Origin of the sequence: Paenibacillus sp. FSL H7-689, from assembly GCF_000517905.1 — a bacterium.
In the GTDB taxonomy this organism is placed as follows: Bacteria; Bacillota; Bacilli; order Paenibacillales; family Paenibacillaceae; genus Paenibacillus; species Paenibacillus amylolyticus.
This window is the reverse complement of sequence record NZ_ASPU01000020.1, coordinates 1-107,797: the sequence shown is the minus strand read 5'-3', so window position 1 is coordinate 107,797 and position 107,797 is coordinate 1. Positions and strand designations below refer to the sequence as shown.

Annotated in this window: 97 protein-coding genes and 2 pseudogenes; 63 read left to right on the top strand and 36 right to left on the bottom strand. The window is 46.5% G+C overall.

The window, feature by feature from the left end:
- Positions 1-475: S-layer homology domain-containing protein (locus C170_RS17560; RefSeq protein ID WP_235200791.1), on the top strand; the 475-nt coding region annotated here is incomplete at its 5' end.
- A gap of 238 nt (positions 476-713) precedes the next feature.
- On the opposite strand, the gene C170_RS17555 is transcribed toward C170_RS17560, so the two are convergent.
- Positions 714-1,286 (bottom strand): GbsR/MarR family transcriptional regulator, encoded by a 573-nt coding sequence (locus tag C170_RS17555; RefSeq protein WP_036612321.1) that lies wholly within the window; start codon positions 1,284-1,286, stop codon positions 714-716.
- Positions 1,287-1,484: 198 nt separating this feature from the next.
- Here C170_RS17555 and C170_RS17550 point away from each other — a divergent pair, with 198 nt between their 5' ends.
- The 7 genes from C170_RS17550 (at position 1,485) to C170_RS17520 (ending at position 8,707) form a co-directional block, all read left to right on the top strand.
- On the top strand, positions 1,485-2,360 hold the full coding sequence (locus tag C170_RS17550) for a carbohydrate ABC transporter permease (protein WP_036612319.1): 876 nt from the start codon (positions 1,485-1,487) through the stop codon (positions 2,358-2,360).
- A 59-nt stretch (positions 2,361-2,419) separates the two neighbouring features.
- A complete protein-coding gene (locus C170_RS17545; RefSeq protein WP_036612348.1) occupies positions 2,420-3,265 on the top strand; it encodes a carbohydrate ABC transporter permease in 846 nt (281 codons plus the stop codon).
- 37 nt (positions 3,266-3,302) lie between these two features.
- On the top strand, positions 3,303-4,676 hold the full coding sequence (locus C170_RS17540; RefSeq protein WP_036612316.1) for an ABC transporter substrate-binding protein: 1,374 nt from the start codon (positions 3,303-3,305) through the stop codon (positions 4,674-4,676).
- A gap of 95 nt (positions 4,677-4,771) precedes the next feature.
- Positions 4,772-5,542 (top strand): HAD family hydrolase, encoded by a 771-nt coding sequence (locus C170_RS17535; RefSeq protein ID WP_235193851.1) that lies wholly within the window; start codon positions 4,772-4,774, stop codon positions 5,540-5,542.
- Entirely contained in the window at positions 5,539-5,877 is a 339-nt protein-coding gene (locus C170_RS17530) for a DMT family transporter (protein ID WP_051447260.1), read from the top strand. The genes C170_RS17535 and C170_RS17530 overlap by 4 nt, the downstream gene beginning before the upstream one ends.
- Positions 5,877-6,971: a metallophosphoesterase family protein gene (locus C170_RS17525; protein ID WP_036612313.1), complete on the top strand. Its 1,095-nt coding sequence runs from the start codon at positions 5,877-5,879 to the stop codon at positions 6,969-6,971. Before C170_RS17530 ends, C170_RS17525 begins: the two co-directional genes overlap by 1 nt.
- A 278-nt stretch (positions 6,972-7,249) precedes the next feature.
- The gene (locus C170_RS17520) at positions 7,250-8,707 is read left to right on the top strand and encodes a carboxylesterase/lipase family protein (protein WP_036612311.1); all 1,458 of its coding nucleotides are present in this window, start codon (positions 7,250-7,252) and stop codon (positions 8,705-8,707) included.
- 172 nt (positions 8,708-8,879) lie between these two features.
- Here C170_RS17520 and C170_RS17515 read toward each other — a convergent pair whose 3' ends face one another.
- Positions 8,880-10,031, bottom strand: coding sequence for a VanZ family protein (locus C170_RS17515; protein ID WP_036612308.1), 1,152 nt, complete (start codon positions 10,029-10,031; stop codon positions 8,880-8,882).
- Between the two features lie 235 nt (positions 10,032-10,266).
- Between C170_RS17515 and C170_RS17510 the strand changes: the two genes are divergently transcribed.
- The 3 genes from C170_RS17510 to C170_RS17500 all read left to right on the top strand — a co-directional run bounded on the left by C170_RS17510 (position 10,267) and on the right by C170_RS17500 (position 12,778).
- On the top strand, positions 10,267-10,608 hold the full coding sequence (locus C170_RS17510) for a zinc ribbon domain-containing protein YjdM (protein ID WP_036612305.1): 342 nt from the start codon (positions 10,267-10,269) through the stop codon (positions 10,606-10,608).
- A 154-nt stretch (positions 10,609-10,762) separates the two neighbouring features.
- The gene (locus tag C170_RS17505; RefSeq protein ID WP_036612302.1) at positions 10,763-11,575 is read left to right on the top strand and encodes a class I SAM-dependent methyltransferase; all 813 of its coding nucleotides are present in this window, start codon (positions 10,763-10,765) and stop codon (positions 11,573-11,575) included.
- A 141-nt stretch (positions 11,576-11,716) separates the two neighbouring features.
- Complete coding sequence (locus C170_RS17500) at positions 11,717-12,778, top strand: LLM class flavin-dependent oxidoreductase (protein ID WP_036612299.1); 1,062 nt, start codon at positions 11,717-11,719, stop codon at positions 12,776-12,778.
- A 132-nt stretch (positions 12,779-12,910) separates the two neighbouring features.
- On the opposite strand, the gene C170_RS17495 is transcribed toward C170_RS17500, so the two are convergent.
- Entirely contained in the window at positions 12,911-13,570 is a 660-nt protein-coding gene (locus C170_RS17495; protein WP_036612296.1) for a TetR/AcrR family transcriptional regulator, read from the bottom strand.
- A gap of 249 nt (positions 13,571-13,819) precedes the next feature.
- Between C170_RS17495 and C170_RS17490 the strand changes: the two genes are divergently transcribed.
- A complete protein-coding gene (locus C170_RS17490; RefSeq protein WP_036612294.1) occupies positions 13,820-14,635 on the top strand; it encodes an SDR family NAD(P)-dependent oxidoreductase in 816 nt (271 codons plus the stop codon).
- A 22-nt stretch (positions 14,636-14,657) separates the two neighbouring features.
- Here the strand turns inward: C170_RS17490 and C170_RS17485 are convergent, their stop codons facing one another.
- On the bottom strand, positions 14,658-15,965 hold the full coding sequence (locus C170_RS17485; RefSeq protein ID WP_036612291.1) for a VWA domain-containing protein: 1,308 nt from the start codon (positions 15,963-15,965) through the stop codon (positions 14,658-14,660).
- A gap of 104 nt (positions 15,966-16,069) precedes the next feature.
- Entirely contained in the window at positions 16,070-16,534 is a 465-nt protein-coding gene (locus C170_RS17480; protein WP_036612288.1) for a DUF4385 domain-containing protein, read from the bottom strand.
- A gap of 96 nt (positions 16,535-16,630) precedes the next feature.
- On the opposite strand from C170_RS17480, the gene C170_RS17475 reads away from it, so the two are divergent.
- The 5 genes from C170_RS17475 to C170_RS17460 all read left to right on the top strand — a co-directional run bounded on the left by C170_RS17475 (position 16,631) and on the right by C170_RS17460 (position 21,716).
- Positions 16,631-17,098 carry a DUF1877 family protein gene (locus C170_RS17475; RefSeq protein ID WP_036612285.1) on the top strand — a complete coding sequence of 156 codons (468 nt, stop codon included), beginning with the start codon at positions 16,631-16,633 and terminating at the stop codon, positions 17,096-17,098.
- Positions 17,099-17,233: 135 nt separating this feature from the next.
- The gene (locus tag C170_RS31510) at positions 17,234-17,362 is read left to right on the top strand and encodes a hypothetical protein (protein ID WP_268745229.1); all 129 of its coding nucleotides are present in this window, start codon (positions 17,234-17,236) and stop codon (positions 17,360-17,362) included.
- A 208-nt stretch (positions 17,363-17,570) separates the two neighbouring features.
- Positions 17,571-19,079 carry a copper amine oxidase N-terminal domain-containing protein gene (locus C170_RS17470; protein ID WP_036612282.1) on the top strand — a complete coding sequence of 503 codons (1,509 nt, stop codon included), beginning with the start codon at positions 17,571-17,573 and terminating at the stop codon, positions 19,077-19,079.
- Between the two features lie 244 nt (positions 19,080-19,323).
- On the top strand, positions 19,324-20,787 hold the full coding sequence (locus tag C170_RS30150) for a GNAT family N-acetyltransferase (protein ID WP_051447259.1): 1,464 nt from the start codon (positions 19,324-19,326) through the stop codon (positions 20,785-20,787).
- Between the two features lie 143 nt (positions 20,788-20,930).
- Positions 20,931-21,716, top strand: a complete 786-nt coding sequence (locus C170_RS17460) for a glucose 1-dehydrogenase (RefSeq protein ID WP_036612278.1) — start codon at positions 20,931-20,933, stop codon at positions 21,714-21,716.
- 129 nt (positions 21,717-21,845) lie between these two features.
- On the opposite strand, the gene C170_RS17455 is transcribed toward C170_RS17460, so the two are convergent.
- Genes C170_RS17455 through pdxR form a run of 3 tightly spaced genes read right to left on the bottom strand, consistent with a single transcriptional unit; the run spans position 21,846 to position 24,685 of the window.
- Positions 21,846-22,304 (bottom strand): GNAT family N-acetyltransferase, encoded by a 459-nt coding sequence (locus C170_RS17455; protein ID WP_235193849.1) that lies wholly within the window; start codon positions 22,302-22,304, stop codon positions 21,846-21,848.
- Entirely contained in the window at positions 22,301-23,221 is a 921-nt protein-coding gene (locus C170_RS17450) for a D-alanine--D-alanine ligase (RefSeq protein ID WP_036612275.1), read from the bottom strand. The genes C170_RS17455 and C170_RS17450 overlap by 4 nt, the downstream gene beginning before the upstream one ends.
- A 12-nt stretch (positions 23,222-23,233) precedes the next feature.
- Positions 23,234-24,685, bottom strand: coding sequence for a MocR-like pyridoxine biosynthesis transcription factor PdxR (gene pdxR, locus C170_RS17445; RefSeq protein ID WP_036612272.1), 1,452 nt, complete (start codon positions 24,683-24,685; stop codon positions 23,234-23,236).
- 673 nt (positions 24,686-25,358) lie between these two features.
- On the opposite strand from pdxR, the gene C170_RS17440 reads away from it, so the two are divergent.
- The 3 genes from C170_RS17440 to C170_RS17430 all read left to right on the top strand — a co-directional run bounded on the left by C170_RS17440 (position 25,359) and on the right by C170_RS17430 (position 26,999).
- On the top strand, positions 25,359-25,715 hold the full coding sequence (locus tag C170_RS17440; protein ID WP_036612270.1) for a nucleotide excision repair endonuclease: 357 nt from the start codon (positions 25,359-25,361) through the stop codon (positions 25,713-25,715).
- Between the two features lie 208 nt (positions 25,716-25,923).
- On the top strand, positions 25,924-26,670 hold the full coding sequence (locus tag C170_RS17435) for a Bax inhibitor-1/YccA family protein (protein WP_036612268.1): 747 nt from the start codon (positions 25,924-25,926) through the stop codon (positions 26,668-26,670).
- A gap of 143 nt (positions 26,671-26,813) precedes the next feature.
- A complete protein-coding gene (locus C170_RS17430) occupies positions 26,814-26,999 on the top strand; it encodes a hypothetical protein (protein WP_036612266.1) in 186 nt (61 codons plus the stop codon).
- A 152-nt stretch (positions 27,000-27,151) separates the two neighbouring features.
- Here the strand turns inward: C170_RS17430 and C170_RS17425 are convergent, their stop codons facing one another.
- The 5 genes from C170_RS17425 to C170_RS17405 form a co-directional block, all read right to left on the bottom strand.
- Entirely contained in the window at positions 27,152-28,042 is an 891-nt protein-coding gene (locus C170_RS17425; protein WP_036612264.1) for a hypothetical protein, read from the bottom strand.
- A 271-nt stretch (positions 28,043-28,313) separates the two neighbouring features.
- Complete coding sequence (locus C170_RS17420) at positions 28,314-28,940, bottom strand: hypothetical protein (protein ID WP_036612263.1); 627 nt, start codon at positions 28,938-28,940, stop codon at positions 28,314-28,316.
- A 53-nt stretch (positions 28,941-28,993) separates the two neighbouring features.
- Positions 28,994-29,581, bottom strand: a complete 588-nt coding sequence (locus tag C170_RS17415; RefSeq protein WP_051447258.1) for a matrixin family metalloprotease — start codon at positions 29,579-29,581, stop codon at positions 28,994-28,996.
- An 817-nt stretch (positions 29,582-30,398) separates the two neighbouring features.
- Positions 30,399-31,085: a 4'-phosphopantetheinyl transferase family protein gene (locus tag C170_RS17410; RefSeq protein WP_081745975.1), complete on the bottom strand. Its 687-nt coding sequence runs from the start codon at positions 31,083-31,085 to the stop codon at positions 30,399-30,401.
- A gap of 160 nt (positions 31,086-31,245) precedes the next feature.
- Positions 31,246-32,115 carry an arylamine N-acetyltransferase family protein gene (locus C170_RS17405; RefSeq protein WP_370739121.1) on the bottom strand — a complete coding sequence of 290 codons (870 nt, stop codon included), beginning with the start codon at positions 32,113-32,115 and terminating at the stop codon, positions 31,246-31,248.
- Between the two features lie 294 nt (positions 32,116-32,409).
- Here C170_RS17405 and greA point away from each other — a divergent pair, with 294 nt between their 5' ends.
- The 3 genes from greA to rlmN all read left to right on the top strand — a co-directional run bounded on the left by greA (position 32,410) and on the right by rlmN (position 35,798).
- Complete coding sequence (greA, locus tag C170_RS17400; RefSeq protein ID WP_036612258.1) at positions 32,410-32,886, top strand: transcription elongation factor GreA; 477 nt, start codon at positions 32,410-32,412, stop codon at positions 32,884-32,886.
- A gap of 282 nt (positions 32,887-33,168) precedes the next feature.
- Positions 33,169-34,524, top strand: a complete 1,356-nt coding sequence (locus tag C170_RS17395) for a sodium-dependent transporter (protein WP_036612255.1) — start codon at positions 33,169-33,171, stop codon at positions 34,522-34,524.
- 179 nt (positions 34,525-34,703) lie between these two features.
- A complete protein-coding gene (gene rlmN, locus C170_RS17390; protein ID WP_036612252.1) occupies positions 34,704-35,798 on the top strand; it encodes a 23S rRNA (adenine(2503)-C(2))-methyltransferase RlmN in 1,095 nt (364 codons plus the stop codon).
- Between the two features lie 164 nt (positions 35,799-35,962).
- Here the strand turns inward: rlmN and C170_RS17385 are convergent, their stop codons facing one another.
- Positions 35,963-36,403, bottom strand: a complete 441-nt coding sequence (locus C170_RS17385) for a GNAT family N-acetyltransferase (RefSeq protein ID WP_036612249.1) — start codon at positions 36,401-36,403, stop codon at positions 35,963-35,965.
- Positions 36,404-36,615: 212 nt separating this feature from the next.
- Between C170_RS17385 and C170_RS17380 the strand changes: the two genes are divergently transcribed.
- From C170_RS17380 to C170_RS17360, 5 genes are all read left to right on the top strand, one after another.
- Complete coding sequence (locus tag C170_RS17380) at positions 36,616-37,056, top strand: MarR family winged helix-turn-helix transcriptional regulator (RefSeq protein ID WP_036612335.1); 441 nt, start codon at positions 36,616-36,618, stop codon at positions 37,054-37,056.
- 104 nt (positions 37,057-37,160) lie between these two features.
- Complete coding sequence (locus tag C170_RS17375) at positions 37,161-38,270, top strand: glycosyl hydrolase family 8 (protein WP_036612246.1); 1,110 nt, start codon at positions 37,161-37,163, stop codon at positions 38,268-38,270.
- Positions 38,271-38,382: 112 nt separating this feature from the next.
- Positions 38,383-39,258, top strand: coding sequence for a diguanylate cyclase domain-containing protein (locus tag C170_RS17370; protein WP_036612242.1), 876 nt, complete (start codon positions 38,383-38,385; stop codon positions 39,256-39,258).
- Positions 39,259-39,418: 160 nt separating this feature from the next.
- Positions 39,419-40,714 (top strand): glycosyltransferase family 2 protein, encoded by a 1,296-nt coding sequence (locus tag C170_RS17365; protein WP_036612238.1) that lies wholly within the window; start codon positions 39,419-39,421, stop codon positions 40,712-40,714.
- Between the two features lie 146 nt (positions 40,715-40,860).
- Entirely contained in the window at positions 40,861-41,589 is a 729-nt protein-coding gene (locus C170_RS17360) for a class I SAM-dependent DNA methyltransferase (protein WP_036612235.1), read from the top strand.
- Between the two features lie 198 nt (positions 41,590-41,787).
- Here C170_RS17360 and C170_RS17355 read toward each other — a convergent pair whose 3' ends face one another.
- The gene (locus C170_RS17355; RefSeq protein ID WP_036612232.1) at positions 41,788-42,570 is read right to left on the bottom strand and encodes an ABC transporter ATP-binding protein; all 783 of its coding nucleotides are present in this window, start codon (positions 42,568-42,570) and stop codon (positions 41,788-41,790) included.
- Positions 42,571-42,648: 78 nt separating this feature from the next.
- Positions 42,649-43,872, bottom strand: coding sequence for an MFS transporter (locus tag C170_RS17350; RefSeq protein ID WP_036612229.1), 1,224 nt, complete (start codon positions 43,870-43,872; stop codon positions 42,649-42,651).
- A gap of 117 nt (positions 43,873-43,989) precedes the next feature.
- Here C170_RS17350 and C170_RS17345 point away from each other — a divergent pair, with 117 nt between their 5' ends.
- From C170_RS17345 to C170_RS17290, 11 genes and pseudogenes are all read left to right on the top strand, one after another.
- The gene (locus C170_RS17345; RefSeq protein WP_036612226.1) at positions 43,990-44,793 is read left to right on the top strand and encodes an AraC family transcriptional regulator; all 804 of its coding nucleotides are present in this window, start codon (positions 43,990-43,992) and stop codon (positions 44,791-44,793) included.
- A gap of 357 nt (positions 44,794-45,150) precedes the next feature.
- Positions 45,151-46,068: an ABC transporter permease gene (locus C170_RS17340; protein ID WP_036612224.1), complete on the top strand. Its 918-nt coding sequence runs from the start codon at positions 45,151-45,153 to the stop codon at positions 46,066-46,068.
- 29 nt (positions 46,069-46,097) lie between these two features.
- On the top strand, positions 46,098-46,979 hold the full coding sequence (locus tag C170_RS17335; protein WP_036612222.1) for a carbohydrate ABC transporter permease: 882 nt from the start codon (positions 46,098-46,100) through the stop codon (positions 46,977-46,979).
- 68 nt (positions 46,980-47,047) lie between these two features.
- The gene (locus tag C170_RS17330; RefSeq protein WP_036612220.1) at positions 47,048-48,643 is read left to right on the top strand and encodes an extracellular solute-binding protein; all 1,596 of its coding nucleotides are present in this window, start codon (positions 47,048-47,050) and stop codon (positions 48,641-48,643) included.
- A gap of 40 nt (positions 48,644-48,683) precedes the next feature.
- On the top strand, positions 48,684-49,652 hold the full coding sequence (locus C170_RS17325) for a LacI family DNA-binding transcriptional regulator (protein ID WP_036612334.1): 969 nt from the start codon (positions 48,684-48,686) through the stop codon (positions 49,650-49,652).
- Positions 49,653-49,736: 84 nt separating this feature from the next.
- Positions 49,737-50,849, top strand: coding sequence for a glycoside hydrolase family 88/105 protein (locus tag C170_RS17320; RefSeq protein ID WP_036612218.1), 1,113 nt, complete (start codon positions 49,737-49,739; stop codon positions 50,847-50,849).
- Positions 50,846-51,910 carry a pectinesterase family protein gene (locus tag C170_RS17315; protein WP_155985090.1) on the top strand — a complete coding sequence of 355 codons (1,065 nt, stop codon included), beginning with the start codon at positions 50,846-50,848 and terminating at the stop codon, positions 51,908-51,910. Before C170_RS17320 ends, C170_RS17315 begins: the two co-directional genes overlap by 4 nt.
- Positions 51,911-52,287: 377 nt before the next feature.
- Entirely contained in the window at positions 52,288-53,859 is a 1,572-nt protein-coding gene (locus C170_RS17310) for a chitinase (RefSeq protein WP_036612215.1), read from the top strand.
- 1 nt (position 53,860) lies between these two features.
- On the top strand, positions 53,861-55,960 hold the full coding sequence (locus C170_RS17305) for a glycosyl hydrolase family 18 protein (RefSeq protein WP_036612212.1): 2,100 nt from the start codon (positions 53,861-53,863) through the stop codon (positions 55,958-55,960).
- A gap of 152 nt (positions 55,961-56,112) precedes the next feature.
- Positions 56,113-57,331, top strand: a pseudogene (locus tag C170_RS30465) (IS3 family transposase).
- A 228-nt stretch (positions 57,332-57,559) separates the two neighbouring features.
- Positions 57,560-57,874: a pectinesterase family protein gene (locus C170_RS17290; protein WP_162158981.1), complete on the top strand. Its 315-nt coding sequence runs from the start codon at positions 57,560-57,562 to the stop codon at positions 57,872-57,874.
- A 754-nt stretch (positions 57,875-58,628) separates the two neighbouring features.
- Here the strand turns inward: C170_RS17290 and C170_RS17280 are convergent.
- The 4 genes from C170_RS17280 to C170_RS17265 all read right to left on the bottom strand — a co-directional run bounded on the left by C170_RS17280 (position 58,629) and on the right by C170_RS17265 (position 62,689).
- Complete coding sequence (locus tag C170_RS17280) at positions 58,629-59,246, bottom strand: hypothetical protein (protein WP_036612205.1); 618 nt, start codon at positions 59,244-59,246, stop codon at positions 58,629-58,631.
- A 26-nt stretch (positions 59,247-59,272) separates the two neighbouring features.
- Entirely contained in the window at positions 59,273-59,803 is a 531-nt protein-coding gene (locus C170_RS30140) for a hypothetical protein (protein ID WP_051447254.1), read from the bottom strand.
- Between the two features lie 617 nt (positions 59,804-60,420).
- Positions 60,421-61,278 (bottom strand): aldo/keto reductase, encoded by an 858-nt coding sequence (locus tag C170_RS17270; RefSeq protein ID WP_036612203.1) that lies wholly within the window; start codon positions 61,276-61,278, stop codon positions 60,421-60,423.
- Positions 61,279-61,474: 196 nt separating this feature from the next.
- On the bottom strand, positions 61,475-62,689 hold the full coding sequence (locus C170_RS17265) for an MFS transporter (RefSeq protein WP_036612201.1): 1,215 nt from the start codon (positions 62,687-62,689) through the stop codon (positions 61,475-61,477).
- A gap of 164 nt (positions 62,690-62,853) precedes the next feature.
- On the opposite strand from C170_RS17265, the gene C170_RS17260 reads away from it, so the two are divergent.
- The 3 genes from C170_RS17260 to C170_RS17250 all read left to right on the top strand — a co-directional run bounded on the left by C170_RS17260 (position 62,854) and on the right by C170_RS17250 (position 64,519).
- Positions 62,854-63,249: a winged helix-turn-helix transcriptional regulator gene (locus tag C170_RS17260; RefSeq protein WP_017691613.1), complete on the top strand. Its 396-nt coding sequence runs from the start codon at positions 62,854-62,856 to the stop codon at positions 63,247-63,249.
- Complete coding sequence (locus C170_RS17255; RefSeq protein ID WP_036612199.1) at positions 63,246-63,923, top strand: TIGR00266 family protein; 678 nt, start codon at positions 63,246-63,248, stop codon at positions 63,921-63,923. The genes C170_RS17260 and C170_RS17255 overlap by 4 nt, the downstream gene beginning before the upstream one ends.
- A 134-nt stretch (positions 63,924-64,057) precedes the next feature.
- Positions 64,058-64,519, top strand: a complete 462-nt coding sequence (locus tag C170_RS17250; protein WP_036612197.1) for a MarR family winged helix-turn-helix transcriptional regulator — start codon at positions 64,058-64,060, stop codon at positions 64,517-64,519.
- Positions 64,520-64,663: 144 nt separating this feature from the next.
- Here C170_RS17250 and C170_RS17245 read toward each other — a convergent pair whose 3' ends face one another.
- Entirely contained in the window at positions 64,664-65,638 is a 975-nt protein-coding gene (locus C170_RS17245) for an aldo/keto reductase (protein ID WP_036612194.1), read from the bottom strand.
- A 112-nt stretch (positions 65,639-65,750) separates the two neighbouring features.
- On the opposite strand from C170_RS17245, the gene C170_RS17240 reads away from it, so the two are divergent.
- Positions 65,751-66,794: an LCP family protein gene (locus C170_RS17240; protein ID WP_327196643.1), complete on the top strand. Its 1,044-nt coding sequence runs from the start codon at positions 65,751-65,753 to the stop codon at positions 66,792-66,794.
- A 189-nt stretch (positions 66,795-66,983) separates the two neighbouring features.
- Positions 66,984-69,572 carry a DUF2339 domain-containing protein gene (locus tag C170_RS17235; RefSeq protein WP_036612187.1) on the top strand — a complete coding sequence of 863 codons (2,589 nt, stop codon included), beginning with the start codon at positions 66,984-66,986 and terminating at the stop codon, positions 69,570-69,572.
- Between the two features lie 380 nt (positions 69,573-69,952).
- Here C170_RS17235 and C170_RS30835 read toward each other — a convergent pair whose 3' ends face one another.
- The gene (locus tag C170_RS30835) at positions 69,953-70,108 is read right to left on the bottom strand and encodes a hypothetical protein (RefSeq protein WP_017691624.1); all 156 of its coding nucleotides are present in this window, start codon (positions 70,106-70,108) and stop codon (positions 69,953-69,955) included.
- 234 nt (positions 70,109-70,342) lie between these two features.
- Here C170_RS30835 and C170_RS17230 point away from each other — a divergent pair, with 234 nt between their 5' ends.
- Both C170_RS17230 and C170_RS17225 read left to right on the top strand, forming a co-directional pair.
- Positions 70,343-71,014 carry an FHA domain-containing protein gene (locus tag C170_RS17230; protein WP_036612185.1) on the top strand — a complete coding sequence of 224 codons (672 nt, stop codon included), beginning with the start codon at positions 70,343-70,345 and terminating at the stop codon, positions 71,012-71,014.
- 25 nt (positions 71,015-71,039) lie between these two features.
- Positions 71,040-71,618 (top strand): class I SAM-dependent methyltransferase, encoded by a 579-nt coding sequence (locus C170_RS17225; protein ID WP_036612182.1) that lies wholly within the window; start codon positions 71,040-71,042, stop codon positions 71,616-71,618.
- 229 nt (positions 71,619-71,847) lie between these two features.
- Here C170_RS17225 and C170_RS17220 read toward each other — a convergent pair whose 3' ends face one another.
- From C170_RS17220 to C170_RS17210, 3 genes are read right to left on the bottom strand one after another with little or no spacing between them, the layout of a single operon-like run.
- Positions 71,848-74,160, bottom strand: coding sequence for a carbohydrate-binding domain-containing protein (locus C170_RS17220; protein WP_036612179.1), 2,313 nt, complete (start codon positions 74,158-74,160; stop codon positions 71,848-71,850).
- Positions 74,161-74,187: 27 nt separating this feature from the next.
- Entirely contained in the window at positions 74,188-74,868 is a 681-nt protein-coding gene (locus C170_RS17215) for a DUF4956 domain-containing protein (RefSeq protein ID WP_036612177.1), read from the bottom strand.
- Complete coding sequence (locus C170_RS17210; protein ID WP_036612173.1) at positions 74,861-75,679, bottom strand: polyphosphate polymerase domain-containing protein; 819 nt, start codon at positions 75,677-75,679, stop codon at positions 74,861-74,863. The genes C170_RS17215 and C170_RS17210 overlap by 8 nt, the downstream gene beginning before the upstream one ends.
- Positions 75,680-75,932: 253 nt before the next feature.
- On the opposite strand from C170_RS17210, the gene C170_RS17205 reads away from it, so the two are divergent.
- The 3 genes from C170_RS17205 (at position 75,933) to C170_RS17195 (ending at position 78,385) form a co-directional block, all read left to right on the top strand.
- Entirely contained in the window at positions 75,933-76,610 is a 678-nt protein-coding gene (locus C170_RS17205; RefSeq protein WP_036612327.1) for a response regulator transcription factor, read from the top strand.
- On the top strand, positions 76,610-77,959 hold the full coding sequence (locus tag C170_RS17200) for a sensor histidine kinase (RefSeq protein ID WP_036612170.1): 1,350 nt from the start codon (positions 76,610-76,612) through the stop codon (positions 77,957-77,959). Before C170_RS17205 ends, C170_RS17200 begins: the two co-directional genes overlap by 1 nt.
- Positions 77,960-78,097: 138 nt before the next feature.
- Entirely contained in the window at positions 78,098-78,385 is a 288-nt protein-coding gene (locus tag C170_RS17195; protein WP_390925617.1) for a hypothetical protein, read from the top strand.
- A gap of 680 nt (positions 78,386-79,065) precedes the next feature.
- Here C170_RS17195 and C170_RS17190 read toward each other — a convergent pair.
- Complete coding sequence (locus C170_RS17190; protein ID WP_036612166.1) at positions 79,066-79,833, bottom strand: SDR family NAD(P)-dependent oxidoreductase; 768 nt, start codon at positions 79,831-79,833, stop codon at positions 79,066-79,068.
- Between the two features lie 195 nt (positions 79,834-80,028).
- Here C170_RS17190 and C170_RS17185 point away from each other — a divergent pair, with 195 nt between their 5' ends.
- Entirely contained in the window at positions 80,029-80,667 is a 639-nt protein-coding gene (locus tag C170_RS17185) for a TetR/AcrR family transcriptional regulator (protein WP_036612163.1), read from the top strand.
- 233 nt (positions 80,668-80,900) lie between these two features.
- Here C170_RS17185 and cobA read toward each other — a convergent pair whose 3' ends face one another.
- The 4 genes from cobA to nirB are packed head-to-tail and all read right to left on the bottom strand — an operon-like array spanning position 80,901 to position 85,362.
- Entirely contained in the window at positions 80,901-81,671 is a 771-nt protein-coding gene (gene cobA, locus C170_RS17180; RefSeq protein ID WP_036612160.1) for a uroporphyrinogen-III C-methyltransferase, read from the bottom strand.
- A complete protein-coding gene (locus tag C170_RS17175) occupies positions 81,668-82,549 on the bottom strand; it encodes a formate/nitrite transporter family protein (protein ID WP_036612157.1) in 882 nt (293 codons plus the stop codon). The genes cobA and C170_RS17175 overlap by 4 nt, the downstream gene beginning before the upstream one ends.
- Positions 82,550-82,586: 37 nt before the next feature.
- Positions 82,587-82,904 carry a nitrite reductase small subunit NirD gene (nirD, locus tag C170_RS17170; RefSeq protein WP_036612155.1) on the bottom strand — a complete coding sequence of 106 codons (318 nt, stop codon included), beginning with the start codon at positions 82,902-82,904 and terminating at the stop codon, positions 82,587-82,589.
- A gap of 16 nt (positions 82,905-82,920) precedes the next feature.
- Positions 82,921-85,362: a nitrite reductase large subunit NirB gene (gene nirB, locus C170_RS17165; protein ID WP_036612152.1), complete on the bottom strand. Its 2,442-nt coding sequence runs from the start codon at positions 85,360-85,362 to the stop codon at positions 82,921-82,923.
- 589 nt (positions 85,363-85,951) lie between these two features.
- On the opposite strand from nirB, the gene C170_RS17160 reads away from it, so the two are divergent.
- Both C170_RS17160 and C170_RS17155 read left to right on the top strand, forming a co-directional pair.
- Positions 85,952-86,545 carry an ANTAR domain-containing response regulator gene (locus tag C170_RS17160; protein WP_036612149.1) on the top strand — a complete coding sequence of 198 codons (594 nt, stop codon included), beginning with the start codon at positions 85,952-85,954 and terminating at the stop codon, positions 86,543-86,545.
- Between the two features lie 18 nt (positions 86,546-86,563).
- On the top strand, positions 86,564-87,640 hold the full coding sequence (locus C170_RS17155; RefSeq protein WP_036612146.1) for an anthranilate phosphoribosyltransferase: 1,077 nt from the start codon (positions 86,564-86,566) through the stop codon (positions 87,638-87,640).
- 41 nt (positions 87,641-87,681) lie between these two features.
- Here the strand turns inward: C170_RS17155 and C170_RS17150 are convergent, their stop codons facing one another.
- Together C170_RS17150 and C170_RS17145 are read right to left on the bottom strand one after the other, a co-directional pair.
- Complete coding sequence (locus tag C170_RS17150; RefSeq protein WP_026081401.1) at positions 87,682-88,194, bottom strand: acyl-CoA thioesterase; 513 nt, start codon at positions 88,192-88,194, stop codon at positions 87,682-87,684.
- A gap of 206 nt (positions 88,195-88,400) precedes the next feature.
- Entirely contained in the window at positions 88,401-89,024 is a 624-nt protein-coding gene (locus tag C170_RS17145; RefSeq protein ID WP_036612144.1) for an acetate uptake transporter, read from the bottom strand.
- A gap of 435 nt (positions 89,025-89,459) precedes the next feature.
- Here C170_RS17145 and C170_RS17140 point away from each other — a divergent pair, with 435 nt between their 5' ends.
- Entirely contained in the window at positions 89,460-89,636 is a 177-nt protein-coding gene (locus tag C170_RS17140) for an aspartyl-phosphate phosphatase Spo0E family protein (RefSeq protein WP_017691636.1), read from the top strand.
- 173 nt (positions 89,637-89,809) lie between these two features.
- Here C170_RS17140 and C170_RS17135 read toward each other — a convergent pair whose 3' ends face one another.
- Positions 89,810-90,739, bottom strand: coding sequence for a response regulator (locus C170_RS17135; protein WP_036612142.1), 930 nt, complete (start codon positions 90,737-90,739; stop codon positions 89,810-89,812).
- Between the two features lie 329 nt (positions 90,740-91,068).
- Here C170_RS17135 and C170_RS17130 point away from each other — a divergent pair, with 329 nt between their 5' ends.
- Positions 91,069-92,505: an alanine/glycine:cation symporter family protein gene (locus C170_RS17130; protein ID WP_036612140.1), complete on the top strand. Its 1,437-nt coding sequence runs from the start codon at positions 91,069-91,071 to the stop codon at positions 92,503-92,505.
- Between the two features lie 146 nt (positions 92,506-92,651).
- Here the strand turns inward: C170_RS17130 and C170_RS31670 are convergent, their stop codons facing one another.
- Positions 92,652-93,110 (bottom strand): methyl-accepting chemotaxis protein, encoded by a 459-nt coding sequence (locus C170_RS31670; RefSeq protein WP_223200021.1) that lies wholly within the window; start codon positions 93,108-93,110, stop codon positions 92,652-92,654.
- A 663-nt stretch (positions 93,111-93,773) separates the two neighbouring features.
- Here C170_RS31670 and C170_RS17120 point away from each other — a divergent pair.
- On the top strand, positions 93,774-94,466 hold the full coding sequence (locus C170_RS17120) for a Crp/Fnr family transcriptional regulator (RefSeq protein ID WP_036612137.1): 693 nt from the start codon (positions 93,774-93,776) through the stop codon (positions 94,464-94,466).
- A gap of 136 nt (positions 94,467-94,602) precedes the next feature.
- On the opposite strand, the gene pepT is transcribed toward C170_RS17120, so the two are convergent.
- Positions 94,603-95,841, bottom strand: coding sequence for a peptidase T (pepT, locus tag C170_RS17115; RefSeq protein WP_036612135.1), 1,239 nt, complete (start codon positions 95,839-95,841; stop codon positions 94,603-94,605).
- Between the two features lie 225 nt (positions 95,842-96,066).
- Between pepT and C170_RS17110 the strand changes: the two genes are divergently transcribed.
- Both C170_RS17110 and C170_RS17105 read left to right on the top strand, forming a co-directional pair.
- Positions 96,067-96,258, top strand: a complete 192-nt coding sequence (locus C170_RS17110) for a tautomerase family protein (protein WP_017691642.1) — start codon at positions 96,067-96,069, stop codon at positions 96,256-96,258.
- 48 nt (positions 96,259-96,306) lie between these two features.
- On the top strand, positions 96,307-97,341 hold the full coding sequence (locus C170_RS17105) for an NADH:flavin oxidoreductase/NADH oxidase (RefSeq protein WP_036612133.1): 1,035 nt from the start codon (positions 96,307-96,309) through the stop codon (positions 97,339-97,341).
- Positions 97,342-97,571: 230 nt separating this feature from the next.
- Here the strand turns inward: C170_RS17105 and C170_RS17100 are convergent, their stop codons facing one another.
- The gene (locus tag C170_RS17100) at positions 97,572-98,339 is read right to left on the bottom strand and encodes a class I SAM-dependent methyltransferase (protein WP_036612131.1); all 768 of its coding nucleotides are present in this window, start codon (positions 98,337-98,339) and stop codon (positions 97,572-97,574) included.
- 227 nt (positions 98,340-98,566) lie between these two features.
- Between C170_RS17100 and C170_RS17095 the strand changes: the two genes are divergently transcribed.
- The 6 genes and pseudogenes from C170_RS17095 to C170_RS17070 form a co-directional block, all read left to right on the top strand.
- Positions 98,567-98,986 carry an SRPBCC family protein gene (locus C170_RS17095; protein ID WP_036612128.1) on the top strand — a complete coding sequence of 140 codons (420 nt, stop codon included), beginning with the start codon at positions 98,567-98,569 and terminating at the stop codon, positions 98,984-98,986.
- 239 nt (positions 98,987-99,225) lie between these two features.
- Complete coding sequence (locus C170_RS17090) at positions 99,226-102,321, top strand: ATP-binding protein (RefSeq protein ID WP_036612125.1); 3,096 nt, start codon at positions 99,226-99,228, stop codon at positions 102,319-102,321.
- 95 nt (positions 102,322-102,416) lie between these two features.
- Entirely contained in the window at positions 102,417-103,580 is a 1,164-nt protein-coding gene (locus C170_RS17085; RefSeq protein WP_036612123.1) for a response regulator, read from the top strand.
- A gap of 35 nt (positions 103,581-103,615) precedes the next feature.
- Positions 103,616-104,962, top strand: coding sequence for a cryptochrome/photolyase family protein (locus C170_RS17080; protein WP_036612119.1), 1,347 nt, complete (start codon positions 103,616-103,618; stop codon positions 104,960-104,962).
- A 281-nt stretch (positions 104,963-105,243) separates the two neighbouring features.
- Positions 105,244-106,416 carry an acyltransferase gene (locus tag C170_RS17075; protein ID WP_036612117.1) on the top strand — a complete coding sequence of 391 codons (1,173 nt, stop codon included), beginning with the start codon at positions 105,244-105,246 and terminating at the stop codon, positions 106,414-106,416.
- A gap of 382 nt (positions 106,417-106,798) precedes the next feature.
- A pseudogene (locus C170_RS17070) lies at positions 106,799-107,797 on the top strand (hypothetical protein); the annotation flags it as partial.

Below are 107,797 nucleotides of genomic sequence, written 5' to 3'. Positions count from 1 at the left end.
AGCGGCAGCAGGTTCCGTGAATAGCGTGAGCTACAAGGATGTATCTGCAACACACTGGGCAACAAGTGAGATTCAAAAGGCTCAATCCGCTGGCATCATGAACGGCATGAGCAACACCCAATTTGCACCGGAAGGTTCGATCACCCGTGCACAGATGGCTACCATTGCGTATCGCTGGATGCAGCAACAAGCGAGTGCAACAACCGTGAATGGTCCAGCAGTTTCCTTCACAGATGTATCCGCAGACCTGTGGGCAGCAGATGCGATTGCATACGTGCAATCGGCTGGCCTGATGGTTGGATACAACGATGGTACATTCAAACCGGACAGTAAGCTGACCCGTGCTGAAGCGGTGAAAGTGTTGAATGTATTGTTCAACCGCACACCACTAACTGGCGAAGTTACGCCAACGTTCAGTGATGTGCCAGCAACACACTGGGCATATGCAAATATCGAAGCCGCAGCGCAAAAGTAATATTTTTAAAAGAAAAAAGGGGTCATTAACGCAGTAGCATATGGAAAAGAGAACCCCTAATGACGGATAGGATATGACGATACAATTGATAGAATAAAAAAAGAGCTGTTCCAAAAGCCATACATTGGCTAGGAACAGCTCTTTTTTGCGGTTTAGTGTGACTCAACAATGGTACGTCAGATCGTCTAGGTTTGTTAGCGCTTGATCACCCATTAGTTATTCTGTTTACGAAGTTGTACTACTCTTTATCGGGCGTGTGTGAAGCATTCTCGTAAAACTTACCATCCCGCAACTGATTCACGAATCCTTGTAACCAGACGTAGTATTGCTCCGCATGTTGGAGTTTGTGCAGATCACGCAGTGCATCATCTCGATCTTTGGACGAGGTATGTTCCGAAAGGATCATTGTCGACAGGTCAGGAATGACCTCACGAATGCCTTCTAACATGACATCTACTTCCCGTTGGAGCTTGGCTCCAAAGAAATTCTGGAACGTACGATAGAAGTCGGTCTCAGCCAGATATTGATCCTGGCGCTCCTTCTTTTCCTCCAGTTTATAGATCATCTGTGATTCTGTAAGCGAACGAACCGCATAGCTCATGTTGCTCTTGCTCATATTCATCGAGTTTTTCATCTCTTCAAGTGTCATCGGTCGATCCTCAAAATACATGATGCCGTATAATTTGCCAAACGTATGATTAACCCCATATAGATCCATCGTATTGGCGATGGCCTCAATGACTCTCTCCCTCAGCGCATGCCGATCAGGTAACGAAGAATGATTCGGGTTCCCGGCGGTTTCTTTTCCCACAATGTCACCTCTGGTTTATGATAGCGTTCCCACTAGCTGCCTCATATTTTACATGACTTGCTCCAATTTTAACATAAGCCGGAATTAGAATTTTCAATACGAGTGTACAATCAATTTTGTACAGAATAAATATAAAGCTGATTATACTCAAAAATTCCCAATCATTAAAGAAAAATTGGACAGTAAGGGGTGGGGGATTTGCGTTTAAAACTATGGAGGGAGTCTGAGGCGGTACTATTCACGCTGCCAGCTCTAATCCCATTGCTGATCTTCTGGCTGGGACCTCTGGGATATATCGTTTATCTCAGTTTCACCGATTGGGACTTTATGAGCCCGAATAAGCTGTTTGTTGGTTTGGACAATTACAGTTATCTGCTGACAAACTCTGAATTCTATAGGTCATTGAAAGTCACCTTGTTATTCGGACTGGGGAGTGTAATCCCAACTATTGTGGGCGGATTGGCACTTGCGATGCTCATGAATAGCAAGATCAAATCATCCGGAATCTTCCGGACATTACTCTTCTCACCTTGGGTCACCCCGACAGTTGCGGTGTCCATTGCGTGGTCCTGGATCTTTGAGCCAGAAGTGGGACTCGCTAATCTTATGCTGGGCTGGGTTGGCGTATCACCCATTGGCTGGTTGCGTGACGCGGACTGGGCATTGGTTGCTGTTCTGATCGTCACGCTCTGGAAGTCGATTGGGTGGGCGATGGTATTTTATCTCGTTGCACTACGAAATCTACCTTCCGATCTGCTCGAAGCAGCTTCAATCGATGGTGCAAACGGTTGGGATAAGTTCAGAAGTATCACATTGCCGCTGATCTCACCAACGACGTTTTTTCTCTCAATTATTCTTACCATCCAGTCCTTGCAAGCCTATGACCAGATCAATGTCATGACGCAGGGTGGACCGGCGGGATCAACGAGAACGTTGCTGTACATGTATTACCAGTCTGCATTCGAATCCTTTAATGTAGGTGAAGCTTCGTCCATCGCCGTTGTGATCATTCTGATCTGCGTGTTGCTGTCGGGAGTATCCTTCCTGCTTGGCAGACGTCTGGTGCACTACTAATGACAATGACATTGCCCAACAAAAAGTCTAAACGGATGAAGCGCAAGGAGTTGCAGAACGTGTCACAACCGAATTTTAAATTAAGTAAATTGATTCGCTACCTTCTGTTAGCCATTATCGCGCTGGGTACAGCCTTTCCCTTCTATTGGATGGTCATTAGCGGGTTCAAAACCAATGATGAGATCTGGCAGTTTCCGCCGACCTTCTGGCCGGAGACGTTCCTGTGGAGCAACTATGTGGATGCCTGGAATGCGGCACCATTTGCCCGTTACATCCTGAACAGTACCGGTGTAGCCTTAGCCATCTGTTTATTTCAGATCGTCAACTCCAGTATGATGGCGTACGCCCTGACACATATGAAATTCCGTCTCAAAGGTGTACTGACATCCCTGATTCTGGTGGGTTATATGATACCGAGTACGGCTGTGTATCTGCCTAGTTACTTGGTGCTTAGTGAGCTTAATCTGCTGGATTCCTACACCGGCTTGATTGTATCCAACTGTGTCAGCGTGTTCTCGATCTTCCTGATCCGGCAGGCGTTCATGCAGGTATCTCATGAATTGGTGGAAGCCGGACAACTGGACGGTGCATCCCACTTCCGGATTCTCTGGACGATTATTACGCCGCTTGTTCGCTCAAGCTTCGCCGTGATGGTGCTGATTACGTTTATTGAACAGTACAACAACTATTTCTGGCCTATGCTCATCACCAAAGACCCTGATTTACAGCTGGTATCGGCGGGTCTGCGTAGCTTCTTTGTAGAAGGCGGGGCATATGGACTTGCTTGGCCACAGATTATGGCTGCGAGTGCCTTCACCATCGCACCTCTACTTATTCTCTTCCTGTTCACCCAGAAGACGATCATGCAGAGCGTGAATATTACGGCTGGTGTGAACAAGAACTGATATGCACTACCATTCACCTAAAACGGGAGGAACAACAATGAATTGGAGTCAGGCAAGCATGACATGGAAAAAGAGATTGAGGTTGAACTGGAAGGGTGGCATGTCGCTGGTACTTGCGACCAGCTTTGCACTGCTGACCGCTTGTGGAACACAAGCACCCGCAGAATCAGGCACGACGGCTGCTGCCAGTGGAACCGAAGCTCAGGCGAAAGATCCGGTGGAGATTGAGTTCTGGTATGGTCTGGGTGGTAATCTGGGCGATAACATGAAAAAGACGATTGATGCGTTCAACGCCTCCCAGAACGAAGTCGTTGTAAAAGGGATTGTACAAGCAGATTACACGGAAACGGAACAGAAGCTGCAAGCAGCAATTGCTTCCAAGAAGGTTCCAGCCGCTGTACTCAGCTCCAATATAGACTGGGCACGCAAAGGATATTATGCACCCATGGATGAGATGATTGCAGCTGATCCGAATTTTAAGAAAGACGATTTCATTCAGTCATTCCTGAACCAGGGACAGGTGGATGGAAAGCAATACTTTTTGCCAATGTATGGTACAACTCAGATCATGTATTACCGTATGGATACGTTCAAGGAGAACGGAATCGACCCAGCAACTCTGACGACATGGGAGAAGCTGGCTGAGGCGGCTGCGAAGATGAGCAAACAAGAAAATGGTAAGACCACATTCTACGGTTGGGAACCGATGTGGGGTAGAGACAATATGATTGATGCCGTGCTGGGTAAGGGCGGACAGATTCTTAGCGACGATGGCAAAACCGTTATGATCGACTCTCCGGAATGGATCGAGACATGGGACTTGTTCCGTAAATGGATTAACGAAGACAAGATTATGGGCATTCATTATGGAGGTCAGGGCTGGGAGTACTGGTACAAAACGATTGATGATGTGATGAAAAATAAAGCAGCAGGTTATACCGGATCTAGTGGTGACCAAGGCGACTTGGACTTTAGCGTAGTCGCTGCGATGCAACAACCAGGCTGGGAAGGTATTGGTGAAGGAAAACCGGTAGCAAGTGCCATTTCGGCAGGTATTCCGTCAGCAGCGAGTCCAGAGCAACAGCAGGCAGCTTATAAATGGCTTACGTATTTCTCTGAAACTTCGAACACAGCTTCATGGTCCATGAACACCGGATATATCGCAGTACGTCAATCGGCCCAACAAGATCCAGAGTTCATGAAATTCAGTGAGGAAAATCCACAGATCACCGTACCACTGCAACAGGCAGCTCACGCTTCGGCTCCCTTCCAGGATCCAACGGGTGGCAAGATCAATGATGCTTTAAAAGATGCAGCTGATCAGGTACAGATCAATAATATGCCAGCGGAACAAGCGCTGAAGGAAGCGAAAGAGAAAGCACAGAAGGAACTGGATCGGGTAACGAAATAAGAAACGTATACAGGCAATTGACTCACGCGATAAGGGCGGTACATGCTGTACCGTCCTTTCCGTTCATACAAGATCGCAGACAAGGAGTTTAACCAATGCAAGATGAGATGTATGTGGACGGATTACCAAATCCGATTGAAGCCGTTTTGTTCGACAAGGACGGGACATTACTTGATTTTACGGGCATGTGGGGGTTCTGGACCGATTGTGTGTTGAACGACTTCAGAGACCAGTTGGCGACCAGGGGACTTCGTATCGATACAGAGGAATTCCCACAGATCTGGGGTACATTCCACGATGACCAAGGCCGGATGAATGGGTATGACGTGCGGGGGCCACTTGCGATGGGCACGATGGATGAAGTGTATGCCGTGCTGACGTGGCATGGATATCGTGCGGGTCTCAGCTGGGCGGAAGCCAAGATTATAGTCCGGGAGTGTTTGGCGCGAGCGGAGGAAGAGATGGAACAGCATCGTCCGGCACGTCCGTTACCGGGAGTTCAAGAATTCCTTGAACAGTGCCGTAGCGAAGGTGTCGCTATGGGTGTCGTGACGGCAGATGATACACCCAGTGCAATTAAACATTTACAGTGGATGGGACTGGATTCCTTTTTTGACGTGGTGATTGGTACAGATCTGGTGGAGCGGGGCAAACCTTTTCCCGATATGCTACTGCTTGCCTGTGAACGGTTGGGTGTATCCGTGCAGTATACCGTGGTCATTGGAGATACGGACGGAGACATGGAGATGGCACGAACCGCTGGTGCGGGGTACAGGATGGGCATTGGAGAACCGGGAAAAATCCGCTTGGCGGATAGAACGATTCAATCCTTCCATGAATTGCTGAATGGTGGGCTGAATCGATGACAAACAGTCACGCCTACTTGGGCTGGGTACTGTTGGCACTGGCCATCGGGCTGGAGCTGAGCGCTACCATTTTGCTGAAAGTATCGGATGGATTCTCGCGGTTATGGCCTTCGGTGTTGATGTTTGTCTGTTATGGCGCAAGCTTTACATTTCTTAATTTTGCAGTGAAGTATATGCCGCTGGCTGTGGCCTATGCGATCTGGTCTGGCGTGGGCATTACGCTTATTGGCGTCGTAGGGCATTACTATTTTGGTGAACGTCTGCGGCTCACGTCGATGGTCTGGATCGGTTTTATTCTGATTGGCATTATTGGACTGAAATGGAGTGATTCTTGATGAGAAATGAACATACACCGGAGCAACCTATTGCCAGCTTCCAGGTCATTACAGACACACATGTGCGAGATGAGGCAGACCATATTCATAACCGGCATCTGGACCAAGCATTAGCCGACATAGCTACATTTAGTCAGGGGAGCAGCGGGATTATGCATGTGGGCGATGTGACAGATCGGGGGCTGCCGAGCGAATATCGTGAGTTGCAACGCATATGGAAGCAACATGCGGAGAGTTTGCCGGATATTCGTTACACGGTAGGTAATCATGATATTGGAGCCGTGGTATGGCAAGATCCGCCGATCGTTTTGCTTGAGATGAAAGAGGATGAAGTAGCCGAGTTGTTGGAGCAGGAAGCAGATATAGAGCTGGTCACTAAACAAACCGCTGCTGAATCAGCTGCACTGATTGAGCAGTTATCCGGTGGAACCTATACGTTGTCTGCTGCACCTTCGGAGCAGGTGGACCAAGACGGGGGACCGATCTCTTCAGGAGTAGACCCCATTACAGTCGCAGGGTTGTGGCAGCGTCGATTAAGTGATTTTGAAAGGACGACAGGCATGAAGGGCTCTTACCACGACCATTGGATTGATGGGTATCATTATATATTCCTGGGCACCGAGCAACCTCATCCGAAGGATTGCGATATGTCGTTCGAACAATTGGAGTGGCTGGATGCGAAGTTGTCTGAGCATGCAACACTCGATCATCCCATCTTCCTATTCTTACACCAGCCGCTTATGGATACGGTAGCAGGATCGCTGAAGGAACAGGGATGGTATGGTGTGAATCAGGATGCGGAACTCAAGGTCGTTCTTTCCAATTACCCGCAAGTGATTCTCTTCTCCGGTCATACCCATTGGCAACTGGAAGCACAGCATACGATGTACGATGGTGCAGGCCACATGCCAACCATGTTCAATGCGTCGTCTGTAGGTTATCTATGGACGGATCAGGATGAACATCTGGAGGGCAGCGAAGGGCTTCATGTGGAGGTTTATAAGGATCGAGTGGTTGTAAAGGGGCGGAACTTTGTTACGAGCGAATGGATTGAGGGTGCTGAGTTTACGGTGCGTTATCCTGTAAAAGGGTAGTTATTTGGGTGGTGAAAAGGAAAGGGTTACTCTAAGGGTCAATGCCATTAAGACAAGTTAAACTTGATGACATTGCTTAATGGGTGGCCTTTTTGGTGTTCATCTTAAAGATATATATCAGATCATCCACCCCATAAAGTTCCACGTGAAACGTAGCAGGGGAGGCTAGAGTTGGGTAAAGTTGTAAATGGGTATGACAACAAACTATACTCAAATAAGTACACATGAACTCATTCATCGTTAGTCTAACCTATTTACGGAGAGGAAGTAGAAGTGGCATGAGAGAACTTCAAGTTCAAACGACATATGGTACCGTTCAAGGCGAACTTTTGCACGACGCAAGTGTATGGAAAGGCATTCCCTATGCGAAACCTCCGGTAGGTGAGCTGCGTTTCAAGGCTCCGGTACAGCCCGAGTCATGGGATGGAATCAGACAGGCCACTCAATTTGGACCTGAGAATATACAACCACGAAATCATCAACCAGAAGGCCAGACAGAAATTCCGAATGAGTCAGAAGATAGTTTATATCTGAACATCTGGGCACCTAAGGGAAAAAGAGCAACACCACTGCCGGTCATGGTATGGATTCACGGTGGTTCCTTTGTAACAGGTTCAGGTAGCCAGCCGATGTATGATGGTACACAGTTAGCGGTTCGGGGGGACGTCATCGTTGTGACGATCAACTACCGATTAGGACCTTTGGGTTTCCTGCATATGGCTCCATTAGGTGATTCATATGTATCCAATGCAGGTCTGCTGGATCAGGTTGCGGCATTACAGTGGGTGAAGGATAATATCTCTGCTTTTGGTGGTAACCCAGATCAAGTTACGGTGTTCGGCGAATCAGCAGGTAGCATGAGTATTGCAGCACTGATGGCGATGCCAGCGGCCAAAGGACTGTTCCAACGTGCCATTATGGAGAGTGGTGCATCCCAGTTCATGCCGGCAGAGCAAGCTTCAGCGTTGCGGGAAGGGATGTTAAAGATTCTTGGGGTGGACGGGGACAACCTGCAGAAGTTAAATACAATTCCTGTAGAGCAGATTATTGCAGCCGGTGAAACGGTCAAACAGCAGAGCGGGGCAGGTATGGCATTATTCTTCCAACCTGTATTGGATGGGCAGACACTACCACAGGTGCCACTTCAGGCAGTGAGCGAAGGCTCAGCGCAGGATATTCCGGTGCTGATTGGTACGACATTACACGAGGGTGCGCTGTTCATCCAGCCACATGTGCCTTTTTCAAAAGAAATCGATATGGTTCAGGGCGTAGACTTTATGACGCCAGATCTGGAGAACCGGGTAGCCATTGCGGACAGTTATCCAAAAACGGCAGATGGACAAGCCCAAGTCATGACCGATATGTTCTTCTGGCGTTCAGCGCTGCAATATGCTGCGGCACAGCAGAAATATGCCCCGGTGTGGATGTATCGATTTGATTGGGTGATGCCGGAACATCCCTTGTTAAAAAGAGCGATTCACAGCATCGAAATGTTCTTTGTGTTTAATACACTGCATGTCCTCAAATTCATGAATGCAGAACCGGATGAAGCTGCTGCGGCACTTGCCCTCAAGGTACAGGATGCCTGGATTTCCTTTGCCAAGAATGGCCAACCTGAAGTTGCAGGTGTGAACTGGCCTGAATATGAGCAGGATCGTGCGACACTAATTTTCAACCATGAGATTGAGGTCGTACATGATCCGGATGCAGCCAAGCGAGAGCTGTTAGGATTATAACCCAGGCTGATTATTTGAATGGATACTCTGAATAACTGCTATGCGCCCGATCAAAAGAGGACGTTCATTCTCAGAATGAACGTCCTCTTTTTGTAATCTGGCTAATGAAGTAAGCATAACGCAAGCACCAATTAGGGGGGACATTATGCATTGCATTGTTATACTCCAAACATTATTTACGAGAGGCACGAGTGCGGGACACCTCATCGAAGTAGAAGGAACGTTTTCCACGGGAGAAGAGTACGATCAAGACATGAACAAAGAGTACGGCGTAGACTAACATATAGATACCGAATGTCCCCAAGGAGATCCACATTTGATAAGGCTGAAGCATAACATCCTGATGACCTGAAAAAGCATAATCGTTGACCAAGCGAATGATCGTAACGAGCAGCCATGGAACATAGAGTGCGGCAAATCTTTTGAATAACGATTCACTGGTGGGTGTGCCGGTCTGACGATTCACATAGCGGAATCGCAAGATGGCCGAGCCTGGAGTTACCCCATTTCGCACCCAAGGGATGAAGAACAGTACAATGACCATAGCAATGGATGTACTTAGCGCATCACTGATCACATCAGACGCTGTGAAGATTGATATCAGATTCGAAAGGAAGACAACAATGATTCCATCAATAATTAACGCGAGCAATTGAGGCATAGTATACACTCGGTTTTGCTCCACGATCTGTTCACTCTTCGCCTGAATGCTTGCACGTGATGGGAATAAAGCAAGCAGGATGGGCGCTGTGAAAAATCCAATGACTGCTCCCGAAGTATTCAATAACAGATCATCTACATCGAAAAGGCGGTATGGACAATTATAATACCCGTAGAATCCGGTGATTTGAGTGATCTCGAAGAATAAGGAGAGCCCGAATCCACCAAGCAGGGCGTACTTCCAGAATGATCTCTTTTGAAAAAAATAACGGATATATACACCCAGCGGCATGAGAAGCAGGACGTTAAATAGAACCTGCAGAAAGGCTCTGCCCTGAATCATGCTGAGATAGCTGGAAGGCTGAGACCATACAATGGGTGTTTCCTTCATGATGTCTTTGACAAAAGTGAATGGAACCAGATTGTAGTAGATCGTGTCAGCGGCTTGCTGCGCACAGGTATCTCGCGTAGTTGGAAACGGGAGAATGACGAGGCAATAGGCGGCCAGAATATAAAAGATAAACGAAAAGCTGATGCCAAACCGTGACCAGCTGAAGAAACCGTCTTTACGATAACCATAGATCAACCACGGCACCAGCAAAAACATGGCCGCAACAACAAAGATCAAAAAAGCCATTTGCACAGGGAAAACATATGAGGACATGAGTAGGAACTCCTTTGGTATTAAATATAATAACATTCATAGAGACATTAAAATTCATGTATGTGTAGTGCGTATCTAATAGTTACATCATATGTAGTTACCCTTAAAGTGAGGGATGCATGAACCTTAAATTTGGTTTAAATCCATCCATGCAGTGACCAAGCGTATGGAATATACCGTCGAAATCCCGTATACTTGCGGGAATGCCAATCGTAGAATGGAGAGTTTAATACATATGTCTAATTTGCCTAACTGCCCCAAATGTAATTCAGAGTACACGTACGAGGATGGTAACCTGTTGGTTTGCCCAGAGTGTGCGCATGAATGGTCTTTGGAAGCAGACAATGATAACGCTGAGGATACAAAAGTAATCCGCGATGCCAACGGAAATGTGCTAAGTGATGGCGATACCGTTACCGTCATTAAAGATCTGAAGGTAAAAGGTAGCTCGCTCGTGGTCAAACAGGGCACGAAGGTAAAGAATATCCGCCTGATTGATGGGGATCATGATATTGATTGCAAGATCGACAGCTTGGGTGCAATGAAGTTGAAGTCTGAGTTTGTGAAAAAGATATAAGATCAGATTGAGAAACGTTCAGTTCCGCATTCAATGGGAATCGAACGTTTTTTTGTTTGACAGGAAATATTTAGTGGATATATACTGGTTGGAATTTAATTTTTTTGAACATGGATGAGTAGTCTATATATAAGAAAAGGCAGGTGTCAGAGCGATGAAGAGAGATCATATTATTGAATATTATTCCGGGTTTGATGAGTGGGGCAGACTGGAGCGGGAACCAATTGAATTCATCATTAACATGCATTACATCAGGGAACATCTCCCCGCTACTGGTTGTATTCTGGATAATGGCGCAGGACCAGGAAAGTATGCCATGGAGCTTGCGAAGCTGGGGTACAAGGTCACTTTATCGGATCTGACACCTTCCTCCGTGGATACTGCGCGGCAAAAGGCTCAGGAGTTTGGTTTGACACAACAATTCGATGGGTTCCATGTTCTCGATGCCACTTCGCTCTCCGGTATGGCTGACGAGACGTACGATGCGTCCCTCATGCTGGGGCCGTTATATCATCTGCAGACAGACGAAGAGCGCACGGATGCTGTACGGGAGTTGTACCGTGTGACCAAGCGAGGTGGCGTGGTGTTCGTAGCCATGCAGAGTCGAATGCGCATGAGTATCAATTCGCTGCAATCCCCGCAGCACTGGAAACCGAATGATAACATGGCAGCAATCCATTCTTTTGTGGAAAAGGGTATATTCAATCATCAGGATCAAGGACGATTTACGGGAGCATACTATTTTAATATTCAGGACGTTAAACCTTTCATGGAGCAACATGGATTTGAAACCGTTGATTTGATTGGTTCATCCAGCCTTAGAGCGATGTTTACGGACGAGCAGCAGCAATACTGGAAAGAGCGTGGCGAGTATGATGAACTCATGCAATATATGATTGAAGCCGCCAAAGACCCTTCCATATTGGGAATCTCGTCGCATCTGCTGTACATCGGGAGGAAGAAATAAACATAAATGTGCCCTCTGGAAACAGGGGGTACTTGTGTTTTTCATCAAAATAGTTCAATATTAAGATACATAACAAAAGGTGATCTACTTACAATAGGTAAGATGAACAACGGATCGCTTCATACCAGGGAGGAACAGACAATGGAAATCGGAATTAGTACATTTGTGGAGACGAATCCGGATGTAAAAACAGGAGAACTTATCAGTCATGCGCAGCGTATTCGGGATGTTGTTGAAGAGATTGTTTTGGCAGATCAGGTAGGTCTGGATGTATATGGCGTGGGAGAACATCATCGTGCCGACTACGCCGCTTCATCACCAGCTGTCATTCTGGCGGCCGCAGCTTCACAGACCAAGAATATTCGCTTGACGAGTGCGGTAACCGTGCTGTCATCGCATGACCCGGTACGGGTATATCAAGATTTTGCCACATTAGATGGCATTTCGAACGGACGTGCAGAGATTATGGCAGGGCGGGGATCATTTATCGAATCGTTCCCATTGTTCGGCTATGATCTGAACGACTACGATGAGTTATTCGACGAGAAACTGGATTTACTGCTCAAGCTGCGTGATTCGGAAAAAGTAACCTGGGAAGGCAAACACCGCCCTTCCTTTAACAATCTGGGCATCTACCCGCGCCCGGTACAGGAAAAACTTCCGGTATGGATTGGCAGTGGCGGTAATCAGGAATCTGTAGTTCGTGCAGGATTGCTCGGTTTGCCATTGGTGCTTGCCATTATCGGTGGCCGCCCGGTACAATTTGCACCACTGGTGGAGCTGTATAAAAAAGCAGCTGCACATGCAGGACATGATGCTTCCAAGCTGACCGTTGCTTCTCACTCTCACGGCTTCATTGCCGATACAACAGACGAAGCCGTGGAGAAATTCTTCCCGCCAGCGCAAGCGGTCATGAACATACTGGGCCGTGAACGTGGATGGGGACACTACAGCCGTGCAACATTTGATGCAGCGCGTAGCCTAGAGGGTGCTTTGTACGTAGGTGATGTGGAGACGGTAGCTCAGAAAATTATTTACCTGCGCAAAGAAGTCGGTATTACACGCTTCATGTTGCACACCCCCCTCGGCACAATGCCGCACAACGAGGTTATGAGAGCAATCGAGCTACTTGGTAAAGAAGTCGCTCCAATCGTGCGCAAAGAAATTGCACGTTGGGAAGCTGAGAACGAAGAGGCACGTTAATCGACTGAAACCGTTACGGAACTAGATAGAGTCAACCAAATAAAGGAGCAAACTCTAGGCGTATTACGCCAATGGGTCTGCTCCTTTTTCGTTTATCTTCTAAAAGTATCTAAAACAGCACAGGTTTAATGCTTATCCATTCGCAGATGTACTCACAAGGGAGTGTATAACCATGGATAACGTATGATCATAGAGGGTTTTGGCAGCTTCTTCGCTCTCAATATGGCCTCCCAAATACAGATGAATAACACCGTGTAAGGGAGCCCAGATCATCCGAACTGCAAGCATGGGATCTTGTACCTGAAGCATTCCCTGTTCAATGGCTACCTCCACTAAGGCAGACACTTGCTTAAGTGCAGTCGCTGTTCCCTGTAAGGTTTCTCCATCTGGTTTGAATTCGGAAAAAGATCCTCCAAACATCAGCTGATAGAAGCTGGATTGAGAAATGCCGAAGTCCCAGTAGACGTAGGCCAGATCACGGAAATACTGTTCGAACGATGCCTGCCGGGGTATAGTTTCAAATCGCTGGGCCATGAGGGAGCATCCCTCTAAATACAGATGTTTGGCTAACCCTTCTTTTTTGCCAAAAAGGTTATATATGATTTTGGTGGAGCACTCCATGCGTTCAGCTACACGGCGTACCGTGACGGCTTCTGGTCCATGCTCTTGCAGTAAAGCAGCAGCAGCATGCACAATATTTTGCCGCAGATTATCCGAGTGCTGGAGTCTGGCTTCCTGAAAGGTTGTTACCGTATGTGCAGATTCTGTGGAACCCGAATTAAGATCCTTCATTGATTTCATCCTCGTAACCGTATTGTTGTTGAACAGAAACTACGTTTCCTTATCTTAAGGTCATTCTACTGTTTTACGCCGGATGACGTCAATTTAATCCGAGTTTGGTAAGTGAGCAAAACGTTCTAGATCCAAATTTAACAAATATATTTGACAGCGTCATGGATTTTGATTACGATGATTCTATACAGAAACAGTGTTTCCTAGTAAAAACAAGTGTTCAAATTATGCATAGAGGATGGATGAGAGATGATAAAAGAACAGCATCAATGGGTACTTATTACAGGTGCTTCTTCAGGTATTGGGGAAGTTTTTGCACTCGAAATGGCTTCCAAGGGTAAAAATATTGTGCTGGTGGCCAGAACAGAATCCAAACTGAATCAATTGGCAGAGCGTATAGAACGTACATATCAAGTAAGGGCTGAGGTAATTGTATCGGATCTTTCCGAAGTAGAGGCACCTCAGAACGTATATGAGGAATGTCAGAATCGGGGAATACACATCGATATGCTGATCAACAATGCGGGATTTGCAACCCATGGATGTTTTGAACAGGTGGATGGTTCCCGCCAGCAGGAGGAGATTATGTTGAATGTGCTCGCCTTGACAAACATGACGCATCTTTTCTTGCCAGGCATGTTACAGAAGCGAAATGGTGCTGTCATTAATGTGTCTTCGACGGCTGCCTTTCAACCTGATCCGTATATGGCTGTGTATGGAGCAACGAAGGCATTTGTACTTTCTTTTACAGAGGCATTATACGAAGAAAACAGGAAGCGTGGCGTTCAGTTTTTGGCACTATGCCCAGGTTCAACCGAGACTTCGTTCTTTGATGTAGTGGGTGCTGATGAAGCCTCGGTGGGTAAACGTGATACCCCTGAGCATGTCGTGGCGGTGGCCATGAGTGCACTCGAGTCAGGCAAACCTTATGCTGTGCCGGGGGCCGGTAATTACTGGACAGCGCAGTTCACCCGCCTCGTGCCACGCAAGTTGATGTTGCGAATCGTAGGAAGTATGCTCCGTCCACGTTCCAAGGATGGTAAAGCAGAAAAAGTACAAGCCTGATTAGGGGTATAGGGTAAAAGCCTTAGGCCAAAATGCCTTTGGCCCGAGCTTCCTTTATCCAACCTGGAAATTCAGTGAGGAGACGATCGTACAATTCTTCATCGCTGATCTTGGAGATATCGTCGAGAGCAAAAAAGTCAGCATTATCGATGAAACGTCCAGTCATGTCATCGAGTTTTTCAAGGATACCGTAATTGGCTTGTCCCAGGCCAACAAATTGCCAGAACAGGTTTTTGGTTGAACTTTCGGTAATAAGCCGCATGATTTTCCCTTTTTGACTGACTCCACCATCGCTAAAAAAGATAATATACGTTGGAATTTTCACATCGGGTTCCTCGATCGTATATTTGCGAATGACATCCTGCATCACAGGAGGTTCGTTATTGGTACCGCCTTTGCTTCCCAGCGTATATGTGCGTTCAATATAATTCTCGAAATCCCTGGCGGTGACGCTAGGTGCACGCAAGAAGTCTTTGGCGAAGAACCAGACGTCCAGCTCTCCGTTATCATCAAATGCTGATGCAATCGCCAGGATACGCTCGAAGGCTTCTTGCACGATGCCTTTGCGATACAGATGGTACATGGAGCCAGATGCATCAAATACAACGGCAACACGTGCCTGTATAGGTTCGATCTTTTTCTTTTGCAGAGAGAGGGTTACTTTACGCTTGAGGAGATCGATCTTGGTCAGGTTAAGCGGCGGATGAATCGTGTTTGGTGCAGCAACAGGTGCCAAGACTTCTGGAGAGGCGGCTGCCACTTCAGCTTGTGCCGTGAGAAGAACTTGTTCGGCTTCCGAGGTGTCGTTACTCTCAATTTCAACACCGAAGGACTCTGCCAGCGGCTGCAATCCACCAAAGAAACCTCGTCCAATCGCACGAACTTTGAACCCGTCACGATACTTATAGATTTCAATGAAAATAAGTGCTGTTTCCGCAGTGACCTGGGTGATCTCATAGGTGATCTGCTGGGAACCCGCTTGTACAATCGCCTGACATGCCTGAACATCGGCGAAAGTCCCTCCCGCATCCAGAGTAGCCGTAAACACACATTTTTCCACAGGGGCCTGCCGTAATTTATTCGTATCCAGTACAAAAGAGGATTTCAGTTCCTCTGCCTGTTGCAGAAGTACACTTTGATGGGGATCGGCCGTCTGATTATAAAATACAAAATAGTCGTCAGATGGGACTTTTCCCTCTTCATTCACCATAAAGCAGCTAACATCCAAGGGAGAAGGAGATGATGTACATTGAATGGTTACCTGAAGTTGGGTGGATTCGTTGATACTGATATTCTGGCCTGTGTTTGAGTGGATGAACGAGTCTGTCATAATCGGATGCGCCTCTCTTCTCCAATATAATGGTTGAAAATGTACAGTAACAAGATCGATTCTGAGACAAATGTTTCCATAAGTCAATCTTTTCACCGTTGATCCTACGCCTCATCAGACTCGTACTTTTCACGATGTTCCTTCTTCATCCTCACATAGTCCGGATCGGTCTTGGCGATCTCCCATTGCGCTTTGAATATGGCCGCGGCTTCTGCCTTCACCTTATCATTCTGATAGGGCAAGATTGAGCCATCCTCCTTTGAGTATTTGCGTCCTCCTTTGTGATTTGTATACCGTCTGGCCCGTGTATAACCCATCTGGAGAAATTTGCGTGCCATATCCATACCCACGAAATCTCCCTTTTTCTTATAGTCCAAAAATAGCTCATAGATCTTCTCCGATGACTCCGTCGCAATCTCGGGTGTTTTGAACCGCCAGTGTGGCAGAATCTCGCCTTTGTACGGCTCTACCATCAGCACACCCTGCTCGCCCCGGCCTACGGTGTACAGCTCAGGATGTTTGCGCAGATCCAACTCATCATAATTGAGACTGTAATCAAATTTTTTCATGTATACACCCTCCTTGATAGGGATTACCCCGATTCTGAACCAACAAGCACGGTTAATGGGGAACAATAGAAGGAATTACACAGGAGGGGTAGCGGTATGGGAATGTCCGGCAGATATCTTGTGGTAACTGAGGAGCTAGTTGAATTCATCAAGTCAGGTGAGGTTAGTGTGCATGATTGTGCAGTGGATCTGGATATCGATAAAACGTGGCAAATGCTGCAGTTCACGCTGAACGGTAACTTGGTAGAAGGGGAGCCGCCCCTGGGATATGTTGTGCCTCTCGCAGGTGAGCAATACGTGGGAAACTATTCGGATATGGATCTGTTTTTGCTTAGTAACGAGCAGGTGCTGGAAGCCTACATGGCACTGGAACAGCTCACACCGGAAGAATTAAAGGAGCGGTATAGCCTTGACCATATGATCGCTGAAGGCGTCTATCCTGTCATGGAAGATTGGGACGCGGAAGAGACATTTCAGGAGATCGTTCAGACTGTGGATGATGTCCAGGCCTTGTTTCAGGCCACGGCTGCAAGTGGGAACGGGATCATCTTTTATGTTTTCTAAATGAGCACTAAAATTATGATGGGAATTCTATGGCCGACACTGAGGCAGGTTTGAACTACGCCTATTCGGGTTATTGATAGACACAAGGCTCAGGCCTTGATGACATGACAATCCGGTAGAGAGAGGGAATGCGATATGACACAGGATCAGAACGAAGAGAACAAAGCGATTCAAGAGGACGAGCCGGATCAATTCGAGACTCCCGCAACTGCGGAAGATGAAGAAACGGATGAGAAACTTGCAGAAGATCAGGAGAAAGAATAACTCCCAGCATTGCACAATGAAGCAGGATGTTTTATCGAAACATACGATATGCTGAAATATAGATAGACCAGAGGTCGGACATGTTCCGGCCTTTTGGTTTATTTTTTTGCGTATCCGTTTACAAGAATTACCTATACCTTCATAATGGAAATGAACCATATTTTTCTAAGGAGGAGTTCATATTACGAATCGGAAGTTAGTCCAATGGATGGCAGTGCCACTAGTACTTTTAATGGTTGTTCTTACAGGATGTCAGGCTGTGGGTGGAGTAGACGTTGGCAAAGCAATGGCCAATGGCGCGAGTATCAAGTCCGGTGAATCCAGACAATCCATGAATATAAACATAGAACCGGCTAAGGAATTTGCTACAGAAAAAGACCTTGAAATGATCGAACTTATTAACTCCATATCCCTGGATATTGATCAAGCCAAAATGAAAGATGCGAAGACAGCATCGATCAAAGGTACACTGAGCATGGAGGGAACAAAGTTACCTTTCCACGTGTCCATGAATGAGTCCCAATTGGTCATTGATCTGGACGGAGCCCAAAAACCGCTGTACATGTCTCTGGATACGTTCCAGGATGCACAGGCGCTTCCGATGGTAGATACGAAGGCTCTGGAGAAACAACTCGAGGAAATTTCCCCGAAACTGTTCTCTTTTGTCCTGAAGCATCTGTCCAATCCGAAGAACATCTCCGTAACACCGGTACAGGAATCCGTGAATGGCGAAGCACTTAGCCTCTCCAAGCTGCATCTGGAAGTTAGTGGGGAAGAGATGCTTGCCATGGTTAAACCGTTCCTGACGAGTATTTCGAAGGATGAGCAAGGACTGAAAGATCTGATTGGCGATCTGTACGATGTGTTCTACCCTGTACTGGAAGCAGTGAATGAGGTAGAAGGTGGGGGAGACGACACGCTGAATTCGATCGTTCCTGAATCGAAAGATGAAGCCGTTGCGTCTCTGTATGCCATCATCAAAGTAGGACTGGACAGTATGCTGGTCAATTATGATCAGGAGCTGAACAACCTGTTGAATGAGACCCCTGAATTCAAAACGGTCTTTGGCACAGAAACCAAACTGAAATTGGACTTCTATCTCGACAGCAAACTGGATATTCGCAAGCAAAACTTTGAACTGAAAGTAGCGCTGCCTGCTTCTGAGGATCTGCCGGTAAAATCTGTAACCGTAAGTGGAGACAGTGAACAGTGGAATATCGGTGGCACAGTTGCAGTTGATGAAGTGGATGTATCGGGTGGCGTTATGGATCTGATGAAGGATGATATTACGCCTGGACAGATGCTGCGCAATTTTGATTCCAATTCACTCGCATACCAATTGCTGAAAGATGAGGCTGGGATCACGAGTAAAAGTGTAGTGCTCTTCCCGGATGATGAATACGCTGGGGCGATCACGGTTAAGAACACAACATTTGTACCGCTTCGCTACGTGTCTGAAGAATTGGATGCTGAAGTAAAATGGACCAAAGGCTCGAACCAAATCGTTGTCATTGACGACATCACTGGTGATGAGATTGTCCTGACCGTAGGTTCCAAGAAGGCAACCGTTGCTGGTAAAGAAGTAACTATGGTGGAATCCGCCTATGTAGGCAAGGACGGCAAGACGTATGTGCCGCTGCGCTTTATGGCTGAATCCCTTGGAGCTACTGTAGATAAGGAACAAGAAACAGGCTGGATTTACATTGACCGTCCTTAAGGGAGACGTTATAAGTAATCCTTAGTATGAGAGGGGATTTCAGAGTATGCCAGATTTCTCGTAATGATCGTGAAAAGAACACCGCAAAAATTCCGTTAGACCATGAACGGGATACGTGTGTCCTTTTGACCCATTACGAGGAGCTTCGGCGTTTCTGAAATGTTGAAACGGATCGGGGAGTGCCTCTATTGGAGGTGCTCCGCTTTGTCGTTTCATCCTAAATAAATCCCCAGAGGTGTTGTATATGAAAAGTCAATTATTCATCCATTCAAACTCCGTTACGTTGCGTCCATTTACGCTTGAAGATCAGGCTGCCGTGTATGCATTAACCCAACAACCTGAAATCACAGATGTCCTGCCAGATTGGAAGATGACCGAGGAGCAGTTGCGCGAATTCTTACAATTTGTCGTTGGCAGTTACGAACAGTTCAACCCGGAAGATGTGCGCATCCTGCTTGCTGTTGTACACAATAAAGATCAGCGTATCATTGGTTGGTGTGGCGTATTTCCAAATGACATGCTGGATCGTGATGACCGTGAAGTGGCCTACGCCATCTCCCGGGATTACCGGAATAAAGGATATATCTCAGAGGCGGTGCATGCCCTAACAGCATATTTATTTGAGCATACCTTGCTGGATCGAATTGTGGGCATTGTGAAGCCCTTCAATCAGCCGTCACGCAAAGTTCTGGAGCATGCGGGTTTTCGTTATATCTCTCGCAGAATGCTTATGGACAAGGAGTGCTACGATTATTTTGAACTGCTCAAAGTAAAGACCGAACCAGTGCAACCGAAGCAGATACATTCTGAAACTCGCTTACGACGAGCACAGCAGGAAGATGCTGTTGTACTTACAGAGATTTGCACTCGTGCTTTTGATCATGTCATAAAAGTCTGGGCGGATAATGAGAAGGATATCGATAGCAATCTATGCCCGCCTGATTATTCGTCAGTTCGCATGCATCGTTACGTGATCCGTGAATGGGATTATTATGTTGTAGAATCAGATGGATGCGCTATTGGCGGAGTGAGTGTTAACGTGCTTGGACGAAAACATGCCAGGATCGATAAGATCTATATTGACCCGGTATGCCAGGGCCGTGGCGTTGGAACTCAAGTCATGAGGCTTATTGAGGCTGAATTTCCACAGATTGAAACCTGGAAGCTGGAGACCTCAGGTCGGCAGCTGGATAATCATCATTTTTACGAAAAAATGGGATATGTTTGTATCTATGCATCTGAGGATGAGTTTGTATATGAGAAGAACATGTCCGTTGATTCTTTTGATCCAACATGTGATGAGACATTAGCCAAGGACTCGGGTGAGTCGGTGGTTGAATATGTTCAAGCTAATCTGGACTCAGTCCGTTACAGCACCAGTAATCTGACCAATAGTCGGATTACCGACTGCAACCTGAGTGGAAGTAAATTTACCAATTTAAATATGACCAATATATTGCTAGCTGATTTACGCCTAACTGATAGCAAGATTGAATTTTGTGCTTTGGATGGCGTTCAATTCCAAGATACACACCTTGGATCTGACCGTGTACCCATGCAGTGGGCGCATTGTGATCTTGGGGGAAGTCGTTTTATCGATTGCGATCTATCTGGGGTTCAGTTGGAACAGTGTCAAGTGAACGGGATGAAGATCAATGGAGTAGAAGTAGAGAAATTACTTGCAGCCTATGAGGCTATGAAGTCCTGAGGACGAATGGCAGGGCCAGTACGGAAGCATAATAATCCGGTTGAGATGATGGCTGTAACTGTTCCCCGTTAGATTAGAGCAAATGAAGAAATGGGTATTTACGTATGGAGGATGTCAAAACAGCAAAGGGAGGTCTATGGATTATGACTGAACGATTTGCGGGTAAAGTGGTACTGATTACAGGCGGTGGCTCCGGTCTTGGACGATCAGCTGCTGTGGAAGTTGCACGTGAAGGGGCGAAGCTTGCCCTAGTGGATGTGAACATGAAGGCGCTGGAAGAGACCAAGCGTGTGATCTCGGAAGAGGTACAGCATGCCGAGTTTCTGTTAATCGAAGGTGACGTATCGGACGAAGAAGCTGTGAAGAAGTATGTTAGTGATACGGTCAATGAATTTGGGAGTATTGATGCATTTTTCAACAATGCAGGCATTGAAGGCAAGCAGAACCTGATCGAGAACTACGAGACGGAGATGTTCAATAAAGTTATCGATATCAATCTGAAGGGTGTATTTTTCGGGTTGAAGCACGTTCTACCTGTGATGAAAAAACAGGGAGAAGGCTACATCGTGAATGCGTCCTCTGTTGGTGGGATTCGCGCCGTGCCAAACCTGGTTGCCTACGGAGCCAGCAAACATGCCGTAGCCGGCATGACCAAAGATGCAGCGATTGAATACGCCGAGCACGGGATCAGCGTTAATGCAATTGCACCTGGAGCCATTCTGACAGATATGGTCATCGGTTCGTTCAAACAGATCAATCCGAATGACTGGGAGTCAGCATCCAAAGAGTTCGTGAAGGACAACCCGGCGAAGCGTTTGGGTGAACCGAAGGAAGTAGGGCGTCTCGTTGCCTTCCTGCTGTCCGGCGAAGCACCATTTATCAATGGAGCCATTATTCCGATTGATGGTGCGCAGTCAGCCAAATATTGATCCCATAATCATCAACAGCACATCGATGCGACATAGATATATACCGAAGAACGCCCTTTTTCGCCAATGTGCGGATGGGGCGTTCTTTTTGGTGTGATATTTAAGGGGGCGTATCCCGTATCCGGCAGGTTAAGTGTGCTGTAGAATTTGCGGCTTTTTGCTAAACCCGGTACTCCCGGCTGTAAAGCCCATCTGACGATAGAATTCATGTGCAGCTTCACGTTCTGGGCGATTGCCACTGTTCAGAGACAAGGAATCCACGTTATGCGTGGCTGCCCATTGTTCGGCTTCAAGAATGAGCTGACGGCCGATGCCTGAGCCCCTGAACTGGTCGTGTACAACCAATGCCAAGATGCGGCAGTGTCTTCCGTTTTTTTCATACATATAAGAAGTCTGTAATCCGATCAGTCCAACTACGCGGCCTCGTGCTTCAGCAACGAGTGTAGTAAAGTTTGCGTCCGCAGAGATATGGGTATAGCGCTCTTCCATCTCGGCGTACGTGGTGGGATAACCAAGTTGGTCCATCAGAATGACCATATCTTGCAGATCGGTAGTGGAGCTATGTCTAATCGTCACATCCAGGCTCATAATGTTGTATCCTCCTTGGGTCTTTCCTTCAACGAAAGTTCAATAATGGTATCCAGCAGTTCTGCAAAAGAAATGCCTGCAGCAGCTGCACTTTTGGGCAGCAGACTGTTACGGGTAAGACCCGGCAGCGTATTCACTTCAAGCACATACGGCATGCCCTCCCGAATCATCATATCCATGCGAGCGTAGACGCTGCATTTGAGCACCTGATAACAGGCCAAGGCCGCGGCTTCGACGCGATTGTGAAGGTCCAAAGGCAATTGCACAACCTGCTCATCGGCCCCGTGGTCATCATATTTGGAGGCATAATCGAAAAACTCGGCGCTCGAACGAATGGAGATCACCGGCAGCATCTTACCATCCAGAATGGCACAGGTAATCTCCTCACCTTCGATATACTGTTCAATCATGACCGTATCATCCCAGGCGAGGGCAGCCTCTACAGCAGTTGGCAGGGCGGAAGCTTCCTTCACCACTTGGGTACCGATGCTGGAACCGCCTGAATTGGGTTTGACCACCACGGGGTACGTTAATTGTTGAACAGCAATAGAGGACAGTTCCTCCATATGGCTCACTCGCAGCCATTCTCCAGTAAGTACACCTGCATGCTGCATGAGCTGTTTGGACATGTCTTTATCCATGCATACACTGCTTGCAAGCACACCACAGCCTGTGTAGGGAATACCCAGAGATTCTAATGTGCCTTGGACCGTACCGTCTTCGCCGTATTTGCCATGCAGGGCAAGCAGTGCCACATCGATCCCCGCTGACTTGTCGATTAGATCGCGCTTGGTATTCAGCTCAATGGGTACAACCTCGTATTTGTCTCTATTCAGGTTTGCAATCATCTCCTGTCCGGTGAGCAGGGAAATATCCCGCTCTGAAGATGTACCGCCCATAATCACGCCAACTTTCATGTGAAATCCTCCTTATCTCATTTGAGCTGCTGTCTCGCCAATGATGCGAATGCCTTTACGTATATTCTCATCGCTGACTCTGGAGAAACCCAGACGCATCGTGTTTACACCCTGACCGGGTTCCAGATAAAAGGTATCCCCTGGTGTGAACGTTACACCTTTCACTTTACAGGCTTCCAGCAGTTCACGGGTTCTGTATTCGGACGGGAACTGCACGAACAGATGCAGACCACCCGCACCGGAAATTCGGCACATTGGCAGATACTGTTTCAGGCAACGCACAACCAATTCATATTTTCGCTTATATTCGGTGCGAGCTCGCTTCAAATATTTCTCGAAATTACCGTTGCTCAGATATTGATACAATAATGATTGGTCCAGCGTGGAGGTATGGATGCTGCGTGCCCGTTTCATACTCTCCAGATAATCAATCAGCGCCGCATCCGCAATAATCCAACCCACCCGCAGACCTGGGAACAGGACTTTGGAGAAGCTGCCCAGATACACCAGTCCATTGCCTTTGCCCATGCTGGCGATCAGGGGAGAGACATGCGAACCGGAATATCGCAATTCTTCGTTAAAACCGTCTTCAATAATCGGTACCTGATACTTGTTCATCAACCGGATGATCTCTACCCGTTTCGCAGGGGACGTCACAATCCCGGTTGGATTGTGATAGGATGGCACGAGATACGCCAGATCATATGGACTTGCCTCAAGTTCATGTTCCAGTTGCTTCAAGTCCAAACCATCCGGCTCCATGTTCACACCGGTCAGGTGGAACTGGTGCAACTTTAGATTTTTGATCGCCGTGTGGTGCGTTGGATTCTCGCAGAGCGCTTTTCCGCTTTTTTTGCGTAACACTCCAAGCACCAGATCGAATCCTTCCGTGAATCCGTTGGTGATCAGGATGTCCTTGCCACGGAGGTCAACACCTTTGTTCTCCATATAACGTAGTAAATAGTTCATCAGCGGTCTGTATCCTTGCGCATATCCGTAATTCAGCAGTACTTCGCCCTCAAGTGACATGCGATCCAGAAAAGCCCGTTTCACGTTGTGCAGATCAAACAGCTTTTCATCCGGCGCTATGCTGGTAAACGATATCTCACCGCGCTCTGCTCCGGAGCCATGCTTCATCAGATCGTACTGCTCTGCCTGAATTGCATACTCGCTTACCTCCGTCGTCCAGTCCAGTTCCCAGCTTGCTGCTGCCTCAGGTGTTTTGATGGAGGTACTGACGTAATTGCCCTTGCCTTTGACTGCATAGATCAGACCTTCATCTTCAAGCTCGGCATAAGCGAGCAGGACCGTGCTGCGACTAACCTTCATGAGTGTACTGAGTTCACGGGTCGAGGGCAGTTTTTGTTTAGCTTGCAGGCCGCCTTTGAGCATCAATCGCTTCATATAATCTTTGACTTGTATATATACAGGGCGGTCCTCCGTCAGTTGCAGATCGGAATACATCCCATCACTCCCTCTACTGGTATCTTGTCATATTATAAACCCCGCAGAAAGAACCACGATACCTCTGTTTCCCTGAGCGTGTGGTTGGTTGTTCGCACAAACGCAAAAAAGCCCTGGCAGTATGCCGGGGCCTGGTGGTGAAACTTGATCCATTTTCTATAGTACTGCTGCTATAATTTCTACAGTTGTATTGCATGACTAGTCTCTCTAGGATCGATAGCTATCTGACCTTCTACGTGTGTCTATTAACTTCAGTACGACTATAATTGCAGGCTTTCTAGGTGATACTTAAAATCTACAGTGAATCATGAATCTAGGTCTTTCTAGGTTTGCTTGCTGCAAGGGTCGATTAGATGATGAATCCACAATCTATAAGCTAGGGTTCTTGCTAACTGTACTCTTGTCGTGATCACGTAACAGAATTCAGCATGAAAAAGATATTCAATCATAGGGTACAATAGACGGAGGTAGATATAAAGACGTATGTCTCAGTGCCCAATTTCTTCCTCATACCCCTATAGTACCACTTTGAATCAGGGAAGTTAACCTTTTTTTTGAAATATTTGTCGTAATAGCGAAAATTGCGTGAATTGTACTTCATATAGATTGAAATGGTGTCCCTTTATAATATGTGATAGGATGAAAACCTATAGATAATGAGGAAGTGAGCCTATTGATTAATATTACCGTGCCAACACCGGATGTAACCATCACAAAGCAGGCTGATCCACAGCTTAGCCACATTTATGGATTTACTGATTTTCACCTGATTACCCGGGAACTAGGCGGGATTTTCATGTTTTACAATGCCGCTGGAGAGTTGTTATTTGTCGGGAAAGCACGAAAATTAAGACCACGTATCAAAAAGCATTTTGAAGACACAGTATCACCAATTAAGAATCACCGCGAAGAAGTAACGAAGATTGAAGTATGCCTGGTTGAAGATCCTGTAGATCGTGAAATTTACGAGACGTATATCATCAACACGATGCGTGCGAAATACAATGTAGATAAAGTCTTGTACAAATAAGACGCTTAAAAAGCACATGAACATGCAATGTCTGGGACATATGTCCTAAGTGTTGCGCCAGTGGGTAAGGATGTGATCGAAGGATTGCATCCGATTCCTTCTGGTGCTATCCCGATCTTTTTGAGGGAGTAGCTTGTAGAATTTGAAACGTAGTAAACCCAAGCTTAGTATCATAGATATACCAAATACATATGAAGAGGTGATTGTGTTGATCGGTCGTAGCGGTAACCCTACACTTAAAGACAGCACGTTTGAAAACAGAGGATATGGAGAAGATCGGTATCAGAATTACATGACGATCAACGGCACGGTGAACAAAGCGTTTATTACGCTTGTGATTCTGCTGGGCAGTGCGTTTGCAACATGGATGATGTTCTTTAACGGACAACAAGTGATGCCGCTCGCTTATGGTGGATTAATTGTTGGTTTCATTCTGGCACTTGTGATTTCGTTCAAACCCGTAGCGGCACCGTATCTCGTACCTGTCTATGCCGTGGCAGAAGGCCTGTTCCTGGGAGCACTCTCCGCAACCTATGAGTCACTGTATAACGGAATTACCTTGCAGGCGGCTCTGTTGACCATGGCTGTATTCATCGCTCTGCTGGTGGCATACAAAACCAGATTGATCAAAGCTACGGAGAACTTCAAGTTGGGCGTTGTTGCTGCAACTGGCGGCATCATGATCATGTATCTGTTGAGCTTTGTACTGGGTTTCTTCGGCATTTCAATTCCTTATCTGCATGATAACAGCTTGATTGGCATCGGTATTTCGGTCGTTATCGTCATTGTGGCTGCCCTCAATCTCGTCCTTGATTTCGACTTCATCGAGGGTGGTGCTGAACGTGGTGCGCCCAAGTATATGGAGTGGTACGGTGCATTTGGATTGATGGTAACGCTGGTATGGCTGTACATTGAGATCATCCGTCTGCTTGGCAAATTGCGGAGCCGGGACTAGTTTCATAAAATCCTTCTTCCTCTGACTCAGAATCGCATTCCCCAAAAAGTTGATGGGTGTAGAAATACGCCGTTGGCTTTTTGTTGTTGTCTATGAATGAGTCTAATACCAGATCGAAAGGAGTAGCCTCATGTTACTGGAAAATGAAGTGCACAGAAAATGCCTTCATTCCGATCGAGGCATCCACCACACTCATCTCGATTTTAGAAGAGAGTGAAACGTATGGGGTTGGCAAACTATGTTTAGAAGAGGAATTTGGCGGGGATAACGCTTCACAAGAGTCGTTCTTTGGTCATTTTAAGGATGTAATCTGCAGCATGCTGGACTAAGTCAAAGTATACATGACTTAGAACAACTACAGACACCGGTGGAACTTAAAAATGAATGATCTTTGTTAAATACGGAGATCATCTTCTAGAAGCCGTATAGATATTTTGTAAGAAATGTCCTTTACATAAGGTGTAGTTTATTTTCAAATTTATTATCTATCTTTAATAATTACCCAGCACTTAACCAAATAAAATAGTTCATTATCAAACTGCCAAATCCATTCAGATTCCTTCAGAATATTGCTTTGAGGTATATGATGTAAAATAGACTCAGATGTTACTCGTCCATTAATGACCAATCCCCCTTTTATTAATTCAATTTGACTTTGAATGTTTTCATCCATCATTAAAGCTGGATCGTTTATAACTTTGGTAAGAGGTAGAGGGGAGTTATCTATAGAACCCCACGCATATTGTTCTGAAGATATTATTCCTATACCACCTCGTTTAAGTAAATCCCAAACTTGCTTTACATGTCTGTCAGCGATTATATCTCCTAATTCTTTTGTCATAACTATCACTTCGTCGTTTGAAGAATGATCAGTTATCTTAGATATAGGAAGGATTAACTGACTAGAAACAGTCGAAGAAATAGCTAACGAATATTGAGTTTGAAATATTTTGATTGGACATAATTCAGCACTAAAAAGTTGTTGTAACAATTCCTTAACTGCAACAGAATTTTTGTCTAAGTCCTGAAGATCTAAAATGGAAATTTGCTCAGGATAACCTACTATATCCCTAGTAATTAAATTAACTTTACTTTGCAACTCCGTATCTACTCTATCCTTAGCCTTAATTAAGGTTGCAGAATCTACATCTAGTAAATCAGTTTGTTCATAGTTTTCAACGATTTCATTGAATGGAAGATCGTATAAATTTCCTGCACCAATTATTACGCTGTTATCAAAGTTTTCACCAAAAAACTCGGAAATGCCAATAATCTTTTTTAACTCATTTCGATGTGAGTCCCAAGTTGATGGAAGTTCGAATTGATTAATCTTATTAAAGAACTCTTGAATTATTGCAACATCTTTATTCATAATCAGTTTTGTCATCTCCAATATGTTTATTAACTGTTTACTGAACTTTGTGAAAAGCGATATAATACAATGATTCTTTTTGCAATTTGGAGATTGATTTTGATCATTATGGATAATATTTCTAAAATAAAATCTAACAACCTGCCTCCATATCATTAAAGTGGGCTGGTTGTTAGATTTTTTATATTTTTTGAATTCACCGAAAACATAAAACTATTTAAGTAAAGTAAATTAAAAAATATTAACCTCATTTATATCTGTATCAGATTTCTTACATATTAAACATGTCTAAAATCTCATTCTTAATTCGTTCATGTTCAAAAAGTTCTTCGTTCTCTCCTTCAACTGAAATTATATCAGATGTATTATTCTGTTCAGCGGAGAATGAATTTGGTGTTGAAATCTTATCATTTAAATCAAACACTCCATTTTCCCTATTAATAATACTATAATCTCCAAAAGTGTTTTTCTTTAACGCAATAATGTAAGTGTGCCCTTTCTGCATTTCAACGTAGCCATCACGTGTGATTTTTTGTTTGCCATCCAAACTTTGGACATAAGAGACGGGTTCAATAACTGTTAAAAACTCTTCGTTCCAGTCCCCCTTTAGAATATTCTCCACTCTCAGCTCTGTTTTAGTAGAAAAATCTTGAACTGCTCCGGTTAAATAAGTAGTAACATCATGTTCACGATCATCAAAATCTGCAACAGGACTCGCGATGACAACCAGTTCTGCTGAACTGACCAAACTATCTGCGTTATCATATGATATGTAGGTTGAATCTACATCCACTATTCCACTTTTATAGCTGTTAAATATGAAAAAGTAATAAGCAGCAAAAAGTCCAAGGACTATAGCAAAGCCTGTAATCCACTTTTTCTTATGATTTATCAACATTCTCAAAACCTCCAATTAAATTAGATGATTATTAAAATAAAGGTAATACTGATTTAATTTCCCCATTTACTCTTTAATTCAGCTTTATCATACGTTTGTGGTCCAAAAATAGTCTCTTGAGAATTAGACTTTGGTTTCATTATTGATTTAGAGGCATTGCTACCTGTTGTATGGGCCAAGCCAAGTGCGTGTCCGAATTCGTGCGATACAATTGACTTACGAAGGTCACTAGTATTCATTTTGCCGGCAGATATAGTGTTATGATAAAGCGATATTACAGAGTAATCCCAGTTAAATAGGTCAGGTGGTGCAATAATATTAGCAGGCCAAGATATCATATATGGCATTGCTTGACCCAGAGTCTCAGCGTCTGTAGTAGTTCCAACATAAACTTCATCCGTGCTATTCCCGGTTTTAACAGTAGTTTTACCTATATTAACCTTTGAGGATATCCCGTTCCAGCTTTGTCTACCTGCATCAACAGAGCCCGTATAACCGTATGAACTTACGGAAGAGTCATACCAGGCCGAGTACTTGCCCTCAAGCCTTTTTTTTGAGAAAACATCCGCCGATACAAAACTTGAAAACAATACTACTGAACTTAAAACAGTAAGGGCAACAGCAATTTTTTTTCTTTTCATAATTTTCTTCCTCTCAGTATATTCTATAATTCAAAAAAATCCCTAATTGCTCATGTCTTCAAAAGATAATGAGTATCTTTATTTCTTTGTTAAGAGAATTATTTGGCAGGCACGAATTGAAAATATAAACCACTCATATCTATATTAAAAAAAGAGAGCCTAATGTTACATATCAAAATCCCCTTTCAAAAAGATTAAATCAAAAATTCTAATTATATTTTTAATAACATACCCTGACTATTTCTTTAAAAATTCGGATACTTGAGATAACATATTTTGATTACAATAAATTAATATATCCCATTTAAGTTATAAAAATATATATTTTGATTTTATATTCTTTATAATACATATTTAACCAATGAATATCAATACTCTTTTATTTATTAATTTTAATAAGTTATAAATTAAGTCTAAAAAATAACCAGTGAATTAATATTTTAGCTTATATCGTTAAGTTGATTAGTAGAGCGAAATCTAAGATATCTTTCAAATTAAATTGATAGAAATTGAAACACAGGCGCAGTTTCGGTGTGAATATACGAATAAACGTCCTAAGGTAATGTAAAAGGAGATGGTTTTTACTATTCTCACCAAGTCAACTTCAAGATTTGGTATGTTCGTCTAAATAACAGCATAATTTTTTCATAAGAACATTTTTTAGCATTTTTTTTCGCTTGGTTTGCTCTTTACTTTTTTCTTGCCTGCACAAAAAAAACAAACGGCACAGGGTTTTTCCCATGCCGTTATACTTCAATTTTTTTATCCTGGTCTTATCTTTGAGCTTAAATTAATAACATTGGTTTATACCCTGCCTTCATAATAAAACTTGATACATTTCTTCAGTTGTGATGAAATCCGGCTGAGCAGGCAAATCTTCTCCTGCGGAACAAGCTGCCAACATATGTCCGTGATCAAGCCGTAGACTTAGGAATTGATAAGAAGTCGCTTCTGGCGAGTGCCAGTCTCCGTCCACATTACGAATTAGGGCGAAGGAGTCCAATGGTATGGACAACCCCATACCGACTGCCTTGATATAACTTTCCTTCAGTGTCCATAGACGGTAGAAGGTTTCCAGCCGACGATCGTCAGGCTCGGCAGCCAAGAACTGGCTTTCCTTAGGAGAGAAGAAACGCTCTGCAATCTGCATGTCAATTGGAGCTATCTTTTCCACATCCACGCCTAGTTCATCTGTACTGCCGGAGATCAGAGCAATCCAATCACCAGAATGGGAGACGTTGAATTGTACATCCGAATGGTGACTGAGCGAAGGTTTGCCGTAGGAATTACGGGTAAAAGAAAGCTCAGCAGGTCTCAGTCCAGTTAACTTGCTCAAAGTCACACGAGTCAATATCTCTCCCAGCACGGAGCGATACGCGTCAGCCTGACGCACAAAACGCGAAGCCTGAGCACGTCGCTCCGCAGAAACTTGCGATAGCAATTGGTTCCAGTTCGCCTCGGGCAATACTTCTGGAACTTGGAGTACACGAATAGTTATCATCATTAATCACCTGAATACGTATTCGGCGCAGTTCAGTAACTTTCCTTTATATGGAACGTCCCCTCAACTCTTCCTCCCAAATCATCACTATACGGATGCCCCTAACAAGCAAGCCGATTGTCTCGCTTTTCATGTTAAGGCCTCAGGTTTTGCATCTTCCTCTTCATGCTTCCTGTACTCGTTTCCATTCTGTATGCGCAGCCTGTATTCGCTCCCACATATCTTGGCATTCCAGTTCGCTGTAATTCACCAAGGGTTCATAGAATATTTCAGTTAATACGTTACGCCACTCGGTATAATTCCGGATCTCCTTTTTCCGGATTCCTTCCATATCATGTGTTCGAAGCATACATCCACGTAGTTCATGACTGCGGATCTCATTCCGCTGACGAAGCAAAAATACGTTATGCCAAGGTGATTCGACTGCCCGACTGTAGAATTCATGTTTGGGAATGAACTCTTCCAGGCTGGTAATTGCTTCAGGAGCATAGTCCACACCTTCACTTGGCCCATTCGGCTCGTACTCAAGCCGCCATCCCCCAGCCACAACAGATGATGGCATCAATTGGTACGTGAACGGAGCTGAACCATAGGTTCCATAACGAAGTGGCAGAGGTTCAAAGGGCATTCCGCCGAGACCTACATCTACAATCCAGCGTTCAACTGTCGGGTCAGCATCTGGCAGAAGCACAGATAGACCGAGATGGAATGAGTTCACACGGGGTTGTTCCCCATGAGGCTGTACTCCCCCGCGATGCCAATCAACCGTATAACCCAGCGAGCGGAGAAGAACACTAAATGCACCATTTAGATGAAAGCAGTAGCCGCTACGTCCCTGTAATATAAGCTGAATTGAATCTTGAAGACTGATTTCCGCAGGAAGACCTGCAAAAATATCGAGCGTTTGCCAGGATAAATATTGCACATGGGCTCGCTGGAGTTCAAATAAGAATTCCAGTGTAGGTTCCTTTATATCATCTATGCCGATCCGTTTCAGATAGGCCTGTATTTCAGCTGTATTCAATAGTTCAATCATTATTCAGATCACCTCACGTCATATAGTGGGCTGCAGGCGATGGTTATAAACTTCTGCTGCCCTGTGTTCATTGTAAAAGCGAACGGATGAAAACGACATCATCAGTTGTGCAGATTGTAACGGTACAATTATTGAACAAAGCCTTGAAATTCATCTCAAGAGATGGGCATAGTTCTGATTTCATTGAAATACAATATATGGATGAGCTATTTCTTTTTCCGGGGTATGCTAACCCTTTGGAGTGGATATAGGTTAGAATATAGATAGATAGCAGGATTAGGAGATGGAAAAATGGCTAATGATGAAGTGATTTTGACACAGGAAGGCTTGGAAAAGCTGGAGGACGAACTGAAGGATTTGAAGACGGTGAAGCGTAAGGAATTGGCAGCTCGTCTGAAACTCGCGATCAGTTACGGTGACCTGAAGGAAAATAGTGAGTATCATTCAGCCAAAGATGATCAGGCCTTTATGGAGACCCGGATTTTGATCTTGGAGAAGATGCTGACAAAAGCCAGAGTCATCTCTTCAGACAATATAGACTCCAACAAAGTGAGCATTGGATCCACGGTGTTGCTTAATGACATTGAGTTCGCCGAGAAGATTGAATATAAAGTGGTTGGCCCTGCCGAGGCCGATGTTGCGGATAATAAAATTTCGTACGAGAGCCCGCTGGGCAAGGAGATAATGGGCAAAGAAGTGGGCAGCGTCATTCATGTCAATGCTCCGATGGGCGTTATCAAGTACGAGTTACTTCAAATTAAAGTGTAATTCAAAAAGAGAGGTGCTTCGCAGTCATCCAAATGGCTGAGGGGACACCTCTTTTTGATTCTATTGGGCTTTAACGGTTGGGAATACGGATTTGTTGAAACTTCATACGGTTGGACTAACGGACTTTATCACATACTGTGTTTAAGGAACTTATGAGCTGAAGATTTCCGTATGTTTTATATGTAAAAAAATAACATTTCGACAAATTTCGAATTTCGAATGACCTGACAAGTTGAGTAGTATATAATTACGGGAAAACTTTAATGTGATGGAGTAGATACGATGAATTTTAGTAAGCCTAATCTAGATCAAGACAACGCTGGCAAAGGAGAACGTTTCTCCCAAGCTGGATTTATCCTGGCGGCCATTGGTAGTTCGGTTGGTCTGGGCAACATGTGGAAATTCCCATACATTACGGGTGAGAACGGAGGGGCTGCGTTTTTCCTGCTCTTCATCGTTTGTTTGCTGCTGATTGGTCTGCCAGTGCTCCTGGCTGAACTTGCGATTGGTCGCAGTGGCAGAGGTAGTGCAGCTACGGCTTTTATCAAAGCAGGTGGACATAAAGGTTGGCTCGCAGCCGGTTTGCTGCAAGTACTGACTCCTTTTATCATCCTCTCTTTTTATGTCATTATTGCAGGGTGGACCTTGCAATATGCAATTACGTCATTCAGTGGAACATTGTTTAACAATCCGGATTATGCCGGACAGTTCGACTCCTTCATAGGTGGCTATATGCCGATTGTATGGCAACTGGTCGCGGTCCTCATTACAGGCTGGATTGTAGCCAAAGGGGTATCTAACGGAATCGAGAAGTTTAACAAGGTACTGATTCCGGCGATGTTGGTACTGCTCATTATCCTGATGATTCGTGCAGTTACATTGCCGGGTGCGGGAGCTGGGGTATCCTTCTTCCTGAATCCGGACTTCTCACAGCTTACAACGGAATCCGCACTGGTAGCGCTTGGACATGCCTTCTTCTCCCTGTCACTGGGGATGGGTATTCTTGTAACCTACGGTTCGTATGTGGATAAAAATCAATCTCTCGGTGCGGCAACCGTCGCCGTTGGTGCAGGTGACCTGATCTATGCATTCATTGCGGGTCTAATCATCTTCCCAACAACATTCTCGTTTGGTATTGCACCGGACCAAGGACCTTCACTGATCTTTGTGGCACTTCCGGCGGCCTTCTCGGCGATGCCACTTGGTTTCTTGTTTGGTGGACTGTTCTTCATCCTGCTGGCTATTGCGGCATTAACGTCAGCAGTATCCTTGCTGGAAGTTCCGGTGAAATATTTCATGGAACGTTTGTCCTGGAGCCGCAGTCGTTCGGTGTGGGTTATCTCTCTAGCGGTCTTCATCGTAGGACTTCCTTCGGTATTGTCGCTCGGCTTGCTGCCTGAATGGACGATTGGATCGAAGAGTGTGTTCGACTGGATGGACTTTGTAGCATCCAACATCCTGCTGCCTGTAGGTGGACTGCTTGTAACGATTTTTGCCGGATACTTCTGGAAAACGGCTGCGGAAGCTTCCGGCCTGCGTTCCGGATGGTTCCGGGTGTGGCTGTTCATGCTGCGTTACGTGGCTCCGATCCTGGTTTTGCTGGTTCTACTGCACACATCCGGCATCATTCACTTCTAATGGTGAAGGCCCGATAGGGTTAAATATGGTCTGTTGTGCAGATTTACCATGGATAAAACCTCTTGGAAGAAATGCAAAAGCCCTTGTTTTCCCTCGTCAATTTTGGGACAATACGGAGTAGAGGTTTTTTAGGTAGGACCGATAAGCCATATGCTTTTTTGCGAAAAGAGGATTATACAATGAACAAATCATCCATATATGGATTAACATTAGAGCAATTACGTTCCTGGCTGCCGGAGCATGGGCAGAAAAAATCCCGTGCATCCCGGATCTGGGAATGGTTATATCAAGAGCGTGTACACGATTTTCCCGCGATGTCTGATGTCCGTCAAGAATGTCTGGATGTTCTTTCCGAGCATTTCACCATGAACTCGCTGAGCGAACATGTGAAGCAGGAATCGGCAGATGGTACCGTGAAGTTTCTGCTTCGGATGCAGGACGGCAACCTGATTGAGACGGTATTAATGCGACAGAAATACGGACTTACCGTCTGTGTAACCACACAAGTGGGTTGTAATATTGGCTGTAGCTTCTGTGCGAGCGGTCTGATCAAGAAGAGCCGTGACCTGACCGCTGGAGAGATTGTGGAACAGATTATGCATGTGCAGCGACATCTGGATGCAGCGGGTCAAGACGAGAGGGTAACTAACGTGGTTGTGATGGGGATTGGTGAACCATTCGACAACTTCCAGCACATGAGTGATTTCATCGAAGTCATCAAGGATCGCAAAGGACTGGCACTTGCCGCCAAACGGATTACTGTGTCCACGAGTGGCCTTCCGGACAAGATCAAGGAATTTGCAGACAGCAGTCTGCAGGTTAACTTAGCGATCTCTCTGCATGCACCTAATAATGAACTGCGTACACACATCATGAAGATCAACCGGGCTTTTCCGATTGAGCAATTGATGGATGCGGTGGATTATTATCTGGCTACAACGAACAAACGCATCATGTTTGAGTACATCCTGTTACGTGATGTTAACGATCAACGTGAGCATGCCGCGGAGCTCGCTGAACTGTTGTCCAGTCGCAGAAGTATGGTCAGTGTGAATCTGATCCCATACAACCCGGTGGATGAGCACAGTCAGTATCAACGGAGTACAGAAGAGTCGATTCTGGGCTTCTATGATACACTCAAAAAGAACAACATCAACTCCACTGTACGTATGGAACATGGTACCGATATCGATGCTGCCTGCGGACAGTTGCGCAGTAAACAAATGAAGAACAACGCTGTCGAATCCGAACCAGGCCGTCTGGCACTGGGATAAGATACAACGCGGAGCTGGCAAGTAAGTTAGGATACTTGGTTGTATAATTATTAGTGCCTGTACTTTGTACGCCCGTTGTTGAGTTCGCGAATGCGTTGCCTGAATGCAAAACGCCTCTGTATATCACTGAGAAGTGATAACGGAGGCGTTTTTTTGGAATGTCATTATTTCAGTTTTTTGGTCATCAGCAGATGGGGAATGCCATCTTCCATAAATACTTCCGACGCGGGTGCATATCCGAGACGTTCGTAGAACCCGGAAGCTTGTACCTGTGCGTGCAGCTTGGCTTTCTCAAGACCATCAGCAACAGCCATCTGCTCCAGTTTGTCGATCAGCACACGGCCCAGGCCGTGTTTGCGGTAATCAAGCATGACACAGATCCGTTCCAATTTGGCGACCTTTTCCACAATGCGCAGTCTGGAGGAAGCAGCAGGTACACCGTCTACGTAGAGCAGAATGTGGCGCACCTCCGCGTCTAATGTATCATAAGCATCGAATTCGTCCGCTGCGGATACGCCTTGTTCTTCGACGAAAATAGCCGTACGAATGGCGAAGCAGGCATCGAGCAATTCCTGATTATTAACTTCAACAATCGTTGTATTCATGAATGTTTCTCCTTTGGACGATAGTAATCATAACCGGGCATGATAAACTGGTGTATAGCATAATCATTGCAGCCGTTCCATGTGAGTATGATGGTTAAAATTCAATTCAATTTAACTGTAGTTATATCACTATTTATGTTGTGAATGCAACAATTTTATAAAAGGGCGTGAGCGCATTGACTGATAAAAAAGAAGTGTTGCGTGAAATTGGCATGATTGCCCGCTGTCTGGATTCGATCAGCAATGTCGAATTTCAACATCTGAACTTGTCCCGAGGCCAATATCTGTATCTTTATCGCATATGTGAGAATCCGGGCATTATTCCCAACCAGCTGGCTGAACTAATCAAAGTAGATCGAACGACAGCGGCCAGAGCGATTAGCAAACTCGAATCCGATGGATTTATTGTCAAACAGTCGGCAATAGACAATAAGAAGAACAAGTTGTTATATCCGACAGAAGCTGGCCTGAAAGCATGGGAATTCATTCGTAAAGAGGGCGAGCATTCCGACCAGGTGACGCTGGACGGCTTTACGGATGAAGAGATAGAGACCGCGGTTAAGCTTCTCCGCCGAATGCGCCACAACATCGAGGTAGACTGGAAATTTGTCAAAAAGGGCGGACGGCGGTCCTACATGGATATCTCAGAATGAACAATACCTCTATCCTTGACCCCTACACCCCAGACCCTAGCCGAACCGATCTCAAGGAGCAGAGTAGTCATTATCTCACAATAGCAAAAGTACAGGAGGGAATCATGAAGAGAATGAACCGGAAAACAGTAACGTGGTTGGTCATATTGGTGGTCAGTATTGCAGCAGCGTTCATTATTTTCATGAAGGAGCGGTTCGTGATGAATGAATTATCCCCTACAGTATCCTTTGTCCAAGATCATATGACCAATCCCAATGGTTTACTTGCGTCCTATTTGCAGGATGCCACATCCGAAAAAGCGGATATCGTAGCAGGCAGAGAGGTTTTATCTGAATCACTTGGTCTTTGGATGCAATATGCTGTAGCCAAGAACGATCAGGCGTTATTTGAGCAAAGCTATGAGCTGCTGACGACCTATTTCCTCATGCCGCAAAAATATATTGCCTGGAAGCTGGATGCTGAGGGAAAATCTCACGTGACCACCAACGCGCTCGGTGATGATTTCCGAATTGTCGGTGCCTTATTAAAGGCAGCAGATCAATGGCAACAGGGAAGAGAAGCCAAAATGGCAACGGCCTCGGATATTTCCCGTACACTGACGCAGTCGGTTCAGAATAAAGGATATTATGTTGATTTTCACGATTTTGGCAATGGTTACTCCGCGGATATGTTAAGCCTGGTTTATGTGGATCTACCGTCTCTCCAATTAATGGAGAAGCATGAATTGCTGGAGCCGGGCACATATGCCAAGTACGAATCTATGTTGAAGAGTATGCCGGATGACGGGATATTTTATCCGAAAACATTCAATGTGGGGACGAAAGAGTATACATATGATGACACAGTGAATCTGATTGATCAGCTGATCGTAGCGAACCATCTAACTGCGACCAGCCGCAAACCGGACAAGCTCATTGCTTTTTTGAAAAAAGAATTCAATACCCGTCATCAGCTGCCGGGACAATATAAGCGTAGTACTCGCACACCTGCGGTATCTTACCAATCTCCATCCGTATATGGACTCGCGATGCTGCTTGCGGTTCAGTCAGGTGATCCAAAATGGGCGAAACAGCTGTATAAGCATATGATCAGCATGCGTAGTCTGGACGCCAGTTATCCAGGCGGATATGTATTTAGTGGAAACACACATATGTTTGATAACCTGTTTCCTTTGCTTGGGGAGACTGAATTACAAAAGTTACTTAAAAAGTAATAAAAATGTCATTTAATATATTCAACAATGTGTTAACATGATGTTTGTCTATTCATGTCATATATTGTTTACTCGAAATATCACTAACCAATCTACTGGAGAGAAGAAACCTATGAGGAATAAAGCACCCATCCTTCGTATTGCATGGGGATATGCGAGTTTGATTGGATTAGCCGTAATCCAGCAGCTCGTTGTCTATCTTAAGATTTATATGAATCAGAGTTATACTACACTGGATGTGGTGTTTAGTATTGTGTCGCTTGGAGCGCTGATCCTGGGTTTTGTGATACCTGTCGGGGTATCTGTCGTCGCCGGATTTATCTATCTGGTCTCTTATTTTGTATGGCTTGTTACCTACGCGGATGTAAGTGTACTTACGTTCTCTTGGTGGCTGCTCATTCCAGCCAATGTGGCTGTGGCTGCTTTTATCAAGGCAAGTCTTGTGCGCAATGCGCGTGTCATGGAGCGTCTGCAGGAGCTTCAGGAGCGTAATCCGGAGATTGACCTGGATACCTCTCTGGGTAATAAGGATGCACTTGCGGATACGCTTGTTAAGCAAAGTAATCTAGCCAGACGTTATTCGGAGCAATATGGATTCAGCATGGCGATGTTCAAGATCGAGTTTTTGCCGTTGGTACTGGAATCACTCGGTTCCGTACGTTATGCACAGTTCCTTCTTGAACTATCCACTACCATACAGAAGCAGATTCGGTTTGAGGATTATAAATTTTTTGTGGATCGAGGACGTTTTGTGATTATCTGTCCAATGACCAATGTGGAGTACTTGCCCATCCTGACACAACGGATCAAAAAAGCCATGATGGATCTGCAAATCATCGATAAAAAGGGAAATGAGTTGCAGACGGTTATTCGATCGGGTGCACTGGTATTTCAGAAGGAACAATTCAGTAAGTATGAGGATATCGATGCTGTTATTGCGGCACTGGAACGGAACACAGAGACAGATCTCATTGGTGAATACATCTAGATGCTATGGGGGAGGAGTATTTCTGTGAATTATTTAACATGGTTTGTTCCATTATGTATTGTAGTTAGCAGTTTCTTTGCCATTACGATTCTTATATTAACCTTTGCGACTCTTCGTTTTCGAGGGAAAATTAACAGGAAATATGATCGGAGGAAATTGAATGGCTGATTTCCTGCTGTTGATGTCCATCCTCAGTATTTGGATATCCGTCACCGAGTCGATTGTCATTATGGCTGGAGCTATTCGTTTCATTAACAAACAAGAAAAAAAGGGAATTCAAATTCCTGAAAGTATGGATGATTACCCCACTGTGACTGTCATGGTGCCTGCGCATAATGAAGGGGTAGTTATCGTGTCTACCGTTGAGCATATATTGCGTCTGAACTACCCTGAGCATAAAGTTCAAGTTATTGTTATTGCAGATAATTGTACAGATAATACAGCAGAGCGCCTGAAGGAACTCAAGGCCAAGACGAGTTATGCAGATCGTGACTTTACCATTCTGGAGCGTACCGGTACAGGTGGGAAGTCGGGAGCTTTGAATGATGGCCTTGAACTGGCGTGGGGAGAATGGATATGTATCTATGACGCAGATGCGGCGCCTGAGCGGAATGCATTGATGTTTTTGACACAAAAAGCATTGGAAAACCCGGAGAAGTATGGTGCTGTATTTGGTCGAAACAAAGCTCGTAATCGGGGTCAGAATTTTCTCTCCCGTTGCATTAATCTGGAACTTGTAACGGTCCAACGTGTTCACCATACGGGGCTATGGGAGTTATTCAAACTGGGCACGATTCCTGGTACGAACTATATTATCAAGGCAGCACTGATCCGTGAGATTGGTGGATGGGACCCTGATGCGATCACGGAAGATACGGCCGTGTCGTTTGATATTCTTACTCGGGGTCAGCTTATTGCATTAGCGCCACAAGCAGAGGCTTACCAGCAGGAACCTGAGCAATTATCGGTATATATGAAACAGCGCCAGCGCTGGTCCAAGGGAAATTACCAGGTTGTTATCGACAATGTGAAGCATTTATTTGACCGTACTAGCTGGAGAATTAAACTGCATGTTCTGTACTATGCTGCAAGTTATTTTTGGTTTATGATCGCTATTATTGTATCGGATATTATTTTTGTCTCGAATCTAGTGTATCAGGTTATTGCATTATTTAATCCGAATGTCATTTCTCCCTTCCAGTTCTCAGGGGATGTTTACGTGTATCTCGTAATAGCATGGGCATTAATGTACTACATTTATGTACTACAAATTAATCTCGCACTCTCAGCAGATATTGGGCAAAGCAATACGCAGAATTTTATTGTGGCCTGCCTCTCCTATTTCACATATGCCCAGTTATTTCTGGTCATATCCGTCAAAGCATTTATCTCGCTTATTGGAGATAAGCTATTCCGGAGAGAAACCAAATGGTACAAAACGCAGCGTTTTGGCTGAGAAACATCAACTTATAAATGAAGGGCTGTTTTCTGGATTCGTTCAGAAGGCAGTCTTTTTTACTATGGAAAGATTGGTTGGCATTATGTATACTCTTTCAGGCTGTACATATTGAACGTTGCATAAAGGAAACGGAGGCGTGTGGAATGGGCTACAGAGGACCTGAGTTTTACGATAATGAGGAAAACTTTGAGAAGTATATGGAACGCCGCCAGTGGCAGGAGAATGCCAATGATACGTTAGAGAAACCTGTTATGCTAGAGCTGATCGGAGACGTTGCGGGCAAGAGCATACTGGATCTTGGCTGCGGGGATGCGAGGTTTGGCGTAGAATTGCTCCGTTCTGGTCAAGAGGGTACAACTTACACGGGAGTTGAAGGTTCACTGAATATGGTGCGGGCAGCTAACGAATCGGTTAAAGGCACGAATGCACAGATTGAGCAAGCGTTCATGGAAGACTGGACCTATCCGGCGGGAGCATATGATCTGGTTATATCGAGACTGGCTGTTCACTATATTGAAGATGTGGAGAGCCTGTTCCGCAACATATACAATACTTTGAAAGAGAACGGGACATTTGTATTCTCTGTAGAACATCCTGTGATCACGTCCACACTGCAACCCTCCGGGACTCGAACGGATTGGGTGGTTGATCAGTATTTTGTAGAAGGATATCGGGAGCAGCAGTGGCTGGGCGGTTCTGTGAAAAAGATGCATCGTTCCATTGAATCGTATTTTATGGCATTGCAGCGGGCAGGGTTCCGTGTAGAACATTTGCGCGAGTCAGCACCACAACGTGCTTATTTTGTAAACGAGGAAACCTATCTGCGCAGGCAACGCATTCCATTGTTTCTGTTTTTAAGTGCCCGGAAATAGGATATTGGTAAACGTATAGATAAATAGATGAAACCGTAAAGTTATACTCATAAATTAGAAAGTTCTACACAGAAAACGGTGGATAACACTAGATATAGGAGTAAAAAGCCCGAAATCTATCCACATGTGGATAAGATATCGGGCTTTTACTGTTAAGTTTCTTCACCTATGTTACGTTTGCTGTGTATAACCCCGCAATTATAAATCCGCCGCAGCTCTGACATAGACACGTTCTCCATGCTGATCAACTTCCACAGGTGCCTCGAAGAAGTCGCTAAGCACTTCCGTATTCATCAGATCGCCAGTTAATCCGCTACGGACGACTTCGCCCCGTCGAAGCAGGAGGCTGTGACTGAATACGGGCAATATTTCCTCCGTGTGATGGGTGACATAGATGAGCGATGGGGTATCCGGTCGCTGGGACAATTCACGAATACTCTCCAGCAGTCGCTCTCTTGAGAACAGATCCAGTCCATTGCAAGGCTCGTCCAGAATAAGTACCCGTGGGTTGGCCATAAGTGCTCGTGCAATGAGAAGTTTCTGTTTCTCCCCTTGAGAACAGGTACGATATTCGCGATCCCACAGGTGCCGACAGCCCAGCGTTTGCATCAATTCCTGTGCCTGTTCCAGATCATCATTCGACAGCTTGTCATACAAGCCAATGGTGGCATGTTTGCCGCTGATCACGACATACTGTGTGCGGTCTGTGCCATGCAATTTCTCTTGCAGAGATGAACTGACCCAGCCAATGGATTTGCGAAGCTGTCTCAGATCCACATCCCCATATTCATGGCCTAACACGGATATCTTACCTTCGGTCGGCCAGAGATATCCGGTGATCATGTTCAGAAGTGTTGTTTTGCCGGAGCCATTCAGGCCAAGCAACGCCCAGTGTTCACCGTCATTAACTTGCCAGCTTACATCGTTCAGCAGGGTAAGGGGTCCCCTTTTCCAAGTGACATGCTGTACATCAATAATCATGCGTTATTCCTTCCTTCTGATATCCTCGAGTGTCTTAGGTGTATTGTAGTCACAAAATCAGTGAGGTTTCAACGGTTATCATGCTGTTCTTGGTTGGTCCTTGCGCAGAAATACAGCACACACACCAAGCAGTGGCAAAAACGAACATAACTTGATAACAAACGAAATGCTAGTCACGTCAATTAAGGAACCTAACACAACCGAGCCAAGTCCAGCCATTCCGAACGACAGGCCAAAAAACAATCCGGATACCGTTCCAATATGACGAGGAAGCAATTCCTGTGCATAAACAATGATGACGCTGAAGCCGGACATCAGGATGAGTCCAATCATTCCGCATAATACCATGGACAAGACGGGTCCTGCATAAGGTAGCAACAGGGAAAACGGTGCAGTGCCTGCAATGGAGAACCAGATCATCGGTTTGCGTCCGTAGCGGTCAGCGAGTGGGCCACCGAGCAAGGTCCCGACCATACCTGCAAATTGCAAAATAAACAGACAGATCTGTGCCTGGGAGAGAGGCAAGTCATATGCATCGGCGTAATAGAAGGCGTAGTACCCGGTCATGCCTGCAATATATACGAATTTGGAGAACAGCAGCAGGATGAGAATTCCCATTGTAAAAGCGATGAATCCCCTGCTCACAGGTCGAGCTGCTGGCTCTGCGCCGCTTGATTTTAGAGGGCGTTGCTGACGAATGCGATTCTCGGCAAGCTTGTCTCTGTACCAACGACTGACAAAAGACTGAATGAAGATGCCGATCAGGGCAAAGCCCATCAGCCATAGAAAACTACGCTGCCCATGTGGCAGCAGGATGAAGGCGACCAGTAATGGAGCAATAGCCTGTCCTGTGTTGCCTCCCACCTGGAAGATCGACTGTGCCATTCCTCGTCCACGGCCTGCTGCCATATGAGCCACGCGTGAGGATTCGGGGTGGAGGATGGATGAGCCTATGCCAATTAATGCTGCCGAAACAAGCAGCATCCATAACTCGGAAGACAAAGCTAAACCGAGAACACCGATCAGGGAGAATAGCATACCTCCGGGAAGCAGGATCGGCATGGGCTTGCGATCCGACATATAACCGACCAGTGGCTGAAGGACGGATGCGGTAATATTCAGGGTGAAGGCAATCCAGCCCATCTGGGCGAAACTGAGCTGCATGGTCTGCTGGAATAGCGGGAATGCAGACGGAACCACTGTCTGCATCGCATCATTCAGCAGATGGGCGAAGCTGACTCCGGCGAGTGCCCAATTGGCGGAGGAGTTGATTTGCATTTTGCTTAAAGTGGCCTGAGCCATGGGAGATCACCTCAAATTATTTTTTTCTATGATAAAAGATGGGAGCAGATCATGTCTTTGTGAAAAGTGCTTGGAAAGTGAGCACGATTTGCTATAATGTCAGCAGGTGAGCAAACGATGGAATTAAACATGACGCTAAATGGGTTGGAATTATGGAAAGCTACCGGAGGGTTTGCGAATGAGCCGCATGTACATGACGACTGGTATCAGCTAACGCTGCCGGTCAGAGGTCAATGTCATCTGGTACAGGAACGGCATGCATACCCGCTAAAAGCAGGCATAGGGATTATTGCTCATCCCCAGACTGAGCATTATTTTGAGATAGGGTCGGATTCGGCTGTCATTGTGATCAAGTTCCGTAAACCGCCATTAGGCAGTTTCGAAGGTGCGGAGTTAAGTGGGGGGCGAGCTGAGTTTCGACCTACCCAGAATTTTGATCCTGTTGAGATCAGCAGTCTGTTTCGAGTCTGGAATTCCATTTTGTTAGATGATGTGCCCGAAATGCTGCAAGTGCAGGAAACAGAACTAGCCATCGAGACGTATCTAAGACGTGTGTTGACGGGGCAGGAAAATGGAAAAAGAACTGTAAATCCCGGTACATTCATGGATCCTCATCTCCAACGAGTGCTGGATTACATTCACAGTGCCTATACAGGCCCAATGGATATTGATTCGATGGCGATGGTTGCACATCAGAGCCGATATCATTTTATGCGTTCTTTCAAGGCTCTTACGGGAACAACACCGTATCAATATCTGCTGAATTTGCGCGTAGAAGAAGCGTCCAGGAGGCTCCGCCTTACAACGGATTCAGTAACAACAATCAGTTATGAACTGGGATTTTCCAGTGTCAGTCAGTTTTACAGAGCCTTTCAGCGAGTGTATGTTATGACACCGATGGAATATCGGAATCATGTGTAGATTTTAACGGGCAGTCTCGCATATGCGAGACTGTATTTTAGTACGTTACAGCATGCCACTCATTTTTGTTGTTGCCAAACATTGAAGAGTTTGCTAAGATGGGAAAAAGTTTATGTAAGCGTATACATTTAGATTAAAATTACAACGTTGTAATTATGGTTATGGCAAGTATTTAAAAGAAAGAAATACGGTGTAAGGAGGACTATTTCAAATTAGTTATCTCGTTATTACGCAGAATGATATAGGTTGTTACAAAATGTGAATGAGATAAATAACAAATACGTCAGTGAAATGACGGTTCCTTTTTATTCAAAAATTCAAACGTTGTAATTATGTAGCGAAGGGGAGTGTTTCACGTTGAAAAAACGCATGTCCACGCTGTTCAGCCTGATCAGACGGGATAAATATTTGCTACTGATGTTTTCGCCTATCTTTCTGTATTACCTCATCTTCATGTACCTTCCGATGCCTGGCGTGCTGTTGGCATTTCGTAATTTCTTGCCGGGTCAGGGCATGCTCAGCGGGGAGTGGGTGGGACTGCGCTGGTTCGAACAGTTCGTGAATTCCATCTACTTCTGGCGACTGCTGCGTAACACATTTTTGCTCGCCTTCCTGCCGCTCCTGTTTGGTTTCTCCATTCCGATTTTATTCGCTGTCTGCATCGTGGAGATCAAGAACCGGACATTCAAGCGATTTGCCCAGACCGTTACGTACCTTCCTCACTTCATCTCCACTGTTGTTGTAGCTGGCATGATTATTAACTTCCTGTCACCAACAGACGGTATTGTGAACACCCTCATCGCGAGTCTTGGCATGGAAAAAGTGAACTTCATGATGGATGCGAGCTGGTTCCGTACCATCTTCACAAGTTCCGACATCTGGCAAAGCTTTGGCTTCAGCTCCATCATCTACATTGCAGCCATTATGGGGATCGACCCCGAGATGTATGATTCCGGCAAAATTGATGGCGTCAACAAATTCCAGGAGCTATGGCACCTGACCCTACCCAGTATCAAACCAACCATCGTCATTCTTCTGCTTCTGTCGCTTGGCGGCATTATGAGTGTAGGTTTCGAGAAAGTATATCTGCTCTACAACGGAGCCACCTACGAAACGGCAGATGTCCTGTCCACCTATGTATACCGGATGGGGATTGAGGGCCAGAATTACGGCTTCGCCACAGCGGTCGGCTTGTTTAACTCTATTATCACATTTGTGCTTGTCTTTGCTGCCAATTCCATGACCCGCCGCCTGACCAAGATGTCACTCTGGTAAGACTATACCCCGGACCAAAGGAGACCTGTATGCAAAAATCGAGAAGTGACCGTTTGTTCTACGGATGTGTCTACCTGCTGACCATACTGGCGGTTGTTGTCACGTTGTATCCCTTTCTGTACGTCATTAGTATTTCATTCAGCTCGGTGGATGCCATCGACAAACAAAAAGTTGTATTGTGGCCCGTTGGATTTACCCTGTCAGGTTACCAAATGGTACTGCAATACAAGGAGTTATGGGTTTCGTTCTACAACACCCTCTGGTACACCGTGGTAGGCACACTGCTGAACATTGTGGCAACATGTCTTGCGGCGTTTCCATTATCCAGACAGCAGTTTTTCTTACGTCGCAAGCTGAATTTCTTCATCGCCTTCACCATGTATTTCTCGGGTGGACTCATTCCGGTCTACATGCTGATTACCTCGCTTGGGCTGTACAACACCCGCTGGGTTATGGTGCTGCCTGTGCTGGTGATTACGTTTAACGTCATGATCTGCCGCTCAGCTTTCGAAGGCATTCCGAATGAAATTTTCGAAAGTGCCAGTATAGACGGGGCTAACGAGATGACGATGCTGTATCGTCTGGCGGTTCCGATCATCAAGCCAACACTGGCTGTGCTCACGCTGTACTACGCGGTATTCCACTGGAACAACTTTTTCACGGCCCTATTATATCTGGGCAAACAGGATATGCAGCCCTTACAGATGTTCCTGCGAAGAGTGCTGATCATGGCTTCGCCGGAAGTGATGCAGAAGATGGGCGGTACGATGACATCCGGTGCGCTGGCGGTCTCCTCCCTTCAGGTTCGTTATGTATCCATTGTGGTCAGCATTCTGCCTATTGTTACGATCTACCCGTTTATCCAACGGTACTTCGTTAAGGGGATCACCCTCGGAGCCGTGAAAGGATAGCTTTACTTACTTAAGTGTCATGTCATTCAAAGGAGTTCAAAATGGTTCATACCAAGGAGGAATGATGGATGAGATTTAAAGGGGCAGGAAGAAAAAGTGTAATCGCAGCGATACTGGCAATCAGCCTGGCGGGATGTAGCGGCGGAACAGGGGCGGGAACCGATGCGGGGAGCACCCCGTCCAGTTCGGAGCCAGCCTTCAATTATACCGGAGCAGGGCCGGTGACGGATCAACCGGATGCCAAACTGTCTATTCTCGGCACCAACGCTTGGACGACCAATGTGGACTTGTCCACCGCAGCCATCGTGAAGAAAATTGAGAGCAACGCTGGTGTGACGGTGGATTGGGATCTGATTCCGCCGCAGAACTATGCGGATGCCGTCAATCCGAGGCTGGCTGCTGGTACCGGCTTGCCCGATATCGTGTACCTGCCGGATCAGGATCAGCTGATGAAGTACATTAACAGCGGTCTATTCATTCCGATTAATGAACTGGTAGAGAAATACGGCGTGAATCTCAAAAAAATATATGAAAAGTCACCTTCGGTCAAAGCCAGTTTAACAACGCCAGATGGTAAAATGTATTATATCCCACAGCAGACGTTAACCCGCAACTACATGCCGGTATTTATGGTCAATGTGCGCTGGCTTGATAAACTGGGATTAAGCGAGCCGACCACGCTGGATGAATTCACGGCGATGCTGCGCAAATTCAAGACAGATGACCCGAACGGCAACGGAAAAGCCGATGAGATTCCGCTGTCCATGGAAGCAAAATTTGTGTCAATGGCCTTTGGCCCGGCATTTGGACTTGATCTGTCCAACCAGTTCTATGCAGACGATCAGGGCAAAGTACATTTCAGCTATTATGAGCCTGCCTACAAGGAGTACTTGACCTATCTGAACGGACTGTACAAGGAAGGTCTGCTTGGGGTGGATTATGCGAGTACTACGAGTGATCAGGTCACGTCGCGCATCTCTCAGGATGTGACGGGAGCAACGTTTAATTTTAGCTGGTATATGTCGATGGTCTACAGTCCGTTATTCAAGGATTACAATCCGGAAGAGCCAATCATCAAAGGCATTTTACCACTGAAAGGACCGCATGGGGATCAGTTCTATGTAGGACGTACACCAGTGAGTGGCATCTTTGGCATTACACGTGATAGTAAAAATCCGGAACTTGCTTTCCGTTTCCTGGACTATGCCGTAAGTGAGGAAGCACAGACGTATTATACGTGGGGCATCAAGGATGACACGTATACGGAAGAGAATGGCGTGAAGACATTTACGGACAAAGGCAAGGACAATGAATACATCCAGAAGCTTGGCATTGGTCCGGTGAATCTGCCGAACATCCAATCCACCGATTCTGCTGATTCCGTCGTAGCCCCTTGGCATGCGAAGATGGATAAGGAACTGGAGCCGTATGTGCGCGAACCGTTCCCGTTTGTCTATGCCCTGCCGGATGAAGCGAGTGTGGAAAGCATGGCGATGCCTGACATCACCACATATGTGGAAGAGATGAACTTTAAGTTTATTAGCGGGGATGCCAGTCTGGACCAGTTTGACAGTTATATTGAGACGTTGAAGAAGATGAATATAGAGCAGGTTATTGCGGGCAGACAGGCACAATATGATCGTTATAAATCTGCACAGAAATAGGAAATTAGGGTTTTAGGCGTATGAGAGGTGTTGATTGATTTTGATAACCATTAAAGACATTGCCAAACTGGCGGGGGTGAGCTATAGCACGGTATCGAAGGCGCTGAATGATGATCCCCGAATCAAACCGGCAACAAAGCAGAAGGTGCTTGCGGTCGCAGAGAAACATCAATATCGGAAAAACATGCTGGCCCGGCAGCTCTCCACCGGCAGAAGCAACATCATCGGTTTTGTGCTGGATGAGCTGAGCAATCCGTTATTCTCCAACATCTCCGGCCGTCTGCACACCGAGCTGAAGAAGCGGGGATATCAGATGATCCTGGTTGTGGCGGATGATGGCGTGGATGTCTTCAGCCAGCTGCGCGTGGACGGATGTATTCTGTGGGACTATGCACTGGACAATCGGGAGATGTTCTGGAAAAAGTTCGCAACACTCAACATGCCATGTTTTGTGCTGGGTACTGATGAAGCGCCGAACTCTCCTTACATCAAGATTGATCGCAAAGAAGGGTTGTTCAAAGCAGTGGAGCATCTGAAATCGCTGGGGCACAGCCGAATCGGATTCATCGGCAACTCCCAGCACGTCAAGCTGGAGGGGTACCGGGAAGCGTTGCAGCGTACGGGTCTGGATTTTAACGAAGACCATGTGCTGCCAGCGTATTCCTCCTGGGAAGACGGGTATTTTGCCATACGTAATCATGCGTTTGGGGCGGATTCGCCAACAGCTTTTATTGGACTGAACAACCTGGTCACCCGAGGTGCGCTCCGGGCTTTGCTTGAGGCAGGTTACAGCGTTCCAAGCGATATCTCGTTAATCGGGTATGATGATCTGCCGGATATGCAATATGCCGAAGTGGCCTTGACTACAATTGGCCCGCCTCTGGATGAACTGGCCGTGCAGGCAGCAGAATTGATTGTCTCGTTGATCCGTGATGAACAGGTCGATGTTCCGGTAGTTATTCAGCCCAAGCTGAACCTTCGCAATTCAACGGCAATGTGCCGGCAATAAAGACAGCAACCTATGAAGAGTGAAGCGGTTATCCTTTAATCATACATGTATTAGGTGAGTACAACATTCAAGGAGGAATTGCTTATGCAGGTACAGACACAGTTATCCTGGTCTGAGCGAATTGCAGCAACGATCATCCAGCAATGTGACGGGGACGGTTATCATGCGTTCCCGTCGGGACGATGGGCATACGTGGAAGGCATGACCTTGATGGCGATGGCACGAACCGGGCAGTATTATGGCAAGCAAGAGTTTGTTGATTTTATGAAAAAACATATGGACCTGTATATCCAGCCGGACGGCTCTATTGGCACCTATACTTTGGAAGAATATAATCTGGATCAGATTAATCAGGGGAAAAACCTGTTTGCTTTACTGGATGGTGCTGAAGATCAGCGTTACGCAGAAGCGGCGCATCTTTTGGCAGCACAGCTCGTAGGGCAACCCCGCACGTCGGAGGGCGGTTTCTGGCACAAAAAAATCTATCCATTCCAGATGTGGCTGGACGGCCTGTATATGTCCTCTCCCTTTTTGTCCGAGTATGCGAAGACATTTCATCGTCCCGAGTTATGGGATGAAGTTGCACATCAGATTCTGCTGATCGAGCGCCAGACCCGTGATCCGCGGACCGGGCTGCTCTATCATGGCTGGGATGAATCGAAGGAGCAGGTCTGGGCAGATTCATCGACAGGGTGCTCACCACACTTCTGGAGCCGGGCGATGGGCTGGTATGCCATGGCGATTGTAGACAGCGTGGAGCATTTCCCCGTGAATCATCCAAAGCGCGGAAGCATCATCGGCATCTTCGAACGGATGTGTCATGCTCTGGTACGCGTGCAGGAGCAGGAGAGCGGGTTATGGTTCCAGGTGCTGGATCAGGGCTTCCGCAAAGGCAACTATCTGGAAGCATCCGGGTCAAGCATGTTTGTATATGCACTTGCGAAGGGTGTGCGACTAAGGTATCTGGAGCCGCATTTCAGAGCTGCGGCGGAGAAGGGATGGCAGGGGCTCTCCTCCCGATTGGTGGAGGAGACGGCTGACGGCGTTCGGTTAAACGGGATCTGTCATGGCGCAGGACTAAGCCTGGATCGGGATGGCTCGTACAACTACTATGTAACCGAAGCGGTTGTAAGCGATTCCTTTATGGGTGTGGCTCCGCTTCTGCTGGCAGCACTGGAAATGGAGCGACTGCCATGATGCAGCAGAGATTGCCAAATACAGCATTGGAACCATCAGCTCCCTGTCTGACTGTTGCTTCAGATGGGACAGGGGATTATGTGACGATTCAGGCCGCAGTTGATGCGCTGCCGGAGAATGGCATCGGAACCGTTCCAATTCGAGTGAAGGCTGGTGTCTATCATGAGAAGCTGCATATGGAGAAGCCGGGCATCCACTTGATTGGTGAGGGGGCGGAGCAGACGATCATTACGTATGATGATCATGCACTCAAGAAGTTCCCGGACGGGTCGCCATATCATACGTTTCATTCCTATACGGCTTTCATTGGTGCTGATGATTTCACGGCAGAGGGAATTACCTTCGTAAATGCTGCCGGGCCGGGCAAGCAGGTTGGTCAGGCGCTGGCCGTTTATGTGGATGGAGACCGGGCTGCCTTTCGCCGCTGTCGTTTGATCGGTCACCAGGATACGATCTTCACCGGCCCGCTGCCGGAGCAGCCCATGGATCGCAGTTATTTTGGCGGGCCACGCGATGGTGCCGAGCGGCGCAAACTGCGGCAGTATTTCGAGGACTGTTACATCGAAGGTGATATCGATTTTATTTTCGGTTCGGCTACGGTGGTGTTTAAGGGCTGCGAGATCTTTACGAAGAATCACCTGACTGAAGCGGAGGCTGCGGATGGACAAGTGAACGGTTGGATTACCGCAGCCTCTACGCCGGAGGATGTGCGTTACGGCTATGTGTTTCTGGACTGTGATCTGACCAGCAATGCTCCGCCGCAGTCGGTGTATCTGGGCAGACCGTGGCGTCATCATGCCAAAGTCTGTTTTCTGAACTGCTGGATCGGTGCTCATGTGAAGCGGGAGGGATGGCACAACTGGAACAAGACAGATGCAGAGCAGACCGTTCAGTATGCGGAATACAACAGCGCAGGGCCTGGTGCCGGATGTGCTGCTGATCGTGTGCCTTGGGCCAAAATACTGACCGAACAGGAAGCGGCCGAGTACACTATACCTCTGATTCTGTCCGGCGTGGATGAGTGGCAGCCTTTGGAAGGGAGAGGGGAGCAGCGGCAGTAAGATACGCCCTCTTCTCTGCGCAATATCTAACACAGGTTTTCTTTCAAGTCTCCTAAGGAGTTGAAAGAAAACCTTTTTTGTGCGCTATATTACATTTTTCGCCCCCAATAGAACTATTTTATCCCTTATCTCTTTTGCAGTTTACTGATTAAATACAGGGTGAGGATCTGTAAATTCCCTGTAAAATTTGGATGGTGCCTGCAAAAAAAAGAACACGAGAGGGAAGGTCCATTTTGGTAAGGGAAGGGAGTGAAGTGACACGCAAAATCAGATGGCTGAATGAGGCTGGCTCTAATCGATCACAGATCAGATGCAGGTGGACTATTAAAGCTTTTGTTTGCAAGGTGAACGTATCCTTAGTACAGGAGGGATTTTGCTTGAATCAAGCTGTTCGATTCCGCCCGGTCATTACATTTGCTTTGACATTTCTTCTACTTATTTCGTGGTTTGCACCGAGAGCCGATGCCGCCGCCCAATGGCAGGCAGGCACCGCATACAAGAAAGGAGACCTCGTAACATATCAAAATAAAGATTATGAGTGTATTCAGGCCCACACGGCGTTGACCGGATGGGAGCCCTCTGTTGTGCCCGCGTTGTGGAAATACGTCGGGGAAGGTTCGGGAGGGGAAACGCCGACGCCAGATACGGCACCACCTTCTGTTCCTGCGGGTCTGACTTCATCCTCCATCACGAACACCTCCGTGAGTCTTTCCTGGAATGCATCCACGGATAATGTGGGCGTGGCGGGGTATGAGGTGTACCGGAACGGCGTTCTTGTGACAAGTACTTCAACTACAACAGCTGTAGTCACTGGACTGACAGCTAGCACGACTTATGCTTTTACGGTAAAAGCCAAAGATGCCGCAGGCAATATATCCGCTGCGAGCACCTCCCTCAGTGTGACAACTTCCAATGGATCTTCCAATCCTGGGCCAACCGGCGGCAAATGGCTGATCGGCTACTGGCATAACTTCGACAATGGTTCAACCAATATCAGACTTCGTAACGTATCAACAGCCTATGACGTCATTAATGTCTCCTTTGCCGAACCGATTTCACATGGCAGCGGAACGCTTGCTTTTACTCCATACAATGCAACGGTAGCCGAATTCAAATCCGATATTGCCTACCTTCAAAGCCAAGGGAAAAAAGTACTGCTTTCCATGGGTGGAGCCAACGGTACCATTGAGCTCACCGATGCGACCAAGAGACAGCAGTTCGAAGATTCGTTAAAATCAATCATTTCCACGTATGGTTTCAATGGTCTAGATATCGATCTGGAAGGAAGTTCCCTGTCTCTGAATGCAGGGGATACCGATTTCCGTAGTCCAACTACACCGAAAATTGTTAACCTCATCCAAGGCGTGAAAGCGGTTAAGTCACACTTCGGCGCCAATTTCATCCTGACGGCTGCGCCGGAGACGGCCTATGTACAGGGTGGATATCTGAGCTACGGCGGTCCTTGGGGAGCATACTTGCCAGTCATCCATGCCTTGCGTAATGACCTGACCCTGCTTCATGTACAGCACTATAACACGGGCTCCATGGTAGGGCTGGATGGACGCTCTTACGCCCAAGGAACAGCTGATTTCCATGTGGCCATGGCGGAGATGCTGCTTCAAGGCTTTCATGTAGGCGGTACCACAGGCCCATTCTTTAGTCCGTTGCGACCGGACCAGATTGCCATCGGTGTGCCGGCTTCCCAACAGGCTGCCGGAGGTGGTTATACAACGCCAGCCGAGCTGCAAAAGGCACTGAATTACCTAATCAAAGGTGTGTCATACGGCGGTTCCTATACCTTGCTCCAGCCTGCGGGCTATGCGGGGATAAAAGGGATTATGACCTGGTCAATCAACTGGGATGCATATACGAATAACCAGTTTTCGAGCGCAAATCGTCCGTTCCTGAACGGGCTGAGTACGCAAACGACAAAGGAGGTTGTGTATTAAGATGATACATTTAAATAAACACACTGCTTTCAAGAAAACCGCAAAGTTTCTCCTGGGTCTATCCCTGCTCTTATCCGTCATTATTCCTTCTTTTGTGCTCCAACCCGCTACGGGAGCAGCTGCAGATTCTTATAAAATTGTTGGTTACTACCCGTCCTGGGCTGCGTATGGGAGAAACTATAATGTAACGGACATCGACCCAACCAAAGTCACGCATATCAACTATGCGTTTGCCGATATTTGCTGGAACGGTATTCATGGAAATCCGGACCCTTCGGGCCCTAACCCGGTGACCTGGACGTGTCAGAATGAGAAGAGCCAGACAATCAATGTACCGAATGGAACGATTGTGCTTGGCGATCCATGGATCGATACCGGAAAGACATTTGCAGGGGATACGTGGGATCAGCCCATTGCAGGCAATATCAATCAGCTTAACAAGCTGAAACAGATCAATCCTAATCTTAAGACAATCATCTCCGTGGGAGGATGGACATGGTCCAACCGCTTCTCTGATGTAGCTGCGACTGCTGCAACGCGAGAGGTATTTGCAAACTCTGCCGTCGACTTCCTGCGGAAATACAATTTTGACGGGGTAGATCTGGACTGGGAGTACCCGGTATCAGGCGGACTTGATGGTAACAGCAAACGTCCTGAGGATAAGCAAAATTACACGCTGCTTCTGAGCAAAATCCGTGAGAAGCTGGATGCTGCCGGAGCTGTGGACGGCAAGAAGTATCTGCTTACGATTGCAAGCGGTGCATCGACGACCTATGCTGCGAATACTGAGCTTGCCAATATAGCTGCCATCGTCGACTGGATTAATATTATGACATACGATTTTAACGGGGCCTGGCAAAAAGTCAGCGCGCATAACGCGCCGTTGAACTATGACCCTGCGGCTTCGGCTGCTGGGGTGCCGGATGCCAATACATTTAATGTGGCTGCTGGAGCACAAGGGCATTTGAATGCAGGCGTACCAGCCGCTAAACTTGTGCTTGGTGTTCCGTTCTATGGCCGCGGCTGGGATGGATGCGCACAGACGGGAAATGGCCAGTATCAGACCTGTGCGGGAGGTTCTTCCGTTGGAACATGGGAAGCAGGCTCCTTTGATTTTTATGATCTGGAGACCAACTACATTAACAAAAACGGGTACACGCGTTACTGGAATGACACGGCCAAGGTGCCATATCTCTATAATGCGACCAATAAGCGATTTATTAGTTATGACGATGCGGAGTCTATTGGATATAAAACGGCTTATATCAAAAGCAAAGGACTCGGCGGAGCGATGTTCTGGGAACTTAGCGGTGACCGGAACAAAACACTTCAAAATAAACTGAAAGCCGATCTGCCTACCGGAGGTACAGTGCCTCCAGCAGATACGACGGCGCCAAGCGTACCCGGTAATGCCCGTTCGACAGGCGTGACGGCCAACTCGGTTACGCTAGCTTGGAATGCTTCAACAGATAATGTGGGTGTTACCGGTTATAACGTCTACAATGGTGCCAATCTTGTGACCTCCGTCAACGGGACGACCGCAACAATCAGCGGACTGTCAGCGGGTACATCCTATAGCTTTACGGTAAAAGCAAAGGATGCGGCAGGTAATCTGTCTGCAGCCAGTAATGCTGTAACTGTAAGCACGACAGCTCAGCCGGGTGGAGATACGCAGGCGCCAACTGCGCCAACGAACCTCGCATCAACCGCGCAAACAACATCCAGTATAACGCTGAGCTGGGCGGCATCCACGGATAACGTGGGTGTAACGGGTTATGATGTGTACAATGGAGCGGCTCTGGCGACATCCGTGACCGGAACGACAGCAACGATCAGCGGGCTTGCAGCGGATACCTCGTATACATTTACGGTAAAAGCAAAGGATGCGGCGGGGAATGGTTCTGCTGCGAGCAATGCGGTGACTGTGAAAACAACAGCAGGAACGACAAATCCGGGCGTTTCCGCCTGGCAGGCGAATACAGCCTATACTGTAGGACAGCTGGTCACCTATAGCGGTAAGACGTATAAATGTTTGCAATCCCACACATCCTTGTCTGGGTGGGAACCATCCAATGTCCCTGCATTGTGGCAGGTTCAATAGTTAAAAAATGGATTACAACATTTTGAATTGAAACGTGCAGTGTTAGCGAGGCTTGGTTATAGGGAAGAGAACATAACGAAAAAACACCGGTTTCTGGTTGAACTGCACCCCAATTGTTAGACACAACTACCAATTGGAGGTGCAGTTTTTTTATGACTAAATTCAGTTCAGATGAAAAAATACAAGCCGTTATGCGTTATGAAAAGGGATCAGAAAGCTTGAAAAGCATTGCAAAATCGAGCGGGCTTCACGATTCTGTCTTTTTAAACTGGATTAGACAATATGAGCATCATAGGGAAAAAGCTTTTTATAAAGGGCTATACATCATATCCTACACAGATTAAACTAGACGCCCTTCAACCAAAGAAAAAGGGGCGCCCATCCATGAAAAAAGGATATAAAGCACAGAAGGATCTGTAGAGGCTTTACAAGCAGAGGTAGAGCGTTTGAAAATGGAGAATGCTTATTTAAAAAAAAGTTGAATGCCTTAGTTCGAAACAAGGAAAACTCACCAAATAAGACAAAGCGCAAGTAGTCTATGAACTAAGGAACGAATTTTCGGTGAAAGCACTTCTACAACTAGCAGATATCCCTCGTAGCACGTATTATTACGTGGTAAAAGCATTTGGTACGGTAGACAAGAATTAGAGCTAAAAGACATGATACAAGCGATTTATGAGGAGCATAAGGGACGCTATGGTTATCGTCGTAATCGCGATGAGTTAATCAATCGTGGACACCATGTGAATCATAAAAAAGGTACAGCGTTTGATGAAAGTATTGGGATTAAAGTATTTGGTACATATGAAGAAATATCGTTCGTATAAAGATTCGATTGGCAAGATTGCACCGAACCTATTAGAACGCAATTTCCGCGCTGAAAGGCCAAACGAGAAGTGGGTTAACGGACATTACAGAGTTTAAATTGTTCGGAGAAAAACTATATTTATCTCCCATACTTGATCTGTATAACGTAGAAATCATTACATATACGATGGTTCAAGACCGGTCTACTCGCTTGTTTCCACGATGTTAGACCGACCATTTTGCAGTTTAACAAATGAAGATAAACTCCTTATTCATTCGGACCAAGCTGGCACTACTAGATGAGAACATATCGTCATACCCTTAAAGAAGTTGGCATCACGCAAGTATGTCCCGGCAAGGTAACTGTTACGATAACGCCGTCATGGAGAACTTCTTTGGCATCATTAATCCGAGTTCTTGTTTTTAAAGAAATTTGAAAATATCTCACATATTAAACAAGAGCTATCCAAATACATCGATTATTACATCAACAAACGCATCAAGGCAAAACTAAAAGGCATTAGTCCGGTACGGTACCGGACTAATGCCCAACAAGTTGTTTAACGTTATAATCTGTCTAACTTTACGGGGTCACTTCACCTGGTCCGGTGGTTTTTCGTTATGCTATGTCAAACAAAGCAGGCTCCAAAAAGGCTATTCATTAAAAATCGAAGTTGTCCGGATCAGGTCCAATGCATACATCTTCGTTCAGTGCGGCGCAAACTTCGGTAGTATTTCGAGGACTGTTACATCGAAGGTGATATCGATTTTATTCTTGGCTCGGCTACGGTGGTGTTTAAGGGCTACGAGATCGTTACGAAGCATCGCCTGACTGAAGCGGAGGATGCGGATGGACAAGTGAACTGCTGGATCGGCGCTCATGTGAAGCGGGAGGGATGGCACAACTGGAACAAGACAGATGCAGAGCAGACCGTTCAGTATGTGGAATATAACAGTTTCGGGCCTGGGGCGGGAAAAGCGACAACGAGAGTTTCATGGGCAAAAGTGCTGAGCGAACAGGAAGCCGCCGAATATGCGTTGCCGCTTATTTTGTCTGGTGAGGACGGGTGGCAGCCTTTTGGGGAGAGAGGGATTAATCGGCATTAAGCCAAGTATATTTACTTTGCGATATTTATAATGAAAGGTTGTCTTTCGAATCTCTTATGGACTTGGTGGATGGCCTTTTTTGTGGGCTTACATTAACAAAAACTGATACACGGGGTACTGGAACGATACTTGCCAAGGGGCCTTATCGCTGTAACGCCTCCAACGCGATTGTTCTACAGGCGTAACAGTAGACTCGGTGACGCTGGCCTAGATTGCTTCAACGTTAATGTAGGCGTTACAGGTTATAACGTCTTACATTGGCGCTCAGGTAACACTAGTTGTATTAATCGTAAAAATTTTTGTGGGAGAATTTGAATGTGGAACTGCTTAAAAGTAGTGCCGAAGATGGCTTTTTCATAATGAGCAATGATTATACTACCGATCTATTTCTAGAGAGGGGATTCAAGAACGATTCATATAATAATGATTCCAAAATGGAAGTTAGATTTATAGAAGTGTATCTTTCACATCATGGTTTTGTTAAATTGGGGAAATTTGATGTTTAAGGCGTACAGATTTTTAAAGCGTGGCGAAAGTATCTTCCGCCAGATCCATTAGAAACGGTAGCGGAGGTATACCAGTACGTCCAAACTCATTAAGAGCAAAATCCGGAAGTTCGCATTATTGCCGATCATGATGATTATAATGTTGTTCAAGCGCTATACGCCATTATTGTTTTTCGAAAAATAATGGCTAGTAGAGGGATAAAAAGAAGGCGCTGAAATTAATCCAGTCAGTGCCTTCTTTCGAGTATTTACTGTTGTTCTAACTTCAACAAATTGTTCATTTCAATTTTGATTTGGTTTTTTTCATTCCCTTTAATCGTACCATCATCTTCTACCGTGTATGAACCTTGAACTGGATTTAACAGTGATGCCGGTGAATTTTCAAACGTCGCTAGGAACATAACGTAGTTTTCATTCGTTTTGAGTTCTTCAGAATCTTCTACCTTAAATGTATGTTCTTGATCCTCTCCCCCTACTTGTTTGACTTGAATGATTTCTTTTTCGGCTGCTTCCCCTTTATAGTTTTTTTGTACTTCAACATCATAGATCGTATATGGAATAGCGGGGCTGTCTGATATATCCCCACCTGGGTTTAATTTTTCATCATTAGGATCAGCAGGTTCTTCTGCGATATTTATAAGTTTAAAAGATGATTTTAAAATCTTTCCTTCAATAATTAAATCCGCCTGGTTAGCCAACTCATCAATGTTGTTGTAAGTTGGAAAAGAGGCATCCATCAGCACCACTTCTTTTTTTGCTGTTTCTGTTGCAGCGGATCCTTCTTTTGATGGCTCTGCTGTTCCACATCCGGCGAGTAACATTGCAGTGATACAAAATGCTGAAGCTACAGATGTAAAATTCTTCATGCTATCTTCCTCCCAATCCTTTTAAATTAGTAAGCAGTATTTACATCGTCAATATCATACTGCCTAGGGGTAGTGACTGTGTTAAAATCATTGCTATATTTCATAATAGACGCCTTAGTTGTATTCGGGTTATCTTTCAAGAAGAAGGAATGCCCAAATTCATGAACGGTCGCTCCTTTAACAAAATTGGAGAAATTAGTGGCGTCTCTGACAATTGTTCTTGAGTTTAATTGAATTGTGTATCTATACTTTGGGGAAAACCACTGTGAATTTAGGCCATACCAGGTATCTGGATAAGAAGCCGCTGTAATTGTGTTGGTTGATGAACTCAAGTATCCAATTGTAACTGGAGTAGGAGTACCGTTCCAAGCAATAATTCCTTCATTGATTGGTGTCTTCCAGGTATCATTCAGGTTATCTGGAGACTTTACGCTAATTCCTGCGTCTGGACTACCGGAGTTAGTAAGTTCTGCGCTTGTTGTAAGGTTAAAACTGAACATAAGTGGTACAGCGAGAGCTAATGTGATAATACCATTTTTTACGTAATTAACCTTCATTCATTATCACCTCATAGTTTTTTTATTCTTGCTTTTGTTTTCTGAGTGGTTTGGAAAATGCTTCCACATATACTTAACGTCATACTTCAACAAAAGGTTGCGATCTACTAGGAAAAAAGGAATAATTTTGAAAATTTTAAACTAAACGAAAAAGTAGATGCTATTTTACTCTTTTAAATACACTAGCAGTCAAACAAAAACATCTTTCGGTTAAAGTGCAAGGAAAAGAATACAACTTCAATTATGAATTTGATCCAGTTCCGGATTATCACGAGCAAGATAGCCTTGGGTTTGGTGGTGTATACATTTATTTTTTTTGGAAAAAATTGAACCTCAGGGGATCTGTTGGCCGGTCTACCACCACATATGTGTGTGAATTCAATGTCACTTATAAATTTGACAATGCGAGAATGAATTTGTTGCGGATCAAATTGAAAGTTAAGCTGATTGATTATAGAGATTGAGGTTTCAGAATTTTAGAAGTGACAATGTCATCTGTTGAGAAACAAAAAACAGTGAAAAACCTCCAACTCTCGTACGTAACGAGAAGTCTGGAGGCTTTTCACTGTTTTATTTTACCTGCAAATCAGCACAGAATAACAGCAATTCGATTCAATTTAGAAATCGAAGTTGTCCGGATCAGGTCCAACGCGTACATCTTCGTTCAGAGCACTGATCTGATCCATCTCTTCATTTGAAAGTTCAAAGTCGAAGATGGAGGAGTTCTCGATAATCCGGTTTTCCTTGGTGGACTTCGGAATGGTAATGACTCCATTTTGCAGATCCCAACGCAGGATGACTTGTGCAACCGATTTGCCTTTGGCTGAAGCAATAGCCGTGAGTACTGGATTGTCCAACAGCTGACCTTGCATCAGAGGCGACCAAGCTTCAAGCTGGATACCATGTTTTTCACAGAAAGCCTTAAGCTCAACCTGAGTCAGGCGAGGGTGGTATTCCACCTGATTGATCATTGGTTTCACTTTGACATCCTGCATCAAGTCTTCGAGATGATGAATCTGGAAGTTGCTTACGCCAATCGCCTTAATACGGCCGGCTGCGTACAGTTCCTCGATTGCTTTCCAGGCTGCTTTGTATTTGCCTGCCTTAGGCCAGTGAATCAGATACAGGTCAAGGTATTCCAGTCCCAGTTTGTTCAAGGTTGTATCAAAAGCCGCAAGTGTCTCTTCATATCCGAGGTCTGCATTCCATACTTTAGATGTAACAAACAGTTCTTCGCGTTTCAGGTTGTTTTCTTGCAAAGCTTCTGCAATCGCTTGACCAACACCGGCTTCATTGCCGTATATTGCAGCAGTATCAATGCTGCGGTATCCATGTTTAATCGCATTTTTCACGGCTTCAATCAGTTCAGATCCTTCTTCTACCTTAAATACACCAAGTCCGAACCAAGGCATAGAAACACCGTTATGCAGAGTTACTGTAGATTGTAAATGTTGTGCGGTTTGAGCAGTTGTCATGAGATTTCCTCCTTAAAGTGTGTAAAAACCAGTCATATTAAGCTAAATTTTTGTTGTTTTATCATACAAAATTAAATCATAGTAGATCAAATTGGGTTCAACGTATTATAGTATAATAAAATACCATATGAAACCGGTTCCCCTCGAAGGCTGGAACTGATATATATAAGAGTGAGACCCATGGGCGGAATGGAAATTAGAACGAGGCTTTCTCCATTTCGACTGATGCATGTTGATCCTTGCTTTCTAGCATTTTAGCCCAAGCTGTCAGGATTACAGCTACGAGAACCATCAAGGCTCCGACCCATGTCGTGTGAATCAAACCGATGGAATCATTGATCACTCCACCCAGATAGGCACCTATAGCGATCCCTGCATTAAATGCGGCGATGTTAAAGGCTGAGGCTACATCCTTGGCCTGTGGTGCATAACGCTCAGCCAAGGTTACAACGTACATCTGAAGACCAGGCACATTCATGAAGGCGAGCAGGCCCATACCCATAATGGTGAGTAGTGCTGCCAACTTAAACGTGACGGTGAAGTACATCACGCCGAGAATGATGGTCTGAATGATGAACATGTAGAAGAGCGCCTTGAGCGGGTTGCGGTTGGCTGCTCTGCCACCGATGATGTTGCCAACAGCGATGGCGATTCCGTACAACAATAGGATGAACGCTACTGTTTTCTCAGAATAACCGCTAATATCATGCAGCAACGGGGACAGATACGTAAAGACAACAAATGTTCCTCCGTACCCAACAGCAGTGATGGCAAAAGCAAGCAGCAAGCGTCCACCTGTAACCAGCTTCAGCTGATCCCGAAATGCCGTCCGTGTTCCTCGCTTCAACGTGGATGGCACGAGTATCAGGTTCCCGATCATTGCAATGATGCCAACCACAACAATCAGGATAAAGGCAGCGCGCCAGCCCCAATGTTGGCCGATGAGTGTACCGAGAGGTACACCGGTTACTGTGGCAATGGTAAGACCGGAGAACATGATGGCAATAGCACTCGCCCTACGGTTGGCAGGCACCAGATCGGCTGCAATCGTGGAGCCAATGGACATGAACACCCCGTGTGCCAGAGCGGATACTACTCGTGCAATGAGTAACATGGTGATGCCCGTCGATAGTGCAGCCATCGTGTTACCCGCAATGAAGACAATCATGATGGCAAGCAATAGCATTTTGCGTGATATGGTAGACGTCAGTGAGGTCAGAACAGGAGCCCCAAAGGTAACGCCTAATGCATATAAAGTAACGGTCAGTCCCGCTGTAGTTACGGAAATGCCCAGGTCATCTGCAATGAGGGGCAGTAGCCCAACGCTGATAAACTCTGTGGTACCGATCGCGAATGCACTAATGGCCAGCGCAAGCAATGCCCATGTGCTGCGTTTTGAATCTTGTAACATTTCTTGCTCAACTCCCCAGAATGTAGATTTACGTACCGGCAAATGCTATTATGAGTTATTCGGTATAGATTGAATAGTACGTACTTTTTAGTACCCTACGTACTTTTTGGTGCCTATACAGCATGCGACGGATGTAATTCAATTCATCAGGGAGGAAGCAAGTTATGGTTAGAAAAAAATATAACATCTCGGTTGAAGCTACCTTAGAGGTGATCGGTGGCAAGTGGAAATGCGTCATTCTCTGTCATCTGACACATGGGAAAAGACGAACCAGTGATCTCAAGCGTATTATGCCCGCAATTACACAAAAAATGTTAACACAGCAACTGAGAGAGCTTGAAAACGACGGAATCGTAAACCGCATCGTATATAATCAGGTCCCTCCCAAAGTAGAATACGAATTGAGTGATTACGGGAGAAGTCTTGAACCGATTCTCAATGCGCTCTGCAATTGGGGAGATCAACATATTGTGAAGGAATACGGAGACAAATCAGCAGTTCTGGAAGATAATGGACTCAATGATTTTAACTCTGACAATAGGGAGCTGGTGCAACCGTGAACTATGAGATTTTATATGATGGTGCTTTTGCGATGCTCAAGGTACATTTGCAGCGGGGAGAGCGGTTCAAGGCCGAGAGTGGTGCGATGGTATCTATGACTCCTACGGTTGAACTGAAGGGTTCAGCAGAAGGTGGGATGTTTGCCGGGTTCGGTCGGATGCTGAGCGGGGAGAAGTTTTTCTTTCAGGAACTGACGGCTACGGGCGGATCGGCAGAGATTCTGCTCTCACCTTCAAGCATGGGCGATGTAGAAGCTGTTGAATTGGACGGTTCCTATTCACTCTATGTGCAGAAAGACGGATTTCTGGCAGGAACCGAGGGCATTCAGGTGAATACCAAAATGCAAAACCTGAAAAAAGGTCTCTTTTCGGGAGAAGGTTTCTTCATTATTGAGATCAGCGGACGTGGAACTGTATTTCTGTCTTCCTATGGTGCCATCCATGCGATTAATCTGGCAGCAGGTGAAGAAATGATCGTCGATAACGCCCATTTGGTGGCATGGCCTCATTATGTAGATTACCGTATTGAGAAAGCTTCACAGGGCTGGTTATCCAGTGTTACAAGTGGAGAAGGACTGGTATGTAGGTTCCGGGGAGAAGGAACTATTCTTATACAGAGCCGCAATCCGCAAGGATTCGGACAATGGGTGAAGCAGTTTATCCCTGCGCGCTAATTATTTTTTTGAGAAAGAACACACAGAGTTGCAACGGATATGTTTCCATCATCGTTATATGAATAATGGATTTACTTCATTGACTGACGGGTATATATTCTGTTGCATAAGGTCGCACATCATGGAGGTATGAGATGACAAGCTCACGGTATAAAAACGCACAAGAAAGTCCGGGATATCTGTTATGGCAGGTTACAGCCATGTGGCAAAAGGAAGTACGCAGGGTGCTGGAGCCCCTCGAACTGACACAACCTCAATTTGTATTATTGCACGCCTGTTTATGGCTCAATGAACACGATGAGGAAGGCAAGGGAGTGACTCAGGTTCAAATTGCTCAGTTTGCCAAGGTGGATGTTAACGTGACTTCTCAGGTTCTACGTGCGCTTGAAAAAAGGGGATTAATTACCCGCGCTCGTCATCAGACAGATACGCGTGCCAATATTATCACAACAACGGAAGAAGGAACCCGATTGGCTGTGGAGGGAATCCATCTGGTCGAGGAATCGGACAAGGCATTTTTCGAAACTTTGGATGAACGTAAGGGAGAGTATTTGGAAATCATGCAGGAGTTTCTTCGCCAAAAAACAGAGAGTTGATCCGTAATATATCTTTTTTTAATGTATTAAACTACAGAATGTAGTGGAACTGGAAAATTTTCTGATTATTAATAATTGTAACACCTCTGTAAAATACAAATAGACCTCCTGACTTCATCTTGTCGGAAGGTCTATTTGGGTTGCTCAATCGATTCGATAGGACGCAAACGGCTCGCGGCGACGGAAAGAGTCACTAATCTGGTCCAGATCGTCCAACAGCTCATCGGGCAGTGACATGTCCAGACTAGCCAGATTATGTTCCAGCTGTTCGGTGCGTGTAGCCCCGACAATCACTGTGGATACAGCTGGACGTGTCAGTAGCCATGCAAGCGACAGCACACTCGGGGAGCATCCATATGAGGCAGCTTTAGCACTCACTTGTTCACTCAGTTGGATATTATGCTCCAGCAGGAAACGGTTGAAAGACGGATCGGTGTCTGCTCTGGAACCAGAAGGCACACGGGTCTGTCCGTTATATTTACCGGTCAGAATACCACCTGCCAGCGGGAAATACGGGATAATGCCTACACCCTGATCGAGACACATTGGTACCAGTTCCAACTCAGGTGTACGGTCTGCCAGGGAATAGCTGGTTTGGGTGGAGATGTAGCGCACATAACCTTTCTGTTCACTGATGCCCAAAGCTTTCATCAGCTCCCAAGCTGCGTAGTTGGAGGCTCCGATGTAACGGACTTTGCCGGAAGTGACCATATCATCCAATGTGCGCAGTGTCTCATCCAGCGGTGTATGCGGATCAAAAGTGTGGATCTGGTACAGATCGACATAATCCGTTTGCAGACGCCGCAGGCTATGTTCCAGCTCTTGTTGCAGATGGTAGCGGGAGGAACCCCGCCCATGAGGACCATCATGCCGGGGTAATCCGGCTTTGGTAGCAAGCACCGCGTTTTCACGTCGACCTGTGAGAGCCTGTCCAATGATGCGTTCCGATTCCGTGCCTGCGTAGATATTGGCGGTATCGATAAAGTTGATGCCCTGATCCATCGCTGCATGAATAATGTGGGTAGAAGCTGCTTCATCCGCGCGTTTGCCAAACGCATTGGTGCCAAGCCCCAGTGCCGACACACGCAAACCACTATTGCCCAAACGTCGATATTCCATCATTCATCGCTCCTTCTCTATTCATTTATGTATAGCAGATTATAACGTAATCTATTGAAAACGTGTTATTAATATAGTTAAATGATTCTAAGAACCCGTTATTAAAGGAGATATGATGGAAAACAGTGCCGCACATTTAACAAGACGGAAGCCGAAGAAACCGAAGAAGAAATGGAAGAAGCCATTAATCATCACCCTAAGTGTGCTGCTTGTGTTGGGAGGACTCGGATTTATTTATCAAAAGCAACTCGTCGTGTTTGCCTTTAATTTGTTTGCTTCAGCTACAGTGAAGGATGCCTTGGATGACTCCTTTGTACCAACTGGCGATAAGGATGCCCCTGTTGTGGAACATACCGACCCGTTCTCGCTCTTGCTGCTGGGTATTGACCAACGAGATAACGAACCAAGCCGTTCGGATACCATCATCTATTCCGTCGTGCGTCCAGAAGACAATAAAGTGCTGCTGCTGTCCATTCCACGTGATTCCTATACCGAGATTGTCGGCCGGGATGTGAAGTCGAAGATTAACTCGGCGTATGCCCACGGTGAAGCCAGGATGGCGATGGATACGGTTGAGAATTTGCTGGGAAACAAAGTGGATTTCTATGCCGCGATTAATTTTAACGGGCTCAAGGATATTGTTGATGCGGTGGGTGGTGTTGAACTGCCAATCAAGAAAAATATTGAGAACAAGCTCAAAATTCATGAGAAGCTGTTTGTTGAAGCGAATAAACCGATCTATAGCGGTGAAGAAGCGCTTGGTTATGTGCGTTACCGGGAAGATTCCGATTTCAATCGGACGATGCGTCACCGGATTTTCTTAAGTGCCTTCATGAATCGTGCGCTGGAGGTCAAAAATCTGACCAAGATCCCGGACGTAATCCAGATTGCCGGATCGAATTTTACAACCAACATGACCTCGGACTTTATCGTGAAATTTGCCGAGTCCTTATATATGAAAGATAGCATACCAACGATCAGCAATTACATGCTGAAGGGTGAGGGTGCAACGCGCAGTGGCACATGGTACTACGATCTGTCGGAGGACGATCTGCAATATGTGCGTGGCATGATCGCCAGTTGGCTGGACCCGGATGCGACCGAGATTATTGAACCGGAGTCAACCGAACAATCGGAGACGAGTGATGCGGCATAAGCATCCATTCTTGTGCAAATGCTCATATGAATATAAGTCCGGCGAAGCAGTTGCTTCCCGGCTTTTTTGCGTTTGAGATCCTACGGATGAAATATTGCACAGATATATCTAATGTTTAAACCTCTTTTTATGGCATACATATAGTAAAATATAGGGAAAAGATTAAACATCAACCAACGGAGGAAGCTCATGAAGGAGTTTAAGGATCGGCTTGGGCAGGTTCAGGAGCAGCAAAAGCAACTGGCGAAGGAGTATCACGCCCTGCTCCAGGAGTACCAGTCCGATGACCTGATCGTTCAGAATGAACAGTTACAGGAACAGTATGAAGCCCACAAGCTCAAGCTGCAACAGCTTGTACTTCGCTCGCGCAAGATGGAAGAAGAGAATGCACGTCTTCGTATGGCGTTATCTGAACAGATGCTGGATGAGAAGCTGAATCTGATCCGGGTATCCCGGGAGAAGATGGAGACCTATTTTCAAGGGAAAACAGCAGTACATAATGATCGAATTGCATTCCATGAGCATCGAACCAAATCCAATCTAAACGCGCTGTACAACCAGGCAGCACAGGAGTTGCAAGAGGACTCCCACGAGGTGAATGAGAGGATTGCTTACCTTGCGGCAGAGGTGAATGAGCGCATTGAATCGCACAGACGAGCTGTACGGGATAGAGAAGAGGCTCTGCGTGGGCACATGGAACGTGGATATGAGCATATGGCGGAGGAAGGGTTGAGCGAAGAGACTATTCAACGCCGGATCAAGCAGAATCGCATGGAGATGAAGATTGGACTCAGCTGGATCAACAAGGTAGCCATCCTGCTCCTCATTCTGGGGGTTGGAGCAGCGTTCCAATACTCGTACTCGACCTGGTTCAATGACGAGATGAAGAGTGGAGCCTTTTTCCTGCTCGGTGCACTGATGCTTGCTGGAGGAGAGTGGCTGTTCCGCCGCAAAAGGCAGACGTTTGCGATGGGGCTGCTCGGCGGTGGGATATCCGTGTTGTTCGGCTCCGTCTTCTATAGTTACTTTTTACTGCATATTATCGGGTTATATACGGGACTTGCCCTGTCTGTATTGGTATCGGCAATCTCCGTATTGTTGTCCTTGAGATACCAGTCGAAGACCATCTGTTCACTAGGTTTGGTAGGCGGATATCTTCCGTTATTCTCCTACATGTTCTCGTTCGGGCTTGAGGGCCCTGCTGTCTATGTAGCCATGATCTATCTGCTGCTCTTAAACGGCATTATTGTGTTCATTTCGTTTGGCAAACGGTGGCCGGTGGTGCACTATATCAGTTTCCTGTTCAACACACCATCCATGCTCATCCTCTTATGGCTGTCGCCAAGTGAGAAAATTGGCATGTTGTATTCCATTGTGACGTTTGCATTATATCTGGGCATTACGCTGGCATATCCATTCAAACACCGAATGAAGTTAACCTGGTGGGATTTCGCTCTACTCGCCATGAATACGAGCATCAGCTGTCTGATGTTATACGTATTATTTGATGTTGCGAATTGGAATGATGCTCAGGGTTTGCTGGCGTTAATCTTCTGCTTGGTGTATCTGGGCCTCGCACGATTCGTTCAGCGCCATATGGCTCAGGAGAAACAGACGATTCTGCTCTTTTATGTCACATCCCTGACGTTCGCCATTCTGATTATTCCGTTCCAGTTCGGGGCCAAGTGGTTATCGATGGGCTGGTTGATCGAAGGAGTTTTGTTGGTTACGCTTGGACATCTGAAACGGCTCAAGTCGGTGGAACGTGCCGGATGGGGCATTGTTCTTCTATGTCTAATCACTTTTGTGTACTATGATCTGCTGGCGCTATTCTTCATCGGGGAACGTTCTTACTTCATGTTAAAATACTCCAGTATCACGCTGGGAACCTTGCTTATTACACTGTATTATGCCTGGGCTGTTCACAGCAACTCATCTTCCAGAGAGAGATTCAATTACAGCCCGCTGGAGCTGGGTTTTCTGAACGGATTCAAGTATGTGACACTTGCGAATCTGTGGTTATATGTGCTGTATGAGTCGAATGAATTGTATACCAGAGCTGTCGATGGGACGTTCCTGTTATACATGTTCTACAAGTTGCTCATGTTCGCAGCGCTCACCATTGCATTGGCCTATGGACTGAACAAGGTGAAGCTGCTGCGTGATCGATACGTGCAGGTGTATACCACTTTCTTGCATGCTATTGGCTGCTGTATTGCACTGGCCGTAACCTTAACCATGCCAGCGCTTCAGCCGGAAGTTCAACAGCATACAGCGGCAGAGATTGTTGGTTTGCTGGTGTTAATTATCTTTAACGTAGGGGTATTCTTTGCAGGAAGGGATCTGCTGATTGCAGGCATCCGCGGGCAGTTCAAGAGCATTGAATGGTACCCGGTTATCGCAGGGGTGTATCTGCTCGGTGTCATCACCGTATTCCTGACGATTCAGTTCCAGTGGGGTGATGTGGGGCTGATGTTCAGCCTGATCTATCTGCTGCTCGCGATTCTCTATATTGCCTATGGATTCCGTAGAAAATATGTCATGATTCGGCGTCTCGGCCTTGGCCTAACGTTGTTCGCTACGGGGAAGATGGTGTTCTATGATGTGGGGATGCTTACCTCAGGCAGCAAAATCTTTGCCTATTTCAGCTTCGGCGTACTATTGCTGGGGATCTCTTACCTATATCAGAAGGTGTCCAGCCGGATGGAGGAAGTACAGTCCAGAGAGACAGTGAAGCCTGACGACGAGCCGACTGTGCCGGAGGAAGACCAAGATTGATTTGGGTTTTGAACGACTGTAGTGACCTTTGGGATCATATGGGGAGGGATTCTTAAGATGGGATTCGACCTGAAAGTTATGCTTTGGCAACTGTTATGGCTTGCTGGCCCTGTAGCTCTTGTCGTGCATGGCTGGAGGAAATTCGGCGCGAGAAAGAAGCGGCAATGACGTGAGTGTGGGTGAGATGGCGGGAATGTCCGCTGTCCACTTCACTTCGCTTTGGGAAATAAGTCGTGTAATATAGATTTTTTCAATCCAAAATGAGGCTCCGGGCTGCTGTTACCAGCAATCTGGGGCCTTATTGATGTGAGTCTATGGCTTAGCCTAATATGACATTCGTGAAACGTTTTGCGCAGAGATCACGTTATAATAGAGTAGACTCAGGGCTGGATCTTCATTTGTAACCATGAGGTTTCGGCAGCCGAGGTGCCTTTCAGTGATTCTCCGCCATCATCATTCATACGGGAGAGCACGGTTAATGTCATGGACAGGGCAAAGGCGAGTAGCACGTATATGAAAATGTTTTTTTTGTTCATTAGAAGGTACCTCTCTTGTTGAATGAGCTAAAGTAGACATCCGGCCGTCATGAGAAAAAAAGCACAACGTCTGGTATAGTAGAGTGAGTAGAACCGAACATAAATCGTTCCTGTGTACCACTATATTGAACTATAGCGGTGCAAACAATGGAACAAATCTGATGATCTTATCATTATTGTTGAAGATATGTTTATAGAGATCGAGTGAGTGATCATTGAAGGTGGGAGAATAACATGCGGGAGACGGCAAAAATCGTCATTCGTACGCCAGGACAGGAAAGTGACGGCTCATTTGCTTATGTAAGCCAGGGTCGCTCCATTACGGTGGGACGTTACACAGGTGGCAGTGAATTGGACTTGTCTGTCTATAATCAGATGATATCGAAGCGGCATTGCCGCATTCATTATGATGTACAGCAACAGTTATGGATCGAGGATCTGGATAGCAAAAATGGAACGGAACTGAACGGGCAGCGCCTCATTCCCTATGAGAAATATCCGTTTGGCGAGGGAGACAGCCTGACGTTGGTCAACGGCCTGATCCAGCTTCGCGCTGAAGGGGATCTTGGAGAGACAAGGGAATATCGGGTGTCGGACTTGCTGGGTGAGGGCGTACGTTTACTGGATCACCTGCAAACCGTACAGATCGGCGAAGTGGAGATTCCGCTGTCCAAGAAGGAGTATCAGCTGTTCAAGCTGCTGTATAGTCAACTGGACCACTTTGTGACAAGGGAACAAATTGTGGCTCAGGTGTGGCCGGAGCGTAGTATGCTGGAGAGTGAAGCGGTAGGGATCGACGAGATTAACTCGCTAATCTATCGGACGAATCGCAAGCTGGGTGTACACTTTACCATCAAGTCCGTTTACAAAAAGGGTGTATATATGAAGTCTCATGTGCCGGAATAATGAGTCATAACAAAGGGATGAGTTCATGTTCATCATTTACCTGATTCCATGGCTGATTGCCGTGGTGACATTGATAGGTGTCATATCCATCGTACTTGTCAGTTGGAAAAACGGTATTTCCCCGATGCCCACATCCAGTCGTGTCAGACAGGTGGTCATTCAGGAAGTGAACCGTATTCCAGGGTACGGGGATGTGCTCGAAGCGGGCTCTGGATGGGGCACACTGGGGCTGGATGTTGTAAGGCATTGTCCTGGTAAAAGGCTAACGGGTATTGAGAATTCTATCATACCCTTATGGTCTTCCCGAATAATTGCCTATCTCAGTGTTCGCTTACGTGGAGCCAAGGGAAACAAACACTCTCTCAAGGGCAGGCTGCGCTTCATGCGCGGGGATATCTACACCAGTTCCTATGAACATGCGGATTGTGTGATCTGTTATCTATTCCCGGGAGCCATGACTAAGCTTTTGGACAAGTTCAGTCGAGAGCTTCCGCCGGGTGCCAAGGTGATTAGCGTCTGTTTTGCCCTGCCAGGAAAAGAACCGCTACGCACCATAACATGCCGGGATGCCCTGCGTACCAAGGTGTATGTGTATTCCTTTTAAAGAAAAGAACAGGAAAGTGATCACCAGGTTTGCTCGGCTGGAGTGCTGCAAACCTTCTGCCATAACGTGAATGGATGAAAGAGTGTGCTCCATATCATAGTAATGCAGATACCACGTAAGAACGAGGATGCGAAAAAGGCCCCGAACTCACTATGAAGTGATTCGGGGCCTTTTTGTCTCGGCTTTGAGTTAGGGCAAGAGATTGCTTGATTATTACTTACCGCACGTATTATTTTGCAGAATCGGTAGTGTCTGTGCTGTCGGATGTTGTACCGGATTGCGATCTGTTTCTGCCGCCTCCGAATCCGCCTTGTCCACCGCCGCCACCAGGACCGCCCATACCTGTATTGGCAGTGGTTACACCAGATTCATTCACCCAAGTTACATTACTGGTCGATTGGAATGCAACCACTTGAGTTCCGCCACTATAGGTACCACCTGTGTAGAGTCCATCCACGGCTTTACCTGTAGACGTACCACCAGAGTAGATTACATAGGAGCCATCTTTCGCAAGATCTGGTGAGCTGACAACCACGGTTTGATAATCTTTTGCTGGTGCAAACGTCAGAATGTTGTTGCCTTCGCTATCTTGTACATGTACAAGTGTTCCAGCTTTTTGCGTTGCAGGGAATGTCATCACAATGGTATTTTGCGTAGACGCATCGGATGTTCCTTGTGCCATACCCGAGCTGCCAGCAGCTACCAAGTATCCACCACTGATTTCAAATGTGCCGTCATAATCCAATGCTCCGTTGCCGCTATTTGTCGGTCCGTTCACAATAACCGTTCCGCCAGTCATGTTAATGGAACCATTGGAATCCAGCCCGTCACCACCTGCGTTCACGGTGAGGGAACCGCCGTTAATGTGGAACTCGTTATTGCTTGCTGCTGCACCACCCATACCGCCCGGTCCACGTCCTTGCTGATTAGCAGCTGTACCTTCGGATGTCTGATCGGTAGTTGATGTTGTGCCTGTCGTTTCGGTTACAGAGATGTTGGATGTCGTTGTTGCATCGGTTGCTGTAGTCACGCTATCTGTACTTGCCGCTGGATTCGTAGCTGTTTCCGTCTCGCCACCTGCAGCATTGACGCCATCATCGGATGCCGTTACATCTACCTCCCCATCGTTCAGGGTGATCATTGCACCTTCAAGTCCTTCATAGCTCTTCGCAATCGTGATGGTTCCGCCGTTAATCGTAAGGGCCTGATCGGCATGAATGCCGTCATCACCAGATTCAATGTTGAATGTTCCGTCGTTAACTGTCACGTTATTGTTGCTGTGCAGGGAATCATCCATGGAATCAATGGTATACGAACCTCCATTAACCGTAAGATCTGTACCTGCTTTGAGTGCTTTGGCACTTGTGGACTCCGTTGCTGTTGTTGCAGTGTCCGCATCAGCATTGTTATCCGTTGTTGTTGTTGTTGTGTTGGCAGAGTTGGATGCTGCTGCGCCGTTTGTATTAGCACCTGCATTCGTACCGCTGTTATTAGGCATCTCCGGCATATCTGCAGGAGGTTCGCCATCCGTTGGTGTGCCCATATCCGTTGGACGTGTGCCGCCACCCCATCCACCGCCACCGCCGCCGCCAAATGGACCTTCTTCTACTTTGGCTGGTGCATTGGCGCTACCGCCGCCCGTTACAATGTTGTATGTGCCGCCATCCGCCACGAGTGCGGTTTCGGCCTGAATGCCATCATTGCCACTTTGGATATCAAAGGAACCTCCTGCAATAGCAACATAGCCTTTAGTGGTATCTGTGTCATTGGTTGATTTAATACCGTCGCCTTCGGCTTCAATGGTAATCGTACCCGCTTGGATAGCGACCATATCTTTACCTTTGATGCCGTCATCGGCTGCTTTGACACCGATGTTACCACTAATGATTTTCAGATCATCCTTGCTCGTAATACCTTCATTATAGTTACCTGTGACGGTCAATTGACCTGCACCATTGAATGTAAGATCTGCTTTGCTGAAGATTGCAGCATCAGGCTCATCTGTCGTAGCGTCGGCGTACACATACGTTTTACCATCGGAAACGGTATTTTTGGTTCCTTTTTCGAGTGTAATCACCGCTTTACTAGCCTTCTGAATGTAGATTGCGGCGCTGTCGTTATCATGAATTGTTGCTCCGTTTAATACGAGATGTACGGTACCCTTATCGGCAACGTTAACCACGATCTGTCCATCCGTTAGCTCACCGCTAAGTACATAAGTACCTGCTTCAGAGATGGTTACCGAACCATTCGCTGCTTTAGCGCCTGAACCGGTCACCGTTGCAGTTGTTCCGTTCAACTTAATCGCTGTGGAATCCGCCTCACTCCAAATAATGTTGGTATCGTCAGCATCCAGAGAGACCAGGTCTGCATATTTTACTGAAGTTCGCTCGCTGACAGATACCGTTTTGGTTGTTCCTGTCGTTGACGTTGCTGCATTGGCCGTTGTGCTTGTGGTTGCTGGTGAACTGCATGCTGCGAGCAGGCTGGTAATCATGGCGATGGACCAAAGTTTGCTACCTGTTATTATGTTTTTCTTCATATTAGATCGTTCCCTTCGAATTATAAATTAATATTCCGTTGTTGGACTCATGGTTAACGAGATATCCAGGTTGCCGTTCCGTGTGCGGATCGCATCAAGGAATTCCTTTTGGCTAACACTTTCATGAATGGTTACACTGTAGACCAGCTCATACAGACTGCCGAGTTCAGTGGTTCTGATTTTTTTGAGATCAAAAGGTACGTTGAATGTATGGAACACTTCATTAAGAGCTTCTTCATAACTCAAGTTCTCGGGAATGGTGACTTTCAGCGTTTTCAGCTGACTCTTCTTGCCGCCAAAGTTGAAGCGACTCAGAACAAACATCAGTACACACAGGATAATGGTGAACAATACCGCGTATCCAAAAGCGCCTACACCGCAGGCAAGACCGGAAGCCATCGTGAACAATACGTAAGCAATGTCTTTTGGATCACCAGGGGCACTTCGGAATCGGATGATCGAGAAGGCACCTGCCAAGCTGAAAGCTCGTGCGATGTTGCTGCCGATGAGCAGGATGATGATGGCGACAATGACGGGCAGGACAACCATCGTTAAGGTGAAGCTCTGGGAGTATGTGCTTTGGTTAGTCTTCATGTAGGTAAGGCTGATGACCAATCCCAGAATGATGGCAAGACCAATGGTAATGACTGCGTTGTTAAACGTTAGGTTGGTATCGGTTAGGGCTGAACTGAATAGTGAATCAAGCATATAGGACACGCTCTCTTTCTATAATCGTTTTATCTTGTTCTATGGATGGGTTGAAATCGGTACCTGGTACAAGAATGCGCTCGGTCTGGTAATTCAGGTTGGTTGTTCTCGCGAGATGTCTGAACTCGTTGCCGTATTTAGAGAATCCGGTACGGTACAGTCCATGTTCGGACAGCAGTTGTGACAGCCACATCGGAACGGTTTTCTCGGCTTTCACTTCCATCAGCCATCGACCGTCCTTCACCAGCGGCTCACCGTAATCTCCCTGTTCCAGCTTCAGATCGTATCTGCGGCTGCGGATGTTGGTGTCAAAGGTAATGCGGAGATCGCGGCTGTTCTTGTCGAAGAGTGCTTTGCGTTCATACGCCAGATACACTTTTGGTTCCAGATCGTATACCCGAAGGAAATATTTGATCTCTTCAACAACTTGTTTGTTCATGTAATCCGCCAGCTCCGGCGCCTGTCCCGAACGGACGAATTCGTAAGCTTCATCCAGCTTCAAGGCTGTTCTGCGTTTGTTCACCAGGCCAAATACTTTCTTTTTGATCTCCAGATACACTTTGGCGTTCTCTTCAGGGATTCCATAAGCTCGCAGTCTCAGCTTCTCCTTGTATTTTGGTTTGGAGAGACTGGCGCGGATCAGCGAATCCTGCGGAGTGTCGAAGTACAGGTTACTGATGGAGTAATACTCATGTTTCTTGTTGTAGGCATCCAGCTCCATGTATTTCAGCAGGTCATTGTAGAAATGTGCGTACTGTTCATCCGTCAGAAGATACTTGCTCTCATATCGGTTGAATACTTCAATAGCCATGTGGGACTCAGTCCTTTCGTTGGTGGGTTGTATGTTTTGTTGCATCGTGTATTGCTTCCATGTCTGTATCTTAGAGCCCCAACCTTGAATGAATCTTAAATGGTTTTACATTGCGTTAACATTTTTTTACCTTCCTATAATAGTGCGCATACACAAAATGAATTAAGATTGATTCAAGGTTTGATTGATAGAATAAGAACATATAAAACAAGATCATTGAGAGAAATAATTCAAGCAGAGGAATGAATAGATGATGAGAATATTAATTGCGGAAGATGAGGTTCATTTGGCAGAGGCTGTATCGCAGATTTTGAAAAAGAACAACTACTCCGTGGACATGGTCCACGACGGCAGGTCAGGACTCGATTATGCGCAGAGCGGTATCTACGACCTGTTACTACTCGACATCATGATGCCGGAGATGGACGGGATCACCGTCCTGAAGAAACTCCGCAGTGAAGGCAATCATACGCCTGTCATTCTGCTTACGGCGAAAGGTGAACTATCGGACAAAGTCACAGGCCTCGATTATGGTGCCGATGATTATATCGCCAAGCCGTTTGCCACAGAGGAATTGCTGGCCCGGATTCGAGCAGCTTTACGGCGGAAGGGTGAAGTGGTTCCCGAGGATGGGCTGAAGTTTGGCGACATTGAGCTGAATACAACTCAACTGAAGCTGAGCGTACAGGGTAAGGAGATTAAGCTGAATCTGAAGGAGAATGAACTGCTGGAGCTGTTGATTGCCCGCAAACAGGCGATTACCTCCAAAGAGCAGATTATTGAGAAGTTATGGGGATTTGATTCGGAAGTGGAGTATAACAATGTGGAAGTATATATCTCTTTTTTACGCAAAAAATTAACCTTCCTGAACTCTGCCGTCCGCATTAACACGATTCGGGGTGTGGGGTATGTACTTGAGGTGACGTCCTGATGTTCAAGAAACTTCGAAATCGATTCTTGATCGTGAATCTGGTGTCCATCTCCATTATGATGCTGGTGGCATTTGCGACGATCTATACGATTACTTATCAGAATGTGCAACGTGAGACCAATATGGAGTTGTACAAGGTGTCTGATTTCTATCACAGTCCTTATAATTCATCCAAGATGCCGCGCGGGGAAGGGCAGGGTTCCGGTACAGGGGGTAGTACAGGCTCTGGTTCAAGTTCTGGTTCAGATTCGTTTCCTTCCGATACCATGGGTGGTGATAATGGAGGACCGGGAGGGGATCCCAACTCACCTCCGGCACGTTCCGTTTCGTTCATGATTAAGACGGATGAACAGTGGAAGATTACGGATACACATTCCCGATTTGATATGGAAGATACGTTCTACACCGAGGCGTTACAAAAGGTTGACCAGAATAAAGTGGGTGATTCCGAACGGCAGACGGGACAATTTACGCTGCATGGAACGGACTGGGCCTATGTGGTTGATCCGAGCGGTGACGGGCATATGATCGTATTTATTGATGTGACGGCACAACAAGGCATTCTGACGAATCTGATCTATACATTTGCTATTGTTGGACTGGTCATGTTGATTGTGATCTACTTCCTGAGCCGTTATTTTGCGAATCGCTCTATTGCACCGGTCAGAGAAGCGTTTGAGAAGCAAAAACAATTCATCGGGGATGCTTCACATGAGCTGAAGACACCTCTGGCGATCATCAATACCAATGCGGACGTACTGCTTGCGAATCAGGAGGATACCATAGCGAACCAGGCGAAGTGGCTTCATTATATCAAGTCGGAAACCGAGCGCATGACCGGACTTACGAATGATCTGCTCTATCTGACACAGATGGATGACTCACGCTCCACGATGATTCATGCGAAGTTTAATATGAGTGATGCGGTGGAGAGTATTATTTTGCCGATGGAGGCCGTTATTTTTGAGAAAAACATTTCCCTCGACTACAACATTGAGCCGAATCTTACGGTTCATGGGAACAGTGAGCAGATCAAACAGGTCATTCTGATCCTGCTCGATAATGCGGTGAAGTATTCCGGTCCAAAAGGCGCCGTAAACGTCACCCTCCAGAAACAGAATAATGATGTCGTGCTGGCCGTATCCAATACAGGTGAAGGCATTGAACCGGAACATCTGGATCGGATCTTTGATCGATTCTATCGTACGGATTCTTCAAGAGCCCGCAAACATGGTGGGCATGGTCTGGGTCTGGCGATTGCTCGTTCCATTGTGGATCAGCACAAAGGAGAGGTGTATGCTCGAAGTGTAGTTGGAGAGGGTGCTACATTTTACGTGCGGTTGTCGTAGGGGCGGAGTGATGGGCGAGCTCCACACTAATCCTTCGCTCCCGCTCTATAATCGTTCTCAGGCATAAGTTCTGCCTGTAATGGGTTAACCTATGCTACAATGGCAACAGTATGTATGAATCAAGGAGATGAACTGAACGTGGCAGAAGCAAACGCAATTAATGAACAAGAAATGATGCAATATATTGCAGATAAAACGAAGGCAAGCCAGGAGAATATCGCCCTTGTGCTGAAGCATGAGCAAGCGTACATCAACAAGGCGCACGAAAATTCCAAAGGCAATGATGTGGACATTGACGGCGATGATCTGGCTGACTACATTCTTAGTCGTAAAGATGTGAAGCTGGATGAGTTGACCGTGGAAAGCATCCTGGATGCGGAGATGGACTACTTGATGGACAAGGGTCACGCGGGATACGTCGATTAAGTTCTGCGTGGATTTGGAGCTTGGACTGTGGCGTGAGGTTTAATGAGATTTGTATCAATGATCGGCGCATGAGGGGCTAGATTATTGGTGTGCGTAGGTTGTTCAGTCCAGCGATTAAGCCTTTCTGTGATCCGGGCAAAATCTAACGAACCTCAGACACGTTATTCTCTGGATTTTAGGACTTTCCCATGCAGTTAAAGCATTTCCGCGGAATTAGCGTGTCTGAGATTCGTTAATTCGGGAAATAAGCGCTTTTAGCTGATATAAGGTGCCCTAGGTTCGTTAGAGTGATCACAAGGTGCAACGAGGCGTTAACTGGCTGTTTCAAAAGTGAAATCTCACAGATGAAGCCTAATGCATGGCAAGTGTTGTACTGTCAAAAAGACCTCAACTCCACAATACTGTGGTGTTGAGGCCTTTTTTAGATTGTAGTGACCAAGCATTCCTTCGGGAACACCTGTCGGTATAACTTTTTTAAGGATGGACTTGAAGTTCTATCGGACCTGACCACTATATCGGATTATTTGTCGAGTCTCGCTATGAGTAAAGTTCGATGAGTGTTGACCTATCGGACAACCTTACCGCATCACTCATCTGTTTGCCCTACAGTCGTCCCTATTGGACATCGCTGTAAGGTGAGATTTTAGGAAATCCCTATCAATCCCACCGTTTATAGCTTCTTATTGACCCACCATACCGCCATCTACGGTGTAAAGGGAAGCTGTTACATAAGATGCTTCTTCGGACAACAGGAAGTTCATCACCGCAGCGACTTCTTCCGGTTCGCCATAACGGCCCATTGGAATGCTGGACACGGTTGCTGATTGATAATCTTCCACGTTACCGGAATTAGCTTCGATCTGACGCATCATGCGTGTATTGATTGTACCTGGCAATACAGCGTTAACCCGGATATTATAAGGTGCCAATTCATTTGCAGCGGTACGCGTGAGACCAACTACGGCATGTTTGGACATAATATATGGAGACACAGCAGGTGCACCCATCAGACCCGCGAGGGAAGAGGTATTAAGAATCGCACCGGATTTTTGTTTTTTCATAACCGGAATGACATTTTGCAGACCCAGGAATACCCCACGAATGTTGACGTTATATACAGTGTCGAGTGCTTCAACACTCAGGTCTTCGATCAGTCCTGTTGGACCTTCAATCCCAGCATTGTTGGCAAAATAATCGATTCGACCAAAAGCATCCAATGCTTTTTGCACATAGTTTTTCACGTCTGCTTCTTGGGATACGTTCGCTTTTACGGCGATGACGTGCTCTTTGTCGAGGTTCAGATCAGTAATTGTCTGTTGGATGGCTTCTTCATTCAGGTCCACCAGCACCAAGTTGATTTTGCGTTCAGCCAGGCGGCGTGCCAATTCTTTACCAATGCCCCCGGCTGCTCCTGTAATTACGGCTGTATGTGTATAAGATGTACTCATGAACTATCCGCTCCTTATTCATTATTGGCAGGTATTTCTCAAAAAAAGTTTCAACCTGTCGTCTATCTTTCCTGTCTCAATGTTAAGATATACATAGCAATGTGACAATAATCATTGACATCGCATATGTCAGCTATCGGACAGAGGTGTAAGCGGTGTTCATTTATATTACAATAATGAACAAAGGAGGCGAAAATGTTGATCATTGAACATCCTCAGGACCGGAGAGCACGAAGAACGCAGGATGCGATCATCGCTGCGGCGGTTTCTTTGATACTAGAGAAGGGAGCGGATGCCCTCACAATCCGGGATATTACGGAACGGGCGGATTACAACCGTGGAACCTTCTATTTACATTTTCCCGGCAAACCGGAGTTGTTGCAGTTCATTCTGGATGATTTCATGCAGGGAGTGGGGCGAGCTTATGCAGAACCATACGCACAGCTCAAAGAAGTGGACATGACTGCATTGCTACCATCCACGATGCCTGTATTCGAATATATTGAAGCCCATCAGGATATCTTTCGTGCGTTAATAACAATGCATTCAGATATGAGCTCCCGGCTGTGCAATATGTTTAGAACGTATCTAACCGAAGATTTTGTATTGGTGACCGAGGATAGTGAATGGACGATTAATTACGACATCATGCTAAGTTATCTGGTATCTGCAACGGTAGGGGTAATCATGCATTGGGCGGAGATTGGATTCAAATATTCTGCGCATTATATGGGAGAGCAGCTTACGGCGCTGATTAACATCAAACCGACCCGTCTGCTGATTGAACCAGGGCAGAAGGGTCGGACTATTCACGAGCGTATGCTGTTGGATTAAAGGTCGAATGAGAGTTTTGTTCTATATCAATCGAACTAAAGAATATTTACACTGCACACTCCGATGACAGAACAACCTTCCGATCGCTGTTATCCCCAGATTTTTTTGATTCCTTTTATAAAGGGTAAATCCGGGGATAAAGGCGAACGCTCCGCTTCTTCAGGTCGTTTCTGTCCTCTCCGTTTTGTGTAAATGTTTAGTTCAATTGATATAGATGAAGAAATCCAATTCGATTATCCGGTCATGGAGGCATTCGCGGCCTGTTGCATCTGAAGCAGCTGTTCGCGGATCAGGACCGACTCTCCGATCATGATTAATGCGGGATTATTCACTTGATGCGACTTGGCGAGGGAATGGAGTTCGGCAAGTGTGCCGGTAATAATCCGTTCCTCCGAGGTGGTTCCCCGTTCGATTAAAGCCGCAGGGGTGTATCCACTTTTGCCATGGTGAAGCAATTCATGTTGAATCTGGGGCAGTTGGCTAATGCCCATGTAGATGACCACTGTATCCACACTATGGGCGAGCAGATCCCAGCGGACCGAAGATACACTTCCATCACTGCCGGTTCCGGTGACACATGCGAAGGATGAAGCAATCCCGCGATGAGTTAACGGAATAAGGGATGAAGCGGATGTACCTACAGCTGAAGTGATGCCAGGAATGATCTCAAATGCAATCCCTGCTTCCGCCAGCACAAGCGCTTCTTCACCACCACGGCCAAAGATGAACGGATCGCCACCCTTGAGTCTTACAACTTGTTTGCCTTCCGCCGCATGTGCAGCAAGCATCCGTCCAATCATCTCCTGACTCATGGAATGAAGGCCTGGAGCCTTGCCGCAGTAGATGCGGAGTGCTCCTTCGCGAGCCTCAGCGAGCAATTGATCATTCACAAGCCGATCATACATAATGACATCTGCGGACTGAATACGTTTCAGGGCTTTTACCGTAATCAGATCCGGATCTCCAGGACCAGCGCCAACAATACTAACCAGGCCCCGACTCATGATCGTGTCCCCAATTTCGGTGCAGCATCAGAACTTGCCAATCCTGAACGACCACCCTGAATGGATGCCAGTTTCGTCGATAGTTTCACCGGATTTCCCCAGTGGTGTGCAGCATATAGACCGAGGCCTGTAAATACAGCTCCACCAATGAGATTGCCCAGCAATACCGGAATCTGATTCCACAGCCACCAGTCAGCCATACTGACCTGTGCACCGAGCATCATGCCTGCCGGGATGACAAACATATTTACCACAGCATGCTCAAATCCCTGAGCGAAAAATATGGTAATGGGCAGCCACATCGCTACGATTTTGCCCAGTGTAGAAGTGGACGTCATTGCCATCACTGCCCCGAGTGTGACCATCCAGTTACATAGAATGGCTTTGATGATGACCAGTACAATGCCAGCCCCGCCCAAGTGCTGATACCCCAATGTTTTGGTTTCACTGTTCTGGATCAGCGTTTGAATTAGAGGGTTGCTCATATCCGTACCCATCTTGGTAATGGTCAGGCCGTATAACAGAGCATAGAATGCACATCCGAGCAGATGTCCTGTGATCACCCAAAAATAATTTCGAAGCATATCCATCCATGTAATTCTACGTTTCAACACTGCGAGTGGAAGCATCGCAAAGTTTCCTGTCACCAATTCGAGACCCAGCAGAATAATGATGACAAATCCTGCCGGGAATATCAGTGCACCTGCCAAACCAACGGAAGTTTGAGATACAGCGGTATATGCCAGTGTGGTTGCAAAGGCAAGGATAGCCCCCGCCAGAAAACCGCGGATCAGCATCTGTACCCGATTCATTCTGGCTTTGCTCTCACCAGCTTCGACCATCGATTGCAGCACTTCTGCAGGTTTAACAAAATCCATAGCGCACGCCTCCTTGATGTCAGGGTATCTCTAGCCTTTAACCCGCAATTGTGATGAAGATTTCTCCGCTGTTGCCGTCTACTTCTGTTTTGTAGGTATTCAAGCAGCCTTCATCCGGCTCGTGTACCTTACCGTTACGCAGATCAATCTTCCAATCATGCAAAGGACAATGAACTGCTGTCCCGCACACCATGCCTTCCGACAGCTTGCCGCCCTTGTGAGGGCAGCGATTCTCGACGGCGTGCAGACTTCCGTCGCTCAGTTTGAAGACTGCAATTTCGGTATCCTGTATCAGGAAGGTCCGTGCTCCCTTTTCATCAATATCTGCAAGGTGTCCAATCCGGAATTTGTTCATCGCTGTTCCTCCTCTTCTAGTGGGTTACCGGCTCGGCACCGGACAGTGGGGTGAAGTTTTTACGTAATTTCTCGTCTTGTATGATTTCTTTCCAAGGATCAACCGTGTGACCCAGTGTAACTTCCAGACGTTCAACCAGAGCGAGACGTACATCCCGATCCGCCAATGCTTCCTTCACATGATCCAGACCAACCCGTTCAATCCAAGCCGCTGTTCTCTCATTCCATTTTGCGTTCTCTCTATAATATTGCAGGTAAGAGTAAGTCCACTCTTCCACTTCCGCATCGGTCTTCACCGTACACAGCAACTCGGCTGCACGAACCTTGACTCCCGCGTTACCGCCAACATGAATCTCCCAAGCGCCATCAATGGCGACAACACCCAGATCCTTGATGGTCGCTTCAGCACAGTTCCGCGGACATCCGGAGACAGCGAGTTTCACTTTGGCTGGAGCCACCATCTTGTCGAGTTTTTTCTCCAGACGAATACCCATCTCAATGGAATCTTGTGTGCCGAATCGGCAGAACGTATTACCTACACAAGTCTTCACCGTACGAAGCGCCTTGCCATAACCAAAACCGGAAGGCATATCGAGTTCCTCCCAGATCTTCGGCAGGTTCTCTTTCTGTACACCGAGCAGATCGAGTCGTTGCCCACCCGTGAATTTCACCAACGGCACATCGTATTTCTCTGCGACAGTTGCAATCTTGATCAATTCCGCCGGGGAAGTGACACCACCATAGATCCGTGGAATAACGGAGTAGGTACCGTCTTTCTGGATATTGGCGTGATAACGTTCATTGGTGAATTTGGATACACGCTCATCTGTGTATTCAGCCGGCCAGATCATCCCGAGATAATAGTTGAGGGAAGGGCGGCACTTGGAGCAACCTTCCGGTTCATTCCAACCGAGAACATTCATGACTTCCTTGACGCTTTTGAGTCCCATCTCCTTGATCTGTGCAACAATCTCATCCCGATCATAGGATGTACAGCCACAGATGCCTTCTTTAGTCTGTTCACCTACATTATCACCGGCATAATATGTGAGCAGGTTTTCGATAATAGGTTTGCACCCACCGCAAGAAGCGGAAGCTTTGGTACAGGATTTGATTGCACCGAGTGTATTACAGCCTTTATTCAGAACGGCGTCTCCAATGGAAGCTTTGGTCACACCGTTACAACCACAGACGATCTCGTCATCCGGCATACTCGCCATGCGTTCTGCGACAGATGGACCCGAGCCTGAACCACCGGAAGGTACACCGAGCAAAATTTCTTTCTCCCGACCACTGATGTTCTCACCACTCTTAATGAGGGAAAACAGCGATGCGCCATCCGTGGTATCCCCGAACAATACAGCTCCGATCAGCTGTCCGTCTTTGATCACCATCTTTTTGTACACACCATCAACGTCATCCTGAATACGAATGCTGCGAGTGTCCGCAGCGTCTTTGAATTGTCCGGCAGAGAATACGTCCACACCGGATACTTTCAGTTTGGTAGAAGTGACTGAACCTTCGTATCCTTCGGTTGCCGCGCCAGCCAGGCGTTTTGCGAGCACCATACCTTGTTCATATAATGGAGCAACCAGTCCGTAGGCAATACCGCGGTGTTCTGCACATTCGCCGACGGCAGATATACTAGGGATGCTGGTATGCATATAATCATCTACAATGACTCCACGATTCACATCGAGGCCGGTATTGCGAGCCAGTTCAATCTGCGGACGAATCCCGACAGCCATGACAACCAGATCCGCTTCAAGCACCGTTTGATCAGTAAAACGAATGGTTTTCACCCGTTGTTTGCCTGTGATTTCTTCGGTATGTTTGTTCAAAAGGAACTTCATGCCCTGATCTTCAAGCTCCCGCTGGAGCATCAGACCTGCCGGCAAATCCAGGTTCCGGTCCATCAGATGACCGTTAATATGGATGACTGTGACGTCCATGCCCAGATTGAGCAACCCCCGCGCTGCTTCCAGTCCTAGCAATCCACCTCCAATGACGGCAGCTTTGCGATACTTTTGTGATGCTGCCATCATGGTCTCGCAGTCTTTAATATCGCGGAAACCGATCACGCCTTCCTTGTTAGCTCCGGGAAGAGGGAGGATGAACGCTTGTGAACCGGTTGCCATAATCAGCTCATCATAGGCTGCGCGTACACCATTTTGAGATACAACTTCCTTGTGCTTGGTATCGATCTGAACGACCGGGTCACCCGGGTACACCCGAATGCCGTTATCTTCGTACCAGCTCCACTCATTGATTACGATATCTTCGATGGATGTTCCGCCAGCCAGTACGGAAGATAACATGATCCGGTTGTAGTTGGGATGCGGCTCTGCGCCGAAGACTGTAATTTCATAAGCGTGTGGAGCAAGCTTAAGAATATGTTCGATTGTGCGGATTCCCGCCATGCCATTGCCGACCAGCACCAGTTTTTTCGTTGTACTCATTATGATTAGCCCCCTTAGGTCCATTCTGCAAACTGCCTCAAAACCTTGTCTCTAAAATCGAAAAAGCCTGTTATGCCTCGGAGGACTGCGCATATACATACGCATCCCTTGCTCCGAGATTGCAAAACAGGCTTCATTGCCGTTTCAACCAGCTACGCCGTTGTAACTGTGATCGATTCAAATATGGAGTTGTTATGGCTTAACTATAAAAGATCGATCTATTCATGTCAATATAGTTAACATAAAAAAGTATTTGAAATTTAAAGTTAATTATGTTTACATGAGTTTATTGGAATATCGAATGGACGACGAAGTTTTACGAGTATATCTTTCTTAGTTTAAAGGCTTTTAGATAACATTAGCACGCTGGATACGATAAATACTGTAGAAAAGGTGCCATGTATAGTGTTTCACCCTTTTTATTGCAACATGATGAGGCATGAAAAGATCATTCTAATGTTAAAAATAAGACGCATAATCGTCACTACTTAATTTTTGTTAGGTAATGTAACACGTTTATTACTTTCATGTATTAACTTATTAAATGATGTGGACTCTGATTATAGCAATGGGGAGGGATTGATCCATCATGCGATCTTTATTGGTCATCCGTGTTCAACCAACGATAGCTGCCTCATCCGATGCAATCCCTCTGACACCGGAGAGGCTACTGGGAGCAAACGGGTACCATGTACAGGTGGCGGGCAGTGAAGCGGAAGCGGTGAAGCTAGCTCGTGCGGCCGAAGCGTCCATTTTGCATCTGTCGCTGGCTGATGTGGAGTCCTGGGTGAACTGCCTGGGAAAGGGGAAGTCGGATTCACCGCTGCTTTGGTGGTGCGCGCCAGATACAGCCTCTTCCTCCGCAGAATCCTGCGAGGTCGAAACTTCATTTGATGGAATACTTACACCATCCATGACTGGGCCCGAGATTCACTGGACTCTTCACTTTGCAGCCCGACGCTACATGGAACGCAAACAGTGGGAGCAGGAACGGAAGCAGTTGCAATCCAGGCTGGAGGATCGGAAGTGGATTGATATGGCGAAGGCTATTCTTAGTGATCTGAAGCAGATTTCAGAGGCCGAAGCCTATGACCTGTTACGCAAGAAAGCGATGGATGAACGCAAACGGATGGTCGATGTAGCCACAGCGATTGTGAAGGCCCATCAACTGCTCCAGTCTTAATTGGAAGGAGGATTCTCCATGGATATGTCTCAGATACTCCGAGAGGTCGGACGTGGGAAACGAGGCTCGCGTGATCTGAATTATACAGAGGCACTGACCGTTGCAGAGAACATCCTGAAACAGGAGGTTTCCCCTGCCCAGACGGCTGCGTTTCTAATGGCTGAACGTATGAAAATGGAAAACGTCGAGGAACTGGAAGCTTTTGTTCATGCTTGTCGTAACAGTGCGGAACGTTTCTCCATATTTCAGGATGGATTGGATTGTGCGGGTCCTTATGATGGACGGACAAAGTCGTTCATGGCCACGTTTCCGGTTGCATTTGTACTCGCGGCAGCCGGGTTGCCGGTGACTTTACATGGGAGTGATCCTTTACCACCCAAGTGGGGCGTCACGTTGTCGGTACTTTTGAAGGAAGTGGGCATTGATACACACAAGATGGATCGGGAAGATGCCCGGAGCGCTGCATTGCGTTTGGGTGTCATGTACGTATCCTCCGAGGATTGGTGCGCACCTCTTCGTAAACTTCGTCCGTTACGGGAAGAGTTGGGTTTTCGAACGGTGTTTAACACAGCAGAGAAACTGATTGATTATAACCATTCACCGTATTTGGTGTTTGGTGTGTTTCATAATACCTTTCTGGATCGGATTGCGAAGTTGCTCACCCGGTTTAACTATCGTCGTGCTTATGTTGTACAGGGGATGGAAGGTTCTGAGGATCTGTATATTGATCGGCCAACCCGCGTATACGCCGTGGAAGACGGCGATATGAAGCTGGAACTGGTTGATCCTGCAGCCTATGAACTGGATATGCCCGTGCCGGAACTGGTCTGGACGGCTGCGAAGCAGCTTGAAGTGGCGGAAAGTGTGTTAAGCGGTGATGGTCATATTGCTTTTGTGAATCAGGTCTTGTTAAATGGAGGTTTCCGCTTGTATGCGGCGGGGCGTGTCAATTCCATCGAAGAGGGCATATACACGTGTCAGGGATTACTGGAGAGTGGTGCAGCGTATCGCATCTATCAGCAGTGGTGTGTCTCCATGGGTGGCGAACTGCCGGACAGCAGAGCGGTGTCCATCTATCCGGCATCGTCCAGATAATGTAATGCTGATGTTCAATCTTGTTATGGTTTAGCGTGTTTTTATTCCCAAGGATAAGTAACGGTCAGGAAGTCAGCGAATTTCTTGCTCTCTTCCCGCCGTTGTTTCCGCATGGCCGCCCGATCCGGAGCGGTCTCGTATAGTTTCTTCTCTTCTTCCGTCTCCGGGATAATGCGGGGTACGATCAGTTTGCGATTATTTTCGTCCAAGGCCACAAAGGTCAGAAATGCAGTCGCCGCAATTTTCTTCTCTCCGGTCTTCAGATCCTCTCGAATCACTTTCACAAAAATCTCCATGGAACTTCGTCCTGTCCAGGACGCGAACGATTCAAGTGTAACCGAATCCGTTGGATTAATCGGGTACAGGAAATCGACCGAGTCGGTTGAAGCCGTTACAGTATTGACCCGGCATAGCTTGGAAGCGGCAATGGATGCAATATCATCGATGTAGGACATCAGCTTGCCACCGAACAGTGTATTATGATTGTTGACATCGGTTGGGAACACCCGTGCCGTCTTGAAACAACGTGTTTCGCGTACATATTTTTTCTCCACCTGATCCATCTCCGTTGGTTTCGGTATCTCTCTCATGCTTTTTTCCTCCTGACAGTATGGCTGCTGTGACATTTCGTGTGTTGCAGGGTCTATTTTTGATCTATTATCCCTAGTATAGGTGTCGGTCTGATACATATTCAAATGAAGTTGGACTGCAAAAAAACCGCCAGGCGCGGACCGGCGCGCTGGCGGTTTACTGCTGTATATTAAGCCTTGGGTTTGAAAATGCCGGACGGTTTGCCGATCGGCAAGAACGCATAACCGAAGTGAGCGTTCAGTACCGAAGCACCTGTACCATACAGGGACACAATTCCGATCGCCAGTTCAGCGTATGCTGCAATGGTGTGGAAAATGTGAGGAGCTACGCCGAAAGCGTCAAAGGTCAAGCCAAGGAACAGGAAGTCAATCAGAATGAAGATGATAAGCAATACTTTATTCGCTTCAATAGCACCAATCGTCATGAACAGGGTGAATACGAGGTATCCGGCAAAAGCAAATCCGAGCTGCTTGCCATCGGCCTGTTCAGCGAGAGTGGAGCCAAATACGCCCATTTTGATCATCCAGTTGGCACCCATGGCAAACCAGAAGAATGCGTACGCGCCAAAAGCTGTTGTGCCAAAGGTGTTGTTACGTTTGGAATCTTGAATACATGCGAATAGCTGGGCAAAAGCACCCAAAAAGATCGCCCAAGGAATAGCGTAGCTAAGACCTTCTGTAATGCCAAGCTTTTGGGAAGAAGCGACCAGGGTTACGATAGCCAACCCAAATAATCCCATTGCGCTGGGATCGGCGTTAACAATTTTGACTTTAGTCTGTGAATCGGTCTGCATGGTGATGATAAGCCTCCAATAATATCAAATCAGGATCAATGGCCGTCGTTGGCCGTCCTCTACATTACATCATTTGTATCCGCCGGGTCCGGACACACACATCGCCCTATTGTACCTGAATGACCCCATTATGGAAAGGGATTTTATTACCTTTTGAACCAATAGACTTTTTGTTTTTTCAATATACACATTTACGACACAATCCGTTCTGGCCGTGAATGATGAGGCCAAACGTTAGATTCCAACCCTCGGTGGTACCACTAAAATTGCGTCATATCAGCCATTTTCGGATAAGCTCTAGTGTGATAAAATAATCTTTATCAAAATTTGGAGAAGAATACAAAACATCCTTGTCTCCTATGCCATATGTTAATCCAACTATAGATTGACAGGAAAAACTAAAATGGTTCACAGAATAAGGAGGTATCAGGGGTCATGGTTATGAGTTTGGATTTGAAAAATAAAATAGAGAAGGCCAGACATAACCTTCATATGCTGGTAGAGCATAACAAGGGTGGTCTTGGGCATCCCGATGTGATTCGGCAGTCTATGGCATTGGACGAATTGATTAATGAGTATAACCGAATTAGCCGAAACCATTCACGGGCCTAAACCCAAAGCGATTTTAATTTTATACACGGAACAAATCACATAGATTGTAACGCTTGATCGTACAGACGGGCATGAATATAGCCGGTATGGACAGCCTCAGTTGAAGAGGTGGTGTCCTACCGGTGTAATATTCATGCCCGTTTGTTTTTGCATCGTATCCATCATGCATCTGTTTAATGCAGTAATCGTTTGGCTTCCAAATAAAGGACCTGTACGAATTTTTTCGTATTAATGCGTGTCTGGGACAAGGAGGGCTCCACGTTGTTTTGCAGCTCCAGCATTTTCTTACGAATTTCAGTGAAATCGAAAAATTTGGATGCATAGTTCTCGAACTTGGGATGTGTATAATCTGTTAATCCCAGAGAAACTACATGGCTCAGAGTCTGGAAGATGGCCCTGCGCACACGTTGTTCCGATGCCTTGATCTCCTTGTTCACCTCTGCGAGAGAGGCATCTTCTCCCAGTTTACGTATCGCTACATTCTGGAAGATGTCTTTGAGGGATGGGAACGTATAAGGAGACAGCTTATGTTCATCTGTCTCTACCTGCTCCAGATATTCCAGCATGTCCAGCAGATCCCTGCTGCCCGCTTCGCCGATCATGCCCATCTCGGACAGCAGGAAATGTCCTGCAGTCGTGATTGTTTTGTCCGGAACCGGAGCCCCAGCACGTTCGGTAGAATTCAAACCGGACAATCCCTGCAATGTCCGTTGGATATCTGCGATGGATTGCTGCATCCGAAGCCTTTCGCTCACCAGCCGCAGAACAGATAGAATCTCTAACCGGTTAATCGGCTTCGTAATATAATATTCAATGCCTAGTGAATAGGCTTCTCCGATCATATTTTTCGACTCGATCTGAGAGATCATGACGATCTTGCCCTCGAACCTTCCTTCAAGCGCTCGCACAGTCTGAATCCCGTCTCGTTGGGGCATCAGCAGATCAATCAGCAGTACATCCACCTTATGCAGTTCCAATAGTTCCGCGTGAATATGTGCTCCGTCCTCAGCTTCCCCGGCAATATCGCCAAGGCCTTCATCCTCAATAATATCCATCAACATGGAACGAACGCCAGGATCATCATCCACGATAAAATAACGCATGTCAGTCATTCCCTTTCTCTGCGAATGGTGTGATTGATAAATCTATGGTAAAGGCGGTTAACGCCGCGATGAACTCTCGTTCCAGTGTAATCGTTCCTTTCCTTCTTGCATAGAACCTGACATGTCAGGTTCTATAACAATGATAGGGCGATCAAAGCCCGTTTTTAAAATAAATGTATAAATTGCATGTAGGTATTTGTCGATTTCCGTAGATGCCCTTGTAGTATAAGTAACATCCCGAAGTCCGGGGCTAGTGTTGTGCAGAATGGTACAAACTTTTCCCGTAACCATCTCTGTGCTTGAAATACACCATAAAAAGGGGCATACCGATGGAGCAAACAATACAAGATATTGTCGTCATTTTCAATGATTTTCTATGGTCCAAAGTGTTAATTATATTATTGGTAGTATGTGGTATATACTTCACCACCAAGACCCGATTCATGCAATTCCGCATGATTGGAGATATGGTAAAGGTGCTTCGAGAGCCAAAAAGCAAGGAACCAGGCAAAATTTCACCTTTTCAGGCGTTTTGTATTAGTATGGCGGCCCGTGTAGGTACAGGGAATATTACCGGTATTGCACTGGCGATCGCACTGGGTGGACCTGGTGCTATATTCTGGATGTGGATCATTGCAATTATCGGGTCAGCCTCCAGTTTTGTGGAGAGTACGTTGGCTCAGATCTATAAAGTGAAGGATAAGGGCGGATTCCGCGGAGGTCCTGCATATTATATGGAACGTGGGTTGGGCAAACGCTGGATGGGGATTTTATTTGCCATTCTCATTACGCTTTCATTTGGCTTGGTCTTTAATGCCGTGCAGTCTAACACGATTACTGTTGCATTTGAGAACTCATTTGGCACGGATCGGTTAACGGTGGGTATCATTATGGCTGTGATATTTGCAGGAATTATCATGGGCGGTGTCAAACGGATTGCAAAAGCATCGGAATACATCGTTGTTGTACTGGCTGTATTGTACATTGGGGTAGCGGCTTTTGTAGTGCTGGCGAATATTACCCAGCTTCCGGCCATGATTGCGTTGATTGTCAAAAATGCCTTTGGCATCGAACAGGTGGCTGGCGGAACGTTGGGCGCTGCACTGATGAACGGTGTGAAACGCGGATTGTTCTCCAATGAGGCGGGCATGGGTAGCGCCCCGAATGCTGCTGCAACGGCGGATACAACACATCCGGTGAAACAGGGACTTATTCAGGCGTTTGGCGTGCTGACAGATACGTTAGTGATATGTACGAGCACAGCCATGATTATTTTGCTATCCGGGGTATACAAAGGTTCCAATCTCGGAGGCATTGAATTAACTCAGGCTGCATTAAGTGTACATATTGGTTCATGGGCATCGGGATTCCTGGCGGTTATGGTGTTCCTGTTTGCCTTCAGTACACTAATCGGAAATTATTATTACGGGGAAACCAACATTGAGTTTATCAAATCCAACAAAGTTTGGCTGTGGGTGTACCGCATTTGCGTTATCGCGATGGTGGTGTTTGGAGCGGTAGCCAAAGTACAGCTGGTATGGGATTTGGCTGACCTGTTCATGGGGCTCATGGTGGTGGTGAACCTGATTGCAATTCTGATGCTGTCCAAGGTGACTTTCGAAGCGTTGAAGGACTACAAGAAACAAAAGGCTGAAGGACGTGATCCCGTCTTTACCCGGGACCGAATTCATATTCCGGGTGAAGTGGAATGCTGGCAGTCGGAAGAAGAAGTTATTGGAGATAAATCAATACATGTAACCAATTAAGATTTTATCTGAACGTAGTTGGTTATATAAAATGGGCACAACAAACAACAGGACTTGGATTATCCATCATGGGCAACCCGAGTCCTGTTTGTTGCATATAAAATGTATCTTTGCACTAGCCAAAGTTCATCAAAGATATATTTTGATTAATTTTTAACGGAATAGCTGATCAGTTGCTCGGACAGAGCTTTCATTCGTTCGCCTGTTTCATTAAGCTGCTCAATAACATCCGTAAAGGAGGATACAAGCGTTGCTTGTTCCTGTGAAGAGGCTGCAATCTGGGAGACTTCAACTTCCATCTGTTTGATGACTTGTTGTACATCTCTCAGACTGGTATCGATGTCACTTGTAGCTTGTTTGGCATCCACAGAGAGTTTGCGCACTTCGGAAGCAACCACGCCGAAGCCGGCACCGGCTTCACCAACGCGAGCGGCTTCAATAGCGGCATTCAGGCCAAGCAAGTTGGTTTGCTCAGAGATTTCACGAATGAACCCGGCAACTTTGTTGATTTGGGAAGAGTTCTGAACAGCAAGTCTTGTGTTCTGCAAGATCTGTTCACTGGTTGCTTGCAATTCTTCGGCATGAGCGGCGACATGTTGCACCATATCAACGAGGTTACCATTGATGGTTTGATTTTCTTGTATAATGTCTTCAAGTTGGTTCTGGTTAGATTGGTCGTAAGATACACAGAAAACAGCAACAACTTTCTGGTGATCATCAAAGATCGGAATGTTCAGAATATCCAGTTCGATACCATAAACTTCCTTGGAGAGAGTAGCAAGGGTCGCTTCTCTTCCATTTTTTAAGATGGCAAAGTTTTGATACGATTCCAAGAGTGACATTCCTTTTTCAAAACCAAGATCAAATTTATCTGTCATAATGACATCTAATACTTTTTCGTGATCGTAAAGAGTTAAACTAGCTGGTTCTCTGAGGATCAGGCTGATATAAGGCATTACTTTAAGCAGGGCATCTACAACGTTCATGGAAGAGGACCATCCTTTCAATATTTGAATGTATTATTTTTAACGATCTATGGAATGCTCTATCTTTCATCGGACGGAAATGACTTTTCGTGAACGGCATTTTGCATGAAAGAATGAACATTTTATGATTAAATTTTAAAATATTTCCCATATAAAATGATTTATTGGATATAAGTGTTAGTTGTAACTATTTTTATATCAAGATATTTGTACGAATGTATATCAAATATAGGACATATGTCCTTTTACATACGTTATATACGACAACGGAGGGAAGTCGGAATGAAAGAAATTATGGACTTTGGACTTGTGCGGCAACTCGCCCGTGAGAATGGGTTGGATCAGGTGCTGGACGAGCCTGCGCTCGCTGAGTTGCGACTACTTGAGGCTGCGAAGGGCGAGATGATATGTGCCAAAGGTGAACGACCCGAGCGGTTATATTTTCTCGTGCAGGGCAAGCTCAAGATCTATACCACCCTGCCTAACGGCAAGTCTCTGTTACTTCGTTTCAGTACACCACTTGCGCTTGTGGGAGATTTGGAACTGGTAAATGGCAAGGAGGCTATGAATACGGTAGAGTCTGTGAGCAAAAGCCTGCTGCTGGGTATCAGCTATCGCGCTCTCCAGAATACGTATGCAGAGAACCCTAAGTTTCTCCACTTTATGCTGAGTCAAGTTACGCACAAATTGCATACCTTTTCCAACCTGTCGAGTCTGAATATGTTATATCCGGTCGAGAGCCGATTTGCCAGCTATCTGTTGTCCACAATGGGCCAGGACGAGTCTTCTTCGGAAGAGATCCAGACCTCCAAGCTCACCGAACTGGCCGATATGCTGGGCACTAGCTATAGACATCTTAATAGAGTCGTTCAAGATCTGTGTAATCGAGATATTATTCGCAAAGTGCAGCGAAAGCTAGTGATCTGTGATCTGGAACAGTTGCGTGTCATCGCAGGAGGCAATATATATGAGTGATGGGATTATTAAATAAAGACCAAGCCTGCATATCTATGCGACATGACGCGGCACAATAAAATACAATACGGCACAACAAAGAGCACCCTCCCGAATATACCAAGGGGTGCTCTTTTTGCTCTGCACTTCAAGTGGATTAGATATCTCCGCGTTGTTCGAACAATTGAGCGATCTCTACAATAACACGGGTGGCCTTCACCATATTGTCTACCGATACATATTCGAATTTGCCGTGGTAGTTCTCACCACCAGTGAAGATATTTGGTGTTGGCATGCCCATATAGGATAGCTGGGAACCATCTGTTCCTCCCCGAATGGGGCGAATAACAGGTTCGATGTCCAGTCGGGTCATGGCTTCATGAGCAATGTCGACGATCTGGCGTACGGGTTCAATTTTCTCACGCATGTTATAGTACTGGTCATTCAATTCAACCGTGATGCTTTTCTCTCCATACTTGGTCTTCAGTTCGTTTGCGATATTCAATAGATTTGTTTTGCGCTCTTCAAACTTCGCCCGGTCGAAATCACGGATGATGTAACTCATCTTTGTCAGCTCAACGTCACCCTCCAAAGACAATAGATGATAGAAACCATCATAACCGTCCGTGAATTCAGGAGCTTCCTCCACAGGCAGGCGTCGATTCAATTCCATCGCAATTTTCAGGGAGTTCACCATCTTATCCTTCGCTGTTCCGGGATGCACATTGGTGCCTCGTACGGTAATTTTGGCGGCAGCTGCGTTAAAGCTCTCGTATTCCAGCTCACCAAGCGGTCCGCCATCAACTGTGTACGCATATTTGGCTCCAAAAGCAGCTACATCAAACTTGTGCGGTCCACGGCCAATCTCTTCATCCGGGGTAAACGCAACCCGAATCTTACCGTGTTTCACTTCCGGGTGTTCAATCAAATAGGCCATCGCGGTCATAATCTCGGCAATGCCTGCTTTATTATCTGCACCAAGCAACGTTGTACCGTCGGTTGTGATCAGGGTGTGGCCTTTATACTCATGCAGCTCCGGGAAATCCTTATTGGACAGTACTACATCCAGTTCCGAGTTCAGCACAATGTCAGCACCATCATAGTTATCGATAACCTGTGGTTTAACATTTTTGCCAGTAAAGTCGGTCGCTGTATCGAGGTGAGCCAGGAAACCGATTACGGGAACATCCTTGTCGGTATTGGATGGCAGTGTAGCCATGACATAACCGTTCTCATCCATCGTCACATCTTGCAGACCAATGGAGGTACACTCTTCAACGAGCAGTTTGCCCAAGGCCAGTTGGCCGGGTGTGGAAGGGCATGTCTCGCTATTTTCATCGGATTGGGTATCCATCTGAACATAAGTACTCAGTCTTTGAATTAATATATCTTTCATCTATTATCACTCCCTAGCTTAGATTTTTTTCATTTGGGGTATAGTATTTCCTGTGGTTCTCTACGGTTATCATATCATGTTTTGCGGTCATTTCCAGAATGGGGAAGAACCGAAATAGGAGGATGACTAGGTATCAAAAAGGGTACTAGGTCACAAAAATGTACGTACTTGTATTTCTATAACTGAGGTTCATAATAAATGATGAAGAAAGGATGTGTTCAAGACATGCCATTTATCACGGTTAAGGTATTGGAAGGCAAGTCGGTTGAGCAGAAACGTCAGTTGATTGAACGTATGACTCAGGTGGCTTGTGAGACACTGGATGTTGATCCGAGCAAAGTCTTTATCTTCATTGAGGATTTGGAAAAGGACAATTACGGCAAGAACGGAAAACTGTTTTCGGACTTAGACAAATAAGTAAGGGTTCATATATATCATGATCATGGAACAGGAGATGTAACATCAATGACTGAACAATTATTTTCCCCTTATCAATTCAAGAGCCTGCAATTAAATAACCGTGTCGTCATGGCACCCATGTGCCAATATTCTGTCACTGCGAAGGACGGCATTCCGAACGATTGGCATCAGGTTCACTATGTGAGCCGTGCGGTTGGAGGAACAGGACTAATTGTAATCGAGATGACCGATGTAGATCCGGATGGACGTATTACGGATAATGACTTGGGGATATGGTCAGATGAGCATGTGCCTGCCTTCACCAAACTTGTAGATGGAATTCATGCCTACGGCTCCAAAGTAGCTATTCAGATCGCACATGCGGGACGAAAAGCAGAGGATGCAACGCAGCCGGTTGCCCCATCGGTAGTTACATTCCCGGGAGAAAAGTACAAGGAACCACGCGCGTTAAGTACGGAAGAAGTAGAAGCTATGGTGCAAAAGTTCGCAGACGGTGTTCGCCGCGCAGTACAGGCTGGAGTGGATACCATTGAGCTGCATGGCGCACATGGATACCTGATCCACCAGTTCCATTCCCCGCTGATGAACCATCGTGAGGATGTATATGGGCAGGATCTGTCCCGTTTTGGCGTTGAGGTCATTCGTGCAGTGAAAAAAGAAATGCCAGCAGATATGCCGCTGATTTTGCGGATTTCGGCTGTAGAATACGCGGATGGTGGATACGATATCGACCACACCATCAATATCGCTCGTGCCTACCAAGATGCAGGCGTGGACATGTTCCATATCAGTTCAGGTGGCGAAGGTCCTTCCGGACAGCGGAAACCGGGGAACTATCCGGGGTATCAGGTACCGTTTGCCCGTCGTTTCCGTGAAGAACTGAACGTTCCTGTAATCGCAGTGGGTATGCTGGAGGATGCAGCATTGGCTCAGGCGGTGATTGGCAACGGCGATGCGGATCTGGTCGCGGTTGGTAGAGGCATGCTGCGTGACCCGTACTGGGCGAACCATGCGGCTCTGGAACTGGGTGTCAGCAAGGATCAAGCTGCCATTGCAGAGCAATATTCTCGTGGATACTAATCTGCTCCAAATTATACTTACACTTGCCACTCCGATGACAGAATAACCTTCCGATCTGAGGATAAAGGCGAACGCTCCGCTTCTTCAGGCTATTTCTGCCCTCTGCGTTCTCATGTAAATGTTATTGCAAATTTTATATAGTAAAATAGGCCACAGCAGGGGATAACCTTTGCTGTGGCCTAATTTTTTTATAGTGAGAAGCATCAGCATATCCATCCAATTACGGATGGTTACGCTCTTCTAGTTGCTTCATATACGAATTTTTGATTGGACTGCGTGGGTGGTTGATCCGGGTTAAAGTCGGCGTATACTTTAATGTCAGAGAAACCAATGTGTTCGAGAATTAGGCGTAACTCTTCTATGCCGTACCAACGTAGAGTGAGTTGTTGCAGCTCCGTAGCAACAAGAGCACCCTGATGCCATTGTTCGTAGCGAATCAGACTTACTTTATATTGGTGTAGAAGGTTCACTTCAATGGTTTTCACTTCTACCGTGATCGTATCACCATCGGGTAATGAAACGGTTGATGTTTCTACAGAAGAGGGTTGTGTCACATCGGGCAGAAACAGATCAAACACGAGCCTGCCGCCGGGTTCTAAATGCTGAAATAGATTACGTAATGCGTTAATCGACGCCTGTCTGTCTTGGATGAGGAGCAGAGAACCTCCGGGAATGATAATTGCCTCGTATCGATATGGAAGGTCAAGCTTCTCCAGATCGGCAACGAATAGCTCAGGCATGGGTAATGCCCGCTCCATACAACGAGAACGGCAAGAGTCAATCATATCCATTGAATAATCAATTCCATCCACCTTCAAGCCTGCTTCAAGCAATGGAATGAGCACTCGGCCTGATCCTGACATGGCTTCAAGGATACGTCCATTGCAGCGCTGAAGATAATGGCGATAGAATTCAATGTCTCCTCCCAAGGAGTGCCCCACAGGTTTCGTGAGATCATAAACGGCGGTGCATAATGGACCGTAATAACTGAATGACATAGTATAGGTGTCCCCCACATGTAAATGTATTAAAATGAAAACGTGGAAGGGGAATGAGCAGGATTACCCCTTCCGGCAACGGTTGGAATCGGATTTTTCAGAGCAGACTATCATAGGAATCACGCACCTTTTATGTAATATGTTCCAATTATAGGGTGGGGATAAAGCGGAGGTCAACTTCTATTCGGGTAGTTATACGAAATGAAATGTATAAGGAGGTGATTCGAATGGATTCATCATCAAGTGCACTGCCAGATATCCGGCAGGAACTTATGCTCCATGCACCTGTAGAGAAAGTGTGGGAGATGGTCTCGACCGAGCAGGGACTGAGAACCTGGTTCATGCCAGGCAATCTGGAACCCGTGGAAGGTCACGAGTTTATATTGGAAGCAGGCCCCTTCGGCCAATCACCATGTCAGGTGACGGAAGTTCTTCCGCTGCACAAGCTGTCATTCCGCTGGGGTAAGGACTGGACGTTGACGTTCCAACTGAATGAACAGCCCGAAGGTACGGATTTCACACTGATTCACAGCGGTTGGGATGCGGATAAACTGACCGAGTTTGGACAGGCCCACGCTATCGTACGCGAACGTATGGAACAGGGATGGGCCGGAATCGTTCAGAAGCTTGCCCAAGTTGTTAAATAAATCTTCATTCAATCAACCCCAGGTCATTTCGCCCGTTCTTTCCGGTGAAATTCGGCCTGGGGTTCCTTGGTGTACCAAGAGCTGGTGGAAAAGATAGAAATCGGTCAAATTATAACGAATTTGACCGATTATGATACGGAAACTATTTCCGTGAGCACCAGAAACGTGTAACATGAATTATAGTAATAAATCGACAAAATTAGACGTCTCTCGCCATTGTGGATGGAAGGAATACATAGATGAGAAAACACTGGATTATGCTGACCATAAGCTTCATATGTATTGTCATTGTTCCACTGGGTTGGATCGCCCAGACGTTAATTAGCGAGCGGATTAACCCTCAGGCTACAGATGGAAAAATTGACCTGACCCAATGGGACTTTGATCACAAGGGTGCAGCGTCTCTAAAGGGTGTCTGGGATTTCTACCCTGGGCAGTTGCTGAGCCCGGCAGATATTGAAGCAAGTGTATCCGGTCGCAAGCCATTGCCGGCTTCCTCTGGCACTCAGGTTCCGGCCCGATGGAACAAATCTCTGGGGCAAGCGCATGGGTATGGAACCTATCATTTGCAAGTTCAGCTTACACCCCGGACGATGAAAAATGATTATGGTATACGCACACAGAATATACGCATGGCCCACAGGGTATTTATCGATGGGAAAGAGATTGGTGGCAAAGGCCTGCCAGGAAAGACTAGGGCAACAGATATACAATTAAATCTGCCCTTTACAGGATTCACGTCCATTGAGGGCAATACGGCTGACATTATCATTCAAGTATCAAATTATAGTTACTCGTCCGGGGGCATAGTAGCGCCCATTTTGTTTGGAGACGAGCATAGTATTCTGAAAAGTCAGCAACAAGATTGGCTCAGGGATCTGATGGCCTTATTCGGTTTTATCTTGCCAGCCGCCTTTTTTCTACTTCTGTTCAGATTACGACGTACGGAGAAGGAGCTTCGTTTTCTCGGATTATTCAGCCTTTCTGGTGCGGTGTACGCTCTGACCCATGGGGAGAAGTTACTGGGTACGTTTGTACCGTTCCTGACCAATAATGAGATACTTCGGATTCAGCTCCTTAGTTCAGCCTTTGCCTATTATTTTTTGCTTCGGTATATGGATGCCCGTGTACCAGGAGCAGTTCATCAGTGGTTTGTTCGTCTGGCTGTAGTGCTAATCGTTACCCAGACTATTGTGGGTCTTACGCTTCCTCCAACGCTTTTCTCGTCTCTTGAGCTTCCCATGTTACTGATCTCACTTGTTGTCATGTTATATACGCTGCGAGCCATTTTCTATTGGTTGAAAGGACGGCCGAATGACAGCCACTTTGCACTGGTGAGTATGATGAGCATACTCATGGTTGTTGTGTTATATACGCTTGGTGCGTTCACTACCCTAGACACAGCGTTCTTTGCGCTGATTGAACTTTTATTATTTGTATTTGCCCAGATGATTGTGACCGCAATCCGCTTTGCACAATCATTCCGAGACGTGGAAGCTCTGTCGGAGCGTTTGCTGGCCATCGACAGCCTGAAGGACGAGTTCATGGCGAATACGTCTCATGAGCTACGAACTCCCCTGCATGGCATCATTAATATTGCGCAATCCATGCTGGAAGGGGCGGCTGGAGCAGTCACGCCCAAGCAAGCCAAAAATCTCTCCATGATTACTTCAACCGGCAAGCGCCTTTCACTGCTGGTTAACGATATTTTGGATTTTGCCAAATTAAAAAATAGTGAAATCGAGCTAAAACGGGTAGCTGTTGATCTGGAATCCGTTGCTCGTACAGTGGTTGAAGTCTCGGGTTTCACGTTTGAAGACAAGCCGGTTATATTGATTCAACAATGGCCCCAGTCTTTGCCACTTGTTGAGGCAGACGAAGATCGCCTAAGGCAAGTTCTGTATAACTTGCTGGGTAACGCCTATAAGTACACTGAGCAGGGTGAGATTCGATTGTACGCCAGCGTTGAAGGGGACTGGGTGAAGGTATCGGTCGCGGATACAGGGGTAGGCATTGCCTTGGACAAACAGGAGGATATTTTCCAGGCGTATGAGCAGAGTAACGGCACAATTGAGCGATTGAATAATGGAACCGGACTGGGTCTGAGTATTACGCGAAAACTCGTTGAGCTTGGCGGTGGTGAGATCTGGGTTGAATCGGAGCCGGGGCAAGGTTCGACCTTTCATTTCACCCTGCCTGTTATGAAGATGCCACTTTTGCAAACTCATTCGAAACCAGCTGCCGCCCGATATGTTGCTGCACAGGGGGCAGGGGCGAAGGAGCTTGTGACAAGAGAGTCAGATGAGCAGGATGATCTTACGGAAGCGGAGCATACGATTCTGATTGTAGACGATGACCCCGTGAATCGACAGGTATTGCTTAACCTATTGTCGACGGAGCGGTATCGTGTGATTGCAGCGGACAGCGGGTCCACTGCATTGAAACTCCGTGAGGAGTTCCCGTCCATTGATCTTGTTATTACGGACTGGATGATGCCTAAGATGTCCGGACTTGAGTTATGTCGCAAACTGCGCGAGCACAGTTCCTTGTCTGAGTTACCGATTCTGATGCTGACCGCCCGTGGGTTGCCTGAGGATATCAAACACGGATTCCAAGCGGGAGCCAATGACTTCCTGAGCAAACCGGTGGATGCCGGTGAATTGCGCGCCAGAGTTCGGACGTTAATTGAGATGCGGAGTTCTGTGCAGGAGGCTATTCGGACCGAAATGGCCTTTTTGCAGGCCCAGATCAAGCCACACTTTCTATATAATGCACTCAATGTTATTATCGCAACCTGTGCAGTGAATCCGGACAAAGCAACCGATCTGCTGATTGAATTGAGTCATTACCTGCGCGGAAGTTTTGACTTCCAGAACAGGGAGCAGCTTGTTCCTTTGACCAAAGAGCTGGAATTGGTGGAGTCTTATGTGCATCTGGAACAGGCGAGATTTGAGGAAAGACTGGTGGTTGAGTATGAGGTGGAATCGGACGTACATCTGTATCTGCCACCTCTCAGTATTCAGCCTCTTGTGGAGAACGCCATTCGCCACGGCGTGATGGAGCGGGCAGCCGGCGGGACAGTTCATCTTAGGATTTTCCAAGAGAGAGAGCATGTAGTCGTACAGGTCCAAGATGATGGTGTAGGTATCCCTCCTGAGCGTATGGCTCAGGTCAAGTCTGGGCGTACGGAAGGTCCGGGAGGTGTGGGGCTGCAAAATATAAACCGTCGCCTGATGTCTCTCTATGGTCAGGGGCTGGAGATTCATAGCCATGTGGGTAAAGGCACGCAGATCCGATTCCGTATCCCTGTGCAAAAGGTGGATTATTCCAATTAGTGTGCCGAGTGAAGCAATTATGGTTAACAGACTAGGGGGTGCCGATAAAATCGGTATTCCTATTGAATCTTTCATGGCAGGAGGCTGAAAGAACGGTGAGAGCCATTGTGATCGATGATGAGAAGCCAGCGCAGCTTCATCTGGAGCGACTACTACGAACGGACGGACGAATTACACCCGTGCAATGTTTTTCAACAGCTCGTGATGGTCTTCATTTTCTGGCAAAGGAACGTGTAGATGTTGTATTTTTGGACATTGGAATGCCGGAGATGAATGGCCTTGAAGCGGCTGAATATATACAGCAATTGGATCAGAGTATTCGTATTATCTTTGTTACGGCTTATGCGGACCATGCAGTGGAAGCATTTGAGCTGCATGCACTGGATTATGTACTGAAACCGGTCAGCTCGACCCGATTGGCCAAAACCGTTGATCGAATCGCGGGCATAATGTCGCATAATTCTCAAGTTGCAGCCACCGCCGAGGTACAGGAATCGGAACCTGTATCTGTGGAGTTGGATACTGAAGTACCGGGGCTGCTAACGTTCAAACATCTGGATATCTACAGAAGTTTGGATCAGGGAGCCAAGAAACATAAGTGGCGCACAACCAAATCACAGGAATTGTTTGCTTTTTTGTTTCATCACAGGGAAGAATGGGTAAGCAAGGAGATTCTGCTGGATAAGCTATGGGGTGATGTTTCTCAGGAAAAGGGATTAACTCATCTACATACTTCCGTGTACCAGATTCGAAAGCTGCTTAAGGAATGGAACATGACAGGCAAGCTGGAGTACAATATGAACCGCTATCGTCTGTTATCAGGCAATCTGGTAAGTGATGTGGATCAATTTGAAAAATCCATGGTCTACCACGTCATCACATCAGACAATGTTGATGACTTGAGGCATATGATACCGCTCTATCGTGGCGATTATCTGGAAGAGCATGATTATCGTTGGGCACAGGCCAAAGCAAGGGAACTCAGACGCAAGTATACAGCGCTGGTTATGGATATCGCGAGATGGGACATGGAGCATGGTCGCGGCAAGGAAGCGATTGAGCAATTAACGATATTACAGGAACGGGAACCGTATTCGGAAGAGATCTGCCGACTCATGATGGAAGTGTATGCATCCATGGATGATCAGCAAGGCATACTTCGTTTGTATCATTCATTTACATTGACATTAAATGAGGATCTGGGGTATCAGCCCGAGCCCGAAACAAGCAGGTTATATAAGAACCTGACGGACAAATAAACGTATGTAATGTAAGTTCAGACAGGAGGGTGAGCATGAAGCTATTCATACACCGCAAAGATTTGCGTACGGATGATCTGGCCGCATTCGATTATTTGCGGGAACACCAAGAAGAGAGTGTGCATGTTCTCATCTATGATTCATTCCTCCTGCGGCAAGGCCGAGAGAAGGAACACAGCGGTGTGAATTTCAGGCAGCACGCAGCGGAATTAGGCAGACAGTATCTTGAAGCCAAACGAAAACTGCATGTTGCTTACGGCAAACCGGCTGAAGTGGTTGAATTCATCCTGAACGAATTCAAAGGTGAGATTAACGAGATTGTGGTCCATCGGGACATGACGCCATATGCAATCGAGCGGGATAGGGCTATGCGCAAAGTCAGTGAGGCGCACGAGGTTACGTTCACACAACTGACGGATCATCTGCTGATGGATCTGAATGGATTTGCCAATTTTACAGGCAAGTCGGAGCCATATAAGGTATTTGCGGCTTTCCATCGGCGGTGGGTGGAATTCATGAATGAACATCCCAACCCTCCTTCGGCAACAACGGTTGCAGAGTTGAAGGTGAGTGATCGTCAGATTGAATGGCCGGATGCAATGCAGGTACCTCCGGAGTTGCTGGAGGGCATTGGTTCGAATGACGAGGACCCGCATCTGCTGTTGGATCAATTTTTGTCGGATCGAATTGCTGAATATGGGGATCATCGGGATGAATATGAGGCGTACGAGCCGAGTCATCTCAGTTCTTACGTAGCTGTGGGAGCTGTATCCATTCGTAAAATGTATGATGCGGCGAGTCGCACGGCAGAAGCGGGGGAATGGATCAGGCAGTTGTGCTTCCGCGACTTCTATCTGTATCGGGCGGTCTATGAGAGTCACTATTTTACATATGAAAAGGTGTACGATCTCTCGGCTCTCCATGATGATTACTTTGAACGGTGGTGCAAGGCGGAGACAGGCATTCCGATTATTGATGCAGCGATGACGGAACTGAATGAAACCGGACATATGCCAAACCGGCTGCGGATTCTCACGGCGATGTTTCTCACCAAAAACCTGCAATGCCCATTCACCCTGGGCGAAGCTTATTTCAGGCGTAAGCTGCGTGACTATGATAACATTCAAAACCGTGGTAACTGGTTATGGTGTGCCTCGCTTGGGGAGAATGCGGCTCCGTATTTTCGCGTGAACAATCCGGTAACACAATCCGAGAAGTATGATCCGCAAGGTGATTATATTCGCAAGTGGTTGCCTGAATTGAAGGATCTGCATAGCAAGGACATCCATCAGCCACGCAAGGATGCCATTGTTGATCTGAAGGCATCGAGACAGGCAGCTATTGACGTGTATAAACAGATTATGGCGAGTCGTGGGAAGTAGACTCAGTCAGGGGTGGGATGATGCCCAAACCCAGATTTACCATTCTCATCCGGTTGATCCAATATTCATTTGGTTGAGAGCAGGATGTTCCACAGACCGCGTACTCGCGGTCTTTTTTACATATATAGACATGAAAATAGTGTGAAATGTGTTGAAAATTTAGGAATTATTAAGAAATTGGACTACCCATCTTAAGCAATATGGCTTTTAATAGATAGAGAGCTTTATTGTATTAAGTCATATCTGACATATTGACGAACACATTAAGGAGAAACGTAAACATGAGTGAAACACTGAAAAGAGAGCGAATTCCAGAACTGAATCTGGTGCGTGCCCTGGCAATTATCGGCGTACTCAGCGTGCATTCTACGTCCTACGCGACGGTGGACATGACGGGTTCAGGCTACTACTGGCTGTACAACTTTATTAATATCTTTATGAAATATGGTACGCCAACCTTTATTTTTATGAGCAGTTTCGTATTGTTCTATAACTATTATTCCCGTCCGCTGGACAAGAAACTCGTGAGTAACTTCTACAAGAAAAGATTTGTGTATATTTTGCTCCCGTATTTCCTGTTTTCATTAATGTATTTTGTGTTGCTGCATTTCACGCATTATCAGGGCCGTCCGTTTAATGAATCGGCAGTAAGTTTTATCACGAAATTGTTTACAGGTAAGGCCTATACACATCTGTACTTTGTGTTTATTAACATGCAATTTTATCTGTTATTCCCATTGGTGTTATGGTTGCTTAAGAAGTATCCTTCTGTGGTGAAATGGTCTGTTCCGATTGGACTATTGATTCAATGGGCATTCATCGTAAGTAATAAATATGGATTCCAGGTACCCAACAAGGGAAGCTGGGCGTTCTCATACTTCTCCTACTTCATGCTGGGTGCTTTTATCGGGGTATATTTCCCTAAAATCAAGCAATGGTTTGTTATCAGTCGGGCCAATGCAACCAAAGGACGCGTAGCTTCATGGATTCTGCTCTGGGCGGTATGGATCATTGCCGGACTTGGCCATGTGTATATCTATTACCTGCTGCGTCTGAAGATCGCAACGTATAACACACTGTGGTATGAATTCTTCTGGAATGTGCATACCTTTGCTTGTGCGCTGGTGCTTATCCAGATTGCCTATCTGCTCTATCGCAAAGGGCCTTCACTCATCGTCAAGCCGCTGAATCGGCTTGGGGCATTGTCCTTTGGCATCTATCTGATTCATCCATTCTTCCTGGTGGTGTATCGGAATTATCCACCTCAAACAGGAGTATCGTGGTTAGTGCATCTATGGTATGCCGGAGGATTCGGTGTAGCTCTAATCGCTTCGTGGATCGTCGTTGGATTGACGGCAAGGTTTGTTCCATATGCATGGGTCATCTTTGGCAATCTGCCAAAACCCAAACCACGACTGGTCCCACAACAGAACTCGGGCCAACTGGACGTTTGATAAGATGTATTTCCAACACAGGAATAATAAACCGTTTCTTGGTCGACCTTAGGGGAGAGCAGGAAGCGGTTTTTTCGTCTATACAGATATGCTGGATGTGGGGAACGAGTGTTTCTTTTTCATGTATGCGGGGTAATCATAAGGCGGAACGATAATACATTATGGATAACAGGATTAAGGTGAATATAATGACAACATGCGAAAAATGCGGGAGACCGATGCAGGATATATTGGAATATGTGGAACACATTCTTCACGAATGCAGTGAACAGACACAGGAGTACAACTCGAAAGATTATCAGGCCTATGGCCATGAGGGTGTTCACGAGCAGATGTGATACAATAGAAAGAAACCGGATTCATACGGAACCGAGGTGACAACATGGAGACGGGTCCAGCCCCTTTCCGGCAAGGAAAGACGGAACAAGAAGCGCGACTGAGCAAAACGTGTATGTATTGCGGACAACAGCGGCCGATGTCCGAATTCCGGCGCAGAACCGGAAAGCGGGCAGGTCCCGGAGCCAGGCGTGGAGCTTGCCGCAGCTGTCGCCAGCTTGGTGGACAGGCTGACCACGAGTCAGGTTCAAGCGTGAGCGGACGAACGAATGAACGGATCGAGCATCAACGGGATGGCTTGGAGACACGTGCTGTTACTGCCAGACCCTCTGCATCTGCGAGAAATGAGGCAGGTCTTACCTCCCATGGTATGGAGCAGGGATCAGCTACGGTGTCTGAGTCTGACAGAAGTCTGTTGTCTCAACCGTCAGTAGACTCGTCATCTTCGAATGACGATGAACATGCTGACTTGGTGACTTCCTCACCCTCTTCTTCGGGTATTCGGAAGAAGAGAAGAAGACGGAGGAAGAGCAAGCGTTCAGAGAGCATAACGGGCAATGAGCTGAGAGAGACGAGTCTGGAGCATGATGGTTTGGCGGGTGAGGTAGGAGATAAGCCACAGCCAGGTGAGCACTGGCGTGTGGAAGGGCATTCGCAGGGTCATGCTGCTGCGAATGAGAAGGGCAGTGCACAGCGGGCTGGCGCGCGAGCAGCCGCTGCAGGGCAGGCCGCCGAGCAAGCTGCGGCGGCCCACCAGGCTCTGCTGCCGGCTGAGCCGCAAGGCCCGGCAGCAGAGCCCATGGCTGCGGATCAACCGACCGCAGCCAAACGCAAGCGCAAGCGGCGCCGCAAGCGTGCTGCCGCGCTCGCGCCCGGCGCAGGGCAGGCCCGCAGCGTAGCTGCTGAGGCCCATGCGCCGGCCCTGAGCGACCGTGGCGCTGCCACCACGGTCGCTGCACCTGCGGCGGCGGAGGCACAGCCTGCCGCCACCGGGCGCGAGCCCGGGCAAGCGCCGGGGGCTGCTGCGGAGGCAGGGCCTCCTGCG

Excerpts from the sequence above, each read along its gene's own strand:
- C170_RS17475 (WP_036612285.1), top strand. The coding sequence starts at position 16,631 with ATGGGAATGTCCGGCAGATATCTTGTGGTAACTGAGGAGCTAGTTGAA.
- C170_RS17415 (WP_051447258.1), bottom strand. The coding sequence starts at position 29,581 with ATGAAAAGAAAAAAAATTGCTGTTGCCCTTACTGTTTTAAGTTCAGTA.
- C170_RS17350 (WP_036612229.1), bottom strand. The coding sequence starts at position 43,872 with ATGGCTCAGGCCACTTTAAGCAAAATGCAAATCAACTCCTCCGCCAAT.
- C170_RS17425 (WP_036612264.1), bottom strand. The coding sequence starts at position 28,042 with ATGAATAAAGATGTTGCAATAATTCAAGAGTTCTTTAATAAGATTAAT.
- C170_RS30140 (WP_051447254.1), bottom strand. The coding sequence starts at position 59,803 with ATGAAGGTTAATTACGTAAAAAATGGTATTATCACATTAGCTCTCGCT.
- C170_RS17140 (WP_017691636.1), top strand. The coding sequence starts at position 89,460 with ATGGTTATGAGTTTGGATTTGAAAAATAAAATAGAGAAGGCCAGACAT.
- C170_RS17540 (WP_036612316.1), top strand. The coding sequence starts at position 3,303 with ATGAATTGGAGTCAGGCAAGCATGACATGGAAAAAGAGATTGAGGTTG.
- C170_RS17090 (WP_036612125.1), top strand. The coding sequence starts at position 99,226 with ATGAGAAAACACTGGATTATGCTGACCATAAGCTTCATATGTATTGTC.
- C170_RS17225 (WP_036612182.1), top strand. The coding sequence starts at position 71,040 with ATGTTCATCATTTACCTGATTCCATGGCTGATTGCCGTGGTGACATTG.
- C170_RS17370 (WP_036612242.1), top strand. The coding sequence starts at position 38,383 with ATGAGGAATAAAGCACCCATCCTTCGTATTGCATGGGGATATGCGAGT.
- C170_RS17360 (WP_036612235.1), top strand. The coding sequence starts at position 40,861 with ATGGGCTACAGAGGACCTGAGTTTTACGATAATGAGGAAAACTTTGAG.
- C170_RS31510 (WP_268745229.1), top strand. The coding sequence starts at position 17,234 with ATGACACAGGATCAGAACGAAGAGAACAAAGCGATTCAAGAGGACGAG.
- C170_RS17130 (WP_036612140.1), top strand. The coding sequence starts at position 91,069 with ATGGAGCAAACAATACAAGATATTGTCGTCATTTTCAATGATTTTCTA.
- C170_RS17355 (WP_036612232.1), bottom strand. The coding sequence starts at position 42,570 with ATGATTATTGATGTACAGCATGTCACTTGGAAAAGGGGACCCCTTACC.
- C170_RS17250 (WP_036612197.1), top strand. The coding sequence starts at position 64,058 with ATGACAAGCTCACGGTATAAAAACGCACAAGAAAGTCCGGGATATCTG.
- C170_RS17240 (WP_327196643.1), top strand. The coding sequence starts at position 65,751 with ATGATGGAAAACAGTGCCGCACATTTAACAAGACGGAAGCCGAAGAAA.
- cobA (WP_036612160.1), bottom strand. The coding sequence starts at position 81,671 with ATGAGTCGGGGCCTGGTTAGTATTGTTGGCGCTGGTCCTGGAGATCCG.
- C170_RS17485 (WP_036612291.1), bottom strand. The coding sequence starts at position 15,965 with ATGACAGACTCGTTCATCCACTCAAACACAGGCCAGAATATCAGTATC.
- C170_RS17315 (WP_155985090.1), top strand. The coding sequence starts at position 50,846 with ATGATGCAGCAGAGATTGCCAAATACAGCATTGGAACCATCAGCTCCC.
- greA (WP_036612258.1), top strand. The coding sequence starts at position 32,410 with ATGGCTAATGATGAAGTGATTTTGACACAGGAAGGCTTGGAAAAGCTG.
- C170_RS17365 (WP_036612238.1), top strand. The coding sequence starts at position 39,419 with ATGGCTGATTTCCTGCTGTTGATGTCCATCCTCAGTATTTGGATATCC.
- C170_RS17190 (WP_036612166.1), bottom strand. The coding sequence starts at position 79,833 with ATGAGTACATCTTATACACATACAGCCGTAATTACAGGAGCAGCCGGG.
- C170_RS17305 (WP_036612212.1), top strand. The coding sequence starts at position 53,861 with ATGATACATTTAAATAAACACACTGCTTTCAAGAAAACCGCAAAGTTT.
- C170_RS17145 (WP_036612144.1), bottom strand. The coding sequence starts at position 89,024 with ATGCAGACCGATTCACAGACTAAAGTCAAAATTGTTAACGCCGATCCC.
- C170_RS17120 (WP_036612137.1), top strand. The coding sequence starts at position 93,774 with ATGAAAGAAATTATGGACTTTGGACTTGTGCGGCAACTCGCCCGTGAG.
- C170_RS17380 (WP_036612335.1), top strand. The coding sequence starts at position 36,616 with ATGATTGCCCGCTGTCTGGATTCGATCAGCAATGTCGAATTTCAACAT.
- C170_RS17420 (WP_036612263.1), bottom strand. The coding sequence starts at position 28,940 with ATGTTGATAAATCATAAGAAAAAGTGGATTACAGGCTTTGCTATAGTC.
- C170_RS17160 (WP_036612149.1), top strand. The coding sequence starts at position 85,952 with ATGCGATCTTTATTGGTCATCCGTGTTCAACCAACGATAGCTGCCTCA.
- C170_RS17185 (WP_036612163.1), top strand. The coding sequence starts at position 80,029 with ATGTTGATCATTGAACATCCTCAGGACCGGAGAGCACGAAGAACGCAG.
- C170_RS17105 (WP_036612133.1), top strand. The coding sequence starts at position 96,307 with ATGACTGAACAATTATTTTCCCCTTATCAATTCAAGAGCCTGCAATTA.
- C170_RS17395 (WP_036612255.1), top strand. The coding sequence starts at position 33,169 with ATGAATTTTAGTAAGCCTAATCTAGATCAAGACAACGCTGGCAAAGGA.
- C170_RS17330 (WP_036612220.1), top strand. The coding sequence starts at position 47,048 with ATGAGATTTAAAGGGGCAGGAAGAAAAAGTGTAATCGCAGCGATACTG.
- C170_RS30150 (WP_051447259.1), top strand. The coding sequence starts at position 19,324 with ATGAAAAGTCAATTATTCATCCATTCAAACTCCGTTACGTTGCGTCCA.
- C170_RS17155 (WP_036612146.1), top strand. The coding sequence starts at position 86,564 with ATGGATATGTCTCAGATACTCCGAGAGGTCGGACGTGGGAAACGAGGC.
- C170_RS17200 (WP_036612170.1), top strand. The coding sequence starts at position 76,610 with ATGTTCAAGAAACTTCGAAATCGATTCTTGATCGTGAATCTGGTGTCC.
- pepT (WP_036612135.1), bottom strand. The coding sequence starts at position 95,841 with ATGAAAGATATATTAATTCAAAGACTGAGTACTTATGTTCAGATGGAT.
- C170_RS17510 (WP_036612305.1), top strand. The coding sequence starts at position 10,267 with ATGTCTAATTTGCCTAACTGCCCCAAATGTAATTCAGAGTACACGTAC.
- C170_RS17430 (WP_036612266.1), top strand. The coding sequence starts at position 26,814 with ATGAAGTGCACAGAAAATGCCTTCATTCCGATCGAGGCATCCACCACA.
- C170_RS17530 (WP_051447260.1), top strand. The coding sequence starts at position 5,539 with ATGACAAACAGTCACGCCTACTTGGGCTGGGTACTGTTGGCACTGGCC.
- C170_RS17470 (WP_036612282.1), top strand. The coding sequence starts at position 17,571 with ATGGCAGTGCCACTAGTACTTTTAATGGTTGTTCTTACAGGATGTCAG.
- C170_RS17235 (WP_036612187.1), top strand. The coding sequence starts at position 66,984 with ATGAAGGAGTTTAAGGATCGGCTTGGGCAGGTTCAGGAGCAGCAAAAG.
- C170_RS17500 (WP_036612299.1), top strand. The coding sequence starts at position 11,717 with ATGGAAATCGGAATTAGTACATTTGTGGAGACGAATCCGGATGTAAAA.
- nirD (WP_036612155.1), bottom strand. The coding sequence starts at position 82,904 with ATGAACAAATTCCGGATTGGACACCTTGCAGATATTGATGAAAAGGGA.
- C170_RS17100 (WP_036612131.1), bottom strand. The coding sequence starts at position 98,339 with ATGTCATTCAGTTATTACGGTCCATTATGCACCGCCGTTTATGATCTC.
- C170_RS17245 (WP_036612194.1), bottom strand. The coding sequence starts at position 65,638 with ATGGAATATCGACGTTTGGGCAATAGTGGTTTGCGTGTGTCGGCACTG.
- C170_RS17230 (WP_036612185.1), top strand. The coding sequence starts at position 70,343 with ATGCGGGAGACGGCAAAAATCGTCATTCGTACGCCAGGACAGGAAAGT.
- C170_RS17345 (WP_036612226.1), top strand. The coding sequence starts at position 43,990 with ATGGAATTAAACATGACGCTAAATGGGTTGGAATTATGGAAAGCTACC.
- C170_RS17265 (WP_036612201.1), bottom strand. The coding sequence starts at position 62,689 with ATGTTACAAGATTCAAAACGCAGCACATGGGCATTGCTTGCGCTGGCC.
- C170_RS17320 (WP_036612218.1), top strand. The coding sequence starts at position 49,737 with ATGCAGGTACAGACACAGTTATCCTGGTCTGAGCGAATTGCAGCAACG.
- C170_RS17535 (WP_235193851.1), top strand. The coding sequence starts at position 4,772 with ATGCAAGATGAGATGTATGTGGACGGATTACCAAATCCGATTGAAGCC.
- C170_RS17480 (WP_036612288.1), bottom strand. The coding sequence starts at position 16,534 with ATGAAAAAATTTGATTACAGTCTCAATTATGATGAGTTGGATCTGCGC.
- C170_RS17385 (WP_036612249.1), bottom strand. The coding sequence starts at position 36,403 with ATGAATACAACGATTGTTGAAGTTAATAATCAGGAATTGCTCGATGCC.
- pdxR (WP_036612272.1), bottom strand. The coding sequence starts at position 24,685 with ATGTATTCCGATCTGCAACTGACGGAGGACCGCCCTGTATATATACAA.
- C170_RS17460 (WP_036612278.1), top strand. The coding sequence starts at position 20,931 with ATGACTGAACGATTTGCGGGTAAAGTGGTACTGATTACAGGCGGTGGC.
- C170_RS30835 (WP_017691624.1), bottom strand. The coding sequence starts at position 70,108 with ATGAACAAAAAAAACATTTTCATATACGTGCTACTCGCCTTTGCCCTG.
- C170_RS17210 (WP_036612173.1), bottom strand. The coding sequence starts at position 75,679 with ATGGCTATTGAAGTATTCAACCGATATGAGAGCAAGTATCTTCTGACG.
- C170_RS17515 (WP_036612308.1), bottom strand. The coding sequence starts at position 10,031 with ATGTCCTCATATGTTTTCCCTGTGCAAATGGCTTTTTTGATCTTTGTT.
- C170_RS17490 (WP_036612294.1), top strand. The coding sequence starts at position 13,820 with ATGATAAAAGAACAGCATCAATGGGTACTTATTACAGGTGCTTCTTCA.
- C170_RS17080 (WP_036612119.1), top strand. The coding sequence starts at position 103,616 with ATGAAGCTATTCATACACCGCAAAGATTTGCGTACGGATGATCTGGCC.
- C170_RS17450 (WP_036612275.1), bottom strand. The coding sequence starts at position 23,221 with ATGAAAGTTGGCGTGATTATGGGCGGTACATCTTCAGAGCGGGATATT.
- C170_RS17495 (WP_036612296.1), bottom strand. The coding sequence starts at position 13,570 with ATGAAGGATCTTAATTCGGGTTCCACAGAATCTGCACATACGGTAACA.
- C170_RS17220 (WP_036612179.1), bottom strand. The coding sequence starts at position 74,160 with ATGAAGAAAAACATAATAACAGGTAGCAAACTTTGGTCCATCGCCATG.
- rlmN (WP_036612252.1), top strand. The coding sequence starts at position 34,704 with ATGAACAAATCATCCATATATGGATTAACATTAGAGCAATTACGTTCC.
- C170_RS17455 (WP_235193849.1), bottom strand. The coding sequence starts at position 22,304 with ATGAGCCTGGATGTGACGATTAGACATAGCTCCACTACCGATCTGCAA.
- C170_RS17335 (WP_036612222.1), top strand. The coding sequence starts at position 46,098 with ATGCAAAAATCGAGAAGTGACCGTTTGTTCTACGGATGTGTCTACCTG.
- C170_RS17110 (WP_017691642.1), top strand. The coding sequence starts at position 96,067 with ATGCCATTTATCACGGTTAAGGTATTGGAAGGCAAGTCGGTTGAGCAG.
- C170_RS31670 (WP_223200021.1), bottom strand. The coding sequence starts at position 93,110 with ATGGTGCAACATGTCGCCGCTCATGCCGAAGAATTGCAAGCAACCAGT.
- C170_RS17260 (WP_017691613.1), top strand. The coding sequence starts at position 62,854 with ATGGTTAGAAAAAAATATAACATCTCGGTTGAAGCTACCTTAGAGGTG.
- C170_RS17175 (WP_036612157.1), bottom strand. The coding sequence starts at position 82,549 with ATGGATTTTGTTAAACCTGCAGAAGTGCTGCAATCGATGGTCGAAGCT.
- C170_RS17095 (WP_036612128.1), top strand. The coding sequence starts at position 98,567 with ATGGATTCATCATCAAGTGCACTGCCAGATATCCGGCAGGAACTTATG.
- C170_RS17135 (WP_036612142.1), bottom strand. The coding sequence starts at position 90,739 with ATGCGTTATTTTATCGTGGATGATGATCCTGGCGTTCGTTCCATGTTG.
- C170_RS17215 (WP_036612177.1), bottom strand. The coding sequence starts at position 74,868 with ATGCTTGATTCACTATTCAGTTCAGCCCTAACCGATACCAACCTAACG.
- C170_RS17375 (WP_036612246.1), top strand. The coding sequence starts at position 37,161 with ATGAAGAGAATGAACCGGAAAACAGTAACGTGGTTGGTCATATTGGTG.
- C170_RS17410 (WP_081745975.1), bottom strand. The coding sequence starts at position 31,085 with ATGATGATAACTATTCGTGTACTCCAAGTTCCAGAAGTATTGCCCGAG.
- C170_RS17520 (WP_036612311.1), top strand. The coding sequence starts at position 7,250 with ATGAGAGAACTTCAAGTTCAAACGACATATGGTACCGTTCAAGGCGAA.
- C170_RS17505 (WP_036612302.1), top strand. The coding sequence starts at position 10,763 with ATGAAGAGAGATCATATTATTGAATATTATTCCGGGTTTGATGAGTGG.
- nirB (WP_036612152.1), bottom strand. The coding sequence starts at position 85,362 with ATGAGTACAACGAAAAAACTGGTGCTGGTCGGCAATGGCATGGCGGGA.
- C170_RS17270 (WP_036612203.1), bottom strand. The coding sequence starts at position 61,278 with ATGACAACTGCTCAAACCGCACAACATTTACAATCTACAGTAACTCTG.
- C170_RS17075 (WP_036612117.1), top strand. The coding sequence starts at position 105,244 with ATGAGTGAAACACTGAAAAGAGAGCGAATTCCAGAACTGAATCTGGTG.
- C170_RS17525 (WP_036612313.1), top strand. The coding sequence starts at position 5,877 with ATGAGAAATGAACATACACCGGAGCAACCTATTGCCAGCTTCCAGGTC.
- C170_RS17205 (WP_036612327.1), top strand. The coding sequence starts at position 75,933 with ATGAGAATATTAATTGCGGAAGATGAGGTTCATTTGGCAGAGGCTGTA.
- C170_RS17280 (WP_036612205.1), bottom strand. The coding sequence starts at position 59,246 with ATGAAGAATTTTACATCTGTAGCTTCAGCATTTTGTATCACTGCAATG.